This window comes from Microbacterium sp. SLBN-146 (assembly GCF_006715145.1).
GTDB lineage: Bacteria > Actinomycetota > Actinomycetes > Actinomycetales > Microbacteriaceae > Microbacterium.
Map to the genome: position 1 here is coordinate 230,687 of NZ_VFMR01000001.1, position 115,343 is coordinate 346,029.

The 115,343-nt window shown below is 69.6% G+C and carries 90 protein-coding genes (2 of these 90 running past the window's edge); 32 read left to right on the forward strand and 58 right to left on the reverse strand.

Annotated features, from left to right (window positions below):
• The 30 genes from rplN to FBY39_RS01045 form a co-directional block, all read right to left on the reverse strand.
• On the reverse strand, positions 1 to 252 hold the 5' portion of the coding sequence (gene rplN / locus FBY39_RS00900; protein ID WP_141929803.1) for a 50S ribosomal protein L14. 117 nt of this gene lie to the left of the window's left edge; only the first 252 of its 369 coding nucleotides appear in the window; its start codon is at positions 250 to 252; the stop codon falls past the left edge of the window.
• Between the two features lie 34 nt (positions 253 to 286).
• On the reverse strand, positions 287 to 613 hold the full coding sequence (gene rpsQ / locus FBY39_RS00905) for a 30S ribosomal protein S17 (RefSeq protein ID WP_141929804.1): 327 nt from the start codon (positions 611 to 613) through the stop codon (positions 287 to 289).
• Positions 613 to 927, reverse strand: a complete 315-nt coding sequence (rpmC, locus tag FBY39_RS00910) for a 50S ribosomal protein L29 (RefSeq protein WP_141929805.1) — start codon at positions 925 to 927, stop codon at positions 613 to 615. Before rpmC ends, rpsQ begins: the two co-directional genes overlap by 1 nt.
• Entirely contained in the window at positions 927 to 1,346 is a 420-nt protein-coding gene (gene rplP, locus FBY39_RS00915) for a 50S ribosomal protein L16 (protein WP_013584008.1), read from the reverse strand. Before rplP ends, rpmC begins: the two co-directional genes overlap by 1 nt.
• Positions 1,346 to 2,098 carry a 30S ribosomal protein S3 gene (rpsC, locus tag FBY39_RS00920; protein WP_141929806.1) on the reverse strand — a complete coding sequence of 251 codons (753 nt, stop codon included), beginning with the start codon at positions 2,096 to 2,098 and terminating at the stop codon, positions 1,346 to 1,348. Before rpsC ends, rplP begins: the two co-directional genes overlap by 1 nt.
• Entirely contained in the window at positions 2,098 to 2,499 is a 402-nt protein-coding gene (gene rplV, locus FBY39_RS00925; protein WP_141929807.1) for a 50S ribosomal protein L22, read from the reverse strand. Before rplV ends, rpsC begins: the two co-directional genes overlap by 1 nt.
• 40 nt (positions 2,500 to 2,539) lie before the next feature.
• Positions 2,540 to 2,821: a 30S ribosomal protein S19 gene (rpsS, locus tag FBY39_RS00930; RefSeq protein ID WP_141929808.1), complete on the reverse strand. Its 282-nt coding sequence runs from the start codon at positions 2,819 to 2,821 to the stop codon at positions 2,540 to 2,542.
• 12 nt (positions 2,822 to 2,833) lie between these two features.
• Complete coding sequence (gene rplB / locus FBY39_RS00935) at positions 2,834 to 3,673, reverse strand: 50S ribosomal protein L2 (RefSeq protein ID WP_141929809.1); 840 nt, start codon at positions 3,671 to 3,673, stop codon at positions 2,834 to 2,836.
• Positions 3,674 to 3,698: 25 nt separating this feature from the next.
• Positions 3,699 to 4,019 carry a 50S ribosomal protein L23 gene (gene rplW, locus FBY39_RS00940; RefSeq protein WP_141929810.1) on the reverse strand — a complete coding sequence of 107 codons (321 nt, stop codon included), beginning with the start codon at positions 4,017 to 4,019 and terminating at the stop codon, positions 3,699 to 3,701.
• Positions 4,016 to 4,675, reverse strand: a complete 660-nt coding sequence (gene rplD / locus FBY39_RS00945) for a 50S ribosomal protein L4 (protein WP_141929811.1) — start codon at positions 4,673 to 4,675, stop codon at positions 4,016 to 4,018. The genes rplW and rplD overlap by 4 nt, the downstream gene beginning before the upstream one ends.
• Before the next feature lie 2 nt (positions 4,676 to 4,677).
• Entirely contained in the window at positions 4,678 to 5,337 is a 660-nt protein-coding gene (gene rplC, locus FBY39_RS00950) for a 50S ribosomal protein L3 (RefSeq protein WP_141929812.1), read from the reverse strand.
• Positions 5,338 to 5,345: 8 nt separating this feature from the next.
• Positions 5,346 to 5,654: a 30S ribosomal protein S10 gene (gene rpsJ, locus FBY39_RS00955; RefSeq protein ID WP_018171443.1), complete on the reverse strand. Its 309-nt coding sequence runs from the start codon at positions 5,652 to 5,654 to the stop codon at positions 5,346 to 5,348.
• Positions 5,655 to 6,403: 749 nt separating this feature from the next.
• Positions 6,404 to 7,627 carry an allantoate amidohydrolase gene (locus FBY39_RS00960; protein ID WP_141929813.1) on the reverse strand — a complete coding sequence of 408 codons (1,224 nt, stop codon included), beginning with the start codon at positions 7,625 to 7,627 and terminating at the stop codon, positions 6,404 to 6,406.
• Between the two features lie 218 nt (positions 7,628 to 7,845).
• Entirely contained in the window at positions 7,846 to 8,067 is a 222-nt protein-coding gene (locus FBY39_RS00965) for an Rv0909 family putative TA system antitoxin (RefSeq protein WP_141933769.1), read from the reverse strand.
• Between the two features lie 236 nt (positions 8,068 to 8,303).
• On the reverse strand, positions 8,304 to 9,497 hold the full coding sequence (tuf, locus tag FBY39_RS00970; protein ID WP_141929814.1) for an elongation factor Tu: 1,194 nt from the start codon (positions 9,495 to 9,497) through the stop codon (positions 8,304 to 8,306).
• Between the two features lie 198 nt (positions 9,498 to 9,695).
• The gene (gene fusA, locus FBY39_RS00975) at positions 9,696 to 11,810 is read right to left on the reverse strand and encodes an elongation factor G (protein ID WP_141929815.1); all 2,115 of its coding nucleotides are present in this window, start codon (positions 11,808 to 11,810) and stop codon (positions 9,696 to 9,698) included.
• Positions 11,811 to 11,903: 93 nt separating this feature from the next.
• Positions 11,904 to 12,374, reverse strand: a complete 471-nt coding sequence (gene rpsG, locus FBY39_RS00980) for a 30S ribosomal protein S7 (protein ID WP_141929816.1) — start codon at positions 12,372 to 12,374, stop codon at positions 11,904 to 11,906.
• A gap of 5 nt (positions 12,375 to 12,379) precedes the next feature.
• Complete coding sequence (gene rpsL, locus FBY39_RS00985) at positions 12,380 to 12,748, reverse strand: 30S ribosomal protein S12 (RefSeq protein WP_018171438.1); 369 nt, start codon at positions 12,746 to 12,748, stop codon at positions 12,380 to 12,382.
• Between the two features lie 330 nt (positions 12,749 to 13,078).
• The gene (locus FBY39_RS00990; RefSeq protein ID WP_141929817.1) at positions 13,079 to 17,566 is read right to left on the reverse strand and encodes an FtsK/SpoIIIE domain-containing protein; all 4,488 of its coding nucleotides are present in this window, start codon (positions 17,564 to 17,566) and stop codon (positions 13,079 to 13,081) included.
• Positions 17,563 to 18,909 (reverse strand): RDD family protein, encoded by a 1,347-nt coding sequence (locus FBY39_RS00995; protein WP_160132855.1) that lies wholly within the window; start codon positions 18,907 to 18,909, stop codon positions 17,563 to 17,565. Before FBY39_RS00995 ends, FBY39_RS00990 begins: the two co-directional genes overlap by 4 nt.
• A gap of 120 nt (positions 18,910 to 19,029) precedes the next feature.
• Positions 19,030 to 19,527: a hypothetical protein gene (locus tag FBY39_RS01000; RefSeq protein ID WP_141929819.1), complete on the reverse strand. Its 498-nt coding sequence runs from the start codon at positions 19,525 to 19,527 to the stop codon at positions 19,030 to 19,032.
• Positions 19,524 to 21,005, reverse strand: a complete 1,482-nt coding sequence (locus FBY39_RS01005) for a DUF5684 domain-containing protein (protein ID WP_141929820.1) — start codon at positions 21,003 to 21,005, stop codon at positions 19,524 to 19,526. Before FBY39_RS01005 ends, FBY39_RS01000 begins: the two co-directional genes overlap by 4 nt.
• Entirely contained in the window at positions 21,002 to 23,503 is a 2,502-nt protein-coding gene (locus FBY39_RS01010; protein ID WP_141929821.1) for a transglutaminase domain-containing protein, read from the reverse strand. The genes FBY39_RS01005 and FBY39_RS01010 overlap by 4 nt, the downstream gene beginning before the upstream one ends.
• Positions 23,500 to 24,870: a DUF58 domain-containing protein gene (locus FBY39_RS01015; protein ID WP_141929822.1), complete on the reverse strand. Its 1,371-nt coding sequence runs from the start codon at positions 24,868 to 24,870 to the stop codon at positions 23,500 to 23,502. The genes FBY39_RS01010 and FBY39_RS01015 overlap by 4 nt, the downstream gene beginning before the upstream one ends.
• The gene (locus FBY39_RS01020; RefSeq protein ID WP_141929823.1) at positions 24,867 to 25,832 is read right to left on the reverse strand and encodes a MoxR family ATPase; all 966 of its coding nucleotides are present in this window, start codon (positions 25,830 to 25,832) and stop codon (positions 24,867 to 24,869) included. The genes FBY39_RS01015 and FBY39_RS01020 overlap by 4 nt, the downstream gene beginning before the upstream one ends.
• Positions 25,833 to 25,869: 37 nt before the next feature.
• Positions 25,870 to 31,809, reverse strand: a complete 5,940-nt coding sequence (locus FBY39_RS01025) for an Ig-like domain-containing protein (protein ID WP_141929824.1) — start codon at positions 31,807 to 31,809, stop codon at positions 25,870 to 25,872.
• On the reverse strand, positions 31,809 to 32,945 hold the full coding sequence (locus FBY39_RS01030) for a serine/threonine-protein kinase (RefSeq protein ID WP_141929825.1): 1,137 nt from the start codon (positions 32,943 to 32,945) through the stop codon (positions 31,809 to 31,811). The genes FBY39_RS01025 and FBY39_RS01030 overlap by 1 nt, the downstream gene beginning before the upstream one ends.
• 151 nt (positions 32,946 to 33,096) lie before the next feature.
• Positions 33,097 to 33,750 carry a spermidine/putrescine ABC transporter substrate-binding protein gene (locus FBY39_RS01035; RefSeq protein ID WP_141929826.1) on the reverse strand — a complete coding sequence of 218 codons (654 nt, stop codon included), beginning with the start codon at positions 33,748 to 33,750 and terminating at the stop codon, positions 33,097 to 33,099.
• A 53-nt stretch (positions 33,751 to 33,803) separates the two neighbouring features.
• Positions 33,804 to 34,307 (reverse strand): hypothetical protein, encoded by a 504-nt coding sequence (locus FBY39_RS01040; RefSeq protein WP_141929827.1) that lies wholly within the window; start codon positions 34,305 to 34,307, stop codon positions 33,804 to 33,806.
• Complete coding sequence (locus tag FBY39_RS01045; protein ID WP_141929828.1) at positions 34,308 to 35,291, reverse strand: ABC transporter; 984 nt, start codon at positions 35,289 to 35,291, stop codon at positions 34,308 to 34,310.
• 165 nt (positions 35,292 to 35,456) lie between these two features.
• On the opposite strand from FBY39_RS01045, the gene FBY39_RS01050 reads away from it, so the two are divergent.
• On the forward strand, positions 35,457 to 36,068 hold the full coding sequence (locus tag FBY39_RS01050) for a hypothetical protein (RefSeq protein ID WP_141929829.1): 612 nt from the start codon (positions 35,457 to 35,459) through the stop codon (positions 36,066 to 36,068).
• 12 nt (positions 36,069 to 36,080) lie between these two features.
• On the opposite strand, the gene FBY39_RS01055 is transcribed toward FBY39_RS01050, so the two are convergent.
• From FBY39_RS01055 to rpoB, 4 genes are all read right to left on the reverse strand, one after another.
• Positions 36,081 to 36,701 carry a hypothetical protein gene (locus FBY39_RS01055; protein WP_141929830.1) on the reverse strand — a complete coding sequence of 207 codons (621 nt, stop codon included), beginning with the start codon at positions 36,699 to 36,701 and terminating at the stop codon, positions 36,081 to 36,083.
• Positions 36,702 to 36,814: 113 nt separating this feature from the next.
• Entirely contained in the window at positions 36,815 to 38,038 is a 1,224-nt protein-coding gene (locus tag FBY39_RS01060; protein WP_141929831.1) for an ATP-binding protein, read from the reverse strand.
• 211 nt (positions 38,039 to 38,249) lie between these two features.
• Positions 38,250 to 42,122 carry a DNA-directed RNA polymerase subunit beta' gene (gene rpoC / locus FBY39_RS01065; protein WP_141929832.1) on the reverse strand — a complete coding sequence of 1,291 codons (3,873 nt, stop codon included), beginning with the start codon at positions 42,120 to 42,122 and terminating at the stop codon, positions 38,250 to 38,252.
• Positions 42,123 to 42,163: 41 nt separating this feature from the next.
• Entirely contained in the window at positions 42,164 to 45,661 is a 3,498-nt protein-coding gene (gene rpoB, locus FBY39_RS01070; protein ID WP_141929833.1) for a DNA-directed RNA polymerase subunit beta, read from the reverse strand.
• A gap of 332 nt (positions 45,662 to 45,993) precedes the next feature.
• Between rpoB and FBY39_RS01075 the strand changes: the two genes are divergently transcribed.
• A complete protein-coding gene (locus tag FBY39_RS01075; protein ID WP_222115640.1) occupies positions 45,994 to 48,606 on the forward strand; it encodes a DUF4062 domain-containing protein in 2,613 nt (870 codons plus the stop codon).
• Positions 48,607 to 48,652: 46 nt separating this feature from the next.
• Entirely contained in the window at positions 48,653 to 51,268 is a 2,616-nt protein-coding gene (locus FBY39_RS01080; RefSeq protein ID WP_160132861.1) for a DUF4062 domain-containing protein, read from the forward strand.
• A 3-nt stretch (positions 51,269 to 51,271) separates the two neighbouring features.
• On the opposite strand, the gene FBY39_RS01085 is transcribed toward FBY39_RS01080, so the two are convergent.
• On the reverse strand, positions 51,272 to 52,822 hold the full coding sequence (locus tag FBY39_RS01085; RefSeq protein WP_141929836.1) for a 5-oxoprolinase/urea amidolyase family protein: 1,551 nt from the start codon (positions 52,820 to 52,822) through the stop codon (positions 51,272 to 51,274).
• Positions 52,816 to 53,571, reverse strand: a complete 756-nt coding sequence (gene pxpA, locus FBY39_RS01090) for a 5-oxoprolinase subunit PxpA (RefSeq protein WP_141929837.1) — start codon at positions 53,569 to 53,571, stop codon at positions 52,816 to 52,818. The genes FBY39_RS01085 and pxpA overlap by 7 nt, the downstream gene beginning before the upstream one ends.
• 414 nt (positions 53,572 to 53,985) lie before the next feature.
• Here pxpA and FBY39_RS01095 point away from each other — a divergent pair, with 414 nt between their 5' ends.
• Positions 53,986 to 55,689 carry an ABC transporter ATP-binding protein gene (locus FBY39_RS01095; RefSeq protein ID WP_141929838.1) on the forward strand — a complete coding sequence of 568 codons (1,704 nt, stop codon included), beginning with the start codon at positions 53,986 to 53,988 and terminating at the stop codon, positions 55,687 to 55,689.
• A 398-nt stretch (positions 55,690 to 56,087) separates the two neighbouring features.
• Here the strand turns inward: FBY39_RS01095 and FBY39_RS01100 are convergent, their stop codons facing one another.
• From FBY39_RS01100 to FBY39_RS01110, 3 genes are all read right to left on the reverse strand, one after another.
• The gene (locus tag FBY39_RS01100) at positions 56,088 to 57,050 is read right to left on the reverse strand and encodes an ABC transporter permease (protein ID WP_141929839.1); all 963 of its coding nucleotides are present in this window, start codon (positions 57,048 to 57,050) and stop codon (positions 56,088 to 56,090) included.
• Positions 57,047 to 58,051 carry an ABC transporter permease gene (locus FBY39_RS01105; RefSeq protein ID WP_141929840.1) on the reverse strand — a complete coding sequence of 335 codons (1,005 nt, stop codon included), beginning with the start codon at positions 58,049 to 58,051 and terminating at the stop codon, positions 57,047 to 57,049. The genes FBY39_RS01100 and FBY39_RS01105 overlap by 4 nt, the downstream gene beginning before the upstream one ends.
• Positions 58,052 to 58,151: 100 nt before the next feature.
• Complete coding sequence (locus FBY39_RS01110; RefSeq protein WP_141929841.1) at positions 58,152 to 59,822, reverse strand: ABC transporter substrate-binding protein; 1,671 nt, start codon at positions 59,820 to 59,822, stop codon at positions 58,152 to 58,154.
• Positions 59,823 to 60,053: 231 nt separating this feature from the next.
• Between FBY39_RS01110 and FBY39_RS01115 the strand changes: the two genes are divergently transcribed.
• The 4 genes from FBY39_RS01115 to FBY39_RS01130 all read left to right on the forward strand — a co-directional run bounded on the left by FBY39_RS01115 (position 60,054) and on the right by FBY39_RS01130 (position 62,809).
• Entirely contained in the window at positions 60,054 to 60,914 is an 861-nt protein-coding gene (locus tag FBY39_RS01115) for a spermidine synthase (protein ID WP_141929842.1), read from the forward strand.
• 90 nt (positions 60,915 to 61,004) lie between these two features.
• On the forward strand, positions 61,005 to 61,532 hold the full coding sequence (locus tag FBY39_RS01120) for a hypothetical protein (protein ID WP_141929843.1): 528 nt from the start codon (positions 61,005 to 61,007) through the stop codon (positions 61,530 to 61,532).
• A 30-nt stretch (positions 61,533 to 61,562) separates the two neighbouring features.
• Positions 61,563 to 62,051, forward strand: a complete 489-nt coding sequence (locus FBY39_RS01125; RefSeq protein ID WP_141929844.1) for a SprT-like domain-containing protein — start codon at positions 61,563 to 61,565, stop codon at positions 62,049 to 62,051.
• A gap of 251 nt (positions 62,052 to 62,302) precedes the next feature.
• On the forward strand, positions 62,303 to 62,809 hold the full coding sequence (locus tag FBY39_RS01130) for a hypothetical protein (protein ID WP_141929845.1): 507 nt from the start codon (positions 62,303 to 62,305) through the stop codon (positions 62,807 to 62,809).
• A gap of 6 nt (positions 62,810 to 62,815) precedes the next feature.
• Here the strand turns inward: FBY39_RS01130 and FBY39_RS01135 are convergent, their stop codons facing one another.
• The 4 genes from FBY39_RS01135 to FBY39_RS01150 all read right to left on the reverse strand — a co-directional run bounded on the left by FBY39_RS01135 (position 62,816) and on the right by FBY39_RS01150 (position 67,100).
• Positions 62,816 to 64,285 (reverse strand): ABC transporter permease, encoded by a 1,470-nt coding sequence (locus FBY39_RS01135; RefSeq protein ID WP_141929846.1) that lies wholly within the window; start codon positions 64,283 to 64,285, stop codon positions 62,816 to 62,818.
• Positions 64,282 to 65,079, reverse strand: a complete 798-nt coding sequence (locus tag FBY39_RS01140; RefSeq protein WP_141929847.1) for an ABC transporter ATP-binding protein — start codon at positions 65,077 to 65,079, stop codon at positions 64,282 to 64,284. Before FBY39_RS01140 ends, FBY39_RS01135 begins: the two co-directional genes overlap by 4 nt.
• Before the next feature lie 165 nt (positions 65,080 to 65,244).
• Positions 65,245 to 65,883, reverse strand: coding sequence for a response regulator transcription factor (locus tag FBY39_RS01145; RefSeq protein ID WP_141929848.1), 639 nt, complete (start codon positions 65,881 to 65,883; stop codon positions 65,245 to 65,247).
• On the reverse strand, positions 65,880 to 67,100 hold the full coding sequence (locus tag FBY39_RS01150; RefSeq protein WP_141929849.1) for a sensor histidine kinase: 1,221 nt from the start codon (positions 67,098 to 67,100) through the stop codon (positions 65,880 to 65,882). Before FBY39_RS01150 ends, FBY39_RS01145 begins: the two co-directional genes overlap by 4 nt.
• Before the next feature lie 141 nt (positions 67,101 to 67,241).
• Between FBY39_RS01150 and FBY39_RS01155 the strand changes: the two genes are divergently transcribed.
• From FBY39_RS01155 to FBY39_RS01170, 4 genes are all read left to right on the forward strand, one after another.
• Positions 67,242 to 68,090: a nitrilase-related carbon-nitrogen hydrolase gene (locus tag FBY39_RS01155; RefSeq protein ID WP_141929850.1), complete on the forward strand. Its 849-nt coding sequence runs from the start codon at positions 67,242 to 67,244 to the stop codon at positions 68,088 to 68,090.
• Between the two features lie 175 nt (positions 68,091 to 68,265).
• Entirely contained in the window at positions 68,266 to 69,729 is a 1,464-nt protein-coding gene (gene hydA, locus FBY39_RS01160) for a dihydropyrimidinase (RefSeq protein ID WP_141929851.1), read from the forward strand.
• A 38-nt stretch (positions 69,730 to 69,767) separates the two neighbouring features.
• Positions 69,768 to 70,784, forward strand: coding sequence for a TIGR03842 family LLM class F420-dependent oxidoreductase (locus tag FBY39_RS01165; protein ID WP_141929852.1), 1,017 nt, complete (start codon positions 69,768 to 69,770; stop codon positions 70,782 to 70,784).
• A 173-nt stretch (positions 70,785 to 70,957) separates the two neighbouring features.
• Positions 70,958 to 72,457 carry a CoA-acylating methylmalonate-semialdehyde dehydrogenase gene (locus tag FBY39_RS01170; protein ID WP_141929853.1) on the forward strand — a complete coding sequence of 500 codons (1,500 nt, stop codon included), beginning with the start codon at positions 70,958 to 70,960 and terminating at the stop codon, positions 72,455 to 72,457.
• Positions 72,458 to 72,598: 141 nt separating this feature from the next.
• On the opposite strand, the gene FBY39_RS01175 is transcribed toward FBY39_RS01170, so the two are convergent.
• Positions 72,599 to 73,540 carry a diacylglycerol kinase family protein gene (locus FBY39_RS01175; protein WP_260837385.1) on the reverse strand — a complete coding sequence of 314 codons (942 nt, stop codon included), beginning with the start codon at positions 73,538 to 73,540 and terminating at the stop codon, positions 72,599 to 72,601.
• 35 nt (positions 73,541 to 73,575) lie between these two features.
• Complete coding sequence (locus FBY39_RS01180) at positions 73,576 to 74,058, reverse strand: Lrp/AsnC family transcriptional regulator (RefSeq protein WP_186336910.1); 483 nt, start codon at positions 74,056 to 74,058, stop codon at positions 73,576 to 73,578.
• A gap of 149 nt (positions 74,059 to 74,207) precedes the next feature.
• On the opposite strand from FBY39_RS01180, the gene FBY39_RS01185 reads away from it, so the two are divergent.
• From FBY39_RS01185 to FBY39_RS01195, 3 genes are all read left to right on the forward strand, one after another.
• A complete protein-coding gene (locus FBY39_RS01185; protein WP_396652235.1) occupies positions 74,208 to 75,647 on the forward strand; it encodes a DUF6421 family protein in 1,440 nt (479 codons plus the stop codon).
• Entirely contained in the window at positions 75,634 to 76,305 is a 672-nt protein-coding gene (locus tag FBY39_RS01190) for an SDR family oxidoreductase (protein ID WP_141929855.1), read from the forward strand. The genes FBY39_RS01185 and FBY39_RS01190 overlap by 14 nt, the downstream gene beginning before the upstream one ends.
• 124 nt (positions 76,306 to 76,429) lie before the next feature.
• Positions 76,430 to 77,494: a low specificity L-threonine aldolase gene (locus tag FBY39_RS01195; protein WP_141929856.1), complete on the forward strand. Its 1,065-nt coding sequence runs from the start codon at positions 76,430 to 76,432 to the stop codon at positions 77,492 to 77,494.
• Here FBY39_RS01195 and FBY39_RS01200 read toward each other — a convergent pair.
• Together FBY39_RS01200 and FBY39_RS01205 are read right to left on the reverse strand one after the other, a co-directional pair.
• Positions 77,491 to 78,822, reverse strand: a complete 1,332-nt coding sequence (locus tag FBY39_RS01200) for a cell division initiation protein (protein ID WP_141929857.1) — start codon at positions 78,820 to 78,822, stop codon at positions 77,491 to 77,493. The two genes, FBY39_RS01195 and FBY39_RS01200, sit on opposite strands and share 4 nt — an antisense overlap.
• 233 nt (positions 78,823 to 79,055) lie before the next feature.
• Positions 79,056 to 79,643: an NUDIX hydrolase family protein gene (locus tag FBY39_RS01205; protein ID WP_141929858.1), complete on the reverse strand. Its 588-nt coding sequence runs from the start codon at positions 79,641 to 79,643 to the stop codon at positions 79,056 to 79,058.
• A 40-nt stretch (positions 79,644 to 79,683) separates the two neighbouring features.
• On the opposite strand from FBY39_RS01205, the gene FBY39_RS01210 reads away from it, so the two are divergent.
• The 13 genes from FBY39_RS01210 to FBY39_RS01270 all read left to right on the forward strand — a co-directional run bounded on the left by FBY39_RS01210 (position 79,684) and on the right by FBY39_RS01270 (position 97,613).
• Complete coding sequence (locus FBY39_RS01210; RefSeq protein ID WP_141929859.1) at positions 79,684 to 80,355, forward strand: alpha/beta hydrolase; 672 nt, start codon at positions 79,684 to 79,686, stop codon at positions 80,353 to 80,355.
• Positions 80,352 to 81,020, forward strand: a complete 669-nt coding sequence (locus FBY39_RS01215) for an alanine racemase C-terminal domain-containing protein (protein ID WP_141929860.1) — start codon at positions 80,352 to 80,354, stop codon at positions 81,018 to 81,020. Before FBY39_RS01210 ends, FBY39_RS01215 begins: the two co-directional genes overlap by 4 nt.
• Entirely contained in the window at positions 81,017 to 82,051 is a 1,035-nt protein-coding gene (locus tag FBY39_RS01220; protein WP_141929861.1) for an alanine racemase, read from the forward strand. Before FBY39_RS01215 ends, FBY39_RS01220 begins: the two co-directional genes overlap by 4 nt.
• A gap of 227 nt (positions 82,052 to 82,278) precedes the next feature.
• Positions 82,279 to 83,898 (forward strand): ABC-F family ATP-binding cassette domain-containing protein, encoded by a 1,620-nt coding sequence (locus tag FBY39_RS01225; protein WP_141929862.1) that lies wholly within the window; start codon positions 82,279 to 82,281, stop codon positions 83,896 to 83,898.
• 133 nt (positions 83,899 to 84,031) lie between these two features.
• Positions 84,032 to 88,747, forward strand: a complete 4,716-nt coding sequence (locus tag FBY39_RS01230) for an ATP-dependent helicase (protein ID WP_141929863.1) — start codon at positions 84,032 to 84,034, stop codon at positions 88,745 to 88,747.
• A complete protein-coding gene (locus tag FBY39_RS01235) occupies positions 88,740 to 89,522 on the forward strand; it encodes a DNA-formamidopyrimidine glycosylase family protein (RefSeq protein ID WP_141929864.1) in 783 nt (260 codons plus the stop codon). The genes FBY39_RS01230 and FBY39_RS01235 overlap by 8 nt, the downstream gene beginning before the upstream one ends.
• Positions 89,523 to 89,879: 357 nt before the next feature.
• Positions 89,880 to 91,046, forward strand: a complete 1,167-nt coding sequence (locus tag FBY39_RS01240) for an ABC transporter ATP-binding protein (protein WP_141929865.1) — start codon at positions 89,880 to 89,882, stop codon at positions 91,044 to 91,046.
• Between the two features lie 80 nt (positions 91,047 to 91,126).
• Positions 91,127 to 92,311, forward strand: a complete 1,185-nt coding sequence (locus FBY39_RS01245) for an extracellular solute-binding protein (RefSeq protein WP_141929866.1) — start codon at positions 91,127 to 91,129, stop codon at positions 92,309 to 92,311.
• Positions 92,304 to 93,251 (forward strand): ABC transporter permease, encoded by a 948-nt coding sequence (locus FBY39_RS01250; protein WP_141929867.1) that lies wholly within the window; start codon positions 92,304 to 92,306, stop codon positions 93,249 to 93,251. The genes FBY39_RS01245 and FBY39_RS01250 overlap by 8 nt, the downstream gene beginning before the upstream one ends.
• Positions 93,248 to 94,156, forward strand: a complete 909-nt coding sequence (locus FBY39_RS01255) for an ABC transporter permease (RefSeq protein ID WP_141929868.1) — start codon at positions 93,248 to 93,250, stop codon at positions 94,154 to 94,156. The genes FBY39_RS01250 and FBY39_RS01255 overlap by 4 nt, the downstream gene beginning before the upstream one ends.
• Positions 94,157 to 94,159: 3 nt before the next feature.
• A complete protein-coding gene (locus FBY39_RS01260; RefSeq protein WP_141929869.1) occupies positions 94,160 to 95,815 on the forward strand; it encodes an amidohydrolase in 1,656 nt (551 codons plus the stop codon).
• A gap of 14 nt (positions 95,816 to 95,829) precedes the next feature.
• On the forward strand, positions 95,830 to 97,266 hold the full coding sequence (locus FBY39_RS01265) for an FAD-binding oxidoreductase (RefSeq protein ID WP_141929870.1): 1,437 nt from the start codon (positions 95,830 to 95,832) through the stop codon (positions 97,264 to 97,266).
• Positions 97,263 to 97,613, forward strand: coding sequence for a cupin domain-containing protein (locus FBY39_RS01270; RefSeq protein ID WP_141929871.1), 351 nt, complete (start codon positions 97,263 to 97,265; stop codon positions 97,611 to 97,613). The genes FBY39_RS01265 and FBY39_RS01270 overlap by 4 nt, the downstream gene beginning before the upstream one ends.
• Positions 97,614 to 97,981: 368 nt before the next feature.
• Here the strand turns inward: FBY39_RS01270 and FBY39_RS01275 are convergent, their stop codons facing one another.
• Positions 97,982 to 99,649: a PucR family transcriptional regulator gene (locus FBY39_RS01275; protein ID WP_260837386.1), complete on the reverse strand. Its 1,668-nt coding sequence runs from the start codon at positions 99,647 to 99,649 to the stop codon at positions 97,982 to 97,984.
• Between the two features lie 102 nt (positions 99,650 to 99,751).
• Here FBY39_RS01275 and FBY39_RS01280 point away from each other — a divergent pair, with 102 nt between their 5' ends.
• On the forward strand, positions 99,752 to 101,119 hold the full coding sequence (locus FBY39_RS01280; RefSeq protein ID WP_141929872.1) for an aspartate aminotransferase family protein: 1,368 nt from the start codon (positions 99,752 to 99,754) through the stop codon (positions 101,117 to 101,119).
• A gap of 96 nt (positions 101,120 to 101,215) precedes the next feature.
• Here the strand turns inward: FBY39_RS01280 and FBY39_RS01285 are convergent, their stop codons facing one another.
• Positions 101,216 to 101,944: a formylglycine-generating enzyme family protein gene (locus FBY39_RS01285; protein ID WP_396652294.1), complete on the reverse strand. Its 729-nt coding sequence runs from the start codon at positions 101,942 to 101,944 to the stop codon at positions 101,216 to 101,218.
• Between the two features lie 182 nt (positions 101,945 to 102,126).
• Between FBY39_RS01285 and FBY39_RS01290 the strand changes: the two genes are divergently transcribed.
• Positions 102,127 to 102,534 carry a transferase gene (locus FBY39_RS01290; RefSeq protein WP_141929874.1) on the forward strand — a complete coding sequence of 136 codons (408 nt, stop codon included), beginning with the start codon at positions 102,127 to 102,129 and terminating at the stop codon, positions 102,532 to 102,534.
• A gap of 5 nt (positions 102,535 to 102,539) precedes the next feature.
• Here the strand turns inward: FBY39_RS01290 and FBY39_RS01295 are convergent, their stop codons facing one another.
• From FBY39_RS01295 to FBY39_RS01310, 4 genes are all read right to left on the reverse strand, one after another.
• Complete coding sequence (locus FBY39_RS01295; RefSeq protein WP_141929875.1) at positions 102,540 to 106,193, reverse strand: SCO7613 C-terminal domain-containing membrane protein; 3,654 nt, start codon at positions 106,191 to 106,193, stop codon at positions 102,540 to 102,542.
• Positions 106,190 to 106,411, reverse strand: a complete 222-nt coding sequence (locus tag FBY39_RS01300) for a helix-turn-helix transcriptional regulator (protein ID WP_141929876.1) — start codon at positions 106,409 to 106,411, stop codon at positions 106,190 to 106,192. The genes FBY39_RS01295 and FBY39_RS01300 overlap by 4 nt, the downstream gene beginning before the upstream one ends.
• On the reverse strand, positions 106,411 to 106,887 hold the full coding sequence (locus FBY39_RS01305) for a DUF2975 domain-containing protein (protein ID WP_141929877.1): 477 nt from the start codon (positions 106,885 to 106,887) through the stop codon (positions 106,411 to 106,413). Before FBY39_RS01305 ends, FBY39_RS01300 begins: the two co-directional genes overlap by 1 nt.
• Positions 106,888 to 107,207: 320 nt before the next feature.
• A complete protein-coding gene (locus FBY39_RS01310; RefSeq protein ID WP_141929878.1) occupies positions 107,208 to 107,606 on the reverse strand; it encodes a DUF1304 domain-containing protein in 399 nt (132 codons plus the stop codon).
• A gap of 34 nt (positions 107,607 to 107,640) precedes the next feature.
• On the opposite strand from FBY39_RS01310, the gene FBY39_RS01315 reads away from it, so the two are divergent.
• Positions 107,641 to 108,384, forward strand: a complete 744-nt coding sequence (locus FBY39_RS01315) for a LysR substrate-binding domain-containing protein (protein WP_141929879.1) — start codon at positions 107,641 to 107,643, stop codon at positions 108,382 to 108,384.
• Positions 108,385 to 108,712: 328 nt separating this feature from the next.
• On the opposite strand, the gene FBY39_RS01320 is transcribed toward FBY39_RS01315, so the two are convergent.
• The 4 genes from FBY39_RS01320 to FBY39_RS01335 are packed head-to-tail and all read right to left on the reverse strand — an operon-like array spanning position 108,713 to position 114,054.
• Positions 108,713 to 111,205 carry a CHAT domain-containing protein gene (locus FBY39_RS01320; RefSeq protein ID WP_141929880.1) on the reverse strand — a complete coding sequence of 831 codons (2,493 nt, stop codon included), beginning with the start codon at positions 111,203 to 111,205 and terminating at the stop codon, positions 108,713 to 108,715.
• Between the two features lie 45 nt (positions 111,206 to 111,250).
• The gene (locus FBY39_RS01325; protein ID WP_141929881.1) at positions 111,251 to 112,951 is read right to left on the reverse strand and encodes a S8 family serine peptidase; all 1,701 of its coding nucleotides are present in this window, start codon (positions 112,949 to 112,951) and stop codon (positions 111,251 to 111,253) included.
• A 28-nt stretch (positions 112,952 to 112,979) separates the two neighbouring features.
• A complete protein-coding gene (locus FBY39_RS01330; protein ID WP_141929882.1) occupies positions 112,980 to 113,447 on the reverse strand; it encodes a hypothetical protein in 468 nt (155 codons plus the stop codon).
• Positions 113,437 to 114,054, reverse strand: a complete 618-nt coding sequence (locus tag FBY39_RS01335; RefSeq protein WP_141929883.1) for an RNA polymerase sigma factor — start codon at positions 114,052 to 114,054, stop codon at positions 113,437 to 113,439. The genes FBY39_RS01330 and FBY39_RS01335 overlap by 11 nt, the downstream gene beginning before the upstream one ends.
• A 138-nt stretch (positions 114,055 to 114,192) precedes the next feature.
• Here FBY39_RS01335 and FBY39_RS01340 point away from each other — a divergent pair, with 138 nt between their 5' ends.
• Positions 114,193 to 114,933 (forward strand): glutamine amidotransferase-related protein, encoded by a 741-nt coding sequence (locus FBY39_RS01340; protein WP_141929884.1) that lies wholly within the window; start codon positions 114,193 to 114,195, stop codon positions 114,931 to 114,933.
• Positions 114,934 to 114,978: 45 nt separating this feature from the next.
• On the opposite strand, the gene FBY39_RS01345 is transcribed toward FBY39_RS01340, so the two are convergent.
• Positions 114,979 to 115,343: the 3' portion of a tryptophan-rich sensory protein gene (locus FBY39_RS01345; RefSeq protein WP_141929885.1), read on the reverse strand. It continues 442 nt past the right edge of the window; the window shows 365 of its 807 coding nt (coding positions 443–807); its start codon lies off the right edge, out of view — the gene reads right to left on this strand; the stop codon is at positions 114,979 to 114,981.

Below are 115,343 nucleotides of genomic sequence, written 5' to 3' on the forward strand. Positions count from 1 at the left end.
GGCGGCGTTCTCGTCGAACTTGATGTACGACCCGTCGGGACGGCGGGTCTCCTTCTTGGTACGGACGACGACCGCCTTGACGACGTCGCCCTTCTTGACGTTGCCGCCCGGGATCGCGTCCTTGACCGTGGCGACGATGATGTCACCCAGGCCCGCGTAGCGCCGGTTGGAGCCGCCGAGCACACGGATGGTGAGCAGCTCCTTCGCACCGGTGTTGTCGGCGACCTTGAGGCGGGATTCGTTCTGAATCACTTGTTACTCCTTGGGTTCCAAGAAGGCCGAAGCCTTACTTGGCCTTCTCGAGGATCTCGACCAGGCGCCAACGCTTGGTGGCGCTCAGCGGGCGGGTCTCGTTGATGAGGACGAGGTCGCCGATACCGGCAGTGTTGCCCTCGTCGTGCGCCTTGACCTTGGACGTGCGACGGATGACCTTGCCGTAGAGGGGGTGCTTTACGCGGTCCTCGACCTCGACGACGATCGTCTTGTCCATCTTGTCGCTCACGACGTAGCCACGACGCGACTTGCGGTAACCGCGAGCGGCCTCGTCACGGACGTCGTTCGCCGCGTGCTCGTGGCCCGCGACCGCGGCCTCTTCAGCCTTCTTGGTGGCCATCACTCAGCCTCTTCCTTGGTGGCCTCGTCGGCGGCATCCGCCTTCTTGGCCTTCGTCTTGGTCTTCTTCGTCGCCGTCTCGAGCGGCGCGGGCGTGGCACGGATGCCGAGCTCGCGCTCCCGGATGACGGTGTAGAGCCGCGCGATGTCGCGCTTCACGGCGCGGATGCGGCCGTGGCTCTCGAGCTGGCCGGTGGCCGACTGGAAGCGCAGGTTGAACAGCTCTTCCTTGGCCTTGCGCAGCTCCTCGACGAGACGCTGGTCTTCGAACGTGTCGAGCTCGCTCGGGGCGAGCGTCTTGGTGCCGATCGCCATTACGCGTCGCCCTCCTCGCGCTTGATGATGCGTGCCTTGAGAGGCAGCTTGTGGATTGCACGGGTCAGGGCCTCACGAGCGAGTTCCTCGTTGACGCCGGCGACCTCGAAGAGGACGCGACCCGGCTTGACGTTTGCGACCCACCACTCCGGCGAGCCCTTACCCGAACCCATGCGGGTTTCGGCGGGCTTCTTCGTGAGGGGACGGTCGGGGTAGATGTTAATCCACACCTTGCCGCCACGCTTGATGTGACGCGTCATGGCGATACGAGCGGACTCGATCTGACGGTTCGTCACGTACGCGGGCGTGAGCGCCTGGATGCCGAACTCACCGAACGACACCGTGGTGCCACCGGTGGCCTGACCCGAGCGGCCCGGGTGGTGCTGCTTGCGGTACTTGACCTTGCGGGGAATAAGCATTACGCCGGTGCTCCTTCTGCGACGGGGGCCTCGTTGCGGGGGCCACGGCGCGGGCGGTCGTCACGACGACGGTCCGACTTCGGGGCGTTCGCCTGCTCGCGGGCCAACTCCTTGTTGGTGAGGTCGCCCTTGTAGATCCAGACCTTGACGCCGATACGACCGAAGGTCGTCTTGGCCTCGTAGAAGCCGTAGTCGATGTTCGCGCGCAGCGTGTGCAGCGGCACACGACCCTCGCGGTAGAACTCCGAACGGCTCATCTCGGCGCCGCCGAGGCGGCCCGAGACCTGGATCCGGACGCCCTTGGCGCCGGCGCGCTGCGCGCCCTGCAGGCCCTTGCGCATCGCGCGGCGGAAAGCCACACGAGCGGAAAGCTGCTCGGCGATGCCCTGGGCGACGAGCTGAGCGTCAGCCTCGGGGTTCTTGACCTCGAGGATGTTCAGCTGGATCTGCTTGCCGGTGAGCTTCTCGAGGTCGGAGCGGATGCGCTCGGCCTCGGCGCCGCGGCGGCCGATCACGATGCCCGGGCGGGCAGTGTGGATGTCGACACGCACACGGTCACGCGTGCGCTCGATCTCGATGTTGCTGACGCCGGCACGATCCAGGTTCTTCTGCAGAAGCTTGCGGATCTTGATGTCCTCGGCGACGTAGTCGGCGTAGCGCTGGCCCGGCTTCGTCGAGTCCGAGAACCACCGCGACACGTGGTCCGTGGTAATGCCGAGGCGGAAGCCGTACGGGTTGACTTTCTGGCCCATTACTTGCTCGCCTTCTTGCTCTTAGCGGGGGCAGCGGCCGTCTCGGCCACCTCGGGGGTCGAGAGCACGACCGTGATGTGGCTCGTGCGCTTCTTGATCTGGAACGCCCGACCCTGTGCACGAGGCTGGAAACGCTTGAGCGTCGTTCCCTCGTCGACGTACGCGTTGGCCACGTACAGGTCCTGCTCATCCAGGAACTCGCCGTCCTTGTCGGCCTTCACGCGAGCGTTCGCGATCGCCGCTGCGACGAGCTTGTAGATCGGCTCACTGGCACTCTGGGGTGCGAACTTCAGGATGGCGAGAGCCTCCTGAGCCTGCTTGCCCTTGATGAGAGCGACGACACGGCGAGCCTTCTGAGGGGTCACGCGGATGTGCTTCACGCGTGCGATGGAATCCACCATTGCTTCTCCTCCTATCTCTGCTTCCAGGAACGCCCCCGCGTCAGCGGCGGCGGCCCTTCTTGTCGTCCTTCACGTGGCCGCGGAAGGTGCGGGTGGGGGCGAATTCGCCCAACTTGTGACCGACCATGGTCTCGCTCACGAACACAGGGATGTGCTTGCGACCGTCGTGCACCGCGATCGTGTGGCCGAGCATGGCCGGCACGATCATGGAGCGACGTGACCAGGTCTTGATGACGTTCTTGGAACCGGCTTCGTTCTGGACGACGACCTTGCGAAGCAGGTGCTCGTCGACGAAGGGGCCCTTCTTAAGGCTGCGAGGCATCTTCCTCTACTCCTACTTGCGCTTCTTGCCGGCGTTGCGACGACGGACGATGTACTTGTCGCTTTCCTTGTTGGCGTGGCGGGTGCGACCCTCAGCCTGGCCCCAAGGAGTGACGGGGTGACGGCCACCGGACGTCTTGCCCTCACCACCACCGTGCGGGTGATCGACGGGGTTCATGGCGACACCACGGACGGTCGGGCGGATGCCCTTCCAGCGGTTACGGCCGGCCTTGCCCCAGTTGATGTTGGACTGTTCCGCGTTGCCCACCTCGCCGACGGTCGCGCGGCAGCGCGCGTCGACGTTGCGAATCTCGCCCGAGGGCAGACGCAGCTGGGCGTAGGGGCCGTCCTTCGCCACGAGGCGAACCGACACACCCGCCGAGCGGGCCAGCTTGGCGCCGCCGCCGGGACGGAGCTCGATCGCGTGGATCACGGTACCCGTGGGGATGTTGCGCAGCGGCAGGTTGTTGCCGGGCTTGATGTCAGCACCGGCACCCGACTCGACGATGTCACCCTGCGACAGCTTGTTCGGCGCGATGATGTAGCGCTTCTCGCCGTCCGCGTAGTGCAGGAGCGCGATGCGCGCCGTGCGGTTGGGGTCGTACTCGATGTGAGCGACCTTCGCGTCGATACCGTCCTTGTCGTTGCGACGGAAGTCGATGACGCGGTACTGGCGCTTGTGTCCACCACCGATGTGGCGGGTCGTGATGCGGCCCTGGTTGTTGCGTCCACCGGTCTTGGACAGCGGGCGAAGGAGGGACTTCTCGGGCGTCGATCGGGTGATCTCAGCGAAGTCCGCCACCGACGAGCCGCGGCGACCCGGGGTCGTGGGCTTGTACTTGCGAATAGCCATGTTCTCTAGTCCTCTATCCCGACCGTCAGCCGACTGCCGTGAAGATGTCGATGGTGCCCGACTTGAGCGTCACGATGGCGCGCTTGGTGTCCTTGCGCTTGCCGGTGCCGAAGCGGGTGCGGCGCGCCTTACCGACGCGGTTAATCGTGTTGACCGCAGCGACCTTGACGCCGAAGATCTTCTCGATGGCGAGCTTGATCTCGGTCTTGGACGCGCGCGGGTCAACGAGGAAGGTGTACTTGCCCTCGTCGATCAGTCCGTAGCTCTTCTCGGAGACGACGGGCTTCAGGATGATGTCGCGCGGGTCCTTGTTGACTGCGCTCTGCAGGGCGTTGTCGGCGCTCATGCCGAGACCTCCTCAGTGGCCGCCTTCGACGCGACGAACGCGTCGAACGCAGGCTTGGTGAAGACGATGTCGTCGGAGACGATCACGTCGTAGGCGTTCAGCTGGTCGAAGTACAGCACGTGGACGTACGAGAGGTTGCGGACGCTCAGGATGCTGAGGTCGTCGTCGCGGTCGATGACCACGAGGACGTTCTTGACGGCGCCGAACGCGGTCAGCACGGCCGCTGCGGCCTTCGTCGAAGGAGCGCCCTCGATACCGAAGGAGTCGACGACGTGCAGACGCTCGCCCCGGGCACGATCGCTGAGGGCTCCGAGGAGCGCTGCGGCGATCATCTTCTTGGGGGTGCGCTGCGAGTAGTCGCGCGGCTTGGGGCCGTGGACGATGCCACCACCGGTCATGTGCGGCGCACGGATCGAGCCCTGACGGGCGTTACCCGTGCCCTTCTGCTTGAAGGGCTTGCGGCCGGCACCGGAGACCTCACCGCGACGCTTGGTCGAGTGGGTGCCCTGGCGAGCCGCCGCGCGCTGCGCGACGACGACCTGGTGGATCAGCGGGATGTTCGTCTTGACGTCGAAGAGGGACGCAGGCAGCTGGACGGAACCAGCAGCCGAGCCGTCGGCCTTGCGGACGTCGAGCGCGAGAGTCGAGTCAGCCATGATCAGGCACCCTTCACTGCGTTGCGGACGTAGACGATGCGGCCACGTGCCCCGGGGACGGCGCCCTTGACGAGCAGCAGACCCTTCTCGGCATCGACGGCGTGCACCGTGAGGTTGAGGACGGTCACGCGCTCGCCACCCATACGGCCGGCCATGCGCATGCCCTTGAAGACGCGGCTCGGGGTCGACGATGCGCCGATCGAGCCGGGCTTGCGGTGGTTGCGGTGCGCACCGTGCGAAGCGGAGACGCCCTTGAAGTTGTGGCGCTTCATGACACCCGCGGTGCCCTTGCCCTTGCTGGTGCCGACGACGTCGACGAGCTGGCCGGCTTCGAAGGTCGCATCGACGGTCAGTTCCTGACCGAGCGAGTAGTCACCGGCATCCGCTGTGCGGATCTCGGTGAGGTGACGGCGGGGCGTGACGCCTGCCGCTTCGAAGTGAGCCGTCTGGGGCTTGTTGACCTTGCGGGGGTCGATCTGGCCGTAGGCGACCTGGACGGCGTTGTAGCCGTCCTTCTCGGGGGTACGGACCTGGGTCACGACGTTGGGCGCGACCTCGATCACGGTGACGGGAACGAGCTTGCCGTTCTCATCCCAGACCTGAGTCATGCCGAGCTTCGTGCCGAGGAGGCCCTTGGAAATCTTGGAGTTGATGTCAGCCATGTCGAACCTCAGAGCTTGATCTCGATGTTGACGTCGGCCGGGAGGTCGAGACGCATCAGCGAGTCCACCGCCTTGGGCGTCGGATCGATGATGTCGATCAGACGCTTGTGGGTGCGCATCTCGAAGTGCTCGCGGCTGTCCTTGTACTTGTGGGGGGAACGGATCACGGCGATCACGTTCTTCTCCGTCGGAAGCGGCACGGGGCCGACGACCGTTGCGCCCGCACGGGTCACGGTGTCGACGATCTTCCGTGCCGACGAGTCGATGACCTCGTGGTCGTACGACTTCAGGCGAATGCGGATCTTCTGTCCCGCCATCTGATCACTCTCTTTCCGCGTCATACCTCTCGGGCATCGGACGCACACGGCGCATCGCGTCTGCGATGTGCCTGGGCACTTCGTCCGGGCTCTCACCCGATCTGCTGCACCACTGTTCTCGTGTCAAGCCGGATGCCGCGGCACCCGGTTCCGCGATCCCCCGCGCACGCGGACGTGAGCACCCTTGCGGGTTCGAGGATCTGGAGGTCTTGTTCTGCTGCCCGCGGCCTAGACGCCTGCGCTTTCGCGCCGCCTATGCACTGCCCTGGCAGTGATCCAGCACGCACAATGAAGGCACGCCGGAATGTGGAACCTCAACAGTCTACGTGCAGCCCGGGCGTGTCGCAAACCCGGGCGTGTCGCGCGTCGCGCGGACCACCTCGAGGCGCCTCGAGGTGGATGAGGGCGGGCATTGGGGGACACCGCCCTCATCCACGCTCAGAGCGGTGCCGGAGGGCGGGCGGACGATCGGCGTACGCACGGACCTGCTGCGACGCGCGAGTGCGCGGAACGTCGGCAGCGATCCATGTGCCTTCCCCAGACTCGATACCCGCGCGCATCCCTCTGCACGCCCGGCCGTCCCCCTCGCGTCGATTCGACCCCAGTCGCGACGGAGGATTGCGGCACTACGGCGACGGTAGACCCGGCCTGAGGGGTCGTCAACACCCGCAGACACCACATGGCACAGGTCGGACGACCGCGTCACGGATCGCCTCTCGCGGACGAGCCGCGCCCTGACGCCGGGTCGGTCAGACCGCGCGAGCGAGCAGGACGGCGCGGAGTGCTGCGACGCCGGCCGCGGCATCCGGAAGGTCGACGTGCTCAGCGGGTGAGTGCGACACCCCCGTGACATTGCGGACGAGGATCATGGCGGTGGGGATGCCTGCGAGGGCCATGACTCCGGCGTCGTGGCCGGCGCCGGAGGGCAGCCGCGGAAGGGTCCGCCCGACCGCCGCGTCGATGGACTCCGCGAGTTCCGTGTCGAACGACACGACGGGCGTCCAGCTCTCCTCGATCGCGGGCCGGCCCATGCGTTCCGCGACCTGTCCCGTGAGTGCGCGTACGCGTTCCGCATCGGCACCCCGAGCGTCGACCCACAGTCGCGCGAGCGACGCGATCGCGTTGACCGCGCCCGGCTCGACATCGACGCGACCGACGGTGGCGAGGACGCCGAGTTCTTCGGCCGCCTCGCGCACCGCGACGATCCCCCGCGCCATATGCAGGACGGGATCGCTCCGGTCGGCCAGCGGGGTCGTCCCGGCGTGGTTGGCGACACCCGGAAGGTCGAACCGCCACCGCCCGTGCGGCCAGATCTGCGTCGCGAGACCCAGCGGCTCTCCGAGCGAGATGAGCCCTTCGGCACGCTCGACGTGAGCGACGGGCAGATGCCCCTGTTCGACGTGCACCTCGACGAACTCCCCGATGCGGGCGAGACGATCGCGGTCTGCACCCACGTGTTCGGGCGCATGCCCGTGGGCACGGAGCACTTCGGCGAGCGACGTGCCCGTGGCATCCGTCAGTCCGAGAGCGTGCTGCGGCGCGAGGGTTCCCGTCATGAGTCGCGAGCCCAGGCAGGCCGTTCCGAAGCGCGAGCCCTCCTCGTCGGAGAACGCCACGATCGCGATCGGTCGGCGCGGACGCATGCCGGATGCCACGAGCTCAGCGACGGCGGCGAATGCCGCAGCCACCCCGAGCGGCCCGTCCCACAACCCGCCCTCGGGCACGCTGTCCAGGTGCGAACCGCAGACGAATGCCGTTCCCGGAAGGTCGGCGCGCCACCACGCCCACAGATTGCCGTTCCGGTCGGTCTCCACGTCGAGTCCGATGTCTTCGGCGCGGGCGACGAACCACTCGCGCGCCGCGAGCTCCGCATCCGACCAGGCGAAGCGGTTGTAGCCGCCCGTCGTGCGACTTCGCCCGACGTCAGCCAACTCGGCGAGGATGTCGCGCGGTACTGACGTCGTCGATGTCATCGGCTTCCTTCCGGAGGGACTCGCTCACAAGTCAACCCCGGACACCGCGCCGCTCGACATCCGCCGCCTCCGCCCCCGTCTGGCATCCCAGACATTTGCCGAAGCACTCGCTTGTCGCAAAGGCCGACCTCGCGGCATCCCACCCCACCATTCAAGACACCTGAACGAGAGAAGGGGCGGACCGGCGTCAGCCGGGTCCGCCCCTCGAGATCGGGGTGCTACTTCGCGTCGTTGCCGATGGCCTTGTCGATGTTGTCGCGGACGCCGTCGACGTGCTCGTCGACGCTGTCGGGAGCCACCTTCTTGACGAACTCGGCCGCCGCATCGAGCACCTTGTCGCTGACATCCTCGGCCTGATCGCTCTTCAGCGCGTCACCGATCTTGTCCTTGTTCTGATCGAGGAACTGCTTCCCCTGATTCACGAGATCATCGATGCCCATGTGGTCCCCTTCGTCGCGGTACGGGTAGGCCACCCGCAGCACCATTCTGGAGCGTAGGACCTCATCGTGGTAGGGCGGAAATACAGAACGCCCCCGGCGCAGGGCCGGGGGCGTTCTGATGCGATGGAAAGGAGGTGACGCGTGTGGTCGAGATCTCGATACGCCGCCTGAGGCGGCTACTCGATCTAGAGCCGACTCACATCAACCCCGCTTCGCGGCATTGATCCGAGTCGCCTCTACTTCAGGATCTTCGTGACCGTGCCGGCGCCGACGGTGCGGCCACCCTCACGGATCGCGTAGCCGAGGCCCTCTTCCATAGCGATCGGCTGGATGAGCTCGACCGTCATGTCGGTGGTGTCGCCGGGCATGACCATCTCGGTGCCCTCGGGCAGCGTGATGACGCCGGTGACGTCGGTGGTACGGAAGTAGAACTGCGGACGGTAGTTCGTGAAGAACGGGTTGTGACGGCCGCCCTCTTCCTTGGACAGGATGTACGCCGTGCCCTCGAAGTTGGTGTGCGGGGTGACCGAACCGGGCTTCACGACGACCTGGCCGCGCTCGACGTCGTCACGCTTGGTGCCACGAAGGAGCAGACCACAGTTCTCGCCGGCCCACGCCTCGTCGAGCTGCTTGTGGAACATCTCGATACCGGTGACGATCGTCTTCTGCGTCGGGCGCAGACCCACGATCTCGACCTCCGAGTTGATCGCGAGCGTGCCGCGCTCGGCGCGACCCGTCACGACGGTGCCACGACCGGTGATCGTGAAGACGTCCTCGACGGGCATGAGGAACGGCTTGTCCTTGTCACGCACGGGGTCGGGGATCGACTCGTCGACGGCTTCCATGAGCTCGACGATCTTCTCGACCCACTCGGCGTCGCCCTCGAGAGCCTTGAGGCCCGAGACGCGGACGACGGGAGCGTTGTCGCCATCGAAGTCCTGCGACGACAGAAGCTCGCGAACCTCGAGCTCGACGAGCTCCAGGATCTCTTCGTCGTCGACCATGTCGGACTTGTTCAGCGCGACGAGCAGGTAGGGAACGCCGACCTGCTTGGCGAGCAGAACGTGCTCACGCGTCTGAGCCATCGGGCCGTCAGTGGCCGCGACGACCAGGATTGCGCCGTCCATCTGGGCGGCACCCGTGATCATGTTCTTGATGTAGTCGGCGTGACCGGGCGCATCGACGTGCGCGTAGTGACGCTTGGGGGTCTCGTACTCGACGTGCGAGATGTTGATCGTGATACCGCGCTGACGCTCTTCGGGAGCGGAGTCGATCGACGCGAAGTCGCGCTGAACGTTGGTGGCCGACGGGTACTTGTCGGCGAGCACCTTCGAGATCGCGGCGGTGAGCGTGGTCTTGCCGTGGTCGACGTGACCGATCGTTCCGATGTTCACGTGCGGCTTGGTCCGCTCGAACTTGGCCTTAGCCACTGGGTCCTCCTCAGGACGGTCGTGTAGAAGTTCCGGGCACTGGTTTGCGACCGGTTCTCTACGGGGATTTGTCCAGCTTACTGTCTCGATGCGTCACATACTGCGGCGGCTGTGAGAGACCTGCGCTGGGCTGGTGTCGGTGTGAAGTTGTACTTTTCGGATGCCGGGAGCCGGAGCCCCCGGCATCCTCAGGGCTTACTACTCGCCCTTGGTCTTCTGGACGATTTCGTCCATCACGTTGCGCGGGACCTCGGCGTAGCTGTCGAACTCCATGGAGTAGACGGCGCGGCCGGAGGTCTTCGAACGCAGGTCGCCGATGTAGCCGAACATCTCGGAAAGGGGCACGTTGGCACGCACGACCTTGACGCCGGCGGCGTCCTCCATCGACTGGATCTGTCCACGACGCGAGTTCAGGTCGCCGATGACATCACCCATATACTCCTCGGGCGTACGCACCTCGACGGCCATGATCGGCTCGAGGATGACGGGGTTCGCGCGGCGGACGGCCTCCTTGAAGCCCATCGAACCGGCGATCTTGAACGCCATTTCGGACGAGTCGACGTCGTGCGACGCACCATCGAGCAGGATCGCCTTGACGCCCACCATGGGGTAGCCGGCGAGGACGCCGACGTTCATGGCGTCCTGGAAGCCCTGATCGGTGGGGCTGATGTACTCGCGCGGGATACGGCCACCGGTGACCTTGTTCTCGAACTCGTACGTCTTGTCGGCCGTGACCTCGAGAGGCTCGATCGTGAACTGGATCTTGGCGAACTGACCCGATCCACCCGTCTGCTTCTTGTGGGTGTAATCGTGCTTCTCGACGGCCTTGCGGATCGTCTCGCGGTAGGCCACCTGGGGCTTTCCGACGTTCGCCTCGACCTTGAACTCGCGCTTCATGCGGTCCACGAGGATGTCGAGGTGCAGCTCGCCCATGCCCCGGATGACCGTCTGACCGGTCTCGGAGTTCTGCTCGACGCGGAACGTCGGGTCTTCTTCGGCGAGCTTCTGGATCGCAAGACCCAGCTTCTCCTGGTCGGCCTTCGTCTTGGGCTCGATGGCGACCTCGATGACCGGCTCGGGGAACGTCATCGACTCGAGGACGACCTGGTTCTGCGAGTCGGAGAGCGTGTCACCCGTCGTCGTGTCCTTGAGACCGATGACGGCGTAGATGTGACCCGCCGTGACCGAATCGACCGGCATCTCCTTGTTGGCGTGCATCTGGAAGATCTTCCCGATGCGCTCCTTCTTGCCCTTCGTCGCGTTGACGACCTGGGCACCCGAGTCGAGGTGACCCGAGTAGACGCGGATGTAGGTCAGACGGCCGAAGAACGGGTGCGTCACGATCTTGAACGCGAGGGCCGCGAAGGGCTCTTCACGGTCGGCGTGGCGCTCGATGATGATCTCTTCGTTCTTGGGGTCCTTCGCCTCGATGGCGGGGACGTCGAGCGGCGACGGCAGGTAGTCGACGACCGCGTCGAGCATGGGCTGCACACCGCGGTTCTTGAACGCCGAGCCGCACAGCACGGGGTAGAGCTCCGAGTTGATCGTCATCTTGCGGATGGCGGCCTTGATCTCGGCGACCGTCAGGGGCTCGCCACCGAAGTGCTTCTCGAGAAGCTCTTCGTCGGACTCGGCGACCGTCTCGAGAAGGATCTCGCGGTACTCCGCAGCCTTGTCGGCGAGGTCGGCCGGGATCTCCTGGATCTCGTACTTGGCACCCATCGTGACGTCACCCTTGGCATCGCCGGGCCACACGAGGGCGCGCATCTCGACGAGGTCGACGACGCCGACGAAGTCGCTCTCGGAGCCGATCGGAAGCTGGAGGACGAGCGGCTTGGCCTTCAGGCGGTTGACGATCGTGTCGACAGTGAAGTAGAAGTCGGCACCGAGCTTGTCCATCTTGTTGACGAAGCAGATGCGCGGCACGTCGTACTTGTCGGCCTGACGCCACACGGTCTCGGACTGGGGCTCGACGCCCTCCTTGCCGTCGAAGACCGCGACAGCGCCGTCGAGGACGCGGAGCGAACGCTCGACCTCGACGGTGAAGTCGACGTGGCCGGGGGTGTCGATGATGTTGATCTGGTTCTTGTCCCAGAAGCAGGTCACGGCGGCAGACGTGATCGTGATGCCGCGCTCCTGCTCCTGCTCCATCCAGTCGGTCGTGGCCGCACCGTCGTGCGTCTCACCGATCTTGTGGTTGACGCCCGTGTAGAACAGGATGCGCTCGGTCGTCGTCGTCTTGCCGGCATCGATGTGCGCCATGATGCCGATGTTGCGGACCTTGTTGAGGTCGGTGAGCACTTCTTGTGCCACGGGGTGTCTTCCTTACGTGTGGATTCGGGTGTGCAGCCCTCGACCGGGCTCGGGGTGCGGAGCAGAGTCCGCGCCCCGAGCCGATCGGGAGTCTTACCAGCGGTAGTGAGCGAACGCCCGGTTCGACTCGGCCATCTTGTGGGTGTCTTCACGGCGCTTGACCGCGGCACCCAGGCCGTTCGAGGCGTCGAGGATCTCGTTCTGCAGGCGCTCGGTCATCGTCTTCTCACGACGACCCTTCGCGTAGCTCACGAGCCAGCGGAGCGCCAGCGTGTTGGCGCGGTGAGGCTTGACCTCGACCGGCACCTGGTAGGTGGAGCCACCGACGCGGCGCGACTTGACCTCGAGGGTCGGGCGCACGTTGTCGAGGGCCTTCTTGAGCGTCGCGACGGCGTCCTGGCCGTTCTTCGTCTCGACACCGCGGAGGGCGTCGTAGACGATCGACTCGGCGAGCGACTTCTTGCCGTCGACGAGGATCTTGTTCACGAGCTGCGTGACGATGGGTGCGCCGTAGACCGGGTCGTTGACGACGGGGCGCTTCGGGGCGGGTCCCTTACGAGGCATCTAACTCAACCCTTCTTCGCGCCGTAGCGGCTGCGAGCCTGCTTACGGTTCTTGACAGCCTGCGTGTCGAGCGCACCGCGCACGATCTTGTAGCGGACACCCGGGAGGTCCTTCACACGACCGCCACGGACGAGCACGAGCGAGTGCTCCTGAAGGTTGTGGCCTTCACCGGGGATGTACGCGGTGACCTCGGTGCCGTTGCGGAGCTTGACACGGGCGACCTTGCGCATCGCCGAGTTGGGCTTCTTGGGCGTGGTCGTGTACACGCGGGTGCAGACTCCCGCCTGCTGCGGGTTCGCCTTGAGCGCCGGCGCCTTGGTCTTCGAGACCTTGGGCGAGCGACCCTTGCGAACCAACTGCTGAATGGTTGGCACGTTCTCTCCTTGTTGTTCTGCACGGATTCTCGGTTCCGTACAGGTGCTGCACGGTGACAGCGTTCGTGTCTCCCCCGCCGCATCCGAATCTTTCGATTCGTGACGCCGCGGGCTCACATTCATCCACCGCGCGGAAGAATGATCCGACGCGCTTCGAGTGGTGGATATGCCGTGGGGGTGGACTGTTCGCAGACCGTTCCCTGAGATGGCACGCGTTACGGTGCCGTCATTCGTACCGAGGCACGGCTGACGGCGCGCAATGCGCACACCCGCTCTATGATACGCGGGAATCCGGAGGGCGGCAAACGGCGGCCACCCTCCACCCCCTCGTCACTCCGCGACGACCGGGAGCTGCACCGTGATGTACCGCCCGTTCTCGACGAAGAGGCCGCGCCCCGCAGGGAATTCATGGCGCTGCACCTTGGGGAAGGCGAGCTTGAACAGCGATTCGCCGTCGTAGCTCTCCGGGCGGAGCGCGATGCCGTGGCGGCCCGCCTTGAGTTCGCCGATGAGACCGTACCCGCCCGAGAGCTGCGAGACGTCTCCATCGGCGATGAGGAGGTGATCGCTGCGGTTGATCGCTTGGAACAGCTCCTTGAGCGGCCGTTCGGCGTCGGTGTCGCCGAACTCGGTGACGTTCTCGACGACGATCGCGATACGGGTCGTGAGGGTCTCGTCGGCGACGATGTCCTTCAGCTCCTTCGCGAGCGCACGCGTGTCCTCGATACCCGTGACGGCCCGACGCCACGGACGGAACTCCCGCAGCGCCGCGCGCCTCCCCCCGATGTGGAAGAGCTCCACCGTGGGATCGAACCGCTCGAGCGCCGTGACGAGTCCGCGCACCGCCGTCGTCTTGCCGCTCTGCGGCGGTCCCGCCACGACGAAGGTCCCGATGGGCTCGAAGCCCGTGGGACCGAGGGTGTCGTCGCCGACGCCGAGCACGGGGAGGTCGTTGACCCGATCGGGGAGCTCCGCCTGGGATAGCTCCGTGGGGAGCGAGCCGATGTTCTTCGCCTCGACCGCACCCGCGGCCCTCAGATCGGCGGCGAACGCCTCCGCGGCAGCGTTCTGCTCGGCGACGTTGGTCGTCCCGCCGATGACGGCGACCTGCGTCTCGAGGCCGTCGACGATCGCGCGACCGGGAGCACTCCGCTCGTTGAGCACGTCCTTCGCGACGCCGAGGATCGAGTACGCCCCTTCGTCGGACATCCGCAGCACGATGCGCTTCGTGACGTTGGCGCTCACCGCGGTCGGAACGGCGCCGTAGCGATCGGCGGTCGCCACGACGTGCACACCGAGGGGCCGGCCCTCGCCGAGGATCCGCATGAAGATGGCGTAGTACGCCGCGCGCGCCGACGTCGTCTCCCAGTCCTGCTTGAAGACGCCGAAGCCGTCCAGCAGCAGCAGGATGCGCGGCTCGGACACATCGCCCGTGATCTGCCGGTACTCCGTGATGGACGCCGCGTTGACATCGGAGTAGCGCTTCGCACGGTCGTCCAGGATGCCGCGGAGGGTCCGCAGCAGTCGCTGGACGCGCTCCACGTCGTCGCCCGACACGATCGAGCCGACGTGCGGCATCGTCTCGAGGGAGCGCAGCGCACCCGTGCCGAAGTCGATGCCGTAGACGGCCGCGCGCCCGAGGTCGGGCCGCGCTCCCGCGGCGATCCCGATCGTGCGCAGCGCCGCGCTCTTGCCCGCACCGCTCGTGCCGTAGACGAGCATGTGTCCGTCGGTGTCGGGGAGGAAGGAGACGGCATCCTGCAGCTGCCGCTGAGGGATGTCGGCGAGTCCGATCGGAATGCGCGTGTCGCCGCCGTCGAGCGGCAGCGCGCGCAGATCGATCGTCGCGGCGAGGTCGTCGAGCCACGGGCGCCGGGGGGCGGGGATGCCGGCTTCGTCAGCGCCGCGTACGAGGTTGGCGACGAGCCGCTTCTGGTCGTTCGGGCCGAGGTCCTCATCGTGCGTGTCGGAGTCCGATTCGGTTTCGGACTCCCACAGCGCGACCGAGCCGAAGCGGAGCTCGGCGACGCGCACCTGCGCGCGGTCGGGGTCGTCGGTCGTCCACCCGCCCGCGTAGCCGGACTGGAAGGGGACGAGGCGGCCGGGTCCCGTCTTGGCGATCCCGCGACCGGGGATCGAGGGGTCGAACGTCGAGGCGACGACATCGCCGACGACATCGTTGGAGTCCGCGGCATCCGCCATCCGCAGAGCGACGCGAAGGTTCGTGTTGGCGCGCAGATTGTCCTTGATGACGCCCGCGGGACGCTGCGTCGCCATGATGAGGTGGATGCCGAGTGAGCGCCCGCGCTGCGCGATGTCCACGACGCCGTCGACGAACTCGGGAACTTCCGTCGCGAGGGCGGCGAACTCGTCGATCACGAGGACGAGGGCGGGCGGCGTCTCGGGATCCTGCCGCTTCTCGAGTTCGAGGAGGTCCTTGGCCTTCTTGCGGTTGAACAGGTGCTCGCGGTGATGGAGCTCCGCCCGCAGGCTCGTGAGCGCACGGCGCACGAGGTGCGGACTGAGGTCGGTCACGAGTCCGACGCAGTGCGGCAGCTCGACGCAGTCGGCGAACGCGGATCCTCCCTTGTAGTCGACGAAGAGGAACGTGACCCGATCGGGGCTGTACTCGGCCGCCATTCCGAGCACCCACGCCTGCAGGAACTCCGACTTGCCCGATCCCGTCGTACCGCCGACGAGCGCGTGCGGACCCTGCGTCCGCAGGTCGAGCGACATCGCGTCGGGGCTCCCCTGACCGATGTAGGCCTTGAGCGTCCCGGCGCGCTTGAGGCGCGGCCGGGGCCCCCGGGTGCGGTCGATGATCGAGTTGTTCTGCCGCCACCGCTCGACGACCGCCTGCGGCTCGGCCGCGAGGTCGGGCCCGATGAGCCGCAGGAGCGAGACGCTCGCCGGGAGGTCGGAGGAGTCCGCCGCGACCGAGCTCGAGTCGACGACGGGCGCGAGGCGTTTGGCGAAGATCTCGGCGTACTCGCGGGAGACGCCCTCGATCTCGACGTCGACGGCGCGGTCGCCCGCGCGGACCCACCCGACGTGGGCTTTGTCGAGACCGTCCGTGACGTCGATGAAGGTGCGGCACGCGGCGGGAAGCGACTCGACGGTCGGCGCGACGAAGATCGTGTAGACGCCGGCATCCGGTCCGCGCTCGATGACCTGGGTCAGCCGGGGTCTGTCGACGGGCGCGTCGTGGGTCACGAAGAGCACGAGGGACACATCGCCGACGGTCGAGTCGGCGCCGCCGGCCTGCTCGCCGACGAACTTTCCGAGTGTCATCGAGGCGTCCTTCGCCGAGAGCGGCCCTCTCCGCGTCGCGGAACCCGACAGTCGCTCGAGGATCGTCTCCTCGAGCCCGTTGAGGAGTGCCGTCCCCGCCGACTGGCTGTCGGCGAGCGCCATCTCGGCGAACGGCGATCGCGGACTCGTCGTGTGCGGCAGCCACTTCATCCACTCCATGTCGGCCGTGAACGAGGGGTCGACGATGGCCGCCGTCACGACCTCGTTGGGCGCATGCAGTCCGAACAGCTGCACGCCGAGGCCGCGGACGACGTCGGCTGCGCGGTCGAGGGGGCCGGCGATCCCGATGGCTCCGGCCGAGGGGAGCAGTTCGATGACGGGAACGTCCTCGATCTGGGCGTAGCGCTGGCGCACGACCTCCACCTGCTGCGAGTACTGCGCGATGCCGCGCTGGTCGTTCGCCTCTGCGACGGTGTTGCGGCTCGCGCCCGTGCCGACGCCGAGCCGCAGGCCGAGGAAGTTCCAGTGCTCGGGGCGTCGCGTCCACAGGAGCGGCCCGAGCGTCAGGGCGTTCTCGTACACGGTCGCCGTCGCGGGAGCCTCGGCGCGCCGGCGTTCGCGCTCGACGAGCTCTTCATCGGCGAGCGTGTCGTCGAGCTGCTCGAGCTGCGTCTCGAACGTCTCGATCTCGAGCTTGAGCTTCTTGCCCTGCTGCGTGCGCTGACCCACGAAGTTGCCGAGCATCATGAGGGGGGCCATCGCGACGATGAGGAGCGAGGTCGCGCGCCCCGTCAGCGCGAACATCCCGAAGCCGAGCAGGACGGGCGCCATGATCATGGGCCACGGGAAGATCCGCGGGTCTGCTTCGTTCGGGATGATCGGATGCCGGAACTCGCGTCCTGCGTAGCGGTCCTCGACGCGCGGCGAGCGGTTGAACATGAGCGCGCCGCCGCGCTCGAGGACACGGGAATCGTCCGTCGTGACGCGAGGCGCGAGCGAGAACGCGACATCGGTCGCGCCGATCGTGATGCGCTGCCCGGGGATGACGCGGACGCGCTGCACGAGGCCGCCGTCGACGATGAGACCGTTCGCCGAGTTCAAGTCGACGAGCTCGATCCCCTGGTCGACGTCGACGCGGGCATGGCGCTTCGAGACGAGCGGGTCGTCGAGGAGGACGTGGGACGGCCCGACGCGTCCGATGACGGTGCTCCCCGCCGCGAGCGGCACCGTCTTGCCGGCATCCGGTCCGCTCAGGATGTGCATGAGCGCCGCTGTCGCCGCGCCGTCGCCCGCGGCGGCGACTGCCGGCACGATGGACGCGTCGAACCCCGACCCGATCGCGGCGTCGCCGATCGGCATCGCAGGATCGAGATGCACCGGCTGACCCGCGGGGGACGCCACGAGGAGCGTCGGGACGTCGCTCGCGTTGACGCCGCCGTCGGCGATGAGGGCGTCGCCCTGAGACAGCGCGCGCGCGACGTCCTGCACGGTGGCCGTCGCGTCGGCCGTCACGAGTACGTCGACGGACGAGCCGACTCCTCGCCGCAGACCCAGTTTGAGCTTCACGAATCAGCACCTCTCGCCACGAGCTCGAACGATCGACCGCCCACGTGCGCGGTCCATCCGAGCGGAATCCTTGTGCGCTCCCCCACGGGAACCTCTGTCATCTCGCCGCCGGGACCGCGCAGCTGCGTCCCGTTGCGCGACCCTCTGTCCGTGAGCCAGACGCCGTCGGCATCCTGACCGAACGCCGCGTGCGTCTTCGACATGAGCCGCTCGGGGTCGTCGAGACGCACGAGGGCGTCGACGGCCTCCCCGTCGGCGGGTGCCGGGTCGCGCCCGATGAGGGCGACGGCGGGCACGCGCACGATCGATCCATCGTCGAACCGGACCATCGCCTGCGACCGGCGGCGGGGCGCCGCATCGGGCGTTGCGGCGTTGGGCGAGAGGGCGGGCTGCGCTGCAACGACGGGCTGAGCTGCAACGACGGGCTGCGCTCCAACGACGGGCTGCGCCGGGACCACGTCCGGCTGAGCGGTCGCGGACGGCGCGGCGACCGGGTCGGCGGCGGCGGCCGGCGCGATGGCCACGGTCGGCACGGGATTCGCCGGAGGCGGGACGGATGCCGCGGAGCGAGGGAACCCGGCATCCGTCTCCGCGACGCCCGCGATGACGGGAACGTCCGCGATGACCGGCGCCTCGCTCGACTCCGCGTGCCACTGCGCACCCGTGCTTCCAGGCCCGACGACGCCCGCCCGGGAGCGCGCACCGGGAATGCGCAGCGCCAGCTCGGGGTCGGCACCCGTCGCCATCGAGGGGAGCTCCTCGACGTCGTCGGGGCGGCCTCGCAGCGCTCGACGGGCGTGACGCATCGCCTTCGCGTCGAACGGGTCGATGCCCGCACGGCAGTCGACCAGCCAGCAGCGACCGACGCGGTCCAGGATGCTCCGACCACGCTGCTGCGGATCCCACAGCCCCGAGGCGAACAGGAACGCCGGTCCCGCGACGGGCACGATGCCGCTGACACCGAGCACGAGGGCGCGGAGGACGACGCGCCAGAAGCCGGGACGCCCGTAGTCGGCGACCGAGACCGAACGCAGGCGCAGGGCCGCCTTCCCCGTCGTGACACCTCGACGCCCGTGGAGCAGGAGCTGAACGAGTCCGAAGAGGAGCGCTGCCGCGATCCCGACGATGAGCAGGACGATACTCAGGACGCCGTCCGCTCCCCCCAGGAGCATGAACCCAGCGATGGCAGCCGGTGACGCGAGCGCCAGCCAGATCGCCACGTCGATCGCGAACGCGAGGGAGCGGTAGCCCGGGCCCGCCGCGACGAGGCCGAGCTGCGCAGCGAACTCGGGGGTCGTCTCATCGGGACCGTCACCGGAGAGCGGAGGAGTGGGCTGAGTCATGGTCATCCTTGTGTCGCGCGCCGCGCTAGCGGCACGGTCGCAGCGTGCACGACGACCTCCACATTCTCACGTGACGGCATCGTCACGTGACGGCGCGCTCGCCCGATCGCGACCTGACCGTCAGGCCCAGGTCAGCGTGACGAGCACGAGGAGGACCACCACGAGGACGACCAGAACGACCGCGCCCACGGCGATCGCGACACGGATGCGGCGCCACCGACGCCCCGACCGGCGCGCGCGGCTGACCTCGCGCGTGCCGCGATTCTGGAGCGAGGACGGAGATGACGGCCGCTCGTGGGCCACCGACGGCGGGACAGCGCGTGGGCGGTAGACGGGCGGTGGCGAATCCTCGACCCTCGCGGCGGAAGCCGGAGCGGATTCACCCGTCGAGGATGGCGGTGACGTCACCGACAGGGGGGTGCTTCCCGTCTGCGGCGGAGACGCCGCGCGGCGCCGCGACTCCCTGCGGGCGACGACGGTCGAGCCGTCGTCGGGATCGTGGGCCGGAGAACCCCCGACGGCGCGCCGGCGCACGTGCGTTCGGTCGTCGGGCTCGTCCGCTGACCCACCAGACCGCCGGGACGGCGCCGTCTTCTCGTCGTCGGGGTCGTCGATCACTCGGTGCTCCGGACGAGCCGGATCTCGGCATCGCCCAGCAGGAACCGATCGCCCGCTTCGATCGCGACACCCGGCGTCGCCTCGACCTCCGTACCGAGCAGCGTCGCGAAGACGACGCCGTTGGTGGAGTTCAGATCGGTGACGAACCACTTCTCGTCACGCAGCTCGAGCCGTGCGTGGGTCTTCGACACGGTGCCGTCATCGATCGAGATGAGCTGCGCGCCCGGGTGCGCGGGATCGGCCGTCGGGCGCCGCCCCAGCAGGACGACTTCGGCGCCGATCGCGACGGGTCCGCCCGCGGGGGGAACAAGCGACCAGTCGGTGCGGCGCCGCCGCGCGATGATGGTCTCCTCGATCACGTCGTCGGGGATCTGCGGTCGACGGTTCTGCGCCGACACCGAGGACAGCGCGGAGCGGGGTGACCCGGCATCCGGCGCGCCCGCGATCGCCGACACGGGCCCCGAGGTCTCCGCGAACGAATCAGACTCGGAAGACCGGGACGGCGCCCAGGGTTCCGCCGCGGCGGACCGCGGCTCCGACAGCGGGACTCGCGTGACCGGGGGTAGGAAGAGCGGATCGGCGGACGGCACAGCCGCGAGCGGTGCCGGGGCACCCGTGACGGCGCCCGTCACCTCACCGGTGTCCTCGACGACGTGGAGCGTCGGGTCGTAGGCGCCGCGACGGCGAGCGGGGCCCGCGGCATCCGCATCGTCGTCGACCGCGGCTTCCTCGCTCTGCGCGGGGGCCGCCCAGCCTCCCGCCGGGGGCGGCACGGGCGATCCGGAGCGCACCGCGCGCGGGGGCACGGGGCCCGAGAAGGACTCGGCGGAGGGTGCGGTCGGCGCGAACGGGGTCGGGCGTCCGGGGGCAGGGGCGGGCGGGGCGACGGCCTCGGACGACGTCGAGAAGACGGGATCGGGCGCGCTCACGTGCGTCGAGCGCGCGTGGAAAGGGAGCTCGCCGATCGGTGTGACGGGATCGGGACGCAGGACCGGCTCGGGCGTCGCGGTGGCGGGCTCGGCGGACTCGGCGGACTCTTGCGAGACCGGCTCGACAGGAGGAGCGGTGTCGCCGATTCTGCGCGGACCCGCTTCCTCCTCCTCGCCCACCCAGCGCGACGAGCCGAATCCGAGGACCGACGCCCACACGGGGAAGAGGAGTGCCGCGAGCACCGTCATACCCGGGCCCACCTGGAAATCCCGACCGATGCGATGGCACGCCACGATCTGCACGATCCATACCGCGATGGCACCGAGACCGGGTATAAGAAGCAGCAGGAGCAGCCAGGGCGACTGACCTCCGAGGCGGAAGAGCACGACGGAGTTGAGGATCGGAACCCATGCCTGCCATCCCGCCTCGCCCGACTTGCGGAACACTGCGGCGAGGGCCAGCGCGGTCCAGACGTAGACCGCGGCGAACACGAGGAACGTGACCACGCCGGCCGTGGCGGCGGTGGTGGTGTCTGCGAAGACGTTCATGTCGTCGGGCGCGCGGGCTGGAGGCCCCGGCGCCGCCCCCTCTCGGAGAAGAGCGTGCGGGTGCCCGATGCGGGCGCCAGCGGGCGGATGATCGATCTCAACGATACGGCTGCCCGCAGTCGTCGCCAGGCGGTGTCGTTTCGAAGTATTGCATGTCGTCCGGCCTCGACCAGCGTCCAGTAGGCGGCGGCGTCGTCGGGTCCCACGTCGCCGGAGTCGGCCGCGAACACCGCGCGGTCGGCGATGAGCGCCAACTCCTCGGCGGAACCGGCCTGGAGGGCACGGGCGAACTCGGTGCGCGTCGCAGCCGCCGGAATGTCGCGTCGCGCGTCGATCGCGGCATCCACGTACTCGTCCCACCCGCCCGCGATGCGGTCCGCCGGCGTTCCGACCTCGCGCCGGGACCGGCGGCGGACGGACTTGAGCACGACGATCGCGATGAAGGGACCCACAACCAGCAGGAGCACGAGAAGCACGATCGCCGATACGCGCAGGGCGGGCCACAGCCACGACAGATCCGTCGCCGCCTGCTCGTCGTCGGCGTCGCGGACGAGGGCATCCTGCTGGACGGGTTCGGGCGGAACGATCTCATCGACGACGTCCGGCCGCACTTCGGTGACGACCTCCGGGTCGCGCTGCTGCGTGACCTCGAGGCTCGGCGATTGGGCGTACTGGGGGGTCACATCGACCGGTGTCCATTCGCCGCTCGCCGAACGCACCTCGGTCCACGCCGACAGATCCTGCGCGCGGCAGAGTCCGTCGGCGCACACGGCGACGGACGGATCGTCGGAGGCGAGCCGCGCGCCCACCACGACACGGGAAGGGAAGCCCAGCTCCTGTGCGATGAGGGCGACCGCCACGGCGAACTGCTCGTCGTCACCGACCGCCGCGACGTAGTTGCCCGAACTGTCGGCGCGCGGGTCGTTCTCACGCTCGAGCAACCTCGAGAAGAGCGCGTCCATGCGGGCGAGGGAGTGTCCCGAGACGCTCGGCTGGAACTCGTAGTCGGAGAGCTCCTGCGTCCACGCGGGATCCTCCTCGGCATCCGTGCGGAGACCGTGGCTGAGGTAGCCGCGATCGCGGAGGAGCGTCACGAGTCCCGCGAGCGCGGCACCGTCCGTGCCCTCGGCGTGCTCGGCGACCCAGCGCTCGACGCTCTCCGGAACGACGACGCCTTCGACCGCCCCGGGAGCCTCGAGCGACTCCAGCGGCGATGTCTCCGGCTCCGCGCCCACGAGGCGGATCGAGTCACCCGGTGCAAGACCATTGGCCGCGAGCCCGGCCGCCGCGTCGACGCTGTAGTAGAACCCGTCGGCGAGGACCGCTGCTCTGTCGCCGCGGAACTCGGCGCTCGCGAGCCGACCCGCCGTCGGCATCCACAGCTCCGGCCATTCCCCCATCTGCAGTTCGAGTTCGTAGGGCGTGCCCGACCCTGCATCGAGGGCCGACGGCACGCGTACGAATCGGTCTTCCGCCGCATCGACACGGAAGACCGATCCGTCGTAGTCGGAGAGGGTCGCGATCCTCACCCGCTCGGGGGAGGCATCGCCGGCGGTGTAGGAGAAGAGGACGCGATCGATGGCCTCGTCGGCGAAGAACGATCGGTACTGAGCCAGCGGGCTCAACTCGCGCGACAGCTCGAGATCGGGTCCCGCGGCGCTGCGCAGGACGTCGCGATCCGCCCCCCGCGCCGCGAACGGGACGATGGCGACCGCGGCGATGACGGCGAGCGCCAGCATCCCCACGCCCAGTCCCGCTCGCCTGCGGTCGGCGGGTGTCGCGCGCCGTGAGACGCGCACGCCGCTCGAGACGGCCGCGCGCTTGAGGGCGTGCATCCGCTCGTCGTAGGCGCGCCACGAGAGCCACAGCAGGCATGTGATCATGCTCGCGACGCCGAGCGCCGTCTCGACGGGCGCGTGGACCTCGAGAGGACCGATCGCGAGCGGCGCGCTGACCTCGGACCGGCCGAAGAACAGTCCGAACGAGAGCATCGCGAGGGCGACGGGGAGCGCGAGGTACGCGCGTCGCCCGTCGAGCCACGACAGCAGGAGCACGGCGCACGTGCCGGCGAGGAAGATGACGAGGGCGGGAACGAGGAGGTTCCGGTACGAGCCGACGGGCAGATCGACCGTGAGGAGGTCCTTCCACGCGACCGCGATACCCGCCGTCAGCTCGCCGAGGCCCGTCGCCCAGGCGGCGGGCGAGCCCGCGCGTGACGGAACCGCGAGCGGAATGCCGACGAGGAGGAACGTGCCGAGCACGACGCACGCGACGAGCCACCCGCTCCACCGTCGCACGCGCGCGGCCGCCGAGATGCCCGCGGCCAGGAAGGAGGCGACGACCACGAGGAAGACGAACGACGACGACCGGTAGATCGGCCAGGCCGCGACAGCCGACGTCACGACGATCGCAACGGCGAAGAGCGAGCCGGCGACGATGCTCGGCTGCCATCGGAAGCGCGACGGCGCGGCATCCGCTCGCCTCGTCCCGCGGATCACGTCGACGCTCCCCGCAGCAACAGTCCCGAGAGGTCGTCGATCGTCCCCACCGTCATGACGGTCAGGGCCGAGAGCGTCTGCACGCGCGGGTGGGCCCGCTCATCGCACACGACCGCGACGACGGCGGTGTCCGCCGCGAAGGCGAGCGAGGCCTGCTGCAGCGTCGAGAGCGACACGGTCGAGCCGACCACGACGAACGCGATCGACACGCGTTCGGTCGACTCCGAGGTCAGTCGGCAGACGTCGACGACGTTCATGGTGTTGTCGAACCGCTCGATGGTGCTGCACCCGTCGAGCAGGGTGCGCGGCGAGCCCGCCGGAAGATGCCGGATCGCGCGCATGCGGCTCTTCACGACGCGAGGGATCTCCGAGCCGGTGACGAGAGCGACATCACGGGCCTCGCGGACGGCACGCAGGCCGAGGGATGCCGCGCAGGAGACGGCGAGCTCGAACTCGTCGTCGTCGGCGAACTCGGGCCGCGCCACCCCGAGGACGATCGCCATGTGCGACCGGCGGGACTCCTCGTACTGCCGCACCATGAGGCGTCCGGTCTTGGCGGTCGACTTCCAGTGGATGTGACGCCGGGAATCGCCCGACACGTAGGGACGGATCGCGTGGAAGGACATGTCCGCGTCCACCGTCCGTCGCGTCGCGCTGCCCTCGAGGTCGCGGATGAGGCCCGAACTCGTCGTCGGGAGCGTCACGGTCCGCGGGTGGACGTACACCTCGTGCTCGTCGGCGAAGGCGTGCTCGCGCCGGAACAGGCCGACGGGGTCGCTCCGCACCGTCGTCGCGGGCCCGACGACGACGACTCCGCGCCGGAGGCCGGGAATCTCGAGCGGCTGCGAGACGGTGTGGCCCGGCCTCAAGAGCGGCACTCCGAACTCGACGAGTCCCGCGCCGACGGGGATGTCGATGCGACCCGGGAGGGCGAGGCGCGTCCCGTGGTTGCGGACGACGACTTCTCCCGCGATGTCGTCGCCCGACACGATGCGTTCGTGCTGGAGGACGAGACCGACGTCGTACGAGCGCGAGCCGAAGAGGAACGGGATGCTCGCAGCGAGGAGGACGAGGGATGCCGCGCCGGCGACCATCCATTCGACCCAGCCGAAGAGGATCCCGAAGCCCAGACCCGCCGTGGCACCCAGCACGACGAGGACGCCCGCGGGGCGGACGGTGCGTCGTGCCCACTGAAACGCCCGCGTCGACCATGTCGCAACGGCTCGCCACGCGCGCGTCAGGGCGACCGCCACGCCCACGAGGCGACGCGACGCGACCGAGGTCGACGTGACAGACGTCGCGTGCGTGCGGCCGTCCGTCCCCGACGATGTTGAGGTGCGCGTGAGGCGCGTGTCGGTGAGACTCATTCGTTCTCGCGCCTGGATGGGGGGACGACGTCGAGGAGCACCTGGCCGACGACCGCCTCTTGCGTCACACCGTCGAACTCGGCCTCCGGATGCAGGATCAGGCGGTGCGCGAGCACGGCGACCGCGAGCGCCTTGACGTCGTCTGGAGTCGCATACGTGCGCGACTGCGATGCGGCCCGCGTGCGGACCGAGCGCGTCAGCGCCAGCGCGCCGCGGATGCTGACGCCCAACCGCACTTCGTCGGCCGACCGCGTGGCATCCACGAGTCGGGCGATGTAGTCGAGCACGAGTGCGTCGACGTACACCTGGGCCGCGAGATCGGCCATCCCCACGAGCGCCTCGGGCGTGATGACGGGAGGGAGCTCCTCCGTCGGGACGGCCGCGCCGTCGAGGATCCGCACCGTGGCGGCGTGATCGGGGTAGCCGAGGGACGTCCGCATCATGAAGCGGTCGAGCTGCGCCTCGGGGAGACGGTACGTCCCCGCCTGCTCGATGGGGTTCTGGGTCGCGAGCACGAGGAAGGGAGCACCGACCGGCCGGGAGATGCCGTCGATCGTGACGCGCCCTTCCTCCATGACCTCGAGGAGCGCCGACTGGGTCTTGGGCGACGCGCGGTTGATCTCGTCCGCCAGCACGATGTTGGCGAAGACGGGACCCGCGTGGAACTCGAAGACACCCTGCTTCTGGTCGTAGACGCTGATCCCCGTGATGTCGCCGGGGAGGAGATCGGGAGTGAACTGGATGCGCGTGTTGGTCCCCCTGACGGACTGGGCCATCGCCCGCGCGAGCGATGTCTTGCCCGTCCCGGGGACGTCTTCCAGCAGCACGTGACCGTCGCTGAGCATCGCCGTCAGCACGAGCTCGACGGCGAGGCGCTTGCCCAGCACAGCCCGCTCGACGTTGTCGGCGAGCTGGGCGAACGTCTGAGCGAACCACGTCGCCTGATCGTGGGTGATGGTCATCGCGGCATCCTCGTTCGTTCGAAAGTCGTCAGGTCTGTCATCCGCCGGCCACCGGCGGGGGGATGTTGGGGTTGCACGTCGCCCCGAAGGTCGTCGACGCGGGCGCGAGACCCCACGGCTGCAGCCATTGGACCGATACCGCGATCCCCTCGACGTACACGGCGCCGACGGGGACAGTCCAGGTGTCGGGTTCGTGCGGCAACAGGGCACCGTTGACGTCGTAGTAGAGGAGTGCCTGCGGGCCGAAAGCGATGGTCGCGCCCGAGCCGTCGGGAGCGTTCGACGACGAGCCTCGCGGCACGAGCTGGCCGCCGCCGACGCACGACTCGACGCTCCAGCTCGCCTGCACTTGATACGGCGCGCTTCCGGCCCGTGGGCTGACGGGAGACCAGGGCGTCACCGTCTGCCAGATCTCGTGGACGTAGCGCGCGCGGATGAGCGGATCGGCACCGAAGACGCCTGATGGGAAGCCTTCGAACTGCACGCGATTGCGGTTGGGCGGCGTCTCGGGTGATTGCGGATCGGAACGGATGATCCACTGCGCACGTCCGTCGCCGATGTCCGGCGCGGAGTCGACGACGAATGTGTAGCCTCGCGGCGCGCGGCCCGCCTGCTGGGCCCGGACGCTCGCGGCCGTTTCGGTGCGCCCGAACGAGACGTCGCCGACGAACGACTCGACGCACAGGACGAACCGGTACTCCTCGCCGTCGCGGAGACCCGGGAAGGTCGCCGTCGCTCCGCCCGCCGACACGGTGCACCGCGCGCCGTCCGGAACGATCCCGTAGCGCAGCGAGGATCCGTCTCCACCAGATTGCGCCGTGGCCCGCGCCGACACCGTCGAGGTGCCGTCTCCTTGCGACGATGACTCCAGCACGAGCTGCGGAGACACGGGTGCCCCCACGCCGTTTCCCCGCCCGACGAGCGTCGTGCCCGTCGGAGTACCGCTGAGCCCCGGAGGAAGCTCGAATCTCGAGTAGGGCGTGACGCTGATGGGCGACGACGTGTTCGTCCCGACGCGATACATCGGCACTTCCAGGCGCGGTGTGCCGTTCACCGGGACGCGGACGACTTCGCCGGAGGGACTGGAGATCTCGACGCTCCCCGTCTCGGCGACATCGATGCCCTCGATCGTGAGTGCGACGACGCCGCCGTCGGGGGCCGCGGGAACGGGGCGCGCCGTGACCGACGTCGGTGCCGCGGGCGGATCGTAGGCCCACGCCGCCGTGCGGACGGCGCTCCGGGACGCACCGACGGCGTTGAGCGACGTCACCTCGTAGACGCGTCGCTCCCCGTTGGGCGCAGGGATGGGCGGGCAGGTGCCGTCGGCACTGCAGCGCGCGACCTCGGCGCCGTTCGTGCGCACGACGAAACCGCTGATCGCGGGATAGGCGAGCTGCGCCGATCCGGGGTCCACCCGCAGGGTCAAGGAGCCGTCCGCGTATCCCGTCTGCGCGACGGACGCCGGCGCCTGCGGATATCCCAGCAGATCGAGTGTCAAACGCCCCTCGCGCTCTCCGCCCGTACGGCGTGCTTGCGCGTCCTGGAGCGTGAAGCCCACCGTGCAGGTCGCGCCCGGAGCATCCGGCGCCCACGCTGCGGTCACCGAGCGCGACGACGACACCGTGAACGTCACTCCGACGCAGGCCCCGGCGTCGCGCACCCCGACGACCTGGAGAGGGGTCCGTGGCAGGGGGTTGATCTCGCCCGCGCCGCCGACGACGTCGATCGTGCACGACGCGCCGTTCGCCTGTGAGCATTGCTGAACCACGGCGCCACCCCGCGGAAGCGTCGAGGGGGCGGGACCAACCCGCAGGATGAGCCGCACGGGATCGACGGCGGCGTGGCTCGTGACCGACACGATGCCCGCTTCGTCGGTGCCCGTGACAGCGGCATCCGCTGCCGTGACCGTGACGATCGAGCCCCGGAGCGAGACGTCGAACGACGTGCCCGAGTAGTCGAGCGCGTAGACGAGGTTCTCCCAGTCATCGCGCAGCTGCCACGTCGTGAGGTCGCGCAGCTCGTACGTCGCCGTCTCACCGGGACTCACGGTCAGCGACGCGGCGCGCAGGATCGGCTGCGGGTCGCGCGCCGTCACCTGGATCGGAACGGACAAGAACGTCCAGTCGTCCTGACCCTGGATCCGCACCGGGACGCGGCACGCATCCGTCCACGGCGCACCCGCCCCGGCGTCGTAGCGGACCGTCGTCCCCGACTCGAGCGCGCACGTCGAGTCGGCGCGCGCACCGGATGCCGCGACCTGGTCGCCCACCTCGATGCTGCTGCCGCGGGGTCCGGCGACAAGACGCTGCATGTCGAACGTGATCGACTCGAGCTCGACGGCTTCGGGCGCGACGAAGGAGGAGCGCAGCGCGAGGGTCAGTTCGTCATCTCCCGGGACGCGCAGGAACGCATACGTCGTAACGTCACCGCCCGTCCCCTCGGCCGTCGCGGCGAACGGGATGATGCGCGTCCGCGCGGGGAGCGAGCCGCTCAGCTCCCATCCGTCGACGTCGATGCCGCGGGGATCGCCCCACAGTGACAGCTCGAGGTCGGCCGCGTCTCCGCCGGACCAGGCCACTTTGCCGGTGAGGACGTCGACGCCGGTGGGGAAGTCGTCGCGCGTCTCGGCAGTGAGGATCGTGTCGGATATGACCGGATAGTCGGGGACGCTCTCGCGGACGATCTTGACGACGATGAGACCTCGGCCCGTGTTGCCCGAGGAGGACTCGAGGTCGTACAAGAACGACATCGTTCCAGGGGAGGTGCCCGCTGCAATGACGACGGAGGCGTCGTCGAGCGCACGGATCTGACCCTCGAGCCTCGTGAACTCGGGACTCGCGGTCCCGTCCTCGAGGAACTCGGGGACGTCGGGGCGGACGTCGCCGAGAGTCAAGACGCCACCGACGGGGTCGACGTCGTTCGCGAGCGGGCTCACCCGGATCGTGTTGCCGACCCCCGCCTGCACCTGCACGTAGTCGGTGTAGGTGATGGGGCTCGGATTCGACTGGGCGTCGAGCACCCCGACCCGCACGGTCGCCTCACCCCTCTCGCCGAATTGGTCGATCACGCGATACGTGAACGAATGCTGCCCGCGATCTCCCGGGACGCTCGAGTAGACGATGGAGGCGCCGTCGGCGGACAGCGCCGCCGATCCCCGCTCGGGCTGCGTCACGATGCGGTCGAGCGTCACGACGTCGCCGTCCGGGTCCATCCCGAACGGATCGAACTCGATGACCGTCGATTGCCCGCTCAGGACGCGCCCCTCCAGGGTCTCGGGAAGCGGCGCACGATTGGCCTCGTCGGCGAGGACCTCCACGCGCACGGTCGCGACATCCACCAGTGCAGGGGCACCCGTGGAGTAGACGGCGTACTCGATGGCGTACTCCCCCGGCTCGTCGGGCGCCAGATAACGGAGGAGGTCTCCCGACGCGAAAGCGAGGGCGTCCGGCGTGTCGGCGACGACGCGGGACGGATCGAGTGTCGGTCTTCCCCCCGAGGGCGAGATGTCGTTCTCGAGGACCGGGATGTCGACCTGCGCGCCCGCGCGCACGACGACCGTGTCGTCGACCGCGATGGGTGCCAGCTCGAGAGCGGCGGGAAGGAGGTACACCGTCGCCTCGCCTTCGACGCTCGCGCCTTCGTCCTCGCTCCCGTCGCTCACCGTATAGCGGACGACGCCCAAGCGACCGGGCTCCCCCGTCGCCGTCGCACCGGAGACGCGGAGATGGTGCTGACCGACGGCGTCCACCGACAGTGACGCGCCCGCATCGGGAGTCGAGACGATGTCGCTCAGGAGGAGGACACGTCTCGTGGGGTTGGAGACCGCCGAGAAGACGTCGATCGTGGCATCCTGCTGGGGATGCACGAAGGCGACGACAGGAGCCGTCGCGAGCTGCGGGGGCGCATCCTCGGGGAGCACCGTGATCCGCGTCGTCCCGCTGGCGTCACTGAGGCCGTCGGTCACCGTGAAGTCCACGCGATAAGTACCGGGAGAGCGCGCACTGAAGTCGAACTCGGTCGTGCCCCCCACGACGGTCGCCGACGCCGGTGCGTCGTCGAGCACGCGAACCGACTCGAGCGAGATCGTCCCCGCAGTGCCCGTCACATGCGGAGCGACGTCGACCGTCGTTCCCGCGCCGATGCCATCGACGACGGCGAAGGACTGGACGGACATCGTCGGCTGCGCGGCGACACCGATCACGAGGCGCTCGGTCGTCGTCGCTCCGCGGGTGTCGGCGACCGTGACGGCGATCTCGACGCTCTCGTCCGTGCCCGAGCCGTCGTCGCTGTGCTGGAACACGACGTCGCCGGCCGGGGTCGCCGCCACCTTGCCGTTCCCCGAGGTGCGCACGGCCGACAGCAGGAGGATCGGGTCGCCCTCGGGGTCCACCCAGCCGGGAAGGACCGGCACCGTCACCGTGCCCCCGCGTGCAACCTCGGGCTCGGGCCACTCCAGGAGGCACCTCGGCACGGCGCACCACTGCGGCGCGGAGTTGTCGTTCGCACCAGCCACGGTCAGCGTCACGGTCGTGGGCGGCGATCGGAGGCCGCCTTCCGCCGTCCCGTCGGTTACTGCGTACGCGAGGGTCGCCGTCCCCTGCGCGGCCGGAGCGACGCGGACGGCGAGCCGCTGGCCGTCATCGGTGACGGTCACCGTTCCGAACGCCGGGTCGAGTCCCGTGACGGATGCCGCGTCGATGCTCAGGACGTCTTCGTTCGGGTCGTGGTCGTTCATGAGGACCGGCAGCGCCGCGAGACTTCCCGCTCGCACCCCGAAGGTGTCGGGCTCCGCGATGGGCGGCTTGGGGTCGACCAGGACGGGCAGTTGCTCGTCGCTCGGGATCGCCTCCGACTCGACGCGGTCATCGAGGGACCAGTCCTGACTCGAGGCGACGAGCTCGCCGTCGGGGATGGTCCACGCCCATCCCGAGCGCGTCTCGTTGAGGAGGATCGAGTCGCGCCCCTCGACGAAGGTGGGTCTGCGCTGGTCCCCCAGCTCCGCGTCGCCGTAGTCGAGGTCCTGCGTCGTGCCGCCCTCCCGCCACAGGATGCCGCCGCTGTCGCCGCTCCCGAGCCAGGCCCCGTACACGTCACCGTCGTGAACGACGGGTTTGGCGGGGACACCGGCGGGAAGCGATGTCGTGAAGTCGACCCCGAGCGGACTCCCGTCGCCGGGGATCCGGACGAGCGATCTCTCGTCGGCCGCGTACATCGCTTCGCCCTCCGCGTCGGGCTCGCCGACGACGAGGGCACCCGTGACATCGATGACGCCGGGGGAATCCTGTCCGCGCCGCCAGACCATCCCGTCGGCCGCGTCGACGACAGCCCAGTCGTCACCAGCCGCCGTGATCGCGGGATCCGTCAGATCGCCGACGGACAGTTCGTCACGCGCCACGACCGTCGACGACGCGATGTCCCACCGCATCACAGAGGCGTCCGAGCGCGAGTACGCGAAGAGGATGCCGCGATCGTCGACCGCGATCGCTTCGGCAGTGTACGACGGACCGTCCGTTCCTTCGGCGAACGGGTTGAGCGCGCCGGGGCTCTCATCGGAGAGCCGGCCGGCGAAGACGGTCCCCGCGTCGGTGAGGTACGCCACGAAGTCGCCCGCCGTCGCGACGACGACCGTGCCCGGCGGGGTCGACCGCGACGCGCTGAGCGCTTCGTCGTCGAGATCCACGGGCAGCGACTCATCGATGCGCGTCACTTTGCTGAGACTGTCGCTGAAGAGGTAGGTCGCGTCGGCGCTGTGGGCGATCCGATCGGGGTTGCTGATCGACCGCACGGTGTCGAGTTCACCGATCGCCGTGTTGACGCGCGCGTAGCGTCGCCCTTCGCTCGTCTGAAGCGCCCAGACGGATGCATCGACGGGCGGCGTTTCCTTGGCGTCGAGGCCTGGCCACACGATGCTCGCCGTCGTGACGAGGGTGACGGCGGCGGCCGCAGCGACCAGGCCGACGACCGTGCGCCGACGCATCAGAGCACCCCTGTCGCCACGAGGACCGAGACCACGGCTACCGCGGCGGCCACCATCGAACCCGTCACGATCGCGACGACCACGAGCGGCCGGGGACCACCGGCCGACGACGCGGAGATCGCGGTGTCCTCATCGCGGGCGAGGCCGGCGACCCCCGTCTGCGGCTTCGTCTTGCGGGTCGCGGCGTGCTCGACGCGCGAACGCGCGGGGCCGCGGAGGGTGTCGTCGGCGAAGTCTACGACCGCCGCGGGCGCCGCCCACTGCGTGTCGGGGAGTTCCACGGGTGTCGGCGATCCGCCGAGCTCTACCTGCACGCGCTGCAGCGCGAGGGCGAACTCGCCCGCCGACGCGAAGCGCTGCGCGGGATCGCGCGTCATCGCCCGCGCGAGGACGCGCTGGAGCGACGCAGGGACGTCGGAGCGCGGGATGTCCGTGTAGGTCGACCGTGCGATCCGTCGCCGCAACTGCTCCTTCGTGTTCTGCCCGCGCTCGCGGCGCTCGAACGGAGAGTGGCCCGCGAGGAGCGAGTACACGGTCGCCCCGAGGCTCCACACTTCGCTCGCGACGGTGCCGGCCGTGTGCTCGGCGACGACTTCGGGCGCACTCCACGGAATCGACATCGCGAGCATCTCGTCGGCGGTCTCGCGCGCGAGCGACGACGAGATGCCGAAGTCGGCGAGGACGGGTGCGCCGAAGGTCGTGATGAGGATGTTGCTCGGTTTGACGTCGCGGTGGAGCACTCCCGCGCGATGGGCCGACTCGAGGGCCCCCGCCATCCGGACTCCGATCGTCAAGACCTCGTCGACGGGGATGCGCTCGAGACGGTAGCGGCGGGCCAGCGAACCCGGGCAGTTCTCCATCACGATGTACGGGCGCCCATCGGCGGAGATCCCGGCCTGATACACCGTCACGATCGCCGGATGCGCGGACAGTCGTGCGAGGACGTCGGCCTCGGCGTTGAACATGCGCCGCAGGTCGGCATCGCGCACGTCGCTCGGCAGCACCTTCACGGCGACGTCCCGCCGGGGCATGTCCTGCTCGTAGAGGAAGACATCGGCGAAACCGCCGGATCCGAGCGGCCGGATGTAGGCGAGCCCCGGCAGGATCGGCGGGGCGGAAGGCAGGCGTGTGGCCAACGGATCGCCTCCCCCAGAAATGTGACGCCGATCGATGACGTGCTTCCCGAGCGCGGCTGCGCGCGCGACACGTGCGTGAGTGAGGAAACTCTAACAAAGCCCCCCGCGGGACACTGGATGACGACTGTGGAGAACCTGGGCGCGCCGCGGCTCAGGTCGAGGCGTCACCCGGATCGAAGGGGGCGTCGAGCGAACGCGACAGTTCCTCGAGCATCGCGGCGATCTGGGGCTCGACATACTCCGTGACGGCAGCCTGGATGCGCAGGCGATGGTGGAGGAGCACCGTGCAGACCTCGCGGCCCACCATGTTGGCGTAGTCGTCGGCCAGCCCCACCTCTTGTCGGAGCGCAGCTTTCGCTTCGTCCGACAGCGGCGGAAGGTCGGGAACTCCCTTGTCCGCTTCTTGTGCGAGACCCGCGATCGTGAAGAGGAAGGGGGAGCCGGGGACGGGATCCGGGTCGAGCGGCAAGCCGTCGAACTCGGGCGGGAGTCCTTCGCTCGGCCGATAGCTGCGTGCGCGATTCCGCGCGGCCTGCTGGTCGAGCTCGGCCTGCAGCATCGGGAGGTTGAGCGCCGTGTACGTGGTGACCGCATGATCGACGATCGACTTCATGCGGGTCGAAAGCCCGTGCTGCACACCGTGGGGCACATCGGCGCCCAAGCCGGCCGCCGACAGGATGGGAGAGCCGAAGCACCTCCGGCACGGGGCCACGCGGCCGCGGTGCGTCGCGGGCTCCCAGCGGGGAAGCCACGCGAGCCAGGCGTCCACCGCCTGGCTGACCTGCGTCTCGAGCGACCGCTCCACGGCTCAACGCTAGCCCCTCAGGGCCGCCGACCCGCAGTACGGCGCGGACGGAGTCAGTCCTCGTCCTCTTCCCACGGCCACTGCGGGCGCCGTGAACGCGTGCGCACGAGGGCGATTCCGCCCCACGCGCAGATCGCGCCGGCGGTGACGACGACGAGCCCGACCCAGGATGTCGCGAAGCGTATCGAGACGCCCATCGCGACCCCGAGGCCCGCCCCGCTGAAGACGCCGCCGACACCTGCGCCGACGATGGCGGCGAACGCCGCCGAGATCGCGACCCACGCGGCATTCCAGAACGACGGATGCGGCTGCCGCACGACGCCGAGCAGGGAGAACGCGAAGACGGCGAGGCTCAGCACCATCGCGGCAACCCCGGGGACGGGTCCCAGACCGCGGGTTTCGATGACATCCTCGCCGAGCACGAGGGAGAGCATCCCCCATCCGAAGATGACGAGCGTGACGAAGGCCGTCGTCGCGAAGACGACCGCGAGCCCCGGGCCGACGGCCCCGCCCGACGAGGAGCCGTCGGACGCGTCGCCGCGGGGTGGCGGTGTCATCTACGCACGGACGAGCTGCGGCCCGGCCTCGAGCGTCCGCTCGTACTCGCGCTGCGCCTCGGCATTCAGCTCGGTGACGCGCTTGCCGCGGGCCGCGACCCACGCACCGAACCAGATCGTGAGCTCGCGCCCGAAGACGAAGGCGGCGATCGCGAGCGGTGCGAGCAGCTGGCCCTCGACGAGCTCCGCGCCCTCGCGGGCGGTCAGCAGCCAGAACGGCGCCTGGAACAGTGCGCCGAGGAGATGTCCGGCGTACGCGGCGATGCCGACGAGAAGGCCCGTCACGACCCAGACACCCCAGCGACCGCGGTTGATGATCGCGCCGAGGAACCAGAAGGCGAGGAAGAAGACGACGGTCGGCACCCACAGCGACCACGTCGTGAGGGCGGCGAGCGCATCCGTCCCGACGGTCTCGAGCGTCACGTCGCCCGCGATGGCACCGAAGCCCAGCCACGCACCGAGGTAAAGGATCGCGAAGCTCAGTGCGGCGAGGACGCCGATGGCACCGGCCGCGGCGCGGTTGCCGCGGGGCCGGGGCGCTTCGGGAGCCTGCACGAAGATCGGCTGGGGAGCGACGACGGGCGCTGCCGCGGCACCGGCGACGGCCGCACCGCCCGCAACAGCGGCAGGTTCGTAGGCGGTGGTCGGAGCGTCGTAGGCTGTCGTCTCCTGCTCCACGACGACAGTCTCTTCGACGCGGGTCGGCTCGTCCTCGAGAGGAGCGTCGACGGCCCACGAGGGAGGCTCGGCGGCCCACTCGTTCGCGGCGGACGGCGCCTCGTCGGCGGGTGTGGCGGGCTCGGTCACGACGGTCTCGGACACGACGGTCTCGGAGACGACGGGCTCGGACTCGACGGGGCGGTCGGTCGCTTCTCGTCCGGCTGCCTCGGCATCCGCGAGGCCCTCTTGGGCACGCACGACGACATCGTCGACATGGGTCGGCTCGTCGACGGGATCGCCGTATGAAGACTTGGGGTCACTCATCGGAGGCACTCCTCACGGTGTTGTGGATATCCGCAGGGCGAGGCTAACCCCTCGATGCCTCGCAGCCCCGCAGGCGTGCCGCGATCGCGCGGCGCGGTGTCCGTCCGGAGTTCTCGCGGGCGTGGCGGCCTCGCACGTCGCGGCCTGCGAGATATCTTCGTGCCCATGGCCTCCCTCTTGGCACGCCGGGCCCGCACCGTCGCCCTCGCCTCCGTCGCGCTGATGCTCGCGGGCGGACTGACAGCCTGCGCCGGGGAGCCGGGAACGGCAGAGACCTCGGGCTGGACGATCTCGGGATCGACGGCGACGAGGACGCCCGACCCGACGGCATCCGCTTCGCCATCCGCGACCACGACCTCCGCCGAGCTTCCGACGGACTGCCGCGAGATTCTGAGCGAGGCCGTGCTCGCCGAGCTCGGCGACACCCCGCTCAACGACCCCGCATTCGCACCCAACGGCGTGCAACCGGGCGGGACGCTCATCTGCGTCTGGCGTGATCCGCAGACCGACACGACAGGGCTCGTCACGACGATTTCGCGGATGCTCCGCGGTCCGGCCCTGGACATGTTGAACACTCTCGCCGACGACGAGGGCTTCACGTGCTACACCCCCGACGACGGCACGCGGTGCGAGAAGACGTGGCAGAACGAGACCTATCCCGTGACCGACGGACGCACGCTGTTCTGGCGCGACGACATCCTCATCGACACGCAGTACTCGAACCTCGCGCCGGCCGGGTACACCGACGCGATCGTCGGGAAGCTGTTCGGTTCCTGACCCTGGGCGCGGTCAGGGCCAGATGAAGGTCGTGAGCCGGCCGCTGTAGTCGTCGGGTGACCAGCCGGTCGCGACGTTCGAGAGCCAGAGACCGTCCCGAAGGACGTGCGACTCGGTGTCGCTGCCGCGGGAGCGCGTGCACGTGAGCCCGGCATCGTCGTTCGTGCAGGAGAATCCCTGCGCCGCGAGGGATGCCTCGACGATCGGCCCGGAGTCGGCCGCGACGCTCATGAGGGCCGAGCTGATCGATCCACCGGATCCCAGCGCCCAGGAGCAGCTCAGCCGGACCGTCGGCGCGAGCGCATCGAGCAGCTCGGGGGCAGCGATGGTCGGGCGCGTCGTCCCTTGCGACAGCAGGACGTCACCGTGCCAAATGAGCTCGGCCCACAACTGGTCGGGGTAGAGGTCGCGGCAGTCGAGAGTGCCGTCGACGGCGAGGACCTCGGCCGGGCTCGGCTCGTCGGCGGCTTCATCGGCAGCGACGGCGGTCGCCCGCAGACTGTCGCCGACCCACGCGACGGCGACGGGGATCATAGGCACCGCGAGCCACACGAGGGCTCCGACGACGGCGACGGAAAGGATGCCGACAGGGATCGCGAGCCACAGGCTCCGCCCGGCGATACGCGCCATCATGACCTCCCCTCGTCCACGCTAGACATGTCCTCCTCGCGAACCCTACCGGCACGCGGGGAACGCCGTGGTGCGCGGGGATCCTCCGTATTCGTCGGGAGCGCGCCCCCCGCAACTTACGGCCAGTCGCCCGTGAGGTAGGCCTCGGCGGCGCGGTGGCGGAAGCGGTACTGCGTGCCGCGGCTGATGATGCCACGGACGGTGTCGAGGCGCTGAGACGTCGGGCCGGCGTCGGATGCTCTCTTCAAGCCCAGCTCTTTCGCGATCCGACTGAGTGTGCGCTCGTCTGGGGAAAGACCTGCCATGGCCTCGACGAACTGGCGCTCCCGATCCGGAAGCCGCTGGAGAATCCGCTGGACGTGCGTTTCGGCTTCTGCACGCGCCGATTTCCAGCCCGCCTCGACGTGATCCAGAGTGATGATGTTGGTGCTCGCGGCATACCAGGCACGTTCGCCGGCGAGCTGGAACAGGAACGGCTCGCCGCAGCACAGCTCGATGATCCTGTCGACCGCATCGGGGGTCATGAACACCCGGCTCATCCCGCCGTCGCCGTCGGGGACCTCCCATCCATCGATCAGGAACGGCCGCAGCGCCGAGGCGAGATCCCCGTCGTCGAGCGCCTCAAGTGTGGTCGTCCGGAAGCGTCTCGCGAAGGTCGCTCCGGTGCGCCCTCCGGTCATGTCCGCAAACTCTGGCAGGCCCGTCAGATACACGGCGATCGGCAGCGCACGAGCGACCTGCACGCCGCCCGGAGCAGTCACGAGCTCCTCGTAGACGAGAGCGTCGCCCAGCGCGATGAGCAGCTGCGAGAGCGCGTCGTCGTTGGTGATGTTCTGCATTTCGTCGATGTGAATCAGAACGACGTTGCCCCTCTTGAGGGCGGCGCGGCCTACCTCGATGAGAAGCTCGGTGAGCACGGTGTACGGCTCGGGTCCGGCCTGCTGTCGCAGGGTCAACGAGATTCCGGATGCCGCCACCGCCTGGACGCGCTCGAGGGCGTCCTTGATCTTCTCCTCGCGCGACGTGCTCAGGCCCGCTGCGCTGGCGAGCGTGAGGATGGCGGCCGCGACCAGCTTCAACGGGTCGGCCCCCGAGGGAATCCGTAGCTGCGGGGTGACCCAGTCCCCCGCTTTCGCCGCTTCGCGCGCGATGCGGCGCACCAGGGTGGACTTCCCGAGGCCCGCTTCACCGAGAACGGTCCTGCCTCGTTCGGGGAGACCGGCGATGCGCCTCGGGCGCACCACATCGCGCCAGTCGCCGAGCTGCTCGGTGCGACCGGCCCACACCTCGGGCACCGTGTCCGACCCGGGGCTGAAGGGAGAGTTGAGGGCGGTGCGCATTTCGATAACTTTATCAATGGATCGGAGTGTCGATAAAGTTATCAGCTTCCCGGAACGCCGAAGGCCCCCGAGCAGATGCCGGGGGCCTTCGGTCGTGATCGGATCGGGGTGCGAATCGGGCGGAGATCTCGGTACGCCCGCTGCGCGGGCTACTCGATCTAGACCCGACTCGCGTCAACGCGCGCTACGCGCGCATTGACCCGAGTCGCGTCTAGTTGTAGGACGTGAAGTCGCCGTCGGTGGAGAAGCTGTCGAAGTCGACGTAGCTCAGGTCGGCGTCCGAGAACGCACCGTCCGAGGCGAAGATGCGGTTGGGGTACCGCTCGCTCTTGGCCTCTTCCGTCGCCTCGACCGTGACGTTGCGGTACTTCGCAAGTCCCGTTCCGGCGGGGATGAGCTTTCCGATGATGACGTTCTCCTTGAGGCCGACGAGCGGGTCGCTCTTGCCCTCCATGGCCGCCTGCGTCAGGACGCGGGTGGTCTCCTGGAACGACGCGGCCGACAGCCACGACTCGGTCGCAAGCGACGCCTTCGTGATACCCATCAGCTCGGGACGACCCGACGCGGGGCGCTTGCCCTCGACGACGGCCTCGCGGTTGATCGACTGGTACTTCTTGAAGTCGACCAGCTCACCCGGGAGCAGCGTCGTGTCACCGTGGTCGACGACCGTGACCTTCCGCAGCATCTGACGGACGATGACCTCGATGTGCTTGTCGTGGATCGGCACACCCTGCGAGCGGTACACGCCCTGCACGCCGCCGACGAGGTACTTCTGCACCTCGCGGGCACCCTGCACGCGCATGACCTCCTTGGGGTCGAGCGTTCCGACCTGGAGCTGCTGTCCGACCGTCACGCGCTGACCGTCCTCGACGAGGAGGGTCGCACGCTTGAGCACGGGGTACACGTGCGGCTCGTCGCCGTTGTCGGGCGTCAGGATGAGCTTCTTGGAGCGGTCCGTCTCGTCGATCGTGATGCGGCCATCGGCCTCGGCGATCGGCGATGCACCCTTGGGGGTACGGGCCTCGAAGAGCTCCTGCACACGGGGAAGACCCTGCGTGATGTCGTCCGCCGATGCCGAACCACCCGTGTGGAAGGTACGCATCGTGAGCTGGGTTCCCGGCTCACCGATGGACTGGGCCGCGATGATGCCGACGGCCTCTCCGATGTCGACGATCTTTCCGGTCGCGAGCGAGCGGCCGTAACACTGCGCGCAGACACCCACGGCGGAATCGCACGTGAGGACCGAACGCACCTTGATCGTCTCGACACCCGACTCCACGAGACGGTTGATGAGCACGTCGCCGACGTCGTCACCGGCATCCGCCAGGACTTCACCCGAGGGCGAGACGACCTGCTCGGCGAGGGTACGCGCGAACACCGAGTTCTCGACGTTGGCGTCCTTGACGAGCGTGCCGTCCGTTCCGGGAGCCGCGATGGTGAACTCGAGACCCTTCGTCGTGCCGCAGTCCTCTTCGCGGATGATGACATCCTGCGAGACGTCCACGAGACGACGCGTGAGGTAGCCCGAGTCGGCCGTACGGAGAGCCGTGTCGGCCAGACCCTTACGGGCACCGTGCGTCGCGATGAAGTACTCCGCCACCGACAGACCCTCGCGGTACGAGGAGATGATCGGACGCGGGATGATCTCACCCTTGGGGTTGTTCACGAGGCCACGCATACCCGCGATGTTGCGGATCTGCAGCCAGTTACCACGTGCACCCGACGACACCATGCGGTTGATGGTGTTGTCCTCCGGGAAGTTGTCGCGCATGGCCTTCTGGACCTCATCGGTCGCCTCGGTCCAGATCTTGATGAGCTCCTGACGACGCTCGGCGTCGGTCGTGAGGCCCTTCTCGAACTGTGCCTGAGCCTTCGCGGCGGCCTTCTCGTGCTTCGCGACGATCTCGCCCTTGTTGGGGGGCGTGAGGATGTCGGAGAGCGCGACCGTCACACCCGAGCGCGTGGCCCAGTAGAAGCCGGCGTCCTTGATGCGGTCGAGCGACGCAGCGACCTCGACCTTCGGGTACTCCTCGGCCAGCTTGTTGACGATCTGCGACAGCTTGCCCTTGTCTGCCTGCTCGCGAACGAACGGGTAGCCCTTGGGGAGCGTGTCGTTGAAGATCGCCTGACCGAGCGACGCGTCGACGAGACCGTGGCGCTCGTAGCCCTCGGGGGCATCGCCCTCGAGGAAGCTGAGACCCGGAACGCGGATGCGGACCTTCGCCTGCAGGTCGAGGGTTCCCTCGTCCTTCGCGAGGATCGCCTCGCCGACGGAACCGAAGACGCGGCCCTCACCGGCAGCCCCCGCCTTGACCGTGGTCAGGTGGTGGAGGCCGATGATCATGTCCTGCGACGGCAGGGTCACGGGGCGTCCGTCGGACGGCTTCAGGATGTTGTTCGAGGCGAGCATCAGGATGCGAGCCTCGGCCTGGGCCTCGACCGAGAGCGGCAGGTGGACGGCCATCTGGTCACCGTCGAAGTCCGCGTTGAACGCGGCGCAGACGAGCGGGTGCAGCTGGATCGCCTTGCCCTCGACGAGCTGAGGCTCGAAGGCCTGGATGCCGAGACGGTGAAGCGTAGGCGCGCGGTTGAGCAGCACGGGACGCTCGCGGATGATCTCCTCGAGCACGTCCCAGACCTCGGGACGCGTGCGCTCGACGGCGCGCTTGGCCGCCTTGATGTTCTGCGAGTGACCGAGGTCGATCAGGCGCTTGATGACGAACGGCTTGAACAGCTCGAGAGCCATCTGCTTGGGCAGACCACACTGGTGGAGCTTGAGCTGGGGTCCGACGATGATGACCGAACGACCCGAGTAGTCCACGCGCTTGCCGAGCAGGTTCTGGCGGAAACGACCCTGCTTTCCCTTGAGCATGTCGCTCAGGGACTTGAGGGCACGGTTGCCGGTGCCGGTGACGGGGCGACCACGACGGCCGTTGTCGAACAGTGCGTCAACGGCCTCCTGCAGCATCCGCTTCTCGTTGTTGACGATGATCTCGGGAGCACCGAGGTCGATCAGACGACGAAGACGGTTGTTGCGGTTGATGACGCGGCGGTACAGGTCGTTGAGGTCGGAGGTCGCGAAGCGGCCACCGTCGAGCTGGACCATCGGGCGAAGCTCCGGCGGGATCACCGGAACGACGTCGAGCACCATCGACGCGGGAGACATCCCGGTCTGCAGGAACGAGTTGACGACCTTGAGGCGCTTGATCGCGCGGATCTTGCGCTGACCCTTGCCCTCGGAGATCTGCAGGTGCAGGTTCTCGGACTCGGCTGCGAGGTCGAACGCCTCGAGGCGACGCTTGATCGACTCGGCGCCCATGTAGGCCTCGAAGTACTGACCGAAGCGGTCCTGGAGCTCGTGGAAGATCTCGTCCTCGCCCTTGAGCGAGCCGACCTCGAGGGTGCGGAAGTCTTCCCACACGCGCTCGAGCTTGGCGATCTGGTCGTCAGCGCTCTTGCGCGCCTGGGCCATCTCCTTCTCGGCGGCGTCCTTGACCTTCTTCTTCTGGTCGGCCTTGGCACCCTCCTCCTCGAGCGCGGCGAGCTCCTCCTCCAGCTTCTGGAGGCGAGCTGCGATGCGCGCGTCGCGGCGGTCGCCGATCGTCTTGATCTCGAGACGGATGTTGTTCTCCTGCGTCGCGAGGTCGCGGTGACGCGCATCCTCGTCGACGGAGATCACCATGTACGCGGCGAAGTAGATGACCTTCTCGAGGTCCTTCGGCGCCATGTCGAGCAGGTATCCGAGGCGCGAGGGAACGCCCTTGAAGTACCAGATGTGGGTGACGGGGGCGGCGAGCTCGATGTGGCCCATGCGCTCACGACGGACGGAGGACTTGGTGACCTCCACGCCGCAGCGCTCGCACACGATGCCCTTGAAGCGGACGCGCTTGTACTTGCCGCAAGCGCACTCCCAGTCACGGGAGGGCCCGAAGATCTGCTCTCCGAAGAGACCGTCCTTCTCAGGCTTGAGCGTGCGGTAGTTGATGGTCTCGGGCTTCTTGACCTCGCCATACGACCAACGACGGATGTCGTCGGCGGTGGCGAGACCGATGCGAAGCTGGTCGAACGTGGTTGATTCGAGCACTGATTCTCCTGTGTCGGAATTCTGTCGCTGAGTGGCCGGAGTCAGATCTCGTCGATGGACGAGGACTCGAATCGGCTGGAGATGTTGATGCCGAGCTCTTCCGCTGCGCGGAAGGCGTCATCATCGGTGTCGCGGAGGTTGACCGCGGTGCCGTCGGCCGAGAGAACCTCGACGTTCAGGCAGAGCGACTGCATCTCCTTCATGAGGACCTTGAACGACTCGGGGATGCCGGGCTCCTGGATGTTCTCGCCCTTGACGATCGCCTCGTACACCTTGACGCGGCCGAGGATGTCGTCGGACTTGATCGTGAGGAGCTCCTGCAGCGCGTAGGCGGCACCGTAGGCCTCGAGGGCCCACACCTCCATCTCACCGAATCGCTGGCCACCGAACTGCGCCTTACCACCGAGCGGCTGCTGGGTGATCATCGAGTACGGGCCCGTCGACCGTGCGTGGATCTTGTCGTCCACGAGGTGGTGCAGCTTCAGGATGTACATGTAGCCGACCGAGATGGGAGCCGGGAAGGGCTCGCCGGAGCGTCCGTCGAACAGGAGCGTCTTGCCCGTGCGGTCGATGAGTCGCTCACCGTCGCGCGTCGGCAGCGTCGAGTCGAGGAGACCAGCGATCTCGTCCTCGAACGCACCGTCGAACACGGGGGTGGCGACCTTCGTGCCGGGTGCCGCTTCACGCGCCGCCTCGGGCAGGCTCGCGGCCCACTCGGGGTTGCCCTCGACCTTCCAGCCCTGCTGGGAGATCCAGCCGAGGTGGAGTTCGAGCACCTGTCCGAAGTTCATTCGACCGGGGATGCCGAGCGGGTTGAGGATCACCTGGACGGGCGTGCCGTCCGCGAGGAACGGCATGTCCTCGACGGGGAGGATCTTCGCGATGACGCCCTTGTTGCCGTGACGGCCGGCGAGCTTGTCACCCTCGGTGATCTTGCGCTTCTGGGCGATGTAGACCACGACGCGGCGGTTGACGCCCGAGCCGAGCTCGTCGTCGCCGTCCTCGGCGTTGAACTCCTTGACGGCGATGATCGTGCCCTGCTCACCGTGGGGAACCTTGAGCGACGTGTCGCGCACTTCGCGGCTCTTCTCGTTGAAGATCGCGCGGAGCAGGCGCTCCTCGGCCGACAGCTCGGTCTCGCCCTTCGGCGTGACCTTGCCGACGAGGATGTCGCCGGGGCGCACCTCGGCACCGATGCGGATGATGCCGCGCTCGTCGAGGTCCTTCAGCAGGTCGGGGCTGACGTTGGGGAGATCGCGCGTGATCTCCTCCTTGCCGAGCTTCGTGTCACGGGCATCCACCTCGTACTCCTCGATGTGGATCGAGGAGAGGGTGTCGTCCTTCACGAGGTCCTGGCTGAGGATGATCGCGTCCTCGAAGTTGTGGCCCTCCCACGTCATGAACGCGACGAGGAGGTTCTTGCCGAGCGCGAGCTCGCCGTTCTCCGTCGCCGGTCCGTCGGCGATGACCTCGCCCTTCTCGATGCGGTCGCCCGCCGAGACGATGACGCGCTGGTTGTAGCTCGTGCCCTGGTTGGAGCGGTCGAACTTGCGGAGGTAGTACTCCTGCGTGCCGCCCTCGTCGAGCTGGACCGTCACGACGTCGGCCGAAACCTCGACGACGACACCGGCCTTCTCGGCGGTGACGACGTCGCCAGCGTCGATCGCGGCGTAGCCCTCCATACCGGTTCCGACGACAGGCGAGTCGGAGCGGAGGAGCGGAACAGCCTGACGCTGCATGTTGGCACCCATGAGGGCGCGGTTCGCGTCGTCGTGCTCGAGGAACGGGATGAGCGACGTGGCGACCGAGACCATCTGGCGCGGCGAGACGTCCATGTAGCCGATCTCGTCGGCGTGGAAGAGGTCGACCTCGCCACCCTGACCGCGGCGGGCGAGAACGCGCTCCTGCGCGAAGCTGCCGTCGGGACGGAGCTCGACACCGGCCTGGGCGACGATGTGGTCGCTCTCCTCCGACGCCGTGAGGTAGTCGATCGTCTCGCTGACCTTGCCGTCGATGACGCGGCGGTACGGCGTCTCGATGAAACCGAAGGCGTTGATGCGTGCGAACGACGCGAGCGAGCCGATCAGACCGATGTTCGGGCCTTCCGGCGTCTCGATCGGGCACATGCGGCCGTAGTGCGACGGGTGGACGTCGCGGACCTCGACGCCGGCACGCTCACGCGAAAGACCACCGGGGCCCAGCGCCGACAGGCGGCGCTTGTGGGTCAGACCCGCGAGCGGGTTGTTCTGGTCCATGAACTGCGACAGCTGCGACGTTCCGAAGAACTCCTTGATCGCCGCGACCACGGGACGCACGTTGATGAGCGTCTGGGGCGTGATCGCCTCGATGTCCTGCGTCGTCATGCGCTCGCGGACGACGCGCTCCATGCGCGACAGACCCGTGCGGACCTGGTTCTGGATGAGCTCGCCGACAGCGCGGATACGGCGGTTGCCGAAGTTGTCGATGTCGTCGGTGTCCAGGCGGATCTCGGCGGGCTTGCCGCCACGGATGCCGTCGAACGTGTCGTCACCACGGTGCAGGCGCACGAGGTACTTGATCGTCGCGACGATGTCGGCGGTCGTCAGCACGGAGTCGGACAGCGGGGTGTCCAGGCCGAGCTTCTGGTTGATCTTGTACCGACCGACCTTCGCGAGGTCGTAGCGCTTCGGGTTGAAGTAGAAGTTGTCCAGCAGCGCGCGGGCGGCCTCAGCGGCGACCTGCTCGCCCGGACGCAGCTTGCGGTAGATGTCGCGGAGGGCGTCTTCCTTCGAGAGGATCGTGTCCTTGGACAGCGTCTCTTCGATCGAGTCGAAGCCGGCGAACTCGTTCAGGATCTCTTCGCTCGTCAGGCCCAGGGCCTTGAGGAAGACCGTGACCGACTGCTTGCGCTTGCGGTCGATGCGCACGCCGACCTGGTCGCGCTTGTCGACCTCGAACTCGAGCCAGGCGCCACGGCTCGGGATGATGCGCGCCGAGACGATGTCCTTGTCGGAGGTCTTGTCGGCGGTCTTGTCGAAGTAGACACCGGGCGAACGGACGAGCTGCGACACGACGACACGCTCGGTGCCGTTGATGATGAACGTGCCCTTGCCGGTCTGGAGCGGGAAGTCGCCCATGAAGACCGTCTGCGTCTTGATCTCACCGGTCTGGTGGTTCATGAACTCGGCCTCGACGTAGAGCGGGGCGGCGTAGGTCTTGCCGCGCTCCTTGCACTCGTCGATCGAGTACTTCTCAGGCTCGAGGTACGGGTTCGTGAACGAGAGTTGCATCGTCTCGCTCAGGTCTTCGATCGGGGAGATCTCCTCGAAGATCTCCTCGAGGCCGCTGATCTCGGGCACGTCGGTGCGGCCCTGAGCCTTCGCCTCTGCGACACGAGCCTTCCAGGACTCGTTTCCGACGAGCCAATCGAAGGACTCCGTCTGCAGCGCGAGGAGGTCAGGAACCTCGAGCGTGTCGGAGATCTTGGCGAACGAGAGGCGGGATACTCCGCGACCGCTCTTCATGGTGGTGTGGTTGGATGCGTTGCTCGCAGCAGCCAAGGGGATAACCTCCGTAGACCCGAGGGGCCTGTTTCCTTGTCGTCAGGTGGAGTGCTCCGCCACTTCCCCGAAAGTCCGGCGCCGCACTCCGCATCGCACCGAAGGGCGACAGGGGGGCACGCGGGCACAGCCGACCACCATATGAAGGCAGGGGGAATCGAAGCGCAACTACCGACTATACGTCGTAAATCTCGCTGTGTCCAGTCTGATTCTTGACGAGTCCGTGTCGCTGCGGTATAACCGCGAGACTCGCACGGGAATTCCGCGGCATCCCGTGGAATCTTCGCGCGTGTCGGGCCAAGATGTGGGACATGACTGGGGATCACAGCCCCGTGATTCGCACGCCTGACCAGCGGATCCGGGTGTTCGTGAGTTCGACGCTGCATGAGCTCGCGGCTGAGCGGCGCGCCGTTCGGGCCGCCGTCGAGCGCCTGCGCATGGCACCCGTCATGTTCGAGCTCGGTGCGCGGCCGCATCCGCCGCGCGACCTCTACCGCTCGTATCTCGAGCAGAGCGACGTCTTCGTCGGCATCTACGGAGGCAGCTACGGGTGGGTGGCGCCGGGCGAGGAGATCTCCGGGCTCGAAGACGAGTACCGTCTCGCCCCCGCGACGATGCCGAAGCTCATCTATGTAAAGAGTGCGAAGGAGCGCGACGACAGACTCACGGCGCTCATCGCCCGCATCCAGCGGGACGACACGGCGGCCTATCTGCACTTCCACTCGGAGGACGACCTGGAAGAGCAGGTGGCGAACGACCTCGCGACGCTCCTCGCGGATCGCTTCGACGACGCCCGCACCGTCGCGGGCGCTGCCGCCGATGTCGCCGTGCCGCCGCTCGCCGCGCGGGTCCCCGTGCCGTACACGACCACGATCGGGCGCGACGAGGACATCGCGGCCGTGCGCGGGATGCTCGGGGGCGGCGTCGATCGCGTCGTCAGCCTCATCGGTCCCGGTGGCATCGGCAAGAGCCGACTGGCGATCGAGACGGCCCTCGCCGCAGATGACCTCTTTCCCGACGGGACGTACTTCGTCCCGCTCGAAGGCGTCCTCGAGCCGGGACTCCTCCTTCCCACCCTCTCTTTCGCGCTCGGGATACGGGACAACGGCGAAGCTGCACTGGAAGAGCGGATCGCGCTCGCGCTCGCCGATCGGCGCGTGCTCATCGTTCTCGACAACTTCGAGCAGCTCGTGGCGGCAGCCCCCGTCCTCGTCCGCCTCTACACCGTCGCGCCGACGGCGATGTTCCTCGTGACGAGCCGCATCGTGCTGCACATCCGCGGGGAGCGCGTCTACGAGGTCCCGTCCCTCGCGACCCCCGTCGGAGAGAGCGCTGCGAGCCTCGACAGCGGCACCCGCACCCCCGCCGTCGCGCTGTTCGTCGATCGCGCGCGAGCCCTCAAGCCCGACTTCGACGTCACCCCCGCCAATGCCCGGGACCTCGCCGACATCTGCCGACGCCTGGAGGGCATGCCGCTCGCGATCGAACTCGCCGCCGCCAAGGTGAGGATCCTGGCCCCCGCAGGCATCGCCGACCGGCTCAGCAAGAGCCTCCCGCTCCTCTCGGCATCCGTGCGCGATCTGCCGGAGCGGCACCGCACGATGCGGGCGACGATCGACTGGAGCGTGAGCCTTCTTCCCGAGGTGCAGCGCGATCTGCTCGAAGACCTCGGCGTCTTCGCGACGAGGTTCACCCTCGATGCCGTGGAGGCCCTGGCGAAAGGGCGCTCGTGGGAGGGCAATACCCTCGATGCGCTCACGGCCCTCGTCGACGGTTCGCTCGTGAAGCAGACCGAGCTCGGTCGCCGCTCGGTCTTCTCGCTGCTCGCCGTCGTCCGCGAGTACGCCCTGGAACGCCTCAAGGCGCGTGGCGACGCCGATCGCGCCCGCGCCGCCCACGCCGACTACTACCGCGACCTCGTGCTGCGCCTCGCCCCGGGCCTCGGCGGCAAGGGCCAGGCGGATGCCGTCCTGCAGCTCGGCCTCGAACTGCCGAACCTCCGCGCGGCCGTCCGGCATCTCGTCTACATGAACCGTCTCGACGACGCCGGCGAGTTCGCGTGGCGGCTCCTCATCTACTGGTGGATCTCGGGCTTCTTCGCCGAAGTGCGCCTGTGGATGCTCGAGCTCCTCGAGAAGCAGCACTCCCACCCCATCACTCAGCACACGCGGGCCGTCGCGTGGTTCCTCGCGCTGTGGGGCGAGATGTGGCAGCGGCCGAGCGAACAGGTCGTCGCGGGACTCGGAGAGTGCGTGCGACTCTTCGCCGAGGCGGGTGACGCCGATGCGGCCGCCATGGCACTCGCCGCCCGCGCGACGGCGCGCGTGCAGTTGCAGGATCCGGATGCCGCGAAGGCCGAGGCCGAACTGCGCGACGCCGTGACCCGCCTGCGCGAATTGGGCAATGGATGGGCGGAGGCGATCACCGAGGTGTCGCTCGGTCGACTGGCGTGGTTCCGCGACTCGACGGCCGAAGCGCTCGCGCACTTCGATCGGGCGGCCGAGATCGCCGAGGCCCGCGAGGACCTCTTCACCCGATCCGTCGCCGGCAACCTGCGCTCGCGCCTCAACTTCCAGCTCGGCCACATCGATCTCGCCGAGACCGAATTCGTCGAGACCCTCCTGATCTCGGTCGGGCTGCACTACGAAGAGGGCCTCGCCTACGGGCTCGAAGGCATCTGCGCCGTCGCGGCTGCCCGGGGCGAGGCGTGGCGCGCCGCCGCGCTCGCCGTCGCGGCGGGCGTCATCCGCAGGCGGATCGGGATCTTCGACGTCGAGGCGTTCACGGTGCACACCCCCTATCTCGAGATCCTGCGCGGTCGGGATGCCGCGACCGTCGTGGCGGGCGAGGAGGCGGGCGCCGACCTGTCGATCGCGGAGGCCGTCCGCCTGGCGCTTCCTGACGAGGAATTCGCGCGCGTCTCCGACCTGGTGCGCCACTGGTGATCGGGATGGTTGACGCGATGCGCGGCGTGGCCTCACGATGAGCGGCATGACGACGGGGGTGAAGCTGACGGCTGCCACGATCCGGACACCGGATCAGCGCATCCGGGTCTTCGTGAGTTCGACGCTGCGTGAGCTCGCCGACGAGCGCCTCGCGGTCCGGCGGGCGATCGAGCGGCTGAGGATGGCCCCCGTGATGTTCGAACTCGGGGCCCGTCCGCATCCGCCGCGCGACCTGTACCGCTCGTATCTCGAGCAGAGCGACGTGTTCGTCGGCATCTACGGCGCCAGCTACGGATGGGTCGCTCCCCAGGAGAGCATCTCGGGACTCGAAGACGAGTACCGCCTGACCCCCCGCTCGATGCCTCGCCTCATGTACATCAAGTCGGGCGTCGACCGCGACGCGCGGCTCGACGAACTCATCACACGCATCCAGGCCGACGACACGGCGTCGTACAAGACGTACGAGACCCCCGCCGAACTCGAGGAACTCGTCATGTCGGACCTCGCGATCCTCCTCGCCGAGCGGTTCGACGCGGCGCAGGATACCGCCGCTACGGTGATCACGGCGCCGGTCGCGACGACTCCCCCGCCTTTCACTCCCCTCATCGGGCGAGACGACGCGATCGCACACGTCCGCGACATGCTCGCGGCGGCCGATTCCCGGCTCGTGACCCTCGTGGGGCCGGGCGGAATCGGCAAGAGCCGCCTGGCGATCGCCGTGGCCGGCGAGACAGCCGACCTCTTCCCCGGCGGATCGGTCTTCGTGCCGTTGGAGAACGTGGTCGAGTCCGCGCTGCTGCTCCCCACGATCGGCTACGCCCTGGGCGTGCGCGACGCGGGCGACCTCCCCCTGGAGGAACGACTGCGGATCGCGCTCGCGGGCCGCCGCGTGCTCATCATCCTCGACAACTTCGAGCAGCTCGTCGACTCCGCCGCCACCCTCGTGTCGCTCTACTCCCTCGCGCCCGAAGCGGTGTTCCTCGTCACGAGCCGCACGGTGCTGCGGGTCCGTGGCGAGCGCGTGTTCGACGTTCCCCCGCTCGCGACGGCCGACCCGGCAGCCCCGGACTCCGTGCGGCGCGCACTGGACTCGCCCGCCGTCGCGCTCCTCTCGGCCCGGGCGCGAGCCGTCAAGCCCGACTTCGAGGTCACCGACGCCAATGCGGCAAACGTCGTGGCGATCTGCCGCACGCTCGAGGGCATCCCGCTGTCGATCGAGCTGACGGCAGCGCGGCTGCGGGTGCTCACCCCTGCCGACATCCTGCAGCGACTCGAGCACCAGCTGCCGCTGCTCGTCGCCTCCGCCCGCGACCTGCCCGACCGGCAACGGACCCTCCGCTCGACGATCGAATGGTCGATGAACCTGCTCGACGAAGCCGACCGGCGGATGCTCCGCGATCTCGCGGTGTTCGCACCGGGATTCACGCTCTCCTCGGTGGAGGAGTTCGCCGCGCGTCGCTCCTGGGACCTCGACACCCTCGACGGGATCGAGCGGCTCGTAGACTCCTCTCTCCTACGGCAGGAGGACCTCGACGGCGAAGTGGTGTTCTCGATGCTCGTGACGGTCCGCGAGTTCGGCGTCGAGCTGCTGAAGCGCGACGACGAGGAGCGGTCCGCGCGCGACGCGCATGCCGCCCTCTTCTCGGCGCTGGCGTCCTCCGATGGTCTCGACGGATTCAGTGCGCGTGTCGCCGCCGTCGCGCGACTGAACGTCGAGCGGGGGAATCTCCGCGCCGCCCTGCGACACCTGGCATCCGTGGGCGCGCACGACACCGCCGCGGACATGGCGTGGCGGCTCTTCCTGTACTGGTGGGTCGGTGGATACCTCGCCGAAGTCGCGCTGTGGCTGGAGGGGCTCCTCGCGGCGCCGGATGGCCTGTCGCCGCGGTCGCGCTCGATCGCCGTCTTCTTCGTGGGCTGGCGCGACGTCTGGGTGGAACCGACGCATGACCTCGCGGCCGTGCTCTTGCGCGCTGCCGACGGCTTCGCGGAGGCGGACGACGCCCTCGGCGTCGCGATGGTGACAGCGACGGCGGGCTTGGCCGAAGCCGTCACGCCCGACCCGGACATCCCCTGGGCGACCAGGTGGCTCCGAGAAGGCGCGGAGCGCTTCAATTCCCTCGGCGCGGGCTGGGGCGAATCACTCGCGCAGGTCGCCTTGGGCCGCATCGCACTTCTGACGGACGACCTCGAGGCGGCGACCGAGTGCTTCCGCCACGCTGCGGCAGCGTCGCAAACGTGCGGCGACGACTTCACCGGCACGATCGCGAGGCACCATCTCGCCCGCGTCCTCCTCGCACGCGGACAGTGCGACGAGGCCTGCGATCTGTTCTCCACTGCGATTCGAGGGTCACTGCAGCTCCGGCATGACGAGGGAGTCGCCTACGGGCTCGAGGGGATCTCCGCGATCGCTTCCGTGCGCGGAGATCTCCGCACGGCCGCCGTCCTCACGGGTGCCGCCGAGTCGATCCGGCGCAGGGTGGCCGTCTTCGACGTCCCTGCGTTCATCTTCCACACCCGCTACCTCCAGGAGGCGATCGAGGGAGCGGGACCGGCAGCAGTCACGACCGCCGAAGACGACACGGCGCGGGGCCGCGAGATGGGCACAGCGGAAGCCGCTCGCATCGCCCTCGATGCCGCACGGGCGCTGCGGTCGGCGTAGGCGTCAGAGCGCGACGCGGGCGTGCCGGAAGCGGATGCGCGTGCCCGGCCGAGCCTGCGCGAGCAGGTCGAGCGCGGCATCCGTCACGACCGCGATGACGGGGTAGCCGCCCGTCACGGGGCCGTCGACGCCGAGGATCGTCGGGCGTCCGTCGGGTGGCACCTGGAGAGCTCCCGCGACCATTCCCTCGCTGGGGAGCTCGCCCTCGCGGACGCGTTCGAGCGCCGGCCCTTCGAGCCGCACGCCCACCCGGTCGGCCGCCGAGCCGACGACCCACGTCGACTCGTACAGCGTCGAGAGAGCGGATGCCGCGAACCAGTCGGCCCGCGCCCCCGGAGCGAGATCGAGTTCGAGGTCGTCCGGAGGAGCACCCCACGGCGCGAGGTCGGCGACGGGGACGAGGTCTCGGGGCGGTCCGCCCAGCGGCACGGCGTCGCCCGGCCTCAGCGGCGCGGGTCCGATGCCCGCGAGCAGGTCGGCGGAGAGCGACCCGAGAGCGGTGCGCCCCTCGACGCCCCCGCGCAGCGCGAGGTAGGCGCGGGCACCGTGGGCGAACCAGTCGAGATGCAGTTCCGCGCCCGCCGGCCACACGTGGGCGGCATAGGGATCGACGTCGTGTCCATCGAGGAGGATCCGCCCCCACGCCCCGGCCACAGCGAACCACACGTCTCGCTCTGCGACAGCTCGGAAGCCGCCCATCGTGACTTCGACCCCCGCGGCATCCTCGGGATTGCCCACGAGCCGGTTCGCCGTGCGGAGCGCGCGGCGATCGAAGGCGCCCGAGACCGCGACACCGAGCGCCGCGACGCCGGGGCGCCCGAGGTCCTGCACCGTCGCGAGCAGTCCGGGTTCGGTGACGCGGATGCCGGATCCCTCGGCGCGGTCGGCGCGAGGTCGGGCGGCCTCGCGGGGTCGCGGGGCCGCTGCGGCCGTCGCTCGGCCGGGGACGGGGTGGAACCGCACGCGGGTTCCCGGGACGAGGAGGGCGGGCTCCGCGGCATCCGGATCGAACAGCGTCTCGGGGGTCGTGCCGATGAGCCGCCAGCCGCCGGGCGTCGCCCGGGGATAGGCGCCCGTGAACGGCCCCGCCAACCCGACGGCGCCGACGGGAACGCGCGTCCGCGGCTGACCGAGCCGTGGCACGTCGAACGGCCAGTCCGCGCTGACGAGATAGCCGAAGCCCGGAGCGAAGCCCGTGAAAGCGACCGTCCACTCGGCATTCGCGTGCCGGCGGACGAGCTCGTCGACGTCGAGGCCGAGGAGCTCGGCCGTCTCGTACAGATCGGGCCCGTCGTACGTCATCGCGAGGTCGACGAGGCGGCTCGCCTTGCGATCGCCTCCGTCGCCGTCACCGGGTGCCGACGCCCACGTGCGCGCCGCGGCGAGAGACAGCACGGCGGGATCGACGCGGACGAGGATCGTGCGTGCGGCCGGAACGAGATCGACGATGCCCTCGGGGCGGGAGGTCTCGAGCCGGGCGTGGACGGCGAGCACTTCGTCGAGCGAACCGACCTCGACGAGCAACGCACGCTCCCCCATCGGGCGGATCACCACGGCGCGCGCACCGCCACTCCTCCGGACTCGAGTGCCGCCCGGACGGCGGAAGCCATCGCGACGGCCGCAGGGGAATCGCCGTGGAGGCAGAGCGAGACGGCATCGACCTCGAGCTCGCGCCCCTCGACGGTCACGAGCGTGCCGCGGTGCGCGAGGTCGAGCGCACGCGCCGCCGCGGCATCCGGATCCTGGAGCACGGCACCGGGTTCGCCGCGGGGCACGAGAGTCCCGTCGGGACGGTATCCGCGATCGAGGAACGCCTCTCGCACGAACGGGAGTCCCGCCGCGCGCGCGGCCGCCTCGATCGGGCCCTCCATTCCCAGGAGCGGGAGAGCGCGCCCGAGCCGCTCGGACAGCGCGGCGACGGCGGAGGCGACCGCCGCGGCATCCTCGATCCGCCGCGACACGGCATGGTAGAGGGCACCGTGCGGCTTCACGTAGCGGATGTCGGCGCCCGCCGCGACGAGGCGCGCGAGCTGCCGTGCGACCTCGGTCTCGAGCTCGCCGGACGGCATCCGCACGTCGATGCGCCCGAAGTTCGCCGGATCGGGGAAGGACGGGTGCGCACCGACGGCGACGCCCGTCCGGGCAGCGCGCTCGACGGAGGCGCGCATGGACGCGGCATCCCCCGCGTGTCCGCCGCACGCGATGTTCGCGCTGGAGACGACGGCGAACATGGCATCGTCATCGGCCGTCGGCACACCGTCGACGGTCTCGCCGAGGTCGGCGTTCAGATCGATCGAGGCCACGCCTCCACGGTAGCGCCGCCGCGTCTCGCCAGCGCCGGCCTCGTTCGCTCGTCGTGGTTCACTCGTCGGGGTTCACGCGTCCGGGGTTCACTCGTCCGGGGCTCACTTGTCGCAAAGGGCGGGGTCCCGGCGCGGCATCCCACCATTCGCGACAAGTGAGCTGGGTGAGTCCCCGCTCACTCGTCCGGCGTTCACTTGTCCCAAAGGGCGAGGTCCCGGCGCAGCACCCCACCATTCGCGACAAGTGAGCTGGACGGGTCTCCGTTCACTTGTCTCAAAGGGCGGGGTCCCGGCGCGGCATCCCACCATTCGCGACAAGTGAATGGGGGGATGCCGGGGCGCGAACCTGTTACGGATGCGTAAAGGGTGCACGCAGCGAGTGCGCTCGCGGGACGAAACGGGCAGGATGGTGCAATGGCATACTCCACCGAACGTCCGGCCGCGGGAACACCCCTCCTGCAGGTGCGCGACGTCGCCGTCCAGTTCCAGACCCTCGAAGGCCCCGTGCACGCGGTCGAGGCGGTCGACTTCGACCTCGCCGCGGGCGAGACGCTCGCGATCGTCGGGGAGTCCGGGTCGGGCAAGTCGACGACGGCGATGGCGACGATCGGGCTGCTCCCCGGCAACGGACGCGTCACGCGCGGCAGCATCCTCTTCGAAGGCGAAGACCTCGTCGGAGCCCCCGAGAGCGTCATGCGGTCGATCCGGGGACGGTCCATCGGGCTCGTGCCGCAGGACCCCATGTCGAACCTCAACCCCGTCTCGAAGATCGGCACGCAGATCGCCGAGACGCTCCTCGCGCACGGGCTCGCAACCCGCAAGGACGTCGACCGCCGCGTCGTCGAGACGCTCGCGGCAGCGGGACTCCCGAACGCCGAGGAGCGGGCCAAGCAGTACCCTCACGAGTTCTCCGGCGGGATGCGCCAGCGTGCGCTCATCGCCATCGGCCTCGCCTGCAATCCGCGACTCCTCATCGCCGACGAGCCCACGAGCGCCCTCGACGTGACGGTGCAGAAGACGATCCTCGACCAGCTCGAGCGGATGACGAGCGAGCTCGGCACCGCCGTCATGCTCATCACGCACGACCTCGGCCTCGCCGCGGAGCGCGCCGCCCGCGTCATCGTCATGCACCGCGGACGCATCGTCGAACAGGGGCCGGCGCGCCAGATCCTCGAAGACCCCCAACAGCCCTACACGCAGGCGCTCGTGAGGGCCGCGCCGTCCGTCGCTGCTGTGCGGCTGCGCCCCGAAGCGTTCCGGCGCTCCGACAAGGAGGCCGCGCTTCCATCGGTGCCTGTGCAGGAGAAGGCGGCCGAGCCCGCGGCATCCGTCGACAACGTCGTCGTGATCGAGAACCTCACGAAGATCTTCCCCGTGCGCGGCCAGAAGGAGGACTTCGTCGCCGTCGACGACGTCTCACTCTCGATCCCGCGCGGTGAGACGGTCGCGATCGTGGGCGAGTCGGGGTCGGGCAAGACGACGACGGCCCGGATGCTGCTCAAGGTCATCGAGCCCACGAGTGGCTCCATCCGCTTCGAGGGCGAGGACGTCGTGCGGCTCAAGGGCTCGCAGCTGCGGGAGTTCCGCCAGAAGGTGCAGCCGATCTTCCAGGACCCGTACTCGTCACTGAACCCCATGTTCACGATCGAGCGGATCATCGAGGAGCCCCTCACCTTCTACAAGCGCGGGACTTCGGCGCAGCGGAGCGCACGCGTCCGAAAGCTCCTCGATGACGTCGCCCTGCCGCAGACGATGCTCACGCGGTATCCGTCGGAGCTTTCGGGAGGACAGCGCCAGCGCGTCGCGATCGCCCGTGCGCTCGCGCTCTCGCCCGAGGTCATCGTGTGCGACGAGCCCGTTTCGGCCCTCGACGTGCTCGTCCAGGACCAGGTGCTCACGCTGCTGCGCGACCTGCAGGGCGAGTACGGCCTCAGCTACCTCTTCATCTCGCACGACCTCGCCGTCGTGCGCCTCATCAGCGACTACGTCTGCGTCATGAAGGACGGGAAGCTCGTCGAGGCGGCGACCTCCGAGGAGATCTTCACGAACCCGCGCGACCCGTACACGCGCAAGCTCCTCGCCTCGATCCCCGGCAACGAGCTCGACATCGCCGTCTGACCCCTGCCCGCGGCGGGTGCTCGGTCGGCCGAGACCGAGGATTGCGCCGAGACAGGGTGGCATACCGCTGGGTCTCGGCGGGCACCCCGGTCTCGAGGACGTCGGCGACCGCCGCGCGCGACCCCCGGCCCCCGGCATCCGTTCACGTGTCGCGAATGGTGGGCTCGGCGCGCTAGATGCCGCCCTTTGCGACAAGTGAGCGGAAGGATGCCGCGGCGAGAGCGCGCACGGATGCCGCGGCGCACGGCGCACAGCACACGGCACACGGCAGGCACCTCGAGCCCGGGCATCGCGCCGAGACAGGGTGACGTACCACTGTGTCTCGGCGGGATCCCCGGTCTCGGCGGCGTCGAGCGACCGGATGCCCCGACACGGAGCACGGCGCGCGTGCCGCGGGGCTACCGCTTGCGGGTGCGGGGGTCCATGGCTTCGCGAAGGGCCTCGCCGAAGAGCGTGAACCCCAGGGCCGTGATCGTGATGCACGCGCCGGGAAGGAAGGCGAGCCACGGGGCGATCGCGAGCTCGAGCTGCGCGTACGTCAGCATGCGCCCCCACTCCGCCGTCTGCGGGACGCTTCCACCGAGCCCGAGGTACGACAGCGCGGCGGCCTCGATGACCGCCGTCGCGAGCGAGAGCGTTCCCTGCACGATGACGGGTCCGACCGAGTTCGGCAGGACGTGGCTCATCGTGATCGTCCCGCGGCCGAGACCGAGCGTCTGCGCCGAGAGCACGTAGTCGGCGTTGCGCTGCTGCAGCATCGACGCACGCAGGAGTCGCGCGAAGATCGGCACCTGGACGGCACCGATCGCGATCATGACGGACAGCTGGTTCTGTCCCAGGATCGCCGCGATCGACACGGCGAGGAGGAGGCTCGGGATCGAGAGCAGGATGTCGACGAACCGCATGATGAGCGTGTCGACCCAGCCGCCGAACATGCCGCAGAGGAAGCCGAGGATCATGCCGCCGACGAGTCCGATCGCGGTCGACACAACGCCGATGAGAAGCGTCGCCTGCGCACCCCAGATGAGCTTCGAGAGGACGTCGCCGCCGAAGCGGTCGAGTCCGAGCGGGAACTCGGGGATCTCCCCCGGACCGGGGATGTGCGTCGGCGTGATGAAGCGCTGACCCGGAAGCTCGGTCGGACCGTACGGTGCCAGCAGCGGCGCGAGCGCGGCGATCAGCAGGAACAGCGCGATGATCGCGGCACCCACCCATGCGCTGGGGTTGCGACGCAGGCGACGGAAGACGCCGCTCCAGAAGCCACCGCCGCCGGTCTTGGCCGCCAGCAGTTCGCGGTCGTCGACGGCCGTGTCGTCGACCGGGCCGCCGCCCGGCGCGGGGGGAAGCATCGCCGAGGTCATGAGACCCTCACTCTCGGGTCGATGAAGCTGTAGGAGATATCCACCAGCAGGTTGATCAAGGCGTATCCGATCGCGATGAAGATGATGAAGCCCTGCAGGACGGGATAGTCACGCGTGAAGATCGCCCGGGCGAGGAACGAGCCGATACCCGGATAGGCGAAGACCGTCTCGGTGAGGACCGCGCCGGAGATGAGCAGACCGACCTGCAGACCGATCGTCGTGACGACCGGCAGGAGGGCGTTTCGCAGGATGAAGCGCTGGCGGATCGTGCCGCGCGACACACCCTTCGCGAGACCCGTGCGGACGTAGTCCGAATTCTGCACCTCGAGCACCGACGCCCGAGTGATGCGGACGATGATCGCGAGAGGGATCGATGCGAGCGCGAGGCCCGGCAGGATCAAGTGCAGGAACGCATCCCACGCGGCATCCCACTCCCCTGTGATGATGCCGTCGAATACGTAGAAGCCCGTGTAGTGCGTCGCATCGATGCGTGGGTCCTGGCGTCCTTCCGACGGGAGCCAGCCGAGCTGGACGGCGAAGACCCACTTGAGGATGAACGCGAGGAAGAAGACCGGGATCGTGATTCCCAGAAGGGATGCCGCGACGGTGATGTGGTCGGTCGCCTTGCCGTGCTTCCGCGCCGCGAGGTACCCCAGGGGCACACCGACGCCGACGGCGACGACGATCGCGAAGACCGAGAGCTCGAACGTCGCAGGAAAGCGGCGCAGGAACTCTTCGATGACGGGTGCCCTCGTCTGGATGGACTGGCCGAAGTCGCCCGAGAGCAGACGCCCGGCCCAGATGAAGTACTGCTCGAGAGGTGAACGGTCGAAGCCGTAGAGGCGATTGATCTCCTCGATCGCTTCGGGCGTCGCGCGCTCGCCGAGCAGTGCGACCGCGGGCCCGCCGGGTAGAGCGCGCACCCACAGGAACAGCAGGATCGAAAGGCCGATGAGGGTCGGTATGAGCAGGAGGAGTCTCTTGCCGATAGTGCGTAGCACGGGATGGTTCTCCGGGTGGGTGCGTCAGCGGGGTCTGACAGTGGTGACGGATGCCGCGGCCCGGCCTCGCGGCCAGGTCGCGGCATCCGTCCTCAGCGGATTACTCGCTGAGTTCCACCATGTTGTAGACCTCGTCCTGGACGGGGCTCGCGGGGTACGACGTCACGCGCTCGTTGAACGCGAGCGTCGGAACGGGGTGCGCGAGCGGGATGCCCGGGAGGAACTCCATGATCTGAGCGTTGGCGTCGAGGTACGCAGCCTCCTGCTCCTCGGCCGTCGCCAGACCGCGAGCGGTCGTCAGCGTCGAGAAGAGCTCGGGGTTGTCGAAGCCCCACTCGTTGCTGGGTGCGCCGAAGAACGTGCCCACGAAGTTGTCGGGGTCGTTGTAGTCGCCGGTCCAGCCGAGCAGGTGGATGCCGTGGTCGCTGCTGCCCTGCATGAGGTCGAGGTACTCGCCCCACTCGTTGGACACCGGCGTGAGCTGGATCCCGACCGCTTCGAGCTGGCTCGAGAGGTTGGTGTAGATCTGCTCGGGGTTCGGCATGTACGGACGCGAGACGTTCACGGGGTAATTGAACGTGATCGACAGCGGGTTGGCGTCGGTGTATCCCGCCTCGGCGAGAAGAGCCGTCGCGGCCTCGGGGTCGTACTCGTACTCCGTGACCGAGTCGTTCCAGCCGATGACGCTCGGCGGCATGAACTGCGAAGCGATCTCGGTGCCCTCGGGCAGGACCTGCGTGACGAGCTGCTCCTTGTCGATCGCGTGGGCGATCGCCTGGCGCACCTTGATGTCGGCCAGCGACGGCTGGGCCTGGTTCATCGCCAGGTACAGGACGTTGAACGGATCGCGGTTGACGAGCGTGAAGCCGGCCTCCTCGAGCGCGCCGAGGTCGGCGGGGGCGGCGAGGTCGTAGCCGTCGATCGATCCCGACTCGAGAGCCTGGCGACGAGCGGTCGTGTCGCCGATCACCTGGAAGATGATCTCCTGGACGTCACCCTGCTCGCCCCAGTAGTCCTCGTAGGCGCTGAGCGTCGACGACTCACCCGGCGACCACGAGTCGAACTTGAAGGGACCCGTACCCGTGGGGTGGCCCTGCGCGTACTCGCTGAGGGTCGGTGCCTCGCTCGTGCCGCCGACCTCATCGGCCGCGTACTCCTCGAGAGCCGTGGGGCTCTGGATGGAGAAGGACGGCAGGGAGAGGGCGGGGATGAAACCGGCGAACGGCTCCGTCAGGGTGATCGTCGCCTCGTAGTCGCCGTTCGCTTCGCAACCGCCGTAGATCGAGGTGCCCGTGTCGGCGTAGCCGCGCATGAGCTTGCCCCAGTAGTACGAGAGGCTCTCGGACTGGGCGACGCCGGTGAAGTTGTTCTGGCGGTCGAAGTTGAAGCACACCGCTTCGGCGTTGAAGTCGGTGCCGTCGTGGAACGTGACGCCTTCCTTGAGCTGGAAGGTGTAGGACAGACCGTCTTCGGACTGGTCCCAGCTCTCGGCGAGGAGCGGGGCGGGGTCAGCCGTGCCCGGCTCGGTGCCGACGAGGCCCTCGAACATCTGGCGGGCGACGCGGAACGTCTCGCCGTCGTTCGCGAACGCGGGGTCGAGGCTGGACAGGTCGGCCGACGCACCGAAGACGAACGTCGAGTCGACGTCGCTCGGCTCGGCGGAGTCGCCGCCGTCTTCGCGCTGGCTCGCGCAGGCGGTGAGGACGAGAGCGCCGATGGCGATCGTCGCGGCGCCGGCGAACAGGCGGCGCCTTCTCGAAGTGTGGAGCATGTGCTGTGCACCTTCCATACGGGATTCGGGCCGATCTGGGTTGTCGACCCGTGGGATGTGATTCCCCCGAACCTACCCGCGACCGGCGTTCAGGACCATTGCACAGAAGTATCAATTATGTTTCGGCACGAAGAATCCCTGACGCCTAGGACATATTGCGCATCCTGGATGGTTGACGGGTTACAGAATGTCAACCCGCGTTCGAGGGTCGCAGCCCGATACGGTGGGACGATGGCCCGCGCGACGTACGAGGAACCGCCGCACGCGCGACTGTCGGACGGGACGTTCGCCCGCATCGTGGCATCGCGCATCACGGGCGGATTCGAGCTCGACGTCGACGGCACACCCCAATCGCACGTCGATCTCGACGATCCGACGCATCTCCACTTCGAGTACATCGCGCGCATGGGAGCGGTGATCGATCGACTCCGGATGCCGGGACAGCCCCTCACCGCCGTGCACCTGGGCGCCGGGGCTCTCACGATCCCCCGCTACATCGAGGCCACGAGGCCCGGATCGCGACAGCAGGTCATCGAACTGGAGCCTGCGCTGTGGGATCTCGTGCGGGATCACCTCCCCCTCCCTCGGAGCGCGTCGATTCGCGTCCGCCTGGGGGACGCGCGCATCGGACTCGCCCGACTCCCCCGCGGCCTCGTCGGAGCGGCCGACCTCGTCGTCTCCGACGTCTACTCGGGCGCGCAGACCCCTGCGCACCTGACGACGCTCGAGTTCTACCGCGAAGCCGCCGAGCTCCTCGCCCCCGACGGGGTCCTGCTCATCAACGTCGCCGACGGGTCGGGCCTGCACTTCGCCCGCCGGCAGGTCGCGACCGTGCGCGAGGTGTTCGACCACGTCATCGTCCTCGCCGAGGTGCAGACGCTCAAGGGCCGGCGCTTCGGGAACCTCGTCGTCGCGGCATCCCGTGCCCCCTTGCCGACCGAGTGGCTTCCACGGCTCATGGCCGCCGGCCCGCACCCCGCGAAGGTCGCGGAAGGCGCCGAGATCGAGGAGTTCGCGCGCGGCGCTCGCATCGCGACGGATGCCGACTCCACCGCGTCACCGAAGCCCGCGGCATCCATCTTCGATCGCTGAGCGAGACCAACGCGGCGTGCCGATGCCGGGACCGAGGCCCTCGCGGGTGAGACTGTCAGAGGCATCGAGCGCAGCGGGAGGAGTGTCGTCGTGAGCTACATCAAGGGATTCGACCCCGAGACCCTGCGCGAGGTCATCGACGTCGCCGAGTGCCGCGAGCGCCTCGACGAGATCGGTGAGCAGCGGAGTCTTCCGGCGCTTCTCGAGCGCGTGTGGCTGCTGAAGGTCCTCGGTCGCCTCGACGACTCGCTCGTGCTTTCGGAGCAGTCGGTGCGCGTCGCCCGCATGGCCGGCACGCGAAAGGACCTCTTGCGTGCGCGCATCTTGCACGCGACCGTGCTGCACTTCCGCGGCGCCTATGCCGCCGCCGAGCAGGAGCTGACGATGTGCGCCGACGAGGCGGAGGGTCAGGGATGGTCGGGGATCGCCGCGTTCGCCTACCAGCACCGCGGCAAGGCGCACTTCGAAGCCGGCGACCTCGACGCGGCACGCGCGGACTTCAAGCGCACGCTCTTCCTCCGCCAGGAGGCGGGGGCGACGGAAGACGCGCTCGAATCGACGCTGCTCGCGATCGATGCCGTCGACAGACGACGCGCCGCACGGTCTCTCGCCGTCTGAGTGTCGTAACTCTGTTCTAGTCTCGCTGTCATGTCGGAACTGCAGAGCGTGCGCATCTGGGCAGAAGCGCTCATCACCACCCACCTCGACCCGTCGTGGAGCTTCGCCTTCGACAACGCCAAGCGCCGCGCGGGTCTGTGCGACTACACCCGCAAGCGCATCTCGGTTTCGAGATACCTCGCCGCCCGCTACGACGACGATGACAACCATCAGACGCTGCTGCACGAAGTCGCGCACGCGCTGGCGGGGCCGGGCGCAGGACACGGAGCCCGGTGGCGGAGCATCGCCCGCGAACTCGGCTACGTCGGCGGCACGACCCACCATGGCGAGACAGCGACCGAACTCGCACCGTGGGTGGGCGTCTGCGCGGCGGCGCATACGGCCTACCGCCACCGTCGGCCGACCCGGGCGACCTCGTGCGCATTGTGCGCGCCCCGGTTCGACGAGCGCTTCACCTTCACTTGGACGCGCCGCGTCATCACGCCCGCCACGCGCCTCTCGGCGATGACGCCGCGCTGAGTGTTCCCTTCGCTGCCGCCACCATCCGCGCCCACCCCTGGCGCGCACGAAACCCTCCGGCATCCGCTCACTTGTCGCAAAAGGCGACCTCCGCTCGCCGCACCTCACCACTTGAGACAAGTGAACGAAGCCGCGCCCGCCGCCATCCGCTCACTTGTCGCAAAAGGCGACCTCCGCTCGCCGCACCCCACCACTTGAGACAAGTGAATCCACGTCCCCTCCGCGCGCCGCCGCGGGTGCGACACTGGAGCATGCGCATCCTGCTGAAGTTCGAGATCGACTGCGATCCGGATGCCGCGTGGCGCGCCGTCCACTCCCCCCGGGCCGTCGGCGAGCTCTACGGCCCGCTGCTCGGCATGGAGCCGATGATTCCGGACGGTCTCCCCACGGCGTGGGAGCCCGGAGATGACGTTCCCGTCTCCCTCACCGCCCTCGGGATCTTCCCCGCGGGAACGCAGCTCATGCACATGAGCGAACGTTTCGTCGACGAGCCAGCGGGTCGGGTGCGGATCTTCCGCGACAGCGGCATCCCGCTGACGGGTCCGCTCGCGACCCTCGACGTGTGGGACCACCAGATGGCGATCTCACCGGTCCCGGGGCACCCCGACCGCACTCTGTGGCGCGACCGCCTCGTGATCGGCGGACCGACCGCCGCCGCCCTGTGGCCCGTCCTGTGGGCCACATGGCAGTGGCGGGCAGCCCGGATCCGCGCCCTCGCCCCGTCGTGGGCGCACGATCCGCCGGCATCCGACGACTGACTCGCCCTACTCGGCGAGCGCCTCGACGGGAGCCACGCGCGTCGCGAGACGCGTCGGGGTGACCGCCGCGACGAGCGTCAGCACCGCTGTCGCCACCACGATGGCGACGACCGGCCACACCGGGATCGCCGGCGGCACGAACGTCGGCGTGAGCCACAGCGGCGGTACGGGCACCGAGCCCAGCAGCGACTGCGCTCCCGCCCAGCCGTAGACGATGCCGAGGACGAGGCCCGTGATCGTCGAGGCGATCGTGATGTGCGCCGCTTCGAGGAGCACCATGCGTCGCACCTGGGCGTTCGACACCCCGAGCGCCCGCAGCAGCCCCAGTTCACGCTTGCGCTGCACGACGCCGATCGTCAGAAGGTTCACCAGTCCAACTGCGGCGATGACGGCCGACACTGCGACGAGGCCCATCATGATCCCGGCGAACGAGTCCATGACCGCGGCGAACTCGCTGTCGATCTCACCGCCGCCGGATGCCGCCACGACCGACTTCGTCGACTCGAGAGCGACGGCGAACATCGTCACGAGGGTGACGCCCATGACGACGCCGATCGCCATCCGGCTGGAGCGCTCGGGATACCGCAGCGCGTTCTCCGCCGCGAGGCGGGCCGTCGCGGAGTGTCCGAATCCGCGCCCGACGAGCCGCAGGACGGGCGGCATGATGAGTGTCGCGCCGAGCGAAAGTCCTGTGAACGAGAGGATGCCACCGGCGAAGGCCACGATGACCCCGAGCGGTGTGACGAGTCCCGCCGCGATCCCGAGTCCGAGGAGCACGGCTCCGAGGATCAGGAGCACCGCGGCGGTGACGTTCCGGCCCGAGCGCGCGGCGATCGTCTCGTGGGTCTTCTCGACGGCGCCCCCGAGCGCCTGGAGAGGCGTGACGGACAGCACACGGCGGGACCCCGCCCACGCCGAGACCCACGTCGTGAGCGCGACGATCACCGCGGGCACCACGAGCTCGGGGCGCAGGACCGAGAACTCCAGGTCCTCCAAGCCCAGCAGCGAGCCAGCGAGCCAGACGCCCCCGGCAGCCAGCGCAAGCCCAGCAACGAGCCCGATTCCCGCGCCGAGGAGTCCGACGACGAGTCCCTGGCGGGCGATCTGCACACGCTGTGAGCGCGCCGACGCCCCGATGAGCCGCAGGAGTGCGATGCGTCGCGTGCGGCCGGCGACGACCGTCGCGAAGGTGTTGGCCGTCACGATCGCCGCGACGTAGATCGCGACACCCAGGAGCAGGGCGGAGAGGAGCGCCACGACGAAAGCGAGCGTGTCACTCTCGCCGATGTACGGGTCGGCCGAGAGCATCGCACCGATGTAGGCGGTCGCGGTGAGGAGGAGCACGCCGAAGGCCGTCGAGATCGCCGAGACGAGGATGCTCGCGCCCATGCCGCGCTCGCGGAGCCACCCCAGCGAGCGGCTCGACGTGGGTGCGGCGCTGGCGCGCGGCATCCGCTCGACGACTGTCGCGGTCATGCCGACACCCCCGCACCCTGCTCGGCGCCGTGTCCTGCGCCGAGCTCCGCTGCGAGCATGTAGGCCGCGATCTCCTCGGCGCTCTGGCGTGGCTTGTCGGCGACGATGCGTCCGTCGCCGAGGAAGATCACGCGGTCGGCGTGGCTCGCCGCGACGGGGTCGTGCGTGACCATCGCGATGGACTGCCCGTGCTGCGCGCTCGCATCGGCGAGGAGGCGCAGCACGTCGCGTCCGCTGCGGGAGTCGAGGTTTCCCGTGGGCTCGTCGGCGAACACGAGGTCGGGAGCCGTCGCGAGGGCGCGCGCGATCGCGACGCGCTGCTGCTGTCCGCCCGACAGCTCGTGCGGGCGATGGGAGAGGCGCGCCGTCAGGCCGAGCGTCTCGACGAGGCCGTCGATGCGCGCCCGCTCGATCGCCGACGGCCGGCGTCCGTCGAGGTCGAACGGCAGCATGATGTTCGCGCGGGCATCGAGTGTCGGCACGAGGTTGAACGCCTGGAAGACGAAGCCGACGCGACGGCGGCGCAGGATCGTGAGCTCGAGGTCGGACAGGCCCGTGATGTCGGTGTCACCGATCCACGCACGGCCGGCGGTGGGGGCATCGAGGCCCGCCATGACGTGCATGAGCGTCGACTTGCCGGAGCCCGACGGACCCATGATCGCCGTGAACTCGCCACGGCGGATGCCGACGCTGACCTCGTCGAGCGCACGCACCGTGTTGGCACCCGATCCGTAGGTCTTCGTGAGTTGCTGGACGCGGGCCGCGAGCCCGAGATCTGAAGAGGAGAGTTCCATGCCTTCGACGCTACGAACGAGGGATGCTGCGCCGCGTCGGCCCCGCGACGCATCCGCCTACATCTCGAGGATGATCCGCTGCGCTCGTTTCCGTCGTTCACTTGTCTCAAAGGGCGAGAAAGTCGCAGGAGCAGTCGCCCTTTGAGACAAGTGAGCGGGTGGCGCTCAGACGAGGCCGTGGTCGAACGCGAAGACGACGAGCTGCACGCGGTCGCGGAGCGCGAGCTTCGTCAGGATGCGGCTGATGTGCGTCTTGACGGTCGCCTCGGAGAGGTACTCGCGCGCCGCGATCTCGGAGTTCGACAATCCGCGCGCAGCGAGCGCGAAGATCTCCTTCTCGCGCTCCGTGAGGTCGCCGTAGGACGGAGGCACGGGCCGGGCCGCGGCACCCGCCGCCTGGGCGAAGAGCTCCCGCGTCGCGGAGGCCGCGATGACCGCCGACCCCGCGTGGACGGTGCGGATCGCGGCGAGGAGGAACTCGGGATCGGCGTCCTTCAGAAGGAACCCGCTCGCGCCCTGGCGAATCGCGCGGGCCGCGGCCTCGTCGAGATCGAACGTCGTGAGCATGACGATGCGGGGCGGCGCGGGGTCGCCGAGAAGCTCGGCCGTCGCCGTCAGGCCGTCCATCACCGGCATCCGGATGTCCATGAGCACGACGTCGGGGTTCGTCGCCCGGACGACGTCGATCGCCTCGCGCCCGTCGGCGGCTTCGCCCACGACCTCGAGATCGGGCTGCGACCCGACGAGCATCCGGATGCCGGCGCGGAACAGCGCCTGGTCATCCACCAGCACGACGCGGATCATCGCGGACCACCTCCGATGGGAAGGGCCGCGCTCACGACGAACTCGTCTCCGGAGACCCCCGCATCGAGCGTGCCACCGATGAGCTTGGCGCGCTCGGACATCCCCACGAGTCCATGTCCCGACCCACCCGCGGGGGTCGACCCGACCGCGTTGCGGACGTCGAGGAGAACCCGGTCGGGATGCCACGCGAGCCGCACGCGCACCCCACCCTCACCCTTGTGGCGCAGAGCGTTGGTCAGGGCTTCCTGCAGGATCCGGTAGACCGCGAGCTGCACGGCGGCGGGCGGGACGCCCGGGGGCGCGGGGTCGACGTCGACGGCGAGCGCGACCCCCGCCGCGCGCACCTGCGCGTAGAGCTGTTCGAGGTCGGCGAGGGTTGGCTGGGGGCCGTCGCCCTGGCTGTGTCGCAATTGTGTGAGGAGGAGCCGGACATCGGAGAGGGCCGAGCGGGCCGTCGACGAGATCGTCCCCAGAGCCTCGGTCGCGACGGACGAATCGGATGCCGCGGAGCCCGTCGCCGCGGCATCCGTCGCGCCTGCCGCGAGCGCGTAGCGCGCGCCGTCCGCCTGCGCGACGATGACGGCGAGCGAGTGGGCGACGACATCGTGCATGTCGCGCGCGATCCGCACGCGCTCCTGCTCGGCGATCGCCTCGGCTTCGGCACGCTCTTGCGCACGCTTGTTCTCGCGCGCCCTCACGGCGGTCCGCACGAGGGCGCCGGTCGTCCAGGAGAGCCCCAGCGCGAACGCTGCGGCGACGAGCATGACGAGCGCAATCGGGAGCGTCTGCCACGACAGGCCTCCCGCCGCGAAGACGGGGCCGACCAGCAGGTACACCGTGATGACGACGGCCCCGAGGGTCGCCGACGCGAGTCCTGCCCAGTACACGAGGCGCGTCCCGTAGGCGGCCGTCACGTACAGCACGCCGAAGATCGCGAAGTCGGCGAAGCTCGGCGGACGCCCGAGCGCCATCTGTATGATCGCCCCCACCCATGCCGCGCCGAGCGCGAGACCCGGCGAGAGGCGGCGGATCGCGAGCGCCGCCGAGAACAGGAGGGCGATCGCGACCGCGAGCCCGGTCTCGAGCCCCGGACCGAAACGCGCTGGGAGACCGGTGACGCCCGTCGTCGCCACCTCGAGCGGAGCCGCGACGAGGAAGAAGACGACGCCGATGGAGACATCGACGACGAGCCGGGCAGTCGTCAGGCGGCGGAACACGCCCTCACGTTACGCGAGCGGACTTCGCGCATCATCCGTCTGGAGATGTATCCGCGCGGATCCTCCCGTCGACCATTGCGGCAGGCGACGTGAGGCCTTACTGTCGCGACACGGGCGAACGGCGACGCAGGGGGACGACACATGACAACGGTACGTGCAGCGATCTCGCAGACGACCTGGACGGGCGACAAGGAGTCGATGCTCGACCGCCATGAGACCTTCCTCCGGGATGCCGCGGCGGACGGCGCTCAGGTGATGTGCTTCCAGGAGCTCTTCTACGGCCCCTACTTCGGCATCACGCAGGACAAGAAGTACTACCGCTACGCCGAGCCCGCAGACGGACCCATCGTGCAGCGCTTCGCGTCGATCGCGAAGGAGCTCGGCGTCGTGACGATCCTTCCGATCTACGAGGAGGACCAGACGGGCGTGTACTACAACACGACCGTCGTCGTGGATGCCGACGGGTCGATCCTCGGCAAGTACCGCAAGATCCACCTTCCGCACGTGGAGAAGTTCTGGGAGAAGTTCTACTTCCGCCCGGGGAACCTCGGCTATCCCGTCTTCGAGACCGCCGTCGGCAAGATCGGAACGTACATCTGCTACGACCGGCACTTCCCCGAGGGATGGCGCGAATACGGCCTGCGCGGGGCGCACATCGTGTTCAACCCCAATGCGACCAAGCCCGGCCTGTCGAACCGCCTCTGGGAGGTCGAGGGTCCGTGCGCCGCCGTCGCGAACGGCTACTTCGTGCTGCAGCCCAACCGCGTCGGTCTCGAGGACAACGAGTACGGCGATGAGGCGGTGAACTTCTACGGCACGAGCCAGGTGATCGATCCGCGGGGCAACTTCGTCGGCGCGCTCGGGTCCGGCGAGCACGAGGAGCTCCTCGTCCGCGACCTCGACATGGACATGGTCCAACAGATGCGCGACGACTGGCAGTTCTACCGGGATCGCCGGCCCGACACCTACGGAGACATCGTCGCGCCGTGACCCCCGTGGCATCCACGTCACCCGCGCCCGTCCACGTCGCCGCCCGCGTGCCCGCGAGACTGCACCACCCGGCCGAGCCTGCATCCCGCGGCCGCAGTCTCGGCCGCGAGATGCAGTCTCGCGGATCGAGGCGGCGGATGCCACAACACGAGCACTGCCGAGGGAAGGATCGACCATGACGAAGACACTCATCACCGGGGGCACTGTCGTCTCGGCCACGGGGCGCGTCGACGCCGACGTGCTGATCGACGGCGAGACGATCGTCGCGGTGCTCGCCCCCGGGTCAGAGTTGCTCGGCGGCGACCTCGCGGCATCCGTCGACACCGTCATCGACGCGACCGGCAAGTACGTCATCCCCGGGGGGATCGACGCGCACACGCACATGCAGCTGCCGTTCGGCGGAACCTCCGCCTCCGACACGTTCGAGACCGGAACGCGCGCCGCCGCGTGGGGCGGCACGACGACGATCGTCGACTTCGCCGTGCAGACGGCGGGCACGAAGGTCATGGACGGCCTCGCGAGGTGGCACGACCTCGCGGCGGGCAACTGCGCGATCGACTACGGCTTCCACCAGATCATCGGGGGCATCGACGACGACTCGCTCGCCGTCATGCCGACGCTCGTCGACGAGGGCATCACGAGCTTCAAGCTCTTCATGGCCTATCCGGGTGTCTTCTACTCGGATGACGCGCAGATCCTCCGCGCGATGCAGGTGTCGCGCGACACGGGCCTCCTGACGATGATGCATGCCGAGAACGGCCCCGCGATCGACGTGCTCGCCGCCCAGCTCATCGAGCAGCGGAAGACCGATCCGTACTTCCACGGGATCGCCCGGGCGTGGCAGATGGAGGAGGAGGCGACCCACCGCGCGATCATGCTCGCCCACCTCACCGGCGCGCCGCTGTACGTCGTCCACGTCAGTGCCAAACAAGCCGTGCAGCAGCTCGCGTGGGCACGGGACAACGGCCAGAACGTCTTCGGCGAGACGTGCCCGCAATACCTCTACCTCTCGCTCGAGGAGCAGCTCGGCGCGTCGAGCGAGAAGTGGGGCGCGTTCGAAGGCGCCAAGTGGGTCTGCTCGACGCCCCTGCGCTCCCGCGAGGAGGGGCACCAGGACCACATGTGGCAGGCGCTGCGGACGAACGACCTCCAGATGGTCTCGACCGACCACTGTCCGTTCTGCATGAAGGACCAGAAGGAGCTCGGGCTCGGCGACTTCCGGAAGATCCCCAACGGGATCGGGTCGGTCGAACACCGCATGGATCTCATGTACCAGGGCGTCGTGACAGGCAAGCTGACGCTCGAGCGCTGGGTCGAGCTCACGTCCACCACGCCCGCGCGCATGTTCGGGATGTACGGCCGGAAGGGTGTCATCCAGCCGGGTGCAGACGGCGACATCGTCATCTACGACCCCCACGGTCACACGTCCATCGGGATGCCGGTCGACGAGGCGGGCAACCCGACGGGGCGCACGCACCACATGAACATGGACCACTCCGCCTGGGAGGGCTTCGAGATCGACGGGCACGTCGACACGGTGATCTCACGCGGGACCGTCATCGTCGACGGCGGCGCGTACCTCGGGACGAAGGGTCACGGTCGCTACGTGCGACGCGGCCTGTCCCAGTACCTCACGTGAGACCCCCTCACACCGCCATCGACCGAGAGGAGCGACCCATGGACTTCGGCGTCGTCCTGCAGACCAATCCGCCCGCCGCGCGTACCGTGCAACTGGCTGCGCTGGCGGAGGCGCACGGATTCAGTCACGTGTGGACCTTCGACTCCCACCTGCTGTGGGAGGAGCCCTACGTCATCCACTCGGCCATCCTCGCCCAGACGAAGCGCGTCATCGTCGGTCCGTTCGTGACGAACCCCGCGACGCGGGACTGGACCGTGACGGCATCCGTCTTCGCGACCCTCAACGAGATGTACGGCAACCGCACGATCTGCGGCATCGGCCGCGGCGACTCCGCCGTCCGCGTCACCAACGGCACCCCCACGACGATGAAGGAACTGCGCGAGTCGATCCACGTCATCCGCGAGCTCGCCAACTCGCGTGCCGTCGAGTACAAGGGCGCGACGCTCCAGTTCCCGTGGAGCCGTGGGTCGACGCTCGACGTGTGGGTCGCCGCGTACGGTCCGATGGCGCTCGCTCTCACGGGACAGGTGGGAGACGGGTTCATCCTGCAGCTGGCCGACCTCGACATCGCCGAGTGGATGATCCGGACGGTCAAGGATGCCGCGGCTGCGGCCGGGCGAGACCCCGACGCCCTCGCGATCTGCGTCGCCGCGCCGATGTACATCGGAGACGACATCGCGCACATGCGCGAGCAATGCCGCTGGTTCGGCGGGATGGTCGGCAACCACGTCGCCGACATCGTTGCGAAGTACGGACACCACGGCGCGGTTCCCGACGCGCTCACCGACTACATCGAAGGGCGCACCGGGTACGACTACAACTCGCACGGCAGGTCGGGCAACGACCACGTCGATTTCGTGCCCGACGAGATCGTCGACCGCTTCTGCATCCTCGGAACCGCCGACGAGCACATCGAGAAGCTCAGGCGCCTGAAGGATCTCGGGGTCACGCAGTTCGCCGGCTACCTCCAGCACGACAACAAAGAGGAGACGCTCCGCGTCTACGGCGAGACCGTCATCCCGGCCCTCTCCGCCCACATCACGGCGAAGTCGTAGGGGGATGCTTCGGGAGGATTCCTCGCGCTGAGCGTTCCGTGCGGACGAGCGGATGTTCCGGGCGAACCGTCCGCACGACGCCCCACCACGGCGCGGGCTGCCGATCTAGCATGGCGATGGCAGCGCCGATGTCGTCGCGCCCCACGAAGGCGCACCACCGAGGAAGGAACCCCATGACCGAGACCGCGATCCTGGATCACTACGTGGGAGGTTCCGCGTGGGCGGGCACCTCGACCCGCACGGGCGATGTGTACAACCCCGCGCTCGGAACGGTGCAGAAGCAGGTGCGGCTCGCGACGGCATCCGATGTCTCCGACGCCGTCGCGGTCGCCGTCGACGCGGCCTCGTCGTGGCGGAACGCCTCGATCGCCAAGCGCCAGCAGGTCATGTTCGCGTTCCGCGAGCTGCTCAACGCACGCAAGGACGACCTCGCCGCGATCCTGACCGCCGAGCACGGCAAGGTCATCTCGGACGCACTCGGCGAGATCGCGCGCGGCATGGAGGTCGTCGAGTTCGCGTGCGGCGTCGGGCACCTGACGAAGGGCGCCTACTCCGAGAACGTCTCGACGGGCATCGACGTGTACTCCCTCCGCCAGCCGGTCGGCGTCGTCGGGATCATCAGCCCCTTCAACTTCCCGGCCATGGTGCCGCTGTGGTTCTTCTCCATCGCGATCGCGGCGGGGAACGCCGTCGTCCTGAAGCCGAGCGAGAAGGACCCGACGGCGGCCAACTGGATGGCTGAGCTGTTCTCCGAGGCGGGGCTCCCCGACGGCGTGTTCAACGTCGTCCACGGCGACAAGGAATCGGTCGACGCGCTGCTCTCGCACCCCGACGTCGCGGCGATCTCGTTCGTCGGCTCGACGCCGATCGCGAAGTACGTCTACGAGACGGCGACGAGCCACGGCAAGCGCGTGCAGGCGCTCGGCGGAGCGAAGAACCACATGCTCGTGCTCCCCGACGCCGATCTCGACCTCGCCGGCGACGCCGCCGTCAACGCCGGTTTCGGCTCCGCCGGAGAGCGCTGCATGGCCGTCTCGGTCGTGCTCGCGGTCGACTCCGTCGCCGACGCCCTCGTCGCGAAGGTGTCAGAGCGCATGGCGACGCTCCGAACGGGCGATGGGACCCGCGGATGCGACATGGGTCCGCTCATCACGAAGGTGCACCGCGACAAGGTCGCGTCGTACATCGACGTCGCGGCATCCGATGGGGCGACCGTCGTCGTCGACGGTCGCGGTATCGAGATCGACGGCGACCCGAACGGATTCTGGCTCGGCCCGACGCTCATCGACAAGGTGCCGACGTCGTCGACCGTCTACACCGACGAGATCTTCGGACCCGTCCTGTCGATCGTGCGCGTCGAGGGCTACGAAGAGGGACTCGAGATCATCAACGCGAGCCGCTACGGCAACGGCACGGCGATCTTCACGAACGACGGCGGTGCCGCCCGACGCTTCCAGCACGAAGTGACGGTGGGCATGATCGGCATCAACGTTCCGATTCCCGTGCCGGTCGCGTACCACTCGTTCGGCGGCTGGAAGGCCTCGCTCTTCGGCGACGCGAAGGCCTACGGCCCGCACGGCTTCGACTTCTACACCGCCGAGAAGGCCGTGACCTCCCGCTGGCTCGACCCCTCGCACGGGGGTCTGAACCTGGGCTTCCCCCAGCACGACTGATCCCGCACGCGGTCGTCGGCCGCGGCATCCGTCGTCGAGACCGGGGATCCCGCCGAAACCGGGTCGCACACCACCCTGGGTCGGCGGAACCCCTGGTCTCGGCGCGCATCGGTCTCGGCGCGAGGGCACCGGACGCGCGCGTCAGGCGAAGACGGCGACGGCGCCGGGGACGGCGGTGCAGCGGAGCGCGAACTCCGGACCCGTCAGCTCCTCGAGTTCGCCATCGTGGACGAAGACCGACGGATGCCCCGCGTCGGGGCGCACGATGAGGTCGATCGACGGCACCAGCATCCGCTCGACGTCGGCGCGTGAAGGCATGAGCCGAACTGCCCGCAGCACGGCGATCGTCTTCCGTCCGAACGCGAGCGCCGCGACGGCGCGCAGACGCGATCCTCGTGCGTGGTGGATGCGGACGTCGAGCATCCCCGTCTCGAGCTCGCCGCGCTGCATCGTCGCGACCTGATCGGGGTCGTGTTCCCCGATCCCGATGAACACCGACCACACTCGGGCGCGACGCCCGTCCCGCACGATCGTCAGGGGCTCCGCCGTCCGCATCGTCCGCCACGCGGCGACGACTCCCCCGAGCCACTTGCCGAGCCGCGCGTTCCGGCCCTCGCGCTCGTCGAGGAACTCGGGATACGTCCCGAGCGAGACGGCATTGATGGCGGTGACGGGCTCGCCCTCGTCGACGGACGCCTCGATGAGGCCGACGCGTACCGTCCGGCCGCGCTCGAACGCGTCGATGCCGGCATCCACGTCATCGAGTCCCGCCGCCCGCGCGAAGTGGTTGAAGGTGCCGCCGGGAAGCACGAGGAGCGGCCTGTCGTACTTCCGCGCGAGCTCGATCATCCGAGCGACGGAGCCGTCGCCGCCGTAGATCCCGAGGACGTCGGGGGCGTCGCCCGCCATGGCGTCGGCGATGACGGTCGCGAAGTCCTCGCCGTCGGACAGCTCGCGGAACGTCGCACCGGGAAGGCGCTCGGCGATGACAGGTGCCGGGTCGAACCTCACGACAGAGGTGCCTGATGCGGAGTTGCGCACGATCAGCACGCCGGCTCCGGGCTGCGGGGTGCGGGTCTGCATCCCCCGAGGCTACGCCCCGTCCGAGGCGGAACGTCTCACGCCGGCTCGATCGGCCGATTCTCGAAGAAGGTCTGAAGGACGATCGTCGTGCGGGTGTTGACGGATGCCGCGGCCCGCACTTCGCGGATGAGATCCTCGAGGTCGCGGGGCGTCGGGACGCGCACGAACAGCATGTACGCGGCATCCCCCGCGACCGAGTGGCACGCCTCGATCGCCGAGAGGTGCGCGAGCATCTCGGGCGCGTTGTCGGGCTGCCCCGGGTCGAGCGGTGTGATCTCGATGAAAGCGGCGAGGGGCTTGCCGAGTGCTTCGGCGTTGAAAAGCGCCCGGTACCCCTCGATCACACCGCGGGTCTCGAGGCGGCGGAGCCGAGCCTGCACGGCCGACGACGACAGTCCGACACGCTCGGAGAGCTGGGCGAGTGTCGCGCGCGCGTCGACCGAGATCTCGCGCACGATGGCGGCATCCGTCTCGTCGTCCAGGCGCGGTACGGCTGCGCGCTCGTCGGTCGAGGTCATGTCGCCGATCGTATCAGCCGGAGAATTCACGGCAATTGGGCGCATTGGCCGTAAACATTCCGTTAGGATTGACGATCGAGTGGAGTTCACCACCTCATTCGCCCGCTGCACGCCAGCGGCCAACCCCACGATCGGCGGTCACCATGTCCATGAGCCGAACGCACCCTGTCGCGCAGCCCATCGTCGGCGAACCCGAGGTCGTCGAGGACGGACGCGCGACGGGCGTCGAGCACACGCCGGAGTGGCTCCGCCTGAAGGATGCCGCGATCGCCCTCCAGGGGATGCAGGCGAAGGACGGCTCGATCCCCGAGCCCGGCGACCACCCCGACGCGCGCGACCACGTGCGTGCCATCGTCGAGTCGATCCGCGCGCTGACCCCGTGGTTCCCGCACGACGCCGAGTACCTCGCGGCGAGCGCCCACGACTTCGAGCGCTGGGCGGACGAGGACTTCGGCGTCCCCGACTTCTACGACTCGCTCGTCACGTTCCAGCCGCAGGAGCACCGGGTCGACGGCATCCGTCATCTCGTCGTCTTCCCGATGTACACGCAGAACGGCTCGTCGAACAGGTTCGTCGAAGCTCTCATCGTGCAGGCGATCTGGCCCGAGTTCATCGCCCGTCTCGAGGCGGGCGACTACGGCAACAAGCTCTTCGTCTCGCTCCGCCTCGTCGACTTCACCCCCGGCTACGACACGAACTCGGCGGTGCTCTTCCCCGAGACGGTCGCGATGCGCGCGATCCCCACGTTCACGTGGGGTGCGATCTTCCAGGACCGCGAGGCCGCCCGCTACCGGCGCGTCAGCCGTGCGGCATCCGAGATCACGAAGCTCGACCTTCCCGCCGATGCCGAGCGTCTTCTCGACGATCAGGAGCTTGCCGAGAAGACGTTCGTGATGTGGGACATCATCCACGACCGCACCCACATGCGCGGTGACCTTCCGTTCGATCCGTTCATGATCAAGCAGCGGATGCCGTACTTCCTGTACTCGCTCGAGGAGCTGCGCTGCGACCTCACGGCGTTCCGCGAGTGCGTCGCGATCACGGCGCGGCTGCGCGGGCGTATCGAGTCGGGCGAGACGCTCGACGAGATCGAGCAGGAGACCCTCGAGCACGCCGTTCTCGTCCAGTACGCCGTCATCTTCGACCGCATCTTCCGCTTCGCCATCACGGGGTCGCGGGTGCGCAACTACGACGGACTCGGCGGGCAGCTGCTGTTCGCGTGGCTCCACCAGCGGGGCGTCCTGCACTGGACCGATACGGCTCTCGCCTTCGACTGGGACCGCGTGCCGGCGGCCGTCGTCGAGCTCGGCGAAGCGATCGACGACCTCTACTGGCGCTCGATCGATCGTCCGAAGACGGCGCACTGGCTCGCCGCCTACGACCTCGTGCGGCAGACCGTCACGCCGAACCCCGCGTCGCGGTGGGCCCGCGGGCTTCCCGATGAGATCCTTGCGGGCGCACCCAAGGGATACACGGATGCCGTGATGGACGACGAGTTCCCCCTGTCGATGTTCTTCGAGGCGCTCGAGAAGAAGATGCGTCCTGTCATCGAGTCGACGGTCGGGATCCGCGGCGATGCCGACGCCTGAGCACGGGGTCGCGGGGAAGCTCGTGCTCGTCGCGGGGGCGACGAGCACGAGCGGCCTCGCCGCGACGCGTGCCCTCGTATCGGCGGGAGCACGCGTCGTCGCGGTCGGACGAGACGTCGACAGGCTCGCACCGCTCGTCGAGAGCGGAGCGTCCGTCGAGGTCTGCGACCTCGGCGACGAGACCGCCGTCGCGGCGCTCGGGACGCGCGTGCACGAAACCCACGGACCGGTCGACGGCGTGCTCCACCTCGTCGGCGGATGGCGCGGGGGCGGCGGGCTGGCGGGTCAGTCCGACGACGATTTCACCTTCCTTCTCGGGTCGCTGACGGCGCTTCGGCACGTGTCCCGCGCGTTCGACGCCGACCTGCGCGCATCGGACGCGGGACGCCTCGCGATCGTGTCCTCGACCGCCGTCGCGCGGCCCCTCGCCGGCGGCGCGAACTACGCCGCCGTCAAGGCCGCGAGCGAGGCCTGGGCGCGCGCGGTCGCGCAGGGCTTCGCGAAGGCGGCTCGGGATGCCGCAGCACCGCTCGCCGCGGCATCCGTCATCTTCCGCGTGAAGTCCCTCGCCGGGCTCGAAGGACGGCTCGCCGACGCGCTCGTCGGACTCTGGGACACCCCCGCCACCGACATCAACGACCAGGTCATCGAGCTCTGACGTTCAGAATTCAGTCTGCGCGCATGCGGGGAAGGCCCCGGCCGTGCAGCCCGCCGGTTCGGGGGCCGCACGCAGACTGAATTCTGAACGGCCGACCGACCAGACCGAGCTAGATTGGACCCCCGTGACGACTCTGCATGACCCGACCGTGCGCGGTTTCGCGTCGGACAACTACTCCGGCATCCACCCCGAAGTGCTCGCCGCCATCGCCGCGGCGAACGACGGGCATCAGGTCGCGTACGGCGACGACGTCTACACGCACCGCCTGCAGGAGGTCTTCCAGCAGCACTTCGGCGAGGGTGTCGAGGCCTTCCCCGTCTTCAACGGCACGGGTGCGAACGTCGTCGGGCTGCAGTCGATGCTCCCGCGCTGGGGCGCCGTCATCGCCGCGGGAACGGCGCACATCAACGTCGACGAAGGCGGAGCGCCTGAGCGCGTGGGGGGCATCAAGCTGCTCACGGTGCCGACCGACGACGGCAAGCTCACGCCCGAGCTCATCGACCGGGAGGCGTGGGGCTGGGGCGACGAGCACCGCGCCCAGCCGCTCGTCGTGTCGGTCACGCAGTCGACCGAGCTCGGCACCCTCTACACGCCGGACGAGCTCCGCGCGATCGCCGACCACGCCCACGGCCTCGGGATGCGAGTGCACCTCGACGGCGCGCGCATCTCGAACGCCGCAGCCGCCCTCGACCTGCCCTTCCGCGCTTTCACGCGCGATGTGGGCGTCGACGTCCTGAGCTTCGGCGGGACCAAGAACGGGGCGATGCTCGGTGAGGCGATCGTCGTGTTGAATCCGGATGCCGCGACGGGCCTCACGTACCTCCGCAAGCTCGACATGCAGCTGTCGTCGAAGATGCGCTTCGTGTCGGCCCAGCTCATCGCGCTCCTCGAGTCGGACCTGTGGCTGCGCAATGCGTCGCACTCCAACGCGATGGCGCAGCGTTTGCGCGCCGGGGTCGAGGCGGGCATCGCCGACGGCTCCATCTCGGGCGTCGCGTTCACACAGCCGACACAGGCGAACGGCGTCTTCGCGACGCTGCCGGACGGTGTCGCGGATCGGCTGCGGGAGTCGTTCCGCTTCTACGACTGGGATGCCGCGAAGAACGAGGTGCGCTGGATGTGCTCGTTCGACACGAGCGAGACCGACGTCGACGCCTTCATCGCGGCCCTCGCGCGCGAAACGTCCTAGGCGGCGCCCTCGTCGTCCTCATCCTCGGACGAAGAGACGGTCTCCGGAGAGTAGTCGGCGAGGGGCTCGGGACGGATGAGCTCCCGCACCTCGGCCATGAAGCTCGTGAGCTGCTGCTGCTGCCACCGCAGCTGGCGGGTGCGGTCCTCCGCATCGCGCAGCACGGCCTGCGAGTGGGTCACGACGGTGTCGATGATGCTCTGCGCCTTGTCCTTCGCGCGGTCGAGGCGCTCGCGGGCGCGCAGCTGTGCATCCGCTTCGATCTGATGGGCCTGCGCGCGCATGAGGCGCTCGAAGTCCTCCGCCTTCGCCGACACCCGCTTGGCGTGCTCGAGCGAGTGGGCGACCTGGTCGTTGGCATCCTGCGTGATGCGATCGGCGTGCGCGACGGCTTGGTTGTGGAGGGCGAGGAACTCCTGCCGCGCGTCGTCCTGCCTCCGCGTCAACGACTCTTCGAACTCGATCGCACGCAGCCGCAGCTCGCGCACCGCCTCTTCGGCTTCGGCGCGCAACTGCGACGTCTCGCGAGCGACGAGCGACCGCAGTGCTGCCGCACCCTTCTCGGCCTCCGAACGGATCGCGGCCGCCTCCTGCTCGGCCTGGGCGATCTTCTCCTCGGCGTGTGCGAGCTCGCGTTCGAGGCGGGCCGCGTGCGCCGTCAGTTCCGTGTCGATCCGCAGCCGGATCTGCTGCGCATCGTGCTGGGCCTGCGACAGGATCGCCTCGGCGTCGGCCTGCGTCTCACGGCGCCGCGCGAGGATCTCCTCGGATGCCGCGGCGAGCAGCCGTTCGCCCTGGACGCTCGCGTTCCGCAGCAGCACGCTCGCCTGCTCCTCCGCGACGCGGAGCACTTCGTCGAAGCGGTGTCGCCCGGGGGTCTCGTCCGTCGCCGTCGCGAGTTCTTCCGCGAGCGCGTCGAGGCGGTTGTCGGCGTCGACGAGTCGCGCCTGCGTCGCCGAGAGCTCGGCCTCCAGTCGGGCGATCTGCTCCGCGGCATCCGTCGCCATGACGGCGGACTGGACCCGCTTCTCGAGATCGGCGGCGCGCCGTTCGGCCTCGTCGGCGCGGCGTCGGTGGGCCGCGAGCTCGGCTTCGAGCCGGTCGATCCGCTCCGCGCGCTCGGCGTTCGCGTCGTCGGCGCGATCGAGGTGCTCGTCGAGCAGCGCGATCTGCTGCGCCTGCGTGCGGAGCTTTCCCGTCAGGTGGCGGAAGGCGTTGTCGACCTCGACCCTGTCGTAGCCGCGGAAGACCAGGGCGAATGCGGTGCCGGGCGCGGCAGAGCCTGCGGTGGCCAGGAGTTCTTCGAACGGCGTCGCCGAATCGGACATGCTCGATCTGCTTTCAGGGGAGATCCCCCCACGGGTGCGCCGGCGCGCGCGCATCCGCAACGTTCCTCGGCGCGCCCCAGCGCGACGAGAACAAGGGAGGAGCGTGGTGCCGGGCGCACGGAACGTCGGGAGATGCGCTTCGGGTGACTAGAGGATACCGGCCCGACGCACCCGGGGTGAAGGGGCATCGTCCCCCGCTGCCGAGGGAGTGCCTCGGAGCGCGCGCAGAGGGGTCAGCGGAGAGCGCCGACGCTCGCCAGGGCGAGCCGGATCAGCGTGCCCCGGCCACCTTCCATCTCGGCGGCGACAGCGTCGGACGCGGCCTCTTCCGGCGTCAGCCACGTGACTTCGAGAGCGTCCTGACGCGGCTCGCACGTGCCGGTGACGGGCACGACGAACGCGAGTGAGACGGCGTGCTGCCGATCGTCGTGGAACGCCGTCACACCGGGGAGCGGAAAGTACTCGGCGACAGTGAAGGGCGTCGGCTGCGTCGGCAGGAGCGGGAAGGCCATGGGCCCGAGGTCGTTCTCGAGGTGACGGAAAAGGGCGTCGCGCACTGTCTCGCCGTAGCGGACGCGTCCGGACACGATCGTGCGCGTCATCTCGCCGACGGGGGTGGCGCGGAGCAGGATGCCGACCTGTATGACCTGTCCCATCCCGTCGACACGCACCGGGACGCCCTCGACGTAGAGCATGGGAAGCCGACGCCGAGTCTCTTCCAGCTCGACCTCGCTCAGCCACGCGGGGTTCGATGCACTGCCGCCCGGCGGACCGAACGGCTCGTCACCGGTGGGCTCGGGATCGGGCGTGCGAACAGACATGTGTCCTGTATACCTCACGCTCCCCTGGAAAGATGGGCGCATGGCTCAGTTCCCGGGACCCGAGACGCCGCCGATCGATCCGACCTTCGTCCGGTGGTCGGCGCCCCCGGACGAGCGCGCCGGCCGACCGCTCCTCGTGCTGCTGCACGGCTACGGCGCAGACGAGAACGACCTCTTCGGGCTCGCTCGATACTTGCCGCAGGAGTTCGTCTTCGCCGCCGTCCGGGCACCCCTCGACCCTCCGTTCCCCACGCCGGGACACTCCTGGTACCCGATCGAGGGACTCGACGGGCGCGACCCTCGCCGCGTCACCGAGGCGGCATCGCGGCTGTCCGAGTGGATCGACGCGTCGAGCGATCAGACGCCCGTCGGCCTCCTCGGCTTCTCCCAGGGTGCGGCCGTCGCGCTCCAGGCGATGCGCCTTCACCCCGATCGATTCGCCTTCGCCGTCGCCCTGAGCGGCTACGTCACTCCCGGCCCGCTTCCTCGGGACGCCGAGCTCGCCGAACGACGGCCCCCCGTGTTCTGGGGGCGCGGCACCCACGACGACGTCATCCCCGCGGTCCTCGTCACCCACACGACGCAGTGGCTCCCCGAGCACGTCGAACTGAGCGGGCGCGTCTACGCCGGACTGACGCACAGCGTCTCTGAGGAAGAAGTAGAGGACATCCGCATGTTCCTCGCGAAGCGCCTCGACGAGGCATCCGGATGATCCACGCCCAGCTCTCCCCGTCGGCCCTCGTCGCCAACGCGCGCGCGGCGGGCGTCGCGGGAGCGGTCGTCGACCTGCGGCGGGATGCCTGGGGTCACGGCATCCGCTTCGCCCTTCCGGTGCTGGCGGACTGCGCTGTCGGCGGCGTCATCGTCGACGAGCGCGACCACAGCGCCGCGGTCGAGGCGGGTGTCGAGATGACGGATGCCGCGGCCACGGTCGACGGACGGCACCTGTTCGGCCTCCCCGGTCCGTCCGGAGCGCCGGGAGACCCCGTCATGACGGCCCGGTCGCGCGTCCTCTCGCTCAAGACGCTGCGGCGGGGCGAGGGGGTCTCGTACGGCTACACGCACCGCGCGACGGAGGACACCCGCATCGCGCTCGTGTCGGGCGGCTACGGGCAGGGCGTCCTGCGGGCGCTCGGCAACCGGGTCTCCGTCGAGATCGCGGGCGACCTCCACCCCGTCGTCGGTCGCGTCGCGATGGACGTCTTCGTCGTCGACATCGGGGCTGCGGCCGTGGCATCCGGTGACGAGGTCGTGCTGTTCGGCGGAGACGGCGCCGCGAAGGATGCCGTGCGCTCGTGGGTCGCAGCGACGGGGCTCGATGCCGCCGAGCTCGTCTGCGCCATCGGACTGCGCGCGCACCGCGAGGTCGCGGCGTGACCGGGCCGCGCGTGCGGGTCGACCTCGCGCGGGTCCGCGACAACCTCGCGACGCTCCGCGCGCGCATCGAGCCTGCGCAGGTGATGGTGGTCGTGAAGGACGACGCGTACGGGCACGGGGTCGATGCGATCGTGCGGACCGCGGCATCCGTCGGCATCGGATGGTTCGGGTCGTTCGACGTCGCGACGGGGCGCGCCGTGCGCGCGGCCGCGCCCGACGCCCGCATCTTCGCGTGGGCGACGCCCGAGCCGGGCGACGCCTCGGCGGCCGTCGAGGCGGGCATCGAGCTGGGCGTCGGAGACGCCGGGGTACTCGAAGCGGTCGCGGCGGAGTCGGCCGGTCGCGGCATCCGGATCCACCTCAAGATCGACACGGGGCTTCACCGCAACGGCGTCCGCCCGGAGGACTGGGACGCGTTCGTCGCCCGCGCCGCCGTGCACGAGCGGGCCGGCGACGTCGTCGTGACAGGGATCTGGAGCCACCTCGCCGAAGCGAGCGACGCCGACGACGACCTCGCACGCGCCCTCTTCGAACAGGCGGTCGACGCGGCGCGCGCCGCGGGTCTCCGCCCCGACGTGCGGCACCTCGCGGCGAGCGCCGCGGGGTTCGCGCGGTCGGAGTTCCGCCACGACGTCGTGCGTTTCGGCGCGTTCGTCTACGGCGTCCGTTCGGCGGACGGCGCCGACCTCGCCGGCATCGCGCCCGCCGCGACGCTTCTCGCGCCCGTCGTGGAGGTGGGCGATACGGAGGTGCGGATCGGGATCGGATCGCTCGACGGGCTGCCGTCGACACTCGCGGGACGAGTGGACGTCGGCACGCCGGCCGGCGCAGGTCGCCTGCGGGCCATCGACCTCACGACGAGCACCGTCGAGGGATGGACGGGAGCCGCCATCGGCGACGACGTCGTGGTGTTCGGCGCCGGCTCGCGGGGCGAATCCAGCGCGACGACGCTCGGCGAGGCGATCGACACGGTCGGAGAAGAGATCCTCGTGCGGCTCTCGCCCCTCATTCCCCGCGAGCACTCGGGGTAGACCCTCGCACGGCAGTCGGGGTATCGTTTCCGACGGCCTTGTCCCGAGTGTGAGGAAGTCCGTTGGAGATCATCGACGCGACCGCGCAGTAATCGCGCCGTTCCTCGTCGATCCCCTCGACGTCGGCGGCACCGATTCCGCGCTGACCGTCGATCTCCCGCACCACTCCCCTCGATGGCGGACGCCTGCGGTCCTTCGTGTCAGCGCACCGACACGAAGGAGGCCCCATGCCTGCACCCACGTTCACCCCATCCATCGTCCTGGACCACGTCACGTTCGCCTGGCCGGACGGATCCCCCGCCCTCGCAGAGCTGTCGGGCGCGTTCGGCACGGGCCGCACGGGCCTCGTCGGCCGCAACGGCTCCGGCAAGTCGACGCTCCTGCGCCTCATCGCGGGAGAGCTCGCGCCGTCGTCGGGGCACGTCGTCGCGAGCGACGTCGCGTACCTTCCGCAGCGGCTGACGCTTGCGACGAAGCGCCCCGTCGCCGACCTGCTCGGCGTCGGCGACGCTCTCCGCGCGCTCCGCGCGATCGAGTCCGGCGATCCCGACCCCCGCCACTTCGACGCCGTCGGCGACGATTGGGACGTCGAGGCGCGCGCCCACGTGGCCCTCGCCGACGCCGGCCTCGACCCCGCAATGCTCGATCGGACCGTCGGGGAGCTCTCGGGCGGCGAAGCCGTCCTGACCGCCATCGCAGGGATACGGCTCGGCGCGGCATCCGTCACGCTCCTCGACGAGCCGACGAACAACCTCGACCGCGATGCGAGAGCGCGTCTCCACGACATGGTGCGTGCGTGGCGAGGGGCGCTCGTCGTCGTGAGCCACGACACGGCGCTCCTCGAGCTCATGGATGACACCGCCGAGCTGTACGACGGCGGCCTGTCGGTGTTCGGCGGCCCCTACTCGCAGTGGCGGGCATGGCTCGAGACGGAACAGGATGCCGCGCGTGACGCCGAGCGCGCGGCATCCCAGCTCGTCAAGCGTGAGAAGCGGGAGCGGATCGAGGCCGAGACGAAGCTCGCCCGCCGCGCCGCGATGGGCCGCAAGGCGCAGCTCGAGAAGCGCGTTCCGCCCATCGTGGCGGGCGGACTCGCGCGGGCGGCGCAGGTGTCGGCGGGCAAGATGCGCGGCGAGAAGGCGGATCGCGAGGCGGCGGCCCGCGCCGCGTGGGATGCCGCAGGGCGCCGCGTGCGCGATGACGACGCCGTCCGGATCGACCTGCCCGACCCCGGCGTGCCCGCCGGCAGGCGTATCGCGACGCTCGGCGACGGCGAGCGCGCGTGGATCGTGCAGGGACCCGAACGCGTCGCCCTCGTCGGACCCAACGGCGCGGGGAAGACGACGCTGGTCGAGAGGCTCGTGGCATCCGCCGTCGGGGACGACGCCGACGGGCGTCCCAGCACGGCGCTGGCAGCGACGGCGCATACCGACCGCGTCGGCTACCTGCCGCAGCGGATCGACGGGCTCGACGACGCGGCATCCGTGCTGCGGAACGTCGAGGCGGTCGCACCGCACATCGGAGCCGTGGAGCTGCGGAACCGGCTGGCCCGGTTCCTGATCCGCGGAGACGCCACCGCCCGGCCTGTCGCGACGCTGTCGGGCGGGGAGCGCTTCCGGGTCGCTCTCGCACGCCTGCTGCTGGCCGAACCCCCGCCTCAGCTGCTCGTGCTCGATGAGCCGACCAACAACCTCGACCTCGACACGGTCGATCAGCTCGTCGACGCCCTCACGGCCTATCGGGGCGCAGTTCTCGTCGTCTCGCACGACGACGACTTCCTCCGCCGGATCGGCGTCGACCTGACGCTCGAGCTGCGTGACGGAATGCTGGTGGAGGCCGGTCCATAATTCAGTCTGGCCGGCCATGGGACGCAGGGGCCGGCCCGGATTTCCGGGCCGGCCCCTGCGCCTCGCGCGCTCCAGACTGAATTGTGGACCGCCTCCCCGCCCGCATGTCGGTGGCACGGACGAAGATGGAGGGATGAGCGACGTGCTCGAGCGGTTCGGTCCTGCGACGCAGGACTGGTTCCGCGGCGCCTTCTCGGCCCCGACCGACGCCCAGGCAGGGGCGTGGAAGGCCATTTCGGAGGGCAAGAACGCGCTCGTCGTCGCACCGACGGGGTCGGGCAAGACCCTGTCGGCCTTCCTCTGGGCGATCGACCGCGTGTTCCGCGAACCCTTCACTCCGGTAGCGCCATCCGAGCCCGGCGGGCGTCGGAAGAAGCAGCCGGGGCCTACGGAGAAGGCCCGGCGCACGCGCATCCTCTATATCTCGCCCCTCAAGGCCCTCGGTGTCGATGTCGAACGCAACCTGCGCTCGCCACTCGTGGGCATCGGGCAGTCCGCCCGCCGACTCGGGCTCGACGTGCCGAGCGTGACGGTCGGCGTCCGATCGGGAGACACGACGTCGTCCGACCGGCGCAAGCTCGTGAGCGATCCGCCCGACATCCTCATCACGACGCCCGAGTCCCTCTATCTGATGCTCACGAGCCAGGCGCGGGAGACGCTGCGCGACGTGCACACGGTCATCGTCGACGAAGTCCACGCCGTCGCCGCAACGAAGCGAGGCGCCCACCTCGCGGTCACGCTCGAGCGACTCGACGACCTGCGACGCGAGGACGGACCGGACGCCAAACCCGCGCAGCGGATCGGCCTGTCCGCGACGGTCCGGCCGATCGACGAGGTCGCGCGCTTCCTCGGCGGATCGGCCCCCGTCGAGATCGTCGCGCCGCGCGCCACGAAAGCCTTCGACATGACGGTCGTCGTGCCCGTCGAGGACATGCTCAATCCGCCCCCGCCGCCCGGAACCCCCGACGAGCCGGCCGACGCGACCGACGAGGACTGGTTCGACGGTGACGGCGCGTCCTCGGGTTCTCTCGGCGAGACGGAGATGACCGGATCCGTCTGGCCGCACGTCGAAGAGGCCATCGTCGACCGGATCCTCCAGCATCGTTCGACGATCGTGTTCGTCAACTCACGACGCCTCGGCGAGCGGTTGACGGGACGCCTCAACGAGATCTACTCCGAACGTCTCGGGCTCGCTCTCCCCGACGAGACGGTGCCGGCAGCCATGATGGCGCAAGCCGGCGCGACGGCGGGAGCAGAACCCGTCCTCGCGAAGGCGCACCACGGTTCGGTGTCCAAGGAACAGCGGGCGCAGGTCGAGGAGGAGCTCAAGTCGGGCGTGCTCCGATGCGTCGTGGCGACCTCGAGCCTCGAACTCGGGATCGACATGGGCGCCGTGGATCTCGTCATCCAGGTCGAGGCGCCGCCCAGCGCGGCATCCGGACTTCAGCGCATCGGACGCGCAGGGCACCAGGTCGGCGAAGTGAGCCGCGCGGCACTGTTCCCCAAGCACCGCGCCGACGTCCTCCACACCGCGATCGTGACCGAGCGGATGCTCGCGGGCCAGATCGAGTCGATCTCGGTGCCGCAGAATCCGCTCGACATCCTCGCGCAGCAGACTGTCGCGGCATCCGCTCTCGAACCGCTCGATGTCGAGGGCTGGTACGAGACGCTCAAGCGCTCTGCTCCTTTCCGCTCGCTCCCCCGCTCGGCGTACGAGGCGACGCTCGACCTGCTCGCAGGCCGCTTCCCCTCCGACGAGTTCGCCGAACTCCGCCCACGCCTCGTGTGGGACAGAGATCACGGCACGCTCACGGGGCGGCCGGGTTCGCAGCGCATCGCGGTCACGAGCGGCGGCACGATCCCTGACCGGGGCCTCTTCGGCGTCTTCATCGCGGGCGAATCGCAGAACGCGCGCGTCGGCGAGCTCGATGAGGAGATGGTCTACGAGTCTCGTGTCAACGACGTCTTCACGCTCGGCACGACGAGTTGGCGGATCGTCGAGATCACGCACGACAGGGTCAATGTCGTCCCCGCGTTCGGGCAGCCCGGCAAAGTGCCGTTCTGGCACGGCGACGGGATCGGTCGTCCCGCCGAACTCGGCGAGGCCCTCGGCAAGTTCTCCCGCGAGCTGCAGGCCGCGCAACCCGATGCCGCACAGGCGCGTCTGCAGGATGCCGGCCTCGATGCCCTCGCGCAGGGCAATCTCCTGTCCTATCTGGCTGAGCAGCGCGAAGCGACCGGAACGCTTCCCACCGACAAGCAGTTGACGGTCGAGCGCGGTCGCGACGAGGTCGGCGACTGGCGCGTCATCCTGCATTCCCCGTACGGCATGAAGGTGCACGCGCCGTGGGCGCTGGCCGTCAATGCCCGCATTCGCGAGCGCCTCGGGGTCGAGGGGTCGGCGGTCGCGAGCGACGACGGCATCATCGCGCGCGTTCCGGATGCCACGGCAGAGCCCCCCGGCGCGGAGCTCTTCGTCTTCGATCCCGACGAGCTTGAGGAGCTCGTGACCGTCGAGGTCGGGGGTTCGGCCCTCTTCGCGTCGCGGTTCCGCGAGTGCGCCGCCCGCGCGCTCCTCATGCCGCGCCGCAATCCCGGCCGCCGCACCCCCCTGTGGCAGCAGCGTCAGCGGTCGGCCCAGTTGCTGGAAGTCGCCCGCCGGTATCCGACGTTCCCGATCATCCTCGAGACCCTCCGCGAAGTCCTGCAGGACGTCTACGACGTTCCCGCCCTGCTCCGCATCGCGCGGTCCATCGGCGATCGGCGCATCCGCCTCATCGAGACCGAGCCGTCGCAACCGTCGCCCTTCGCCCGCGACCTCCTGTTCGGCTACGTCGGCGCGTTCATGTACGAGGGCGACTCGCCGCTCGCCGAGCGTCGCGCGGCCGCACTGTCGGTCGATCCCGCGCTGCTGGGCGAACTGCTCGGCAAGGTCGAGCTGCGCGAACTGCTCGACCCCGCCGTCATCACCCAGTACGAGCAGGAACTGCAGCGGCTCGACCCCGAGCGGCGGGCGCGGGGGCTCGAAGGCGTCGCCGACCTCCTGCGGCTGCTCGGTCCCCTCGATGCCGCCGAGGTCGCCGAGCGCCTGCATCCCGACGACACGATGAGTCCGCTAGAGGCCGCCGCCGCGCATCTCGATGCGCTCGTCACGGCCCGGCGTGCGATCGTCGTCACGATCGCGGGAGTGGCGCGTCACGCCGCGATCGAAGACGCCGGACGGTTGCGTGACGCGCTCGGGGTGGCTCTCCCCGTCGGCGTCCCGACGGCTTTCGTCGAGCCCGTCGCCGATCCCCTCGGCGACCTGGTCGCCCGCTACGCCCGCACGCACGGCCCGTTCGTCGCGGATGCCGTCGCAGACCGTCTCGGGATCGGGGTCGCCGTCGCGCGGCATACGCTGCAGCGCCTCGAGTCCCGGGGCCGCATCACGAGCGGGTTCTTCCTCCCCGAGGGCCGCACGGGCGGCGACGACACGGAGTGGTGCGACTCCGAGGTCCTCCGGCGCCTGAGGCTCCGATCGCTCGCGGCGATCCGAGGCAGCGTCGAGCCCGTCCCGCCCGCCGCCTACGCGCGATTCCTCCCGGTGTGGCAGCACGTCACGCGCCCGCTCGAGGGGATCGACGGCGTCGCGGCGGTCGTCGAGCAGCTCGCAGGCGTTCCCATCCCGGCGAGCGCGTGGGAGTCGCTCATCCTCCCGGCACGCGTCTCCGACTACACCCCCGCGCTTCTCGACGAACTCACGGCGAGCGGCGAAGTCGTCTGGTCGGGCCACGGAGCACTCCCCGGACGCGATGGATGGATCGCACTCCACCCCGCGGATGCCGCGCCGCTGACGCTCGCGCCGACCGAACTCGAGATCGCACCAGGCTCGCTCGAGCATCAGCTCATCGAGGCGCTCTCCGCCGGAGGCGCCTACTTCGCCTCACAGCTCGCTGCGCTGACGGGGGCGGCGAACGAGCAGTCCGTCGTCGAGGCGCTCTGGAGCCTCACGTGGGGTGGCGCCGTCACCAACGACACGTTCGCTCCCATCCGCACACTCGTCGGTGGCGGGTCGCAGACGCACCGGATCGCGCGGCGCGCTCCGCGTGCGCGCCTGTACCGCGGCGCGTCGGTGCGGCCCGCCGCGGCATCCGTTCCGGCACGACCCCCCGCTCTCGGGGGCCGCTGGTCGACCCTCCCCACGCGTGAAGACGATGCGACGCTCCGCGCGACCGCCAGTGCGAGCCTCCTGCTCGACCGCTACGGCGTCGTGACCCGCGGGGCCGTCCAATCCGAGGGCGTCCCGGGAGGCTTCGCGCAGGTCTACCGCATCCTCGCGGGGTTCGAAGAGGCGGGGCACTGCCGCCGCGGCTACGTCATCGAGAAGCTCGGTGCCGCCCAGTTCGCGGCATCCACGACCGTCGACCGCCTGCGCGAGTACGCGGGCCTCTCCGACCCGCCGCCGCGGCGCGCGGTGACCCTCGCCGCGACCGACCCCGCCAACCCCTACGGCGCAGCGCTCGGCTGGCCCGCGCTCGAGGGGGTGTCCCACCGGCCGGGGCGCAAGGCAGGGGCGCTCGTCGTGCTCGTCGACGGTCACCTCGCGCTCTACCTCGAGCGCGGCGGCAAGTCTGCACTGGCGTTCACGGGCGATGACGAGGTGCTCGCCGCCGCCGCGCGCGACCTCGTCGCGACAGCCCGCGCGCGTCGACTCGACACGCTCACGATCGAGCAGGTCAATGGCGCTCTCGTCTTCGGCGCGGCGCTCGGTCGACTGTTGCGGGATGCCGGCTTCGTCGAGTCCCCGCGCGGACTCACGCTGCGTCGTCTGACGGCGGGCGACGCCGCGCGCGGGGCGTCCCGTGCCTGAGGGCGACACCGTCTTCCGCGCGGCACGGCGACTCGACGACGTCCTCGCGGGAGCGGTCCTCGAGCGTTTCGATCTGCGCGTGCCGCAAGCGGCCACGATCGATCTCTCCGGGATGACGGTCGAGCATGTGGTCCCGCGGGGCAAGCACCTGCTGCATCGCATCGGCGACTGGACGCTGCACTCCCACCTGAAGATGGAGGGTGAGTGGCACGTGTACCGCCGGGGCGAGCGGTGGCGCGCGCCGGCGTTCAAGGCGCGCGCCGTCCTGTCGACGCGAACGCACGACACGGTGGGGTTCGATCTCGCGGACATCTCGGTCGTCCCGCGCTCGCACGAGCATGAACTCGTGGGTTATCTCGGGCCTGATCCGCTTCGCGAGGACTGGGACCCCGCCGAAGCGGCGCGCCGCGTGCAGGCCGATGAGCGGCCCGTGCACGTGGCGATCCTCGACCAGCGGAACGTCGCGGGTTTCGGAAACGTGTACGCCAACGAGATGCTGTTCGTTCGCGGCATCGCACCCACCGCCCCGGCATCCGAGATCGATGCTCCGTCGCTGATCGACGTCGGAGCCCGCATGATCCGAGCGAACCGCGACCGCTCGAGCCGCACCTTCACGGGCGAGAACCGCCCCGGCCGGCGCTTCTGGGTCTACGGACGCGAGAACGCTCCGTGCCGGCGGTGCGGCACGCCGATCCGCGCCGGCTCTCTCGGTGCCGACGCCACACGGGAGCGCAACGTCTTCTGGTGCCCCGTCTGCCAGCCCACCCCCGCCTGACACCCCCTCCTCCCCCCTCTCGCGTCGAGATCCCGGTTACTCGCCGAGGCACCCCGTCGTTGCGCGCACATAACGGGGTGCCTCGGCGACAACCCGGAGTGTCGACACAGGAGGCGGCGGCAGGAGGCGGCGGCGGGGGGCGGGGGCGGGGGGCGGGGGTAGAGGGGGCGGGTGGAAACGGGAGGAAACGCGGGTGTAACGCTGGGCCGGACGATCTGTCGGGGGCGGTCCTCGTGCCTCGCGGATCGTCCGGTTCGGGACACGCGCCATTGCGTGGGACCCCTGCGCTGTATTGAATACCTCCAATATTCGACCGCCTGCCCGACGGGGAGCGGCCGCGAACAGGAGGCCACCCGAGTGACAACGGCAACCGATACCCGCAGCGCCCTCCAGGTCGAGCTCGAGAGCCGCGGATCCGTCGTGCTCGAGGGCATCACGAAACGCTACGGCGACCAGATCGCCGTCGACGAACTCTCGCTCGAAGTCCAGCCGGGCGAGTTCATCTCGTTCCTCGGCCCCTCGGGCTGCGGCAAGACGACGACACTGCGAATGATCGCCGGTTTCGAGCATCCGGATGCCGGTGACATCCGCATCTCCGGACACTCTGTGCTGTCCTCGCCGTCGTACCGTCGCGACGTCAACACGGTCTTCCAGGCCTACGCGTTGTTCCCCCACTTGTCGGTCGCGGAGAACGTCGCGTACGGCCTGCAACAGAAGCGCACGCCGAAGTCCGAGGTCCGCGAACGGGTGTCGCAGTCCCTCGATCTCGTCCAGATGCGGCGGTTCGCCGACCGCAAGCCGACGCAGCTCTCAGGCGGACAGCAGCAGCGCGTCGCGCTCGCCCGGGCGCTCGTGAATCGGCCCGCCGTCCTCCTCCTCGACGAACCCCTCGGCGCCCTCGATCGGCAGCTCCGTGAAGAGATGCAGCTCGAACTCAAGCTCCTGCAGTCGCGCCTGGGCATCACGTTCGTCTTCGTGACGCACGACCAGGGCGAGGCACTGTCGATGAGCGACCGCATCGCGATCATGCGCGCGGGTCGCATCGAGCAGCTCGCGGATGCCGACACGGTCTACGCCCGCCCCGCGTCGGCGTACGTCGCGGCGTTCGTCGGGCAGCAGAACTTCTTCGTCGGCTCCGTCGCCGAAGGGGGTGCAGCGGTCTCGACTCCGCACGGGATCCTCCGCTCCGCCGACGCCCGTCTGAGCGGAACCGCGAACGGCGAGGCGGCCGTGCGGCCGGAGAACATCCGCATCTCGGCGACGACCGACGTCGGCGCGGCGCCCGCGGCGGCGAACAGCGTCCACGGGCACCTCATCGGCGTCTCGCACCTCGGCGACACGATGCAGTACCTCGTGCGTCTCGGCGACGAGCAGAGCCTCATCGTCCGCCGTCCGACCCCGGAGGCGCCCAAGCTCTCCGTCGGAGACGCCGTCCTCTGCGACTGGCGGTCCGATCACGTACTGCTCTTCCCGCGCGACGACGCCGCGGAAGAAGGCGGCTACATCCCGCCCCCGACCGCCTGAGCCGTCCATCCCGCACGACACGACACGACACCAGCCGCACAGCACGACACCGGCTCCCGACCCGACCAGGAGAGACCCCGATGCCCGAATCCCGCACTCCCCTCCGCATCCTCGCTCCCCACGAAGCCGTCCCGACGATCGCCCGCGAACTCTCGCGGCGCCGGTTCCTCGGGCTCGCCGCGATCGCGGGTGGCACGGCGGTCCTCGCGGCCTGCGCGCCCGGCGGCAGCGGATCGCCCGCACCGCAGGCGACGGGCGGCGACCTCGAAAGCAGCCTGTCGATCTACACGTGGGGCGACTACGACTCCCCCGACGTCGTCGAGGGGTTCACCGCCGAGCTCGGCCCGACCGTGACCCTCGACTCGTACTCGTCGAACGAGGAGCTCATCGCGAAGCTCATCGCGGCCCGCGGCACATCCGGCTACGACATCGTCGTCCCGACGGGCGTCTTCATCCCGCAGATGATCGAGAACGAGCTCCTGACGAAGTTCAACAAGGACCTCCTGCCCAATCTCGCCAACATGGATGCCGCGTACCTCGGCCGCGCGTGGGACCCGGAGAACGACTACTCCGTCTGCAAGGCGTGGGGCACGACCGGGTTCGTCTACGACAAGACCGTCATCACGCGCGAACTCACGACGTGGGCGGACTTCTTCGACGCGGCGCAGAACGAAGCGAGCGGCAAGACGTCGATGTCAGACGACCCCGCCGGCATCATCGGCGCGTACTTCTGGGCGAACGACCTCGACTGGAACACGGAGGACGAGACCCAGCTCGAAGAGTGCCGGGCGTTCCTCGTCGAGCAGATCGCCCCGCACATCTCGGCCTTCGACTCGTACCCGGGAACCAACGCGATCCCGCAGGGCACGCAGGTGCTCATGCAGGCGTGGAACGGCGATGCGCGTCTGGGTCTCACCGAGTCGAGCGAGCCGGACCGCTGGCAGTGGGTGCTCCCCGGCCCCGTCACGGAGCTGTGGATGGACAACTGGGCGATCGCCGCGGGCGCCCCGAACCCGGAGGCCGCGCACGCGTTCATCAACTTCTCGATGACGCCCGAGAACCTCTTCCTCAACCTCGACTACATCGGCTACAACGTCGGCGGCAAGGACATGGAGGGCGAGGCGCAAGCCGCTGGCATCCCCTTCACCGACATGATCTTCTTCAGCCCCGAGCAGCTCGAGTCGATGCACGAGCAGACGCTCAACGACTCCCAGACGACACGGGTCAACATCTGGAACGAGATGAAGGCCGCCGCGGGTGCGTAGGAGCCGCTCGGCCGGAGCGTTCCTCGCGGTGCCGGCGTGGGCCTGGCTCACGGCGTTCTTCGTCGCGCCGGTCGCGATGGTCGTGTGGTTCAGCTTCGGCTACAAGCCGGGCGTCTTCGGAACGCACGCGAACGACATCCTCTCGTTCGACCGCTACGTCGAGGCGATGTCCCCGACGTTCTTCGCGACGTTCCAGAACACGCTGTGGGTCGGCATCCTCGGCACGATCCTGTGCTTCTTCATCGGCGCACCGGTCGCGTACTGGATGGCGTTCAAGGTGCGGCCCGAGCGACGCGGCATCCTCATCGCGCTCGTCCTCGTGCCCTTCTGGACGAACTTCCTCGTGCGCACGATCGGATGGCAGGTCATCTTCGCGCCCGAAGGATGGATGTCGGGGCTCCTTCAGACGATCGGCATCATCGACGGTCCTCTCGAGATCCTCTACACGCGAACGGCGGTCCTCGTCGGCGTCGTCTACAACTACCTGCCGCTCATGATCCTGCCGCTGTTCGTCGCGTTCGATCGAGTCGGCCCGACGCTCCGCGAAGCGTCGAAGGACCTCGGTGCGGGGAAGATTCGGACGTTCTTCCGCGTGACGCTGCCGCTGTCGCAGCCCGGTGTCATCGCGGGCGTTCTGCTCGTCTTCATCCCGCTCATGGGCGACTACATCACCGCGACGGTCCTCGGCGGCGCGCGCGGCAACATGGTCGGCCAGCTCGTCGCGAGCCAGTTCCAGACGGCGCAGAACTGGGCGCTCGGGTCGGCGATGGCCGTCCTGCTCATGCTCGTGATCACCCTCACGATCGCCGCCGCAGCCGCGGTCATCTGGCTCGTCGCGCTGCCGTTCCGCTCGGCGAACCGGCTCGTCCTGGGTGCGGAGCCCCCTGTCGACACGACGGATGCCGCAGCCCAGCCCGCTCGCGAAGAGGTGAAGGCATGACCGCTCAGCCCACGACCGAGGCGATCCTCCGGGCACGCGACGGCGGCACGGCGCGCCGAACGCGTGCGCACCGCTCCTGGACCGATGTCGCCCTCAACGTCTGGGGCATCCTCGTCCTGCTGTTCCTCTTCGCCCCCATCATCGTCATCGTCATCTACTCGTTCAACACGGGCCGGCTGCTCGTCTCGTGGGATGGCTTCGGCTTCGACGCGTTCCTCACGATCCTCGAGAAGCCCGCGATCCAGAACGCCGTCCGCGTCTCGCTCATCACGGCCGTCATCTCGGCTGTCATCGCGACGATCCTCGGAACCCTCGCCGGCATCGCGATGGCCCGCCACCCCGGCACCTGGGTGTGGTGGTTGCTGGGCCTGCTGCTCCTCGTCTCGGTGACGCCCGAGATCGTCGACGCCGTCGCACTCCTGCCGTTCCTCGTGTGGCTCGGCCAGGACATGGGCATCACGATGTTCAACGACGGCATCGTGCGTCTCTCGGTCGGATCGTCGCTCTTCGCGACCGCCGTCGTGTCGTACATCGTGCGCGCGCGCCTCGTCGGTCAGGACGCGAACCTCGAGGAGGCGTCGGGCGACCTCTACGCGCGTCCGCTCACGACGTTCCGCCGTGTGACCCTCGCGCTCGCGATGCCCGCCGTGCTCGCAGGGTTCCTCCTCGCGTTCACCCTGGCCCTCGACAACACGATCGTCGCGGCGTTCGTGCAGGTGTCGGGAACGACGCCGTGGCCGGTCTACGTCCTGAGCGCCGTGCGATCGGGTCTCCGCCCTGAAATCGCGGCCGTGTCGACGATCATGCTGCTCCTCACGCTCGTCGCTCTCGCGCTCGTCGCGCTCGTCCTCAAGCGCGCAGGCGATTCCGCGACCCAGATCGCCCGCACCATGACGGGAGGCTGACCCGTGGCCTACGCCGATCTCGTCTTCACGGGCGGGCCCGTCTTCACCGCCGACGCCGTCAGGTCACGAGCGCGGACGGTCGCCGTCGCGGACGGTCGCATCGTCGCCGTCGACACGACCGATGCGCGCGACCTGATCGGACCGCGCACCGAGGTCATCGATCTCGCCGGACGGATGCTCGTGCCGGGGTTCCAGGACGCGCACGTGCACCCCGTGTGGGGCGGCCTCGACATGCTGCGCTGCGATCTCGCCGAGTACGCGACGGCGACGGAGTACCTCGCCGCGATCGGGGACTACGCCTCGCGGCATCCGGATGACGAATGGATCCTCGGCGGCGGATGGCAGATGTCGGCCTTCCCCAGCGGCACACCCACGGCGGCGGCGCTCGACAGCGTCGTTCCCGACCGGCCCGCGTTCTTCCCCAACCGCGACGGCCATGGCGCGTGGGTGAACTCGGCCGCCCTCCGCCTCGCCGGCATCGACCGCGACACCCCCGACCCCGCGGACGGACGCATCGAACGGGATGCCGCAGGTCATCCGTCCGGGACGCTCCACGAGGGCGCCATGACCCTCGTCAATCGACTCCTCCCCGATGAGCCTCTCGAACGACTGACCGAGGCGCTCCTCGTCGGGCAGCGCTACTTGCATTCCTTCGGGATCACGGCGTGGCAGGACGCCATCGTCGGTCCGTACGGGGATGCCGGAGACCCCGCGCCCGCGTATCTCGCCGCCGCTGCGGCCGGCACGCTGACCGCACGCGTCGTCGGCGCGATCTGGTGGGATCGCTCGAAGGGTCTCGAGCAGATCCCCTCGCTCCTCGATCGACGAGACCGTTACCGCGCCGGGCGGTTCGCCGCGACGTCGGTGAAGATCATGCAGGACGGCGTCGCCGAGAACTTCACCGCCGCGATGCTCGAGCCCTACGGCGACGGCCACGGGCATCCCACCGACAATTCCGGGATCTCGTTCGTGCCGCCCGACGTGCTCTCCGAGGCCGTGCCGCTCCTCGACGCGGCGGGGTTCCAAGTGCACTTCCACGCGATCGGCGACCGCGCCGTGCGGGAATGCCTCGACGCTGTCGAGGAGGCCATCGCCCGCAACGGCCGGGGCGACAACCGGCATCACATCGCGCACATCCAGGTCGTGCATCCCGATGACATCCCGCGGTTCCGCGAGCTCGGCGTCGCCGCGAACATGCAGTCGCTATGGGCGACGCTCGAACCGCAGATGGTGGATCTGACGCTTCCCTTCCTCGGGTCGCCGCGCGACGCGTGGCAGTACCCGTTCGGCGACCTGCTCAGGTCCGGGGCCGTCCTCGCAGCCGGCAGCGACTGGTCGGTGTCGTCGCCGAATCCCCTCGCCGCGATCCACACGGCCGTCAACCGCATGGCTGCTCCCGGGTTCGAGGAAGGCGACTACGACGCGTTCCTCCCCGAGCAGGCGATCGACCTCGCGACATCGCTCGTCGCGTACACGGCCGGCTCCGCGTGGGTCAACCACCTCGACACGACGACCGGCACGATCGAAACCGGGAAGTACGCCGACCTCGCGGTGCTCGACCGCGACCCGTTCGCGGGACCCGCCGACGAGATCGGCGCGACCCGCGTTCTGCAGACCTTCGTCGAGGGCGAGCGCGTCTACGCCGCTCCCGACGCCTGAAGAGAGATACACCCATGGGCACCACCATCTTCGAACGGCAGCGACCGGCGGCATCCCTCATCGCCCGGAGTCTCGACGGAACTCGGCGCGGAGTCTTCTGGCTCGACGACCTGCCTCCGCAGCCGCAGCGCGCGCCGCTCTCTGGCGACGTCTCGGCAGACCTCGTCATCGTGGGCGGCGGCTACACGGGACTGTGGACGGCGGTGCAGGCCAAGCGCCGTGACCCCGACGCGCGCGTCGTCGTCCTCGAGGCCCGCACCGTCGGCTGGGCGGCCTCGGGACGCAACGGCGGATTCTGCGAAGCGAGCCTGACGCACGGCCGCGAGAACGGCCTCTCACGCTGGCCCGACGAGATCGACGAGCTCGACCGACTGGGCCTTGCGAACCTCGACGCGATGGGCGAGGACATCGCGTCCGCCGGCATCGACGCGGAGTGGGAGCGCACGGGTTCCTTCGGGGTCGCGACGGAACCTCACCAGCTCGAGTGGCTCGACGAGTGGGCGAGGGATGCCGCGGACCGGGGCGACGACTCGGTCTCGCGCCTCACGGCCGAGGAGGTGCAGGCGTCGATCGCATCGCCGATCCTCCTGGGGGCGGTGCGCGAGTCGCACACGACCGCGCTCGTGCATCCTGGGAAGCTCGCGGCGGGACTCGCTCAGGCCGCGGAAGAGGCCGGCGTGCTCATCTTCGAGCACTCCCTCGTGCGAGCCCTCGACGACGACGGTGACCGCATCACGGTGACGACGGCGGGCGGACGCGTGACGGCGAAGAACGTCGCCCTCGCGACGAACGTGTTCCCTTCGCTCCTGAAGCGAAACCGCCTCATGACGGTGCCCGTGTACGACTACGTGCTCATGACCGAACCCCTGTCCGCCGACCAGCTCGACGCGGTCGGCTGGTCTGGACGCGAAGGCCTCAGCGACCTCGCGAACCAGTTCCACTACATCCGTCTGAGCCGCGACAACAGGATCCTCTTCGGCGGATACGACGCCGTCTACCACTACGGACGCAAGGTGCGGGCCTCGTACGAGAACCGCCCCGAATCGTGGGAGAAGCTCGCGAGCCACTTCTTCACGATGTTCCCCCAACTCGACGACATCCGATTCAGCCACGCGTGGGCCGGAGCGATCGACACGTCGACGCAGTTCTGCGCCTTCTTCGGCACGGCCCGCCGCGAGCGGGTTGCGTACGCGGCCGGCTTCACGGGGCTCGGGGTCGCAGCGACGAGGTTCGCAGCCGAGGTCATGCTCGATCTCCTCGCGGGCGAGGACACCGAGCGGACGCGCCTGGAGATGGTGCGGCAGCGGCCGCTTCCGTTCCCGCCCGAGCCCGCGGCATCCGTCGGCATCCAGGCGACCCGCTGGTCGCTCGATCGCGCGGATCACACCGAGGGCCGCCGCAACGTGCTGCTGAAGACGCTCGACGCGCTCGGACTCGGGTTCGACTCATGACGCGCCTGACCTCGGGCGTTGCGGCGGATGCCGCGCGGCTTCCCGTGCCGTTCACGGCGGTCGCGCCCGAGCAGGTCGTCGAGGGAACGCCTTTGACGCGCTTCATCGACCTCGACGAGACCGGCGAGCGCTCGATCGGTGTGTGGGAGCATTCGCCCGGTGCGTCGCGCGACGTCGAGTCCGACGAGGTCTTCGTCGTGCTGGCGGGCGCGGCGACGGTCGCCTTCGAGCATCCCGAACTCCCTCCCATCGAGCTGCGCCCCGGTTCGGTGGTTCGCTTGGAGGCCGGCATGCGCACCGTCTGGACCGTCCGCGAAACCCTCCGCAAGGTCTACGTCTCCCCCTGACCGCTCCCGGTCGCCACCCGGGCGCCGCCCCGGTCGCCGTCCGGCTTCCGACGCCCGTCCTGTCGCCGACGCCCGTCCGGTCGCCGTCCTGTCGCCGAGAAGACCCGAACTGCGGTCTCCGCGCCCGATTTCGAACGGTTAGCGTCTTCTCGGCACCCGGGCGCCCCCGCTACGGCGCTCGCGCGACCGGGACGCCGATCTCGCCGAGAAGACGCAAACTGCGCACTTTGGGAAGAGTTCCGAGCGGTTTGGGTCTTCTCGGCGCTGGGGGCCGCGGCATCCCTCGTACGGCTGCGAGAAGACGCAGACTGCGCACGCGGCGGCTGAATGCCGACGGCTTGGGTCTTCTCGGCGAATGAGGCCGGGGGTCAGCGCCCTGCGGAACGGCGGACGAGCAGCGCGATGTGGAGGGCGGTCTGCATCTCGCCGTCGTCGAGGTCGGCGCCCAGAAGCTCCTCGATGAGCGCGATGCGCTGGTAGAACACCGACCGCGAGAGGTGCGAGGCGGCGGCCGCCGCCGTCCGATTGCCGGGGTGGGCGAGCATCGCCTCCAGCACGTCGAGAAGGTCGCCGCCCCGCACCAGATCGTGCTCGATGAGCGGCGCGAGCATCCGCTCGCCGTGCTCGATGACCCGATGGTCGCCCCGCAGCGCGGTCACGAGCTGAACAAGAGGCCGATCCTCCGCTCGCCGCAGCGCGGGTCCGCGTCCGGGCTTGCGCCGTCGTCCGCGGGCGAGGTCGACCGCTTCACGCAGCGACACGAGCGCGGCTTCGACCCCGTCGGCCCTCCGCCCGATCGACACGACGAGCCGATCGCGCTCCTCGGCCGTGTCGACGAGCGCTCCCGCGAAGGCGAGTACAGCCTCATCCGAGAAGTCGACGTGCGCTGGAAGAGACAGCAGCAGGGTCGTCGCCGGCTGCACGACGCCGTCGGGTGCCGATCCCGCGAGCGCACGGCCGCGCAGGCCGCGAGCCGCGGCATCCGCTGCCTCGGGGCTGACGACGGCACCGGATGCCACGATCCCGAACAGCTGCGTTCCGGACAGGGGAAGCCCGCCCGCCTCGAGCCGCGCGGCCGCACCGCCGATGCCCGCGAAGCGTCCGGCCACGAGTCCGTCGACGAGACGGCGGCGACTGATCCGCCCCCACTCGTCGGTGTCGCCGTCGGCGAGCCGCCCCACCGCGAGCGCGATCGCCGCCTGCTCGAGGACAGCGGTCCGACCGGCGGGGTGCGGTGGCCCGGGAAGAACGACGAGGTGTCCCCAACGGATGCCGCGGGCCTCGACGGGTACGACGAGCCACTCGTCCGCCGCGGGCGCGCCGCCGCGCTCCTGCCGCTGCGCGGCGCGGCGATGTGCGGAACGGGAGCGCAACTCCCACTCGGAGAACAGCTCCTCTTCGAGCGCGAGCGGAACCTCGGCCGCGATCACTTCGTGCGCCCGATTCTCGAGGATGACGGGGGCACCGAGGGTCTGCGCGAGCTGGTGGACGACGAAGTCCGCCGGCGACCCCCGCAACGCCAGGGCCGTGAACCGCTCGCGCACTTCGTCACGAGCTCGCAGGGCATCGTTCTGGTCGGAGATGATGCGCCCGTGCACCGCCTGCGTGAGCCCGACGAACTTCACTTCGCGATGCAGGACCGCGAGGGCGAAACCGCGATCGCGGGCGACGTCGACGAGTTCGGGCGGAGGTTCCGTGAAGTGGGTTCCGAGTTCGAGCACGACCCCCACGACTCCGACATCGGCGAGCTCGTGGGCGAAGCGGCGACGCTCGTCGGCGTCATCGGGCCACGCGGAGCCTGTCGTCAGAAGCATCTCGCCGCCGTCGAGCAGTCGTGCGACGCCGGCGCTGTCGGAGACGTGGAGCCAGCGAACGCGGCCGTCGAGGACGCCGTCGCCGACGAGCACCTCGGGGACCCCCTCGGCGAACGCCTCGAGCGCCAGCACGTCGCGCACGGACGGCAGAGTCTCGCGCGCGGACAGCGGCGTCGGACGATCCGTCTGTGTGACGACATCTTCACGACGTTCGGGAAACATCGCGGGCCCCCTTGCTTTGGCACACTGGGTTCTGATCAGACTAGGTCATGCCGGTCGATCTGTCCGGCCACCTCCGCCGGCTTCCCCTGAGAGGATCCGCTCATGGTCGAATCATCCACATCGCTCGCCGACGCCGAGGCCGAAGCCCGGGTCCGCGCCGACGACCGCGCGCATGTGTTCCACTCGTGGAGCGCGCAGGCGCTCATCGATCCGCTTCCCGTCGCGGGAGGCGCGGGAGCGACGTTCTGGGACTACAACGGCACGAGCTACCTCGACTTCTCGTCGCAGCTCGTCAACCTGAACCTCGGCCACCAGCATCCGGATCTCGTGGCCGCGATCCAAGAGCAGGCAGGACGACTCGCGACGATCGCCCCCGCGATGGCCAATGACGTGCGCGGCGAGCTCGCCCGCCGGATCTGCGACGTCGCGCCGGACGGCTTCTCGAAGGTCTTCTTCACGAACGGCGGCGCCGACGCGAACGAGAACGCCGTGCGGATGGCACGGATCGTGACGGGCAAGCGCAAGGTCCTCTCGGCCTACCGCAGCTATCACGGCAACACGACGACCGCGATCTCGCTCACGGGCGACCCACGGCGCTGGGCGAACGAGCCGGCGGATGGATCGGTCGCGCACTTCTTCGGGCCGTATCCGTACCGCTCGGCGTTCCACTCCTCGACCCCCGAGGAGGAGTCGGCGCGGGCCCTCGCACACCTCGAGCAGACGATCGTGCTGGAAGGCGCGTCGACGATCGGCGCCATCATCCTCGAGTCGATCGTCGGCACGAACGGCGTGCTCATCCCCCCGCCCGGTTACTACGCCGGGGTTCGCGAGCTGTGCGACCGGTACGGCATCCTCCTGATCGCCGACGAGGTCATGGTGGGATTCGGCCGCGTCGGCGAGTGGTTCGCGTTCCAAGCTTTCGACGTCGTGCCCGACCTCATCACGTTCGCGAAGGGCGTCAACTCGGGCTACGTGCCGCTCGGCGGGGTCGTCATCTCCGATCGCGTCGCGGCGCACTTCGACACGACGGTCTTCCCCGGCGGACTCACGTACTCGGGTCATCCGCTCGCGTGCGCCGCGGGGGTCGCAACCTTCGAGGTGTTCGAGCGCGACGGCATCCTCGAGCGCGTCCGCGACCTCGGGACGCGCGTCGTCGAGCCCCGCCTTCGCGCCATGGCTTCGCGGCATCCGTCCGTCGGCGACGTGCGCGGCATGGGCCTGTTCTGGGCGATCGAGCTCGTGAAGAACCGCGAGACGCGCGAACCGCTCGTGCCCTTCAACGCAGCCGGAGCGGATGCCGCGCCCGTCGCCGCCGTCGCCGCCGCGTGCAAGCGGGAGGGCGTCTGGCCCTTCACGCACTTCAACCGCCTGCACGTCGCGCCACCCCTCGTGATCACGGAGGACGAGCTCGTCCGAGGCCTCGAGGTCATCGACCGCGCCCTCGACGTCGCCGACACCTACGCCGTCTGAGCCCGGGCATCCGTCGCTCACTTGTCGCAAAGGGCGGCCTCGCGCGCTCCCAACCCGCCATTCGAGACTAGTGAACCTCCCGAAGCCCGGGGCGGGTCAGCGGCGCGGGGTCCAGCCGGGAGGGGTCGGCCCGTCGAGGGCGGCGCGTTCGCGATCCGCGGCGGCGGACCAGCCCTGCGCGGCATCCGCCGTGTCGAAACCGCCCCGCGCGACGCGGAATCCCACGTCGTCGTGGTGCATGCGCGGCGCACCCCCGCGCCGTGTCGAGGCGCGGACGCTCCACGCGTCATCGGCGAAACCGCCGCCGCGGAACACCCGGTACGCGTCGTATCGCGCCGGGTCGAGGAGGTCCCAGCACCACTCCCAGACGTTCCCGAGAGTGTCGAAAAGACCGAAGAGGTTCGGATGCCGCCCGCCGATGTCCTGCGGTGACGTGACGCCGTCGGCGCTGGTCCACGCGACCTCCGCGAGCGGACCGTAGTGCGGGCCCGTCGAGCCGGCGCGGCACGCGTACTCCCACTCGGCTTCCGTCGGGAGTCGGTAGCCGTCCGAATCGACATGCCACGTGACCTCTTCGCCCTCGAAGGTGTAGGCGCTGTCGAGTCCCTCCCACTCCGACGCCGCATTGCAGAAGCGGACGGCGCGCAGCCAGCTCACGTCGACGGCGGGGCGCCGCGGATGCCGCGAGGGTTCGCCGAGGATCTCGGCGAGCTGCTCCTCGGTCACGGGGAAGACGCCGATCTCGAACGCCTCGAGCTCGACGGTCCACCTCCGTGAGCGCCGAGCGTCGTGCATCGTCACCGTCCCCGCCGGCAACGCACGCATCTCGAAATCGGGCACGGCGCGAGTATGCCACGTCGCCTGCACGCTCCCGCCGGACGTGCCCAATCCGAGCGGTCCAGCGCGACGAATATCAGACGCCCGAACACGGCGTCGGACGGGAATGCAGAACGGATCCCATGCGTTGGCATGAGAGCCGGTCCGGGAGAGGACCGCAGGAGGGGAACGTGGGTAAGAACTACGTCGACATCGAGAACGACCGAGGCGAGACGCTGCGCTACCGCAAGCACGTCAACGGGCGGGGGCTCATCGCGCATGGCGCGAAGGTCCACCCGAGCGCGGTCGTCGAAGCGGGCGCTTACGTCGAGCCCGGCGCGCAGGTCGCGGCCGGTGCGCACGTCGGCCGTGGCGCATGGGTCGAATCGGACGCCGTCATCGGCCCGGACGTCACGATCGAGCCGCTCGCGCACATCGGTTCGGGTGCCGCGATCGGTGCGGGAGCCAAGATCGGCATCCGCACCCAGATCGGAACGGGCGCGCACGTCGCGGTCGGCTCACTCATCGGCGACAACGAGACGGTCGGCGACGGAGAGCACGTCGCGACGGATCGCCGCGGCCTCCGCCTCGCGGCCTGAGTCCCCTACGCGAGGTCGCGCAACCGCGCAACGAATCCGTCCCCGGCGCGACGCTCGTACGTCACGGCGATGATCAGCAGGACGGCGCCGACGACGGCGAGCGTGATCCACCACGGCATCGCTTCGATTCCACGCCCGATCTGCACGAGGAACGCGAGCACGTTCTCCACGGGAAGCACGACGATTCCGATGACGAACGGCGCGGCGAGGCGGCGAGCGGCCCCGACGAGGATCGCCAGGAGCGCCAGCACGATCACGAGGATCGCACGCCACGTCAGCGGATCGGTGAACGTCGCCGCGATCGAGCCACTGAGGACCACGACGAGGCCCGGTGCGAGGAGCGCCCACGACCCGGAGAACCCCGCAGGCCACGCCGACAGTGACCGGATGCCACGGGCCGTGGCATCCGTCTGGTCAGGCAGCTGCACCGGCACCCCCATCTGACGCCGCAGGGCGATCCAGCCGGCGGAAAGCAGCGCGACGCCCAGCGGCAGCGAGAACCACTCGACGCGGAGGTCGCGCGGGCTCCACGCCACGACCGCTGTGGCGAATGCGAGGCCGAACAGGAACCACACCGGCGGCAGCGACGTCACACCGCGCACGCCGCGCCATGCCGCGACGACGACCGTGACGAGGAGCGCGAGCATGAGCGCCCACATCGTCCAGATCGCGAACCAGTCGCGCTCGATCGCCGCCCACGTGCCCACCGCGAGGTAGGCGAACGCCGGTGCCGTCAGCCACAGCGATGGCCGGGCCGTGCGATCCGGCGAGCGAAGTGCCCGCGCCGCGACGGCCGCCGCACCGGCACCCGCGAGAGCGAGAGCGGCGCACGTCACGATGACGGGGACGCCAGCGGGCAGGGCATCGACGCCGAGCCCGAAGCGCACACCCTGCACGGCGCCGGCCGCGGCGGCCACGATCGCAGCCGCCAGGGTCACGGTGCGGAGCGGCGCGAGCCTCCCACGGAGGACGGCCCCCGCGGCCGCGAGCGCCCAGGCCGCCGCGACGAGCGCGAGGGCACGCGAAGGCGGCCCGACGAGGGCGGTCACCACGACGAGCGGCACGATCGCCGACCCGATGCCCGCCGCGTACAGCTCGCGCGCCTGCCGCCCGATGCCGGTGAGGATGGCGCCGACGAGCGCCGCAACGAGCGCCGGCGGCAGCAGGTACGCCTCGAGCAGGCCGACACCGGCGAGCCCCCACCCACACCAGAGCGCGCCCGTGAACGCCGCACCCGCCAGCCACCAGCCGTATCGGCGGTCGCCCCACAGGGCCGTGACGACTCCCGCGACGCCGAGGACGGCGAGCACGACGAGGGAGGTGCCGAGGCCCGCGGCATCCCGAACGAGCGCGAGTCCGACGGCGATCACCGCGGTCAGCAGCGTCGTCACCTCGACGCCGATCCGCACGAGGGCCGCGTCGCGTGCGCCGATGCGCGGCGCGAGAAGCGCCCGGAGGCCCGGGCCGGACGGCAGCACGACGCCCACGAGTACAGCGATGACGGGGAGGACGACGGGTGAGCCGCTCCCCGCGAGCAGCTCGGCACCGACGCAGACGATCACGACCGCGAGTGCGGGAACGAGCACGCCGGCCGCCGCGAGGCGCAGCGGCATCACGAGTCCCGCACGGCGGGTGACGACGAGGGCGAGGGCAAGCGCGAAGATGAGGCTCGTCGACAGGGCTGTCCAGCCGCTCCGCACGAAGATGACCTGCGCGACGCCGAGAAGGAACGGCACGGACGTCACGGCGAGCACGGCGTACCAGTCCCGCACACGCACCCGCCGGGCGAAGGTCGCGGCGATCCCCACGATCGCCCCCGCCGACGTCGTGAGGCACAGGATCGCGATGCCGTCGAGACGGGCGAGCGACAGGCCCGTGGCGAAGACGACGAGGGCGTAGGCGTATCCGGCGCCGACGTGCAGGAACCGGACGGATGCCGGGACGGTCGCTGCCAGCGCGCCGACCGCGACGACGACGGCGGCTCCCGCCCAGACCGCGAGGTCGAGGTCTCGCCACGACAGGATCGCGGCGAACAGCACGAGCACGTGCGCTGTCGCGGCGAGCGGAACCCTGAGAGCGGGGCGCCGAAACGACGAGAGGCGCGCGACGGCGAGGCTCAGGAGGATCGCGGCGCCGAGTCCGAGGGTGATGCGGCCCCACACGGCGATCATGGGGATCGTCAGGACTGTCAGCACGGCCATCCCCGCGTACCAGACGCCCAGGGAGGCGACCCAGCGCATGCCGAGCGGGATCGCGGGGGTTCCGGATGCCGGATCCGGACCGGGCAGCGGAGTCGGGCGGGGTTCGGAAGGACGGAGGCGCTCGCGTAGCATCCCGAACGCGGCGAGCCCCACGGCGAGCGCGGCGAGTCCGCAGGCCACGGCGACGGAGAAGCCGCCGTCGTCGGTCGCGTAGACGTCGCCGCCGAGAACGGCGGAGGCGCCGAGGGCGAGGGCCGCGAGCATCGGCGGCGCGGCCGTCAGCGCGACGACGGCGATCGCACCGCCCGCGAGGTACCCGGGCTCGATCGTGCGGGGCATCGGAGCGAGCGCGGCCATCGTGATCCCGCCGAGGACGGCCGCTGCGGGGATCGCCGTCCACCACCAGACTCCCGCCGGAAGCCCGATCGTGAGAGGCAGCACGGCGACGGCGGCGGTGCCGAGCGCGCCGCCGAGGAAGCTCCACATGCGACGGCCGGGGTGATGCGTCGAGAAGACGGAGAGAAGAGCGGATGCCGCCAGCACACCGCACACGCCGGCGGGAAGCTGCTCGGGTGGGAGGCCTCCGAAGAGCACCGGTTGCAGCACGGCGGCCGCGAGCGCGATCACCTCGATCACGGTGAGCGTCGCGCGCTCGCTGCGGAGCGACGTGTCGAAGCGGCGTGCGAAACGACCGGTGAGAAGGAGGAGCGCGAAGCCCGCCACGGCAGCACCGAGCGACCCGAGGATGGGTGCGTCCGCCGCGAGGCCGAGCATCGCCGGGACGAGCGTCAGGGCGACGAGCCCCGACCACAGCCATGCCCGCAGCCGCAGGACGAGGGCAAGACCCGCGAGCGCAGCGCCTGCGACGAGAGTCGCGATGGCCGCGACGAACCACTCGGCGCCGACGGAGGCGACGGCGATCGCCCGCACGTCGAGTCCTACGAAGACGACGCCGAGCGCCCCGACGGCTTCGGCCGAGAAGCTCAGGCCGCGGCGCTGCAACGCGGCGGCACCGCCGAGGAACACGAGTGTCACGGCGCCGACGATGAGTCCGCGTGCGAGCGGATCGGTGACGTCGGGGTTGAGGAACGTGAAGACGATCGCGGCGACCGCGACGAGCCCCGCCCCGGCGACGGCGAGGACGGACTGCACCGTCGCACTCGATCGGGGTGCGCGGTCTGCTCGCGGCGCGATGACGGGAGCGGGCTCGGGGGCCGCGGCATCCGTCACCCGGGTCGGCACGCGATCGAGGACCTCCTGCCTCGTGCGGAGGGCTTCGACGGCGGCGAGCGACGCGTCCCACAGCTCGCCGCCGATCGGGCCCGAGTAGTCGGCGCCGCACCGGTGGCAGTGGCGTCCGTCGAGCCCGGCACCGCAGCGCGGGCAGGACAGAGAGTCCTCGAGGCGCGCGATGGCGTCCGCGCTCCATCGGGGGCGTTGGGGCGTGAGGGTGCTCATGCGTCGCCCTCCTCATCGGGAACCCACTGCAGGATGTCGCCCGGCTGACATTCGAGAACGCGGCAGATCGCGTCGAGCGTCGTGAAGCGGATGGCCTTGGCTCGCCCGTTCTTGAGCACCGACACGTTCGCGGGGGTGATGTCGATCGCGGCGGCGAATTCGCCCACGGACATCTTCTTCTTCGCCAGTTCGACGTCGAGGTTGATGATGATGGCCATCACACGACCTCCGAGAGGTCCTGCTCGAGCTGCCAGGCCTTTTTCAGCAGCCCGCGGAGGACGACGATGAGGAGCGAGAGCCCGCCGCCCACGACGAGACCCAGCACGCACAACAGCGTGATGGAGGCGTTCTCGACGCCGGTCACCATGAACGTCACGAGGGTCACCGCGACGAGGAAGGTCGCGAACCCGACGGCGCCGAGACTCACGTCGACGTCGGGGAACGCCCGCTCGCTGAAGATCGCGTCGCGGCGGACGAGTGACAGCAGACGCCAGACGCAGACGAGCACGACCTGGACGCAGATGAGGAACAGGATGCCGACGATGATGCCCGGCACTTGGAGATAGGCGATCTCGTGGTACCTCCACGCCGACTGCGCAGCGACCGCCGGAATGACGAAGATCTGGCACGTGACGAGGAGCGCGATAAGCGCGCCGATCAAGACCTTGAGAACGAGGATCGTAGAGCGCTGCATGGTCCACCTATCGAAAATCGGCGATCATCTATCGAAAAACGATAGCTATCTATCGACCTTCAACGCAACCCCGCATCGCTGCCGGCCCCGCCCCCTTCTGCCCGTGCCCCTTTTGCCGAGAAGACCCGAACCGTCGCGATTCTCGCCCGATCCGCGCAGTCTGCGTCTTTTCGGCGACTGGCGCGCACCCCTGCGACGGCCTTCCGCCCCGTCGCCGAGAAGACGCAGAACGTCGGATTCCGCGCCGGATCGCCGCAGTTCGGGTCGTCTCGGCGGACAGGCGCCGGGACCGGGGTGCGGGGCAGCGGGGCGAGCTGGGGTCAGGCGAAGAAGAAGAGGAGGAAGGCGAGGAGGGGGAGGGTGCCCTGGATGGCCGCGGGGCGGAGGTAGCGGCGCCCCGAAGTCACGAGCACGAGCGCCGCGGCGAGCATCGAGCCGAGGCTGAAGAGGGCGAGCGCCCGACCCGCGATCTCGGCGGGGGCATCGGGCTGACCCACCCAGAACAGCACCATGCCGAGAGTCGCACCGATCGCGAGGAACAGGTTGTAGAAGCCCTGGTTGTAGGCCATCGGCTTCGTGACGTCTGCAGCCGCCTGGTCGGCGACCCCGAACCGCTTCCACACGCGAGGCTGCGTCCACTGGACGCTCTCCATGACGAAGATGTACACGTGCAGGAGGGCTGCGAGCGCGCCGAGCACGGTGGCAATGATGGCGATCATGACCGAACCATAGCGCCCGGATACCCTGGACCGCATGGCGAGCTCGCACGGACGACGACGCTCCTCGGGTAAGAGACCGACGGATGCCGCGAAGAAGCGACCCTCCGCGAAGCCCTCCCCCGCCAAGCCCCGCCCTCGGAAGCCCGCCCCGGTCGCAGCTCCTGCGCGCGTCGAGCCCGTGGCATCCGGACCCTTCCGACTCGGCGCGATCCCCGGCGCGACCCCCGGAAAGTGGATCGACGTGTGGAAGGACCGGATGCCGGCCAACCCGCTCGAACTCGTGCCCATCGAAGTCGCAACGCAGCGCGGATCCCTCGACGACGGGTCGGTGGATGCCGCGCTCGTCCGGCTCCCCATGGACAACGACGGACTGCACGTGATCCCGCTGTACGACGAGCGCCCGGTCGTGGTCATGGCGAAGGACTCGCACCTCACTGCCGCCGACGAGCTCGAACTCACCGACCTCGCCGGCGAAGTCCTGATCGTCCCCGCCGACGACGTCCTCGGGATGGACATCGCGGGCACGATCACCCCGGCTTTCGCCCCACCGGCGACGACGGCCGACGCCATCGCGACGGTCGCGGCGGGGGTCGGCGTCGTCGTCGTCCCGATGTCGCTCGCACGACTGCACCGCCGACGCGATGCCGACTACCGCCCACTCCGCGGCGTCGCGCCTTCGTCCGTCGCCCTTGCGTGGCCCGTCGACGGCACGACGCCCGCCGTCGAAGCCTTCGTGGGCATCGTGCGGGGCCGCACGGCGAACTCGTCCCGCGGGTGACCTCGCGGGCGCGTGCCATAACTCCGCCTCAGCGGCGTGCCCACCCGATCGCCGCCGCGGATCTCCGGGCCAGGGCCCACATGCCGCGTCCAGCGAGGCGGAGTTATGGCCCGCACCGCCGTCAAACGGCGCGCGGATCCGGGGGATGTCGCGTTCCGGATCCGTTCCGCGACATCCCCCGAGCGGATCGGCCCTCGAACGACTCGCACTCGCGTACGCCCCACGTCGTTCTGCCCCCCAGTCAGGAGCCCCCCGGATCCCGTCTGCACGAGCCGTCCGAGGTGTAGGAGCGGTCCACGTATCCCCTGATACATGGTTCCGCGGAAGTTCAGAATCCCGCGCCGTGCGCCTGAAACGGGGCGACGATTCCGGTGTCGGATGCCGCGGCGGCCAGCGCGTCCGCGGGCGGCAACCCCGCCGCGAGTTCGGCGTGCATCGCGCCGAGCAGTTCGCACGCGACGTCGTCGGCGACGATGACGGGCGCGGCGATGACGCAGCGCGCACCCGCGTGGAGCCACACGCGGGTCATGCCGACAGCTTCCTCACCCCACCGCACGGTCGACCGGCCGACTTCGCACGCCGACAGCACGACCGTCGGAGGCACATCGGGAACGAGGTCGATGTCATACCCGAACAGCGTGCCGTCGGCGAGCTCGAGACCCGAGAAGAGCGGGTGATCGGCCGCGTGCCTCCCATGGGCGGCGACATGGAGGACGTCGGCTCCGGATGCCGCGGCGGTCACCGCGGACACCGTCGCGTCCTCGGCACGAAGAACGACCGGAGAGTCCCACGCCGCTGCGGCCAGCGCGATCTCCTCCTCGCCGCGGGCGACACGCGGCCCTGCGGCGAGCGCGGCGCGGGCAGGACGAGTGGAGGGAGCCCCGCGCGAAGCGACCCAGCGCGATGCTGACGGGGCGACCGAGACGGGCATCCCGTGGAGGGCGGGCAGCATCGCCCACGGAATCGCGGCGAGCACGCCCGGCGCCGTGATCACGACGCGTTCGGGATCTCCCGCACGGGCGAGGGCGGGAGCGACGAGCTCGGAGGACAAGGCCTCGAGGCGGCCCGTCAGGGTCGCCTGCACGACGCGGGCCATGGGTCCCGAACGGACAACCGCGGACACGTCGAGGTCAGCCCGCAGTCCGTCGAGAGCGGCGAGCACGCGCGACCAGTCCAGGCGGACGAGCTGAGCGTCCGCACCCGTCACCGTCAGCGCCACGAGGGACATGCCATCGAAGACATATGACACGAGAGCGGTGCCGGCAGCGAGCTCACCCTGGAGAGACTCGAGACCGACGCGGTCATGAAGACCGGCCGTCTGTGTGCCGGACCACTGCCGCTCCCGAGCGCGGGAACGCAGGACCTCGGCGCGCGGATCCGCGAGCCACTCGCCGTCCGGGTCGGCGACGCGGATGCGCCTCAGCTCCGCGAGGTCGGCGGCCAGCACCGGATCGGGCGGAGGTCGCAGGGGCACCACCTGCGCCGTCAGGTGGCGCGAGCGCTCAGACCACTCGAAGACGACGTCGGGACGTCCCGAACGGACCGCCGACGCGAGTCCCGCGGCCATGAGGCCCAAGCCTTGGCGCACGATCGATCCTTGCTGTTCGAGACTTCCCCCCACCTGGGCGGATGCCTCGAGCAGATCGATGCCGCGGGCCGCACGCCGCCGCGCGTCTGTCTCCCGCCCCGCACGCCGTGCGCGTTCGACCGCGACCTCGTGCGCGAGGAGCGCGACCTCGATCGGCGACCCGCTCGGCACCCGCGGGTCGGCGCTGTCGGGCTCGCGTCCCGCCCGGAGCGCCGCGAGCGACGCCGTGAGCCGGAGGGCGGCGGCGTCGTGCGGGAAGCCGTGCGATCTGAGTGACGACACCACATCATCGACGGCGCCCTTCGTGGGGGCACGGCCCGTCGCGAGCGGCCTTCCCGACCGGTCGAGTCGACCGCGCGACAGGCGCGCCCTCAGCCGCACGGCGTCGGCCCGGACAGCCCACGACTCGCTCCCGAGCCCGCGGAACCGGCGAGCGGATGCCGCCGCCACGGTGGCCGCCCGCGCGGGATCGTGGTCGAGGAGCGATCGCGCGAGCTGATACTCGGCACGCGCGCGGTCTCCGGGCGCGTGCTCCCGCCCGAAGACGGGGGCGACTCCCGCGAGGCTCCGTTCGGCCTCTGTCACGAGACCCGCGTCGCGGAGGACCTCGGCGCGGTCGAGCTCGTTGACCGCCGCCCAGAAGTCCGATCCGTCGTCGAGCGGTTCGCGGACCGATTGCATGGTCGCGAGCGCTTCGACGAGGTCGCCCGCCAGCATGGAGACGTACCCGCGGTTGTGCACCGCCTGATCGGCTGCGAGCGTGTCTCCCGCGGCACGGAACGCCGCCTCGGCGGAGACGAGGTCGGCTCTCGCAGCCTCGAGCCGTCCGCTCTGCATGTCGGCGAGGCTGCGGTTCATGCGCATGTTGGCGGTTTGGATGTCGTCTGGCGCCATGCCCTCGATGGCGCGCGTAAGCCAGCTCACCGCCCGGTCGAGAGCACCTCTCTCCAACTCCAGAGCGCCCATCTGACCCGCGAGGATGGCGCGCGTCGTGCTGCCGAGCCCTTCGCGCTCGAGCGCCTTCGCGCACAGCGCGATACCGGCGTCGACGTCGCCCGAACGACCGAGAAGGTACGCGGTCGTCCCGTCGATGCGCGCCTGCAGGTCGAGATCCTCCTCGCCTGCTGCCGCGGCGTCCGCAGCGGCAGCCAGCACGCGGCGGGCGTCGGAGTAGCGTCCTGCATTCGCGAGGTCGACCCCGCGTGCGTAGAGCTCGGGAGCATCGGGCGGCACAGTGCCATGATGGCCGCTCGAGCGCCCGGGCGAAATGGCACCAGCTCAGACCCGGGAGTGATCCTCCTCGTCGAGCGCGGCGAGAGTGCCCTCGAGGGCGTCCGATGTCGGCGCGCTGATCGAGCCCGACAGCAGCCCGTCGGCGAGGGATGCCGCGATCCTGCCCGCGACGTACGGTGACGCGAACGACGTGCCGCTCCAGATCGCGAACCCGCCCGAGTGATCGTCGGGATCCAGGCTCTGTCTGCGGCGGTCGTACAGATCGGCGCGGGAGCCTGCCTGGACGCCTCCCGTCAACGAGGGGAACGCGCTGAGAACCGACGTACCGGGCGCGTACGCCGTGACCCACTTCCCGATGTTGCTGTACAGCGCGACGGATGTGCGCTGCGGGTTCAGAGCTCCGATCGCGAGGTGCCTCCCAGCAACACCGGCCTCCTCGAAGCTGAGGTCCGGATCGCCCCACTCGTACAGCGCCGCGGGGAATGACGGACGGTCGGTCGCGTCGTTGCCCGCGGAGCAGACGATGATCGTGCCACCCGCACGGAGCCGGCGAAGCGCGTCGTAGAGCCGCTCGCTGAAGAGTCCGTCCTCGGGGGTCTCGTGGTAGTAGCCGAGCGAGAAGTTCACGACATCAACGGGATTCCCCTTCTCGGCCCACGCGGCGAGCTCTTCGACGGCGTCGATGAGCTCGCTCTCGAGCACGGTTCCGTTGCTGTCCGCGATCCGGATCGCGACGATGCGTGCGTCGGGAGCCGCCTGCCGGATGATCCCGGCGACGAAGGTCCCGTGTCCGGCGGCATCATCGAGGAAGCCATCGCGCGGACCCGCCTGGTCGCCGTGCACCTCGGGGTCCGTTGCCGGATCCTCGACGCCGATGACCGTGCCCGGACGCGTGGGAGACGGCAGGTTCCTGACGATGATCGGGTCGGACCCGATGTCGTCGACGAACCACGAGTGGTCTCCGCAGCCCGTGTCGAAGTAGGCGACCACCGGCCGTCGACCGCCTTTCGCGACCCCTCGTCGCACCGGCGCGGCACCGACGAAGTCCACGATCTCCAAGCCACCCGTGCCGGCGTAGGCACAGCCCTCGGTGCCCGCGGGATTCGTCCTCCCGTGCGGGTTCGTCCTCCCGTGCGGGTTCGTCCGCCCATGCGGATTCGTCCGACCGTGCGGATTCACCCCGATCGGATCGACCACGAGGACGTGATCGAGGCCGACGCGCCGGAGCGTCTCATCGGCGATGATGGCCCGGCGTTCCTCGGCGAAATCGCGGGGATCGACGTCGGGATCGAGGGAGCGGGATGCCGCGAGCGCGACCGCGCGCTTGACCCGGGCGACGGCATCCTCTCCGTCGGCATCGCGGCCCCTGGATCGCCGCTTCAGCAGCGCCCGCTCGAGCACCCGGCGGCGCGCTTGCTGCAGGAGACGCCACGCATCGACCTGCGCGACGGGCTCGTCGTCGCGACGTGGCTTCGGCGACTCGACGATGCGCGCCCGCGTGAGCGGCGTCTCACCGTCGCGGACCTGCTCGAGCTCGACGTCCCACCCGAGTTCTTCCGCAGCCTCCTGCAGAGACACCCGAGCGGCGTCCGTCGCACCCGAGATGAGCAAGTGTCCCCGCGCGTACAGGGTGGGGAACGAGGTGATCCCGGGAACGGAGTCGCGCTGCGGATCGAGCACGACCCCTTTCGGAGCGCTCGCGACCTCGCGTGCGCGCCACGATCCGGTGGGTTCGACTGCGGCCATCGTGGTGTTGCCTCTCGGGTGGGGGTGGTCAGACCTCGAACTGCGGGGTCTGGAAGTCGCGGAGGTCGCCCGACGTCTCCTTCACGACGAGCCGCAGGCGGCAGACGCCGGGCGGGACGTCGTCGAAAGAGAATCGGCCGTGTTCGGTGGCCGTGGCGGCGATCTCGCTGTCGCCCTGCACCAGACGGATCGCCAGCGCCGCGGCATCCACCCAGCCGTCGATGCGGCGGTGCCCGTCAGTCGCCGTCACATGCAGCAGCACGGTCGTCGATCCGTCGCTGAACTGCAGTGTCGCGGTGTCGGTGTCGCTGCGGACGGCAGCCAGTTGCGACTCCTCGACGAGCGTCAGCAGGGCGTATTCGCGGGTCAGGTCGGCGACGGCGACGGCCGCGACCATCCGGTCGACGAGGTCGGTGGGCATCGGATCGACGTCCTCCCACACTCCCCGCAGTCGTGCGAAGATCGCCGCGTCCGCGGCGAAGTCCTCAGTTTCCATGGCGGTCTCCCCCCCACCCGTCGCTCTCGATGCGAGTGCGAAGCTTTCCCAGACAGCGCTGGCGTGTCGGTCCGATCGATCCGATGGGCATCGACAGGTCTTGTGCGATCCGTGCGTAGTCGGGCCGTTCTTCGAACGCGACGACGCGCAGGAGGCGCTGGCATCGCGCGTCCAGGTGGCTGACGGCATCCCACAGGCGCCGGGCCTCGTCGTCTCGCGCGGCGGTCTGCTCGGCGGACTCCGTCACGGGCAGGTGCGGTTCGAGGGTCTCGACCTCGGTCGCGTCGGCGCGGCGGTGCTGCTTGCCCACGCGCCAGGCCTCGCGTCGCGCGCACATCGTGAGCCAGCCCGACACCGCCTTCGGCTCGTGGATCGACGCGTGCGTGCGGACGAGCGTCATCCACGTCGTCTGCACGACGTCTTCCGCCAGGGCACTGTCGAGACCGTACGCGCGCACGACGTGCCACAGGACGGGCGTCATGAGACGGACGAGTTCGTCCATGGCCCGACTGTCGCCCTCTCGCCACCTCTCGAAGGACTCGCCGGCGCGTTCCCACCGCGTCGGCTCAGCGTCGGAGGCGGACGACTCGGCCCCAGCGTGCGTCATAGCGCCCATTCTGTCCACACCTGCCCAGAGCGCGATAGATCCCGCGTGATACATGTCGGGCGGGATTCTCTTGCGGGTGCGCTTTCGCCGGATGACACACGGCTCGCGGCGCCGCGTCGACCGATCTAGAATCGCGCCATGACGTCGGCGCCGCTTCTCTATGTCTGCGTCCGGCCTCAGCAGGGCGCAGCTGCTGCGGAGTACGAGTCGTTTCGCGCCGCCACGCGGTTCGAGCCGGGCATGATCGCGCAGCACGACCTCGTGCGCGAGCCGCTCCCCCACGATGTCTTCGACCGGTTCAGCGGCATCCTCGTCGGCGGGAGTCCCTTCAACGTCGCCGATCCGGAGTCGACCAAGACCGACGCGCAGCGGCGCCTCGAAGCGGATCTCGCGCGAATCGCGGAAGCCGCACTCGAACGCCGCACGGCGGCGCTCTTCACGTGCTACGGCATCGGCGTCGTGACGCGGGTGCTGGGCGGCACCGTGAGCCGCGCGTATCCCGAAGACACGGGTCCCGTCACGATCGAGCTCACTCCGGATGCCGCGACCGACCCGGTCTTCGGCGGGCTCGCGCGCCGCTTCGCGGCACTCACGGCGCACAAAGAAGGCTCCGAGAGCCTCCCTCCCGGCGCGACGCTGCTCGCGACGAACGAGGGATGCCCCGTGCAGGCCTACCGCGCGGGCGACCGGCTCTATGCGACGCAGTTCCACCCCGAACCGACCGCGAAGGCGTTCACGGAGCGGATGGCGGTCTACCGCGACGACGGCTACTTCGCCGCGAGCGACTTCGACACGATCGCCGCGCGCGTGCATGCGGCATCCCTCACGGAACCCGTCCGACTGCTCCGGGCCTTCGCGAAGACCTTCGCGCCCGTCTGACCTGTGCCACCGAGACGGCCGCCACCGAGATGGCCGTCGAGGCGGTCAGGCGCCGGCGTTCCGCGCGCCGACGAGGCGGGAGGAGACGGTTCCGAGGATCGCGACCAAGGGGATGACGACGGCGACGATTGCGGCCGTCACGCCGATCGCGGTGTCGTGCGGCTCGAGCTGCAGGCGGCCGACGGCCAGCCACGACAGACCCCACCCGAGTGCGAGCGCGGGGGCGATCCGCCATCCGCTCCGCCACGTCAGGGCGAGACCGATGAGACCCACGACGATGAGCACGAGGACACCGGCCGTCGTTCCGAACGACTCCCACGAGGACGGCCCCTCGGCGGTGAGCCACGCGGACGTGTTCGCGACCGTCGCGAGCGACACCCAGCCGAGGTGGAGGCCCGTCGATCCGTCGA

Bases quoted from the DNA above. Each gene is read 5' to 3' on its own strand.
- rpsQ (WP_141929804.1), bottom strand. From the start codon at position 613: ATGGCCACCAAGAAGGCTGAAGAGGCCGCGGTCGCGGGCCACGAGCAC.
- rpmC (WP_141929805.1), bottom strand. From the start codon at position 927: ATGGCGATCGGCACCAAGACGCTCGCCCCGAGCGAGCTCGACACGTTC.
- rplP (WP_013584008.1), bottom strand. From the start codon at position 1,346: ATGCTTATTCCCCGCAAGGTCAAGTACCGCAAGCAGCACCACCCGGGC.
- rpsC (WP_141929806.1), bottom strand. From the start codon at position 2,098: ATGGGCCAGAAAGTCAACCCGTACGGCTTCCGCCTCGGCATTACCACG.
- rplV (WP_141929807.1), bottom strand. From the start codon at position 2,499: ATGGTGGATTCCATCGCACGCGTGAAGCACATCCGCGTGACCCCTCAG.
- rpsS (WP_141929808.1), bottom strand. From the start codon at position 2,821: ATGCCTCGCAGCCTTAAGAAGGGCCCCTTCGTCGACGAGCACCTGCTT.
- rplB (WP_141929809.1), bottom strand. From the start codon at position 3,673: ATGGCTATTCGCAAGTACAAGCCCACGACCCCGGGTCGCCGCGGCTCG.
- rplW (WP_141929810.1), bottom strand. From the start codon at position 4,019: ATGAGCGCCGACAACGCCCTGCAGAGCGCAGTCAACAAGGACCCGCGC.
- rplD (WP_141929811.1), bottom strand. From the start codon at position 4,675: ATGGCTGACTCGACTCTCGCGCTCGACGTCCGCAAGGCCGACGGCTCG.
- rplC (WP_141929812.1), bottom strand. From the start codon at position 5,337: ATGGCTGACATCAACTCCAAGATTTCCAAGGGCCTCCTCGGCACGAAG.
- rpsJ (WP_018171443.1), bottom strand. From the start codon at position 5,654: ATGGCGGGACAGAAGATCCGCATTCGCCTGAAGTCGTACGACCACGAG.
- FBY39_RS00960 (WP_141929813.1), bottom strand. From the start codon at position 7,627: ATGACATCGACGACGTCAGTACCGCGCGACATCCTCGCCGAGTTGGCT.
- FBY39_RS00965 (WP_141933769.1), bottom strand. From the start codon at position 8,067: ATGGGCATCGATGATCTCGTGAATCAGGGGAAGCAGTTCCTCGATCAG.
- rpsG (WP_141929816.1), bottom strand. From the start codon at position 12,374: ATGCCTCGTAAGGGACCCGCCCCGAAGCGCCCCGTCGTCAACGACCCG.
- FBY39_RS00995 (WP_160132855.1), bottom strand. From the start codon at position 18,909: ATGACTCAGCCCACTCCTCCGCTCTCCGGTGACGGTCCCGATGAGACG.
- FBY39_RS01005 (WP_141929820.1), bottom strand. From the start codon at position 21,005: ATGAACGTCTTCGCAGACACCACCACCGCCGCCACGGCCGGCGTGGTC.
- FBY39_RS01015 (WP_141929822.1), bottom strand. From the start codon at position 24,870: ATGAGTCTCACCGACACGCGCCTCACGCGCACCTCAACATCGTCGGGG.
- FBY39_RS01020 (WP_141929823.1), bottom strand. From the start codon at position 25,832: ATGACCATCACCCACGATCAGGCGACGTGGTTCGCTCAGACGTTCGCC.
- FBY39_RS01025 (WP_141929824.1), bottom strand. From the start codon at position 31,809: ATGCGTCGGCGCACGGTCGTCGGCCTGGTCGCTGCGGCCGCCGCCGTC.
- FBY39_RS01040 (WP_141929827.1), bottom strand. From the start codon at position 34,307: ATGACACCGCCACCCCGCGGCGACGCGTCCGACGGCTCCTCGTCGGGC.
- FBY39_RS01045 (WP_141929828.1), bottom strand. From the start codon at position 35,291: ATGAGTGACCCCAAGTCTTCATACGGCGATCCCGTCGACGAGCCGACC.
- FBY39_RS01050 (WP_141929829.1), top strand. From the start codon at position 35,457: ATGGCCTCCCTCTTGGCACGCCGGGCCCGCACCGTCGCCCTCGCCTCC.
- FBY39_RS01055 (WP_141929830.1), bottom strand. From the start codon at position 36,701: ATGATGGCGCGTATCGCCGGGCGGAGCCTGTGGCTCGCGATCCCTGTC.
- FBY39_RS01060 (WP_141929831.1), bottom strand. From the start codon at position 38,038: ATGCGCACCGCCCTCAACTCTCCCTTCAGCCCCGGGTCGGACACGGTG.
- FBY39_RS01080 (WP_160132861.1), top strand. From the start codon at position 48,653: ATGACGACGGGGGTGAAGCTGACGGCTGCCACGATCCGGACACCGGAT.
- FBY39_RS01095 (WP_141929838.1), top strand. From the start codon at position 53,986: ATGGCATACTCCACCGAACGTCCGGCCGCGGGAACACCCCTCCTGCAG.
- FBY39_RS01100 (WP_141929839.1), bottom strand. From the start codon at position 57,050: ATGACCTCGGCGATGCTTCCCCCCGCGCCGGGCGGCGGCCCGGTCGAC.
- FBY39_RS01110 (WP_141929841.1), bottom strand. From the start codon at position 59,822: ATGCTCCACACTTCGAGAAGGCGCCGCCTGTTCGCCGGCGCCGCGACG.
- FBY39_RS01115 (WP_141929842.1), top strand. From the start codon at position 60,054: ATGGCCCGCGCGACGTACGAGGAACCGCCGCACGCGCGACTGTCGGAC.
- FBY39_RS01125 (WP_141929844.1), top strand. From the start codon at position 61,563: ATGTCGGAACTGCAGAGCGTGCGCATCTGGGCAGAAGCGCTCATCACC.
- FBY39_RS01130 (WP_141929845.1), top strand. From the start codon at position 62,303: ATGCGCATCCTGCTGAAGTTCGAGATCGACTGCGATCCGGATGCCGCG.
- FBY39_RS01135 (WP_141929846.1), bottom strand. From the start codon at position 64,285: ATGACCGCGACAGTCGTCGAGCGGATGCCGCGCGCCAGCGCCGCACCC.
- FBY39_RS01140 (WP_141929847.1), bottom strand. From the start codon at position 65,079: ATGGAACTCTCCTCTTCAGATCTCGGGCTCGCGGCCCGCGTCCAGCAA.
- FBY39_RS01145 (WP_141929848.1), bottom strand. From the start codon at position 65,883: ATGATCCGCGTCGTGCTGGTGGATGACCAGGCGCTGTTCCGCGCCGGC.
- FBY39_RS01155 (WP_141929850.1), top strand. From the start codon at position 67,242: ATGACAACGGTACGTGCAGCGATCTCGCAGACGACCTGGACGGGCGAC.
- hydA (WP_141929851.1), top strand. From the start codon at position 68,266: ATGACGAAGACACTCATCACCGGGGGCACTGTCGTCTCGGCCACGGGG.
- FBY39_RS01165 (WP_141929852.1), top strand. From the start codon at position 69,768: ATGGACTTCGGCGTCGTCCTGCAGACCAATCCGCCCGCCGCGCGTACC.
- FBY39_RS01170 (WP_141929853.1), top strand. From the start codon at position 70,958: ATGACCGAGACCGCGATCCTGGATCACTACGTGGGAGGTTCCGCGTGG.
- FBY39_RS01175 (WP_260837385.1), bottom strand. From the start codon at position 73,540: ATGCAGACCCGCACCCCGCAGCCCGGAGCCGGCGTGCTGATCGTGCGC.
- FBY39_RS01180 (WP_186336910.1), bottom strand. From the start codon at position 74,058: ATGACCTCGACCGACGAGCGCGCAGCCGTACCGCGCCTGGACGACGAG.
- FBY39_RS01185 (WP_396652235.1), top strand. From the start codon at position 74,208: ATGAGCCGAACGCACCCTGTCGCGCAGCCCATCGTCGGCGAACCCGAG.
- FBY39_RS01190 (WP_141929855.1), top strand. From the start codon at position 75,634: ATGCCGACGCCTGAGCACGGGGTCGCGGGGAAGCTCGTGCTCGTCGCG.
- FBY39_RS01200 (WP_141929857.1), bottom strand. From the start codon at position 78,822: ATGTCCGATTCGGCGACGCCGTTCGAAGAACTCCTGGCCACCGCAGGC.
- FBY39_RS01205 (WP_141929858.1), bottom strand. From the start codon at position 79,643: ATGTCTGTTCGCACGCCCGATCCCGAGCCCACCGGTGACGAGCCGTTC.
- FBY39_RS01210 (WP_141929859.1), top strand. From the start codon at position 79,684: ATGGCTCAGTTCCCGGGACCCGAGACGCCGCCGATCGATCCGACCTTC.
- FBY39_RS01215 (WP_141929860.1), top strand. From the start codon at position 80,352: ATGATCCACGCCCAGCTCTCCCCGTCGGCCCTCGTCGCCAACGCGCGC.
- FBY39_RS01225 (WP_141929862.1), top strand. From the start codon at position 82,279: ATGCCTGCACCCACGTTCACCCCATCCATCGTCCTGGACCACGTCACG.
- FBY39_RS01230 (WP_141929863.1), top strand. From the start codon at position 84,032: ATGAGCGACGTGCTCGAGCGGTTCGGTCCTGCGACGCAGGACTGGTTC.
- FBY39_RS01245 (WP_141929866.1), top strand. From the start codon at position 91,127: ATGCCCGAATCCCGCACTCCCCTCCGCATCCTCGCTCCCCACGAAGCC.
- FBY39_RS01255 (WP_141929868.1), top strand. From the start codon at position 93,248: ATGACCGCTCAGCCCACGACCGAGGCGATCCTCCGGGCACGCGACGGC.
- FBY39_RS01265 (WP_141929870.1), top strand. From the start codon at position 95,830: ATGGGCACCACCATCTTCGAACGGCAGCGACCGGCGGCATCCCTCATC.
- FBY39_RS01270 (WP_141929871.1), top strand. From the start codon at position 97,263: ATGACGCGCCTGACCTCGGGCGTTGCGGCGGATGCCGCGCGGCTTCCC.
- FBY39_RS01275 (WP_260837386.1), bottom strand. From the start codon at position 99,649: ATGTTTCCCGAACGTCGTGAAGATGTCGTCACACAGACGGATCGTCCG.
- FBY39_RS01280 (WP_141929872.1), top strand. From the start codon at position 99,752: ATGGTCGAATCATCCACATCGCTCGCCGACGCCGAGGCCGAAGCCCGG.
- FBY39_RS01285 (WP_396652294.1), bottom strand. From the start codon at position 101,944: ATGCGTGCGTTGCCGGCGGGGACGGTGACGATGCACGACGCTCGGCGC.
- FBY39_RS01295 (WP_141929875.1), bottom strand. From the start codon at position 106,193: ATGAGCACCCTCACGCCCCAACGCCCCCGATGGAGCGCGGACGCCATC.
- FBY39_RS01300 (WP_141929876.1), bottom strand. From the start codon at position 106,411: ATGGCCATCATCATCAACCTCGACGTCGAACTGGCGAAGAAGAAGATG.
- FBY39_RS01305 (WP_141929877.1), bottom strand. From the start codon at position 106,887: ATGCAGCGCTCTACGATCCTCGTTCTCAAGGTCTTGATCGGCGCGCTT.
- FBY39_RS01310 (WP_141929878.1), bottom strand. From the start codon at position 107,606: ATGATCGCCATCATTGCCACCGTGCTCGGCGCGCTCGCAGCCCTCCTG.
- FBY39_RS01315 (WP_141929879.1), top strand. From the start codon at position 107,641: ATGGCGAGCTCGCACGGACGACGACGCTCCTCGGGTAAGAGACCGACG.
- FBY39_RS01325 (WP_141929881.1), bottom strand. From the start codon at position 112,951: ATGGCCGCAGTCGAACCCACCGGATCGTGGCGCGCACGCGAGGTCGCG.
- FBY39_RS01330 (WP_141929882.1), bottom strand. From the start codon at position 113,447: ATGGAAACTGAGGACTTCGCCGCGGACGCGGCGATCTTCGCACGACTG.
- FBY39_RS01335 (WP_141929883.1), bottom strand. From the start codon at position 114,054: ATGACGCACGCTGGGGCCGAGTCGTCCGCCTCCGACGCTGAGCCGACG.
- FBY39_RS01340 (WP_141929884.1), top strand. From the start codon at position 114,193: ATGACGTCGGCGCCGCTTCTCTATGTCTGCGTCCGGCCTCAGCAGGGC.